The 109,764-nt window shown below is 61.5% G+C and carries 123 protein-coding genes and 1 tRNA gene (1 of these 124 only partly in view); 45 read left to right on the top strand and 79 right to left on the bottom strand.

Annotation, left to right across the window (positions count from 1 at the left end):
- Positions 1-36: 36 nt before the first annotated feature.
- The 9 genes from BUC08_RS09715 to BUC08_RS09680 form a co-directional block, all read right to left on the bottom strand.
- On the bottom strand, positions 37-1,200 hold the full coding sequence (locus BUC08_RS09715) for a serine hydrolase domain-containing protein (protein ID WP_051694135.1): 1,164 nt from the start codon (positions 1,198-1,200) through the stop codon (positions 37-39).
- Positions 1,201-1,299: 99 nt separating this feature from the next.
- Positions 1,300-3,171, bottom strand: coding sequence for an excinuclease ABC subunit UvrC (uvrC, locus tag BUC08_RS09710; RefSeq protein ID WP_037924338.1), 1,872 nt, complete (start codon positions 3,169-3,171; stop codon positions 1,300-1,302).
- 2 nt (positions 3,172-3,173) lie between these two features.
- Positions 3,174-3,377: a hypothetical protein gene (locus tag BUC08_RS24315; protein ID WP_143186712.1), complete on the bottom strand. Its 204-nt coding sequence runs from the start codon at positions 3,375-3,377 to the stop codon at positions 3,174-3,176.
- 128 nt (positions 3,378-3,505) lie between these two features.
- Positions 3,506-4,294: an SDR family oxidoreductase gene (locus BUC08_RS09705; protein ID WP_037924340.1), complete on the bottom strand. Its 789-nt coding sequence runs from the start codon at positions 4,292-4,294 to the stop codon at positions 3,506-3,508.
- Positions 4,295-4,313: 19 nt separating this feature from the next.
- Positions 4,314-5,294 carry a calcium/sodium antiporter gene (locus BUC08_RS09700; protein WP_447233402.1) on the bottom strand — a complete coding sequence of 327 codons (981 nt, stop codon included), beginning with the start codon at positions 5,292-5,294 and terminating at the stop codon, positions 4,314-4,316.
- Positions 5,295-5,468: 174 nt separating this feature from the next.
- Positions 5,469-6,266, bottom strand: coding sequence for a S49 family peptidase (locus tag BUC08_RS09695; protein ID WP_037924346.1), 798 nt, complete (start codon positions 6,264-6,266; stop codon positions 5,469-5,471).
- A gap of 48 nt (positions 6,267-6,314) precedes the next feature.
- Positions 6,315-7,076, bottom strand: a complete 762-nt coding sequence (locus tag BUC08_RS09690; protein WP_037924347.1) for an ABC transporter permease — start codon at positions 7,074-7,076, stop codon at positions 6,315-6,317.
- Positions 7,073-8,002 (bottom strand): ABC transporter ATP-binding protein, encoded by a 930-nt coding sequence (locus BUC08_RS09685; RefSeq protein ID WP_037924350.1) that lies wholly within the window; start codon positions 8,000-8,002, stop codon positions 7,073-7,075. Before BUC08_RS09685 ends, BUC08_RS09690 begins: the two co-directional genes overlap by 4 nt.
- Before the next feature lie 112 nt (positions 8,003-8,114).
- Positions 8,115-8,645: a CoxG family protein gene (locus BUC08_RS09680; protein WP_037924352.1), complete on the bottom strand. Its 531-nt coding sequence runs from the start codon at positions 8,643-8,645 to the stop codon at positions 8,115-8,117.
- A 97-nt stretch (positions 8,646-8,742) separates the two neighbouring features.
- On the opposite strand from BUC08_RS09680, the gene BUC08_RS09675 reads away from it, so the two are divergent.
- A complete protein-coding gene (locus BUC08_RS09675; RefSeq protein ID WP_037924354.1) occupies positions 8,743-9,720 on the top strand; it encodes a DMT family transporter in 978 nt (325 codons plus the stop codon).
- Here BUC08_RS09675 and BUC08_RS09670 read toward each other — a convergent pair.
- Genes BUC08_RS09670 through ribB form a run of 4 tightly spaced genes read right to left on the bottom strand, consistent with a single transcriptional unit; the run spans position 9,707 to position 12,823 of the window.
- On the bottom strand, positions 9,707-10,675 hold the full coding sequence (locus tag BUC08_RS09670) for an NADPH:quinone oxidoreductase family protein (RefSeq protein ID WP_037924356.1): 969 nt from the start codon (positions 10,673-10,675) through the stop codon (positions 9,707-9,709). The genes BUC08_RS09675 and BUC08_RS09670 overlap by 14 nt on opposite strands.
- Positions 10,675-11,142: a transcription antitermination factor NusB gene (gene nusB, locus BUC08_RS09665; RefSeq protein ID WP_037924360.1), complete on the bottom strand. Its 468-nt coding sequence runs from the start codon at positions 11,140-11,142 to the stop codon at positions 10,675-10,677. Before nusB ends, BUC08_RS09670 begins: the two co-directional genes overlap by 1 nt.
- Positions 11,139-11,690: a 6,7-dimethyl-8-ribityllumazine synthase gene (locus tag BUC08_RS09660; protein ID WP_037924362.1), complete on the bottom strand. Its 552-nt coding sequence runs from the start codon at positions 11,688-11,690 to the stop codon at positions 11,139-11,141. The genes nusB and BUC08_RS09660 overlap by 4 nt, the downstream gene beginning before the upstream one ends.
- Entirely contained in the window at positions 11,690-12,823 is a 1,134-nt protein-coding gene (gene ribB, locus BUC08_RS09655) for a 3,4-dihydroxy-2-butanone-4-phosphate synthase (protein WP_037924364.1), read from the bottom strand. Before ribB ends, BUC08_RS09660 begins: the two co-directional genes overlap by 1 nt.
- Positions 12,824-13,013: 190 nt before the next feature.
- Between ribB and BUC08_RS09650 the strand changes: the two genes are divergently transcribed.
- Positions 13,014-14,282: a serine hydrolase domain-containing protein gene (locus BUC08_RS09650; RefSeq protein WP_037924366.1), complete on the top strand. Its 1,269-nt coding sequence runs from the start codon at positions 13,014-13,016 to the stop codon at positions 14,280-14,282.
- 110 nt (positions 14,283-14,392) lie between these two features.
- Here the strand turns inward: BUC08_RS09650 and BUC08_RS09645 are convergent, their stop codons facing one another.
- The 3 genes from BUC08_RS09645 to BUC08_RS09635 are packed head-to-tail and all read right to left on the bottom strand — an operon-like array spanning position 14,393 to position 17,545.
- Positions 14,393-15,775: an aspartate aminotransferase family protein gene (locus BUC08_RS09645; protein ID WP_037924369.1), complete on the bottom strand. Its 1,383-nt coding sequence runs from the start codon at positions 15,773-15,775 to the stop codon at positions 14,393-14,395.
- 43 nt (positions 15,776-15,818) lie between these two features.
- Complete coding sequence (locus tag BUC08_RS09640; protein ID WP_037924372.1) at positions 15,819-16,853, bottom strand: histone deacetylase family protein; 1,035 nt, start codon at positions 16,851-16,853, stop codon at positions 15,819-15,821.
- Positions 16,850-17,545, bottom strand: coding sequence for a GntR family transcriptional regulator (locus BUC08_RS09635; protein ID WP_037924375.1), 696 nt, complete (start codon positions 17,543-17,545; stop codon positions 16,850-16,852). The genes BUC08_RS09640 and BUC08_RS09635 overlap by 4 nt, the downstream gene beginning before the upstream one ends.
- Positions 17,546-17,696: 151 nt before the next feature.
- Between BUC08_RS09635 and BUC08_RS09630 the strand changes: the two genes are divergently transcribed.
- The 6 genes from BUC08_RS09630 to BUC08_RS09605 all read left to right on the top strand — a co-directional run bounded on the left by BUC08_RS09630 (position 17,697) and on the right by BUC08_RS09605 (position 24,541).
- A complete protein-coding gene (locus tag BUC08_RS09630) occupies positions 17,697-18,524 on the top strand; it encodes a class II aldolase/adducin family protein (RefSeq protein ID WP_081855356.1) in 828 nt (275 codons plus the stop codon).
- 66 nt (positions 18,525-18,590) lie between these two features.
- Positions 18,591-20,135 carry an ABC transporter substrate-binding protein gene (locus BUC08_RS09625; protein ID WP_037924378.1) on the top strand — a complete coding sequence of 515 codons (1,545 nt, stop codon included), beginning with the start codon at positions 18,591-18,593 and terminating at the stop codon, positions 20,133-20,135.
- Positions 20,136-20,210: 75 nt separating this feature from the next.
- Positions 20,211-21,188 (top strand): ABC transporter permease, encoded by a 978-nt coding sequence (locus BUC08_RS09620; protein ID WP_037924381.1) that lies wholly within the window; start codon positions 20,211-20,213, stop codon positions 21,186-21,188.
- Positions 21,189-21,198: 10 nt separating this feature from the next.
- Positions 21,199-22,038: an ABC transporter permease gene (locus BUC08_RS09615; RefSeq protein ID WP_037924384.1), complete on the top strand. Its 840-nt coding sequence runs from the start codon at positions 21,199-21,201 to the stop codon at positions 22,036-22,038.
- A complete protein-coding gene (locus tag BUC08_RS09610; RefSeq protein WP_037924386.1) occupies positions 22,035-23,642 on the top strand; it encodes an ABC transporter ATP-binding protein in 1,608 nt (535 codons plus the stop codon). The genes BUC08_RS09615 and BUC08_RS09610 overlap by 4 nt, the downstream gene beginning before the upstream one ends.
- Positions 23,639-24,541 (top strand): 2-hydroxyacid dehydrogenase, encoded by a 903-nt coding sequence (locus BUC08_RS09605; RefSeq protein ID WP_037924389.1) that lies wholly within the window; start codon positions 23,639-23,641, stop codon positions 24,539-24,541. The genes BUC08_RS09610 and BUC08_RS09605 overlap by 4 nt, the downstream gene beginning before the upstream one ends.
- Before the next feature lie 18 nt (positions 24,542-24,559).
- Here BUC08_RS09605 and BUC08_RS09600 read toward each other — a convergent pair whose 3' ends face one another.
- Positions 24,560-25,147, bottom strand: coding sequence for a riboflavin synthase (locus tag BUC08_RS09600; RefSeq protein WP_037924392.1), 588 nt, complete (start codon positions 25,145-25,147; stop codon positions 24,560-24,562).
- Positions 25,148-25,301: 154 nt separating this feature from the next.
- Between BUC08_RS09600 and BUC08_RS09595 the strand changes: the two genes are divergently transcribed.
- The 3 genes from BUC08_RS09595 to BUC08_RS09585 all read left to right on the top strand — a co-directional run bounded on the left by BUC08_RS09595 (position 25,302) and on the right by BUC08_RS09585 (position 29,877).
- Positions 25,302-26,594, top strand: coding sequence for a capsule biosynthesis protein (locus BUC08_RS09595; protein WP_037924393.1), 1,293 nt, complete (start codon positions 25,302-25,304; stop codon positions 26,592-26,594).
- A gap of 115 nt (positions 26,595-26,709) precedes the next feature.
- Entirely contained in the window at positions 26,710-27,843 is a 1,134-nt protein-coding gene (locus tag BUC08_RS09590; RefSeq protein WP_234973752.1) for a polysaccharide biosynthesis/export family protein, read from the top strand.
- 3 nt (positions 27,844-27,846) lie between these two features.
- On the top strand, positions 27,847-29,877 hold the full coding sequence (locus BUC08_RS09585) for a capsular polysaccharide biosynthesis protein (RefSeq protein WP_037924395.1): 2,031 nt from the start codon (positions 27,847-27,849) through the stop codon (positions 29,875-29,877).
- Between the two features lie 7 nt (positions 29,878-29,884).
- Here BUC08_RS09585 and ribD read toward each other — a convergent pair whose 3' ends face one another.
- The 5 genes from ribD to BUC08_RS09560 form a co-directional block, all read right to left on the bottom strand.
- Entirely contained in the window at positions 29,885-30,988 is a 1,104-nt protein-coding gene (gene ribD / locus BUC08_RS09580) for a bifunctional diaminohydroxyphosphoribosylaminopyrimidine deaminase/5-amino-6-(5-phosphoribosylamino)uracil reductase RibD (protein ID WP_268794405.1), read from the bottom strand.
- Complete coding sequence (gene nrdR, locus BUC08_RS09575) at positions 30,985-31,452, bottom strand: transcriptional regulator NrdR (RefSeq protein WP_028958686.1); 468 nt, start codon at positions 31,450-31,452, stop codon at positions 30,985-30,987. The genes ribD and nrdR overlap by 4 nt, the downstream gene beginning before the upstream one ends.
- Before the next feature lie 140 nt (positions 31,453-31,592).
- Positions 31,593-32,009, bottom strand: coding sequence for a secondary thiamine-phosphate synthase enzyme YjbQ (locus BUC08_RS09570; protein ID WP_028958687.1), 417 nt, complete (start codon positions 32,007-32,009; stop codon positions 31,593-31,595).
- 54 nt (positions 32,010-32,063) lie between these two features.
- Complete coding sequence (locus BUC08_RS09565) at positions 32,064-32,471, bottom strand: hypothetical protein (protein WP_037924398.1); 408 nt, start codon at positions 32,469-32,471, stop codon at positions 32,064-32,066.
- A gap of 40 nt (positions 32,472-32,511) precedes the next feature.
- Positions 32,512-32,931 carry a hypothetical protein gene (locus BUC08_RS09560; protein WP_037924400.1) on the bottom strand — a complete coding sequence of 140 codons (420 nt, stop codon included), beginning with the start codon at positions 32,929-32,931 and terminating at the stop codon, positions 32,512-32,514.
- A 123-nt stretch (positions 32,932-33,054) separates the two neighbouring features.
- On the opposite strand from BUC08_RS09560, the gene BUC08_RS09555 reads away from it, so the two are divergent.
- The gene (locus BUC08_RS09555) at positions 33,055-33,729 is read left to right on the top strand and encodes an SDR family oxidoreductase (protein ID WP_037924402.1); all 675 of its coding nucleotides are present in this window, start codon (positions 33,055-33,057) and stop codon (positions 33,727-33,729) included.
- An 8-nt stretch (positions 33,730-33,737) separates the two neighbouring features.
- On the opposite strand, the gene BUC08_RS09550 is transcribed toward BUC08_RS09555, so the two are convergent.
- The 9 genes from BUC08_RS09550 to BUC08_RS09510 form a co-directional block, all read right to left on the bottom strand.
- Positions 33,738-34,193, bottom strand: a complete 456-nt coding sequence (locus tag BUC08_RS09550) for a thiol-disulfide oxidoreductase DCC family protein (RefSeq protein WP_037924404.1) — start codon at positions 34,191-34,193, stop codon at positions 33,738-33,740.
- Positions 34,194-34,205: 12 nt separating this feature from the next.
- Entirely contained in the window at positions 34,206-36,191 is a 1,986-nt protein-coding gene (gene rpoD, locus BUC08_RS09545) for an RNA polymerase sigma factor RpoD (RefSeq protein ID WP_037924407.1), read from the bottom strand.
- Positions 36,192-36,325: 134 nt separating this feature from the next.
- Positions 36,326-38,311, bottom strand: a complete 1,986-nt coding sequence (gene dnaG / locus BUC08_RS09540; RefSeq protein WP_037924410.1) for a DNA primase — start codon at positions 38,309-38,311, stop codon at positions 36,326-36,328.
- A gap of 132 nt (positions 38,312-38,443) precedes the next feature.
- Entirely contained in the window at positions 38,444-38,752 is a 309-nt protein-coding gene (locus tag BUC08_RS09535; protein WP_224769695.1) for a hypothetical protein, read from the bottom strand.
- Positions 38,753-38,791: 39 nt separating this feature from the next.
- On the bottom strand, positions 38,792-39,340 hold the full coding sequence (locus BUC08_RS09530) for a sarcosine oxidase subunit gamma (protein ID WP_037924413.1): 549 nt from the start codon (positions 39,338-39,340) through the stop codon (positions 38,792-38,794).
- 4 nt (positions 39,341-39,344) lie between these two features.
- Complete coding sequence (locus tag BUC08_RS09525) at positions 39,345-42,278, bottom strand: sarcosine oxidase subunit alpha family protein (RefSeq protein ID WP_037924414.1); 2,934 nt, start codon at positions 42,276-42,278, stop codon at positions 39,345-39,347.
- Positions 42,275-42,538 carry a sarcosine oxidase subunit delta gene (locus BUC08_RS09520; protein ID WP_037924692.1) on the bottom strand — a complete coding sequence of 88 codons (264 nt, stop codon included), beginning with the start codon at positions 42,536-42,538 and terminating at the stop codon, positions 42,275-42,277. The genes BUC08_RS09525 and BUC08_RS09520 overlap by 4 nt, the downstream gene beginning before the upstream one ends.
- An 85-nt stretch (positions 42,539-42,623) precedes the next feature.
- Positions 42,624-43,898: a sarcosine oxidase subunit beta family protein gene (locus BUC08_RS09515; protein ID WP_037924416.1), complete on the bottom strand. Its 1,275-nt coding sequence runs from the start codon at positions 43,896-43,898 to the stop codon at positions 42,624-42,626.
- A gap of 201 nt (positions 43,899-44,099) precedes the next feature.
- On the bottom strand, positions 44,100-45,530 hold the full coding sequence (locus tag BUC08_RS09510; RefSeq protein ID WP_037924419.1) for a Glu/Leu/Phe/Val family dehydrogenase: 1,431 nt from the start codon (positions 45,528-45,530) through the stop codon (positions 44,100-44,102).
- A 326-nt stretch (positions 45,531-45,856) separates the two neighbouring features.
- Here BUC08_RS09510 and BUC08_RS09505 point away from each other — a divergent pair, with 326 nt between their 5' ends.
- The 3 genes from BUC08_RS09505 to BUC08_RS09495 are packed head-to-tail and all read left to right on the top strand — an operon-like array spanning position 45,857 to position 48,383.
- Positions 45,857-47,290: a TadE/TadG family type IV pilus assembly protein gene (locus tag BUC08_RS09505; RefSeq protein ID WP_081855345.1), complete on the top strand. Its 1,434-nt coding sequence runs from the start codon at positions 45,857-45,859 to the stop codon at positions 47,288-47,290.
- Positions 47,287-47,823, top strand: coding sequence for a TadE/TadG family type IV pilus assembly protein (locus tag BUC08_RS09500; RefSeq protein WP_037924421.1), 537 nt, complete (start codon positions 47,287-47,289; stop codon positions 47,821-47,823). Before BUC08_RS09505 ends, BUC08_RS09500 begins: the two co-directional genes overlap by 4 nt.
- Positions 47,823-48,383 (top strand): TadE/TadG family type IV pilus assembly protein, encoded by a 561-nt coding sequence (locus BUC08_RS09495; RefSeq protein WP_037924424.1) that lies wholly within the window; start codon positions 47,823-47,825, stop codon positions 48,381-48,383. Before BUC08_RS09500 ends, BUC08_RS09495 begins: the two co-directional genes overlap by 1 nt.
- On the opposite strand, the gene BUC08_RS09490 is transcribed toward BUC08_RS09495, so the two are convergent.
- Positions 48,380-48,877: a hypothetical protein gene (locus tag BUC08_RS09490; protein WP_037924427.1), complete on the bottom strand. Its 498-nt coding sequence runs from the start codon at positions 48,875-48,877 to the stop codon at positions 48,380-48,382. The two genes, BUC08_RS09495 and BUC08_RS09490, sit on opposite strands and share 4 nt — an antisense overlap.
- 57 nt (positions 48,878-48,934) lie before the next feature.
- Positions 48,935-49,879, bottom strand: a complete 945-nt coding sequence (locus BUC08_RS09485; protein ID WP_037924429.1) for an NAD(P)-dependent oxidoreductase — start codon at positions 49,877-49,879, stop codon at positions 48,935-48,937.
- A 336-nt stretch (positions 49,880-50,215) separates the two neighbouring features.
- Between BUC08_RS09485 and BUC08_RS09480 the strand changes: the two genes are divergently transcribed.
- The 7 genes from BUC08_RS09480 to BUC08_RS09450 all read left to right on the top strand — a co-directional run bounded on the left by BUC08_RS09480 (position 50,216) and on the right by BUC08_RS09450 (position 56,850).
- A complete protein-coding gene (locus tag BUC08_RS09480) occupies positions 50,216-52,357 on the top strand; it encodes a hybrid sensor histidine kinase/response regulator (protein WP_143186711.1) in 2,142 nt (713 codons plus the stop codon).
- Between the two features lie 75 nt (positions 52,358-52,432).
- Positions 52,433-52,876: a MarR family winged helix-turn-helix transcriptional regulator gene (locus tag BUC08_RS09475; RefSeq protein ID WP_037924433.1), complete on the top strand. Its 444-nt coding sequence runs from the start codon at positions 52,433-52,435 to the stop codon at positions 52,874-52,876.
- Positions 52,877-52,880: 4 nt separating this feature from the next.
- Positions 52,881-53,255, top strand: a complete 375-nt coding sequence (locus tag BUC08_RS09470) for a response regulator (RefSeq protein ID WP_037924435.1) — start codon at positions 52,881-52,883, stop codon at positions 53,253-53,255.
- A gap of 115 nt (positions 53,256-53,370) precedes the next feature.
- Positions 53,371-53,577, top strand: a complete 207-nt coding sequence (locus BUC08_RS09465; RefSeq protein WP_037924437.1) for a hypothetical protein — start codon at positions 53,371-53,373, stop codon at positions 53,575-53,577.
- A 197-nt stretch (positions 53,578-53,774) separates the two neighbouring features.
- Positions 53,775-54,221 (top strand): MarR family winged helix-turn-helix transcriptional regulator, encoded by a 447-nt coding sequence (locus BUC08_RS09460; protein WP_051694143.1) that lies wholly within the window; start codon positions 53,775-53,777, stop codon positions 54,219-54,221.
- Positions 54,218-55,318 carry an HlyD family secretion protein gene (locus tag BUC08_RS09455; protein WP_037924439.1) on the top strand — a complete coding sequence of 367 codons (1,101 nt, stop codon included), beginning with the start codon at positions 54,218-54,220 and terminating at the stop codon, positions 55,316-55,318. Before BUC08_RS09460 ends, BUC08_RS09455 begins: the two co-directional genes overlap by 4 nt.
- The gene (locus BUC08_RS09450; RefSeq protein ID WP_081855348.1) at positions 55,315-56,850 is read left to right on the top strand and encodes a DHA2 family efflux MFS transporter permease subunit; all 1,536 of its coding nucleotides are present in this window, start codon (positions 55,315-55,317) and stop codon (positions 56,848-56,850) included. The genes BUC08_RS09455 and BUC08_RS09450 overlap by 4 nt, the downstream gene beginning before the upstream one ends.
- On the opposite strand, the gene BUC08_RS09445 is transcribed toward BUC08_RS09450, so the two are convergent.
- Positions 56,847-57,347 carry a MarR family winged helix-turn-helix transcriptional regulator gene (locus BUC08_RS09445; protein WP_037924441.1) on the bottom strand — a complete coding sequence of 167 codons (501 nt, stop codon included), beginning with the start codon at positions 57,345-57,347 and terminating at the stop codon, positions 56,847-56,849. The two genes, BUC08_RS09450 and BUC08_RS09445, sit on opposite strands and share 4 nt — an antisense overlap.
- A gap of 76 nt (positions 57,348-57,423) precedes the next feature.
- Between BUC08_RS09445 and BUC08_RS09440 the strand changes: the two genes are divergently transcribed.
- Positions 57,424-58,299, top strand: a complete 876-nt coding sequence (locus tag BUC08_RS09440; RefSeq protein ID WP_037924443.1) for an EamA family transporter — start codon at positions 57,424-57,426, stop codon at positions 58,297-58,299.
- Here BUC08_RS09440 and BUC08_RS09435 read toward each other — a convergent pair.
- The 5 genes from BUC08_RS09435 to BUC08_RS09415 are packed head-to-tail and all read right to left on the bottom strand — an operon-like array spanning position 58,296 to position 62,414.
- The gene (locus BUC08_RS09435) at positions 58,296-59,078 is read right to left on the bottom strand and encodes an amino acid ABC transporter ATP-binding protein (protein ID WP_037924445.1); all 783 of its coding nucleotides are present in this window, start codon (positions 59,076-59,078) and stop codon (positions 58,296-58,298) included. The two genes, BUC08_RS09440 and BUC08_RS09435, sit on opposite strands and share 4 nt — an antisense overlap.
- The gene (locus BUC08_RS09430; RefSeq protein ID WP_037924447.1) at positions 59,075-59,743 is read right to left on the bottom strand and encodes an amino acid ABC transporter permease; all 669 of its coding nucleotides are present in this window, start codon (positions 59,741-59,743) and stop codon (positions 59,075-59,077) included. Before BUC08_RS09430 ends, BUC08_RS09435 begins: the two co-directional genes overlap by 4 nt.
- Positions 59,743-60,390 carry an amino acid ABC transporter permease gene (locus BUC08_RS09425; RefSeq protein WP_037924705.1) on the bottom strand — a complete coding sequence of 216 codons (648 nt, stop codon included), beginning with the start codon at positions 60,388-60,390 and terminating at the stop codon, positions 59,743-59,745. Before BUC08_RS09425 ends, BUC08_RS09430 begins: the two co-directional genes overlap by 1 nt.
- 59 nt (positions 60,391-60,449) lie before the next feature.
- A complete protein-coding gene (locus BUC08_RS09420) occupies positions 60,450-61,268 on the bottom strand; it encodes a transporter substrate-binding domain-containing protein (protein ID WP_037924449.1) in 819 nt (272 codons plus the stop codon).
- A gap of 57 nt (positions 61,269-61,325) precedes the next feature.
- Complete coding sequence (locus tag BUC08_RS09415; RefSeq protein WP_037924452.1) at positions 61,326-62,414, bottom strand: aminotransferase class I/II-fold pyridoxal phosphate-dependent enzyme; 1,089 nt, start codon at positions 62,412-62,414, stop codon at positions 61,326-61,328.
- A 196-nt stretch (positions 62,415-62,610) separates the two neighbouring features.
- Between BUC08_RS09415 and BUC08_RS09410 the strand changes: the two genes are divergently transcribed.
- From BUC08_RS09410 to BUC08_RS09395, 4 genes are all read left to right on the top strand, one after another.
- Positions 62,611-63,318: a GntR family transcriptional regulator gene (locus BUC08_RS09410; RefSeq protein ID WP_037924454.1), complete on the top strand. Its 708-nt coding sequence runs from the start codon at positions 62,611-62,613 to the stop codon at positions 63,316-63,318.
- 106 nt (positions 63,319-63,424) lie between these two features.
- The gene (locus tag BUC08_RS09405) at positions 63,425-64,027 is read left to right on the top strand and encodes a GntR family transcriptional regulator (protein WP_037924456.1); all 603 of its coding nucleotides are present in this window, start codon (positions 63,425-63,427) and stop codon (positions 64,025-64,027) included.
- Positions 64,028-64,114: 87 nt separating this feature from the next.
- Positions 64,115-64,705, top strand: a complete 591-nt coding sequence (locus BUC08_RS09400; protein ID WP_037924458.1) for a biotin transporter BioY — start codon at positions 64,115-64,117, stop codon at positions 64,703-64,705.
- Positions 64,702-65,118: a DUF1284 domain-containing protein gene (locus tag BUC08_RS09395; RefSeq protein ID WP_037924460.1), complete on the top strand. Its 417-nt coding sequence runs from the start codon at positions 64,702-64,704 to the stop codon at positions 65,116-65,118. Before BUC08_RS09400 ends, BUC08_RS09395 begins: the two co-directional genes overlap by 4 nt.
- Before the next feature lie 157 nt (positions 65,119-65,275).
- Here the strand turns inward: BUC08_RS09395 and bla are convergent, their stop codons facing one another.
- Complete coding sequence (bla, locus tag BUC08_RS09390) at positions 65,276-66,157, bottom strand: class A beta-lactamase (RefSeq protein WP_037924463.1); 882 nt, start codon at positions 66,155-66,157, stop codon at positions 65,276-65,278.
- A gap of 136 nt (positions 66,158-66,293) precedes the next feature.
- On the opposite strand from bla, the gene BUC08_RS09385 reads away from it, so the two are divergent.
- Positions 66,294-67,184 carry a LysR family transcriptional regulator gene (locus BUC08_RS09385; protein WP_037924465.1) on the top strand — a complete coding sequence of 297 codons (891 nt, stop codon included), beginning with the start codon at positions 66,294-66,296 and terminating at the stop codon, positions 67,182-67,184.
- A 473-nt stretch (positions 67,185-67,657) separates the two neighbouring features.
- Entirely contained in the window at positions 67,658-68,680 is a 1,023-nt protein-coding gene (locus BUC08_RS24310; RefSeq protein ID WP_143186710.1) for a hypothetical protein, read from the top strand.
- Between the two features lie 246 nt (positions 68,681-68,926).
- Here the strand turns inward: BUC08_RS24310 and BUC08_RS09375 are convergent.
- From BUC08_RS09375 to BUC08_RS09360, 4 genes are all read right to left on the bottom strand, one after another.
- Positions 68,927-69,003: transfer RNA gene (locus BUC08_RS09375), tRNA-Arg, on the bottom strand.
- A gap of 89 nt (positions 69,004-69,092) precedes the next feature.
- The gene (locus BUC08_RS09370; protein WP_037924470.1) at positions 69,093-70,478 is read right to left on the bottom strand and encodes a sensor histidine kinase; all 1,386 of its coding nucleotides are present in this window, start codon (positions 70,476-70,478) and stop codon (positions 69,093-69,095) included.
- Between the two features lie 15 nt (positions 70,479-70,493).
- The gene (locus tag BUC08_RS09365; RefSeq protein ID WP_037924473.1) at positions 70,494-71,912 is read right to left on the bottom strand and encodes a dihydrolipoyl dehydrogenase family protein; all 1,419 of its coding nucleotides are present in this window, start codon (positions 71,910-71,912) and stop codon (positions 70,494-70,496) included.
- On the bottom strand, positions 71,909-72,649 hold the full coding sequence (locus BUC08_RS09360; protein ID WP_037924476.1) for a TVP38/TMEM64 family protein: 741 nt from the start codon (positions 72,647-72,649) through the stop codon (positions 71,909-71,911). The genes BUC08_RS09365 and BUC08_RS09360 overlap by 4 nt, the downstream gene beginning before the upstream one ends.
- A gap of 305 nt (positions 72,650-72,954) precedes the next feature.
- On the opposite strand from BUC08_RS09360, the gene rpmH reads away from it, so the two are divergent.
- The 12 genes from rpmH (at position 72,955) to BUC08_RS09300 (ending at position 82,958) form a co-directional block, all read left to right on the top strand.
- Entirely contained in the window at positions 72,955-73,089 is a 135-nt protein-coding gene (rpmH, locus tag BUC08_RS09355) for a 50S ribosomal protein L34 (protein ID WP_005980833.1), read from the top strand.
- Between the two features lie 23 nt (positions 73,090-73,112).
- The gene (gene rnpA, locus BUC08_RS09350; protein ID WP_073194196.1) at positions 73,113-73,523 is read left to right on the top strand and encodes a ribonuclease P protein component; all 411 of its coding nucleotides are present in this window, start codon (positions 73,113-73,115) and stop codon (positions 73,521-73,523) included.
- Positions 73,520-73,753 carry a membrane protein insertion efficiency factor YidD gene (gene yidD / locus BUC08_RS09345; protein WP_037924483.1) on the top strand — a complete coding sequence of 78 codons (234 nt, stop codon included), beginning with the start codon at positions 73,520-73,522 and terminating at the stop codon, positions 73,751-73,753. Before rnpA ends, yidD begins: the two co-directional genes overlap by 4 nt.
- Positions 73,754-73,794: 41 nt before the next feature.
- The gene (ttcA, locus tag BUC08_RS09340; RefSeq protein WP_037924485.1) at positions 73,795-74,688 is read left to right on the top strand and encodes a tRNA 2-thiocytidine(32) synthetase TtcA; all 894 of its coding nucleotides are present in this window, start codon (positions 73,795-73,797) and stop codon (positions 74,686-74,688) included.
- 123 nt (positions 74,689-74,811) lie between these two features.
- Positions 74,812-76,311, top strand: coding sequence for a putative bifunctional diguanylate cyclase/phosphodiesterase (locus tag BUC08_RS09335; protein ID WP_224769699.1), 1,500 nt, complete (start codon positions 74,812-74,814; stop codon positions 76,309-76,311).
- A gap of 127 nt (positions 76,312-76,438) precedes the next feature.
- Complete coding sequence (gene yidC / locus BUC08_RS09330) at positions 76,439-78,253, top strand: membrane protein insertase YidC (RefSeq protein WP_037924489.1); 1,815 nt, start codon at positions 76,439-76,441, stop codon at positions 78,251-78,253.
- Entirely contained in the window at positions 78,250-79,005 is a 756-nt protein-coding gene (locus BUC08_RS09325) for an MOSC domain-containing protein (RefSeq protein ID WP_037924490.1), read from the top strand. The genes yidC and BUC08_RS09325 overlap by 4 nt, the downstream gene beginning before the upstream one ends.
- Positions 79,005-79,655, top strand: a complete 651-nt coding sequence (gene yihA, locus BUC08_RS09320; protein WP_037924492.1) for a ribosome biogenesis GTP-binding protein YihA/YsxC — start codon at positions 79,005-79,007, stop codon at positions 79,653-79,655. Before BUC08_RS09325 ends, yihA begins: the two co-directional genes overlap by 1 nt.
- Before the next feature lie 48 nt (positions 79,656-79,703).
- The gene (gene argB, locus BUC08_RS09315; RefSeq protein WP_037924495.1) at positions 79,704-80,564 is read left to right on the top strand and encodes an acetylglutamate kinase; all 861 of its coding nucleotides are present in this window, start codon (positions 79,704-79,706) and stop codon (positions 80,562-80,564) included.
- Between the two features lie 497 nt (positions 80,565-81,061).
- On the top strand, positions 81,062-81,856 hold the full coding sequence (locus BUC08_RS09310) for a sterol desaturase family protein (protein WP_037924498.1): 795 nt from the start codon (positions 81,062-81,064) through the stop codon (positions 81,854-81,856).
- A complete protein-coding gene (locus BUC08_RS09305) occupies positions 81,856-82,470 on the top strand; it encodes a hypothetical protein (RefSeq protein ID WP_051694146.1) in 615 nt (204 codons plus the stop codon). Before BUC08_RS09310 ends, BUC08_RS09305 begins: the two co-directional genes overlap by 1 nt.
- On the top strand, positions 82,467-82,958 hold the full coding sequence (locus BUC08_RS09300) for a SixA phosphatase family protein (RefSeq protein WP_037924503.1): 492 nt from the start codon (positions 82,467-82,469) through the stop codon (positions 82,956-82,958). Before BUC08_RS09305 ends, BUC08_RS09300 begins: the two co-directional genes overlap by 4 nt.
- A 25-nt stretch (positions 82,959-82,983) precedes the next feature.
- Here the strand turns inward: BUC08_RS09300 and BUC08_RS09295 are convergent, their stop codons facing one another.
- The 10 genes from BUC08_RS09295 to BUC08_RS09250 all read right to left on the bottom strand — a co-directional run bounded on the left by BUC08_RS09295 (position 82,984) and on the right by BUC08_RS09250 (position 93,631).
- A complete protein-coding gene (locus BUC08_RS09295; protein WP_028957273.1) occupies positions 82,984-83,763 on the bottom strand; it encodes an amino acid ABC transporter ATP-binding protein in 780 nt (259 codons plus the stop codon).
- A gap of 15 nt (positions 83,764-83,778) precedes the next feature.
- Positions 83,779-85,077, bottom strand: coding sequence for an amino acid ABC transporter permease (locus tag BUC08_RS09290; protein WP_037924507.1), 1,299 nt, complete (start codon positions 85,075-85,077; stop codon positions 83,779-83,781).
- Between the two features lie 3 nt (positions 85,078-85,080).
- Complete coding sequence (locus tag BUC08_RS09285) at positions 85,081-86,319, bottom strand: amino acid ABC transporter permease (protein WP_037924508.1); 1,239 nt, start codon at positions 86,317-86,319, stop codon at positions 85,081-85,083.
- A gap of 141 nt (positions 86,320-86,460) precedes the next feature.
- The gene (locus BUC08_RS09280; protein WP_037924510.1) at positions 86,461-87,477 is read right to left on the bottom strand and encodes an amino acid ABC transporter substrate-binding protein; all 1,017 of its coding nucleotides are present in this window, start codon (positions 87,475-87,477) and stop codon (positions 86,461-86,463) included.
- Positions 87,478-87,672: 195 nt separating this feature from the next.
- Positions 87,673-88,386 (bottom strand): ATP12 family chaperone protein, encoded by a 714-nt coding sequence (locus BUC08_RS09275; RefSeq protein WP_037924514.1) that lies wholly within the window; start codon positions 88,384-88,386, stop codon positions 87,673-87,675.
- Positions 88,383-89,066: an HAD-IA family hydrolase gene (locus tag BUC08_RS09270; RefSeq protein ID WP_037924516.1), complete on the bottom strand. Its 684-nt coding sequence runs from the start codon at positions 89,064-89,066 to the stop codon at positions 88,383-88,385. Before BUC08_RS09270 ends, BUC08_RS09275 begins: the two co-directional genes overlap by 4 nt.
- Positions 89,063-90,106: an RluA family pseudouridine synthase gene (locus tag BUC08_RS09265; protein ID WP_037924518.1), complete on the bottom strand. Its 1,044-nt coding sequence runs from the start codon at positions 90,104-90,106 to the stop codon at positions 89,063-89,065. Before BUC08_RS09265 ends, BUC08_RS09270 begins: the two co-directional genes overlap by 4 nt.
- Positions 90,103-90,483 (bottom strand): fluoride efflux transporter CrcB, encoded by a 381-nt coding sequence (gene crcB / locus BUC08_RS09260; protein WP_037924521.1) that lies wholly within the window; start codon positions 90,481-90,483, stop codon positions 90,103-90,105. The genes BUC08_RS09265 and crcB overlap by 4 nt, the downstream gene beginning before the upstream one ends.
- A 453-nt stretch (positions 90,484-90,936) precedes the next feature.
- Positions 90,937-92,247, bottom strand: coding sequence for a replication-associated recombination protein A (locus BUC08_RS09255; protein WP_037924522.1), 1,311 nt, complete (start codon positions 92,245-92,247; stop codon positions 90,937-90,939).
- The gene (locus tag BUC08_RS09250; RefSeq protein WP_037924523.1) at positions 92,240-93,631 is read right to left on the bottom strand and encodes a trypsin-like peptidase domain-containing protein; all 1,392 of its coding nucleotides are present in this window, start codon (positions 93,629-93,631) and stop codon (positions 92,240-92,242) included. Before BUC08_RS09250 ends, BUC08_RS09255 begins: the two co-directional genes overlap by 8 nt.
- A gap of 164 nt (positions 93,632-93,795) precedes the next feature.
- Here BUC08_RS09250 and BUC08_RS09245 point away from each other — a divergent pair, with 164 nt between their 5' ends.
- Entirely contained in the window at positions 93,796-94,251 is a 456-nt protein-coding gene (locus tag BUC08_RS09245; protein ID WP_037924524.1) for a host attachment family protein, read from the top strand.
- A gap of 77 nt (positions 94,252-94,328) precedes the next feature.
- Here the strand turns inward: BUC08_RS09245 and rplQ are convergent, their stop codons facing one another.
- From rplQ to rplO, 8 genes are all read right to left on the bottom strand, one after another.
- Complete coding sequence (gene rplQ / locus BUC08_RS09240) at positions 94,329-94,745, bottom strand: 50S ribosomal protein L17 (RefSeq protein ID WP_028957262.1); 417 nt, start codon at positions 94,743-94,745, stop codon at positions 94,329-94,331.
- Between the two features lie 132 nt (positions 94,746-94,877).
- A complete protein-coding gene (locus BUC08_RS09235) occupies positions 94,878-95,894 on the bottom strand; it encodes a DNA-directed RNA polymerase subunit alpha (protein ID WP_037924525.1) in 1,017 nt (338 codons plus the stop codon).
- Between the two features lie 112 nt (positions 95,895-96,006).
- On the bottom strand, positions 96,007-96,396 hold the full coding sequence (gene rpsK, locus BUC08_RS09230) for a 30S ribosomal protein S11 (RefSeq protein WP_028957260.1): 390 nt from the start codon (positions 96,394-96,396) through the stop codon (positions 96,007-96,009).
- Between the two features lie 15 nt (positions 96,397-96,411).
- Positions 96,412-96,780, bottom strand: a complete 369-nt coding sequence (rpsM, locus tag BUC08_RS09225) for a 30S ribosomal protein S13 (protein ID WP_028957259.1) — start codon at positions 96,778-96,780, stop codon at positions 96,412-96,414.
- 246 nt (positions 96,781-97,026) lie between these two features.
- A complete protein-coding gene (locus BUC08_RS09220) occupies positions 97,027-97,401 on the bottom strand; it encodes a hypothetical protein (RefSeq protein ID WP_037924526.1) in 375 nt (124 codons plus the stop codon).
- Positions 97,402-97,423: 22 nt separating this feature from the next.
- Positions 97,424-98,065 (bottom strand): adenylate kinase, encoded by a 642-nt coding sequence (locus BUC08_RS09215; protein WP_037924527.1) that lies wholly within the window; start codon positions 98,063-98,065, stop codon positions 97,424-97,426.
- Positions 98,062-99,432 (bottom strand): preprotein translocase subunit SecY, encoded by a 1,371-nt coding sequence (gene secY / locus BUC08_RS09210; protein WP_037924528.1) that lies wholly within the window; start codon positions 99,430-99,432, stop codon positions 98,062-98,064. The genes BUC08_RS09215 and secY overlap by 4 nt, the downstream gene beginning before the upstream one ends.
- A gap of 117 nt (positions 99,433-99,549) precedes the next feature.
- The gene (rplO, locus tag BUC08_RS09205) at positions 99,550-100,023 is read right to left on the bottom strand and encodes a 50S ribosomal protein L15 (protein WP_037924529.1); all 474 of its coding nucleotides are present in this window, start codon (positions 100,021-100,023) and stop codon (positions 99,550-99,552) included.
- A gap of 711 nt (positions 100,024-100,734) precedes the next feature.
- On the opposite strand from rplO, the gene BUC08_RS09200 reads away from it, so the two are divergent.
- Positions 100,735-101,250 (top strand): alpha/beta hydrolase, encoded by a 516-nt coding sequence (locus BUC08_RS09200; RefSeq protein ID WP_159436690.1) that lies wholly within the window; start codon positions 100,735-100,737, stop codon positions 101,248-101,250.
- 110 nt (positions 101,251-101,360) lie between these two features.
- Here the strand turns inward: BUC08_RS09200 and rpmD are convergent, their stop codons facing one another.
- The 11 genes from rpmD to rpmC all read right to left on the bottom strand — a co-directional run bounded on the left by rpmD (position 101,361) and on the right by rpmC (position 105,671).
- Positions 101,361-101,549, bottom strand: coding sequence for a 50S ribosomal protein L30 (gene rpmD / locus BUC08_RS09195; protein ID WP_028957254.1), 189 nt, complete (start codon positions 101,547-101,549; stop codon positions 101,361-101,363).
- 2 nt (positions 101,550-101,551) lie between these two features.
- Complete coding sequence (rpsE, locus tag BUC08_RS09190) at positions 101,552-102,130, bottom strand: 30S ribosomal protein S5 (RefSeq protein ID WP_037924531.1); 579 nt, start codon at positions 102,128-102,130, stop codon at positions 101,552-101,554.
- 126 nt (positions 102,131-102,256) lie between these two features.
- A complete protein-coding gene (gene rplR / locus BUC08_RS09185) occupies positions 102,257-102,616 on the bottom strand; it encodes a 50S ribosomal protein L18 (protein WP_028957252.1) in 360 nt (119 codons plus the stop codon).
- A gap of 11 nt (positions 102,617-102,627) precedes the next feature.
- Positions 102,628-103,161: a 50S ribosomal protein L6 gene (gene rplF / locus BUC08_RS09180; protein WP_028957251.1), complete on the bottom strand. Its 534-nt coding sequence runs from the start codon at positions 103,159-103,161 to the stop codon at positions 102,628-102,630.
- Positions 103,162-103,171: 10 nt separating this feature from the next.
- Positions 103,172-103,564, bottom strand: a complete 393-nt coding sequence (rpsH, locus tag BUC08_RS09175) for a 30S ribosomal protein S8 (protein ID WP_028957250.1) — start codon at positions 103,562-103,564, stop codon at positions 103,172-103,174.
- A 13-nt stretch (positions 103,565-103,577) separates the two neighbouring features.
- Entirely contained in the window at positions 103,578-103,883 is a 306-nt protein-coding gene (gene rpsN / locus BUC08_RS09170) for a 30S ribosomal protein S14 (protein ID WP_037924532.1), read from the bottom strand.
- Between the two features lie 20 nt (positions 103,884-103,903).
- Entirely contained in the window at positions 103,904-104,467 is a 564-nt protein-coding gene (rplE, locus tag BUC08_RS09165) for a 50S ribosomal protein L5 (RefSeq protein ID WP_037924533.1), read from the bottom strand.
- Positions 104,467-104,772: a 50S ribosomal protein L24 gene (gene rplX, locus BUC08_RS09160; protein ID WP_028957247.1), complete on the bottom strand. Its 306-nt coding sequence runs from the start codon at positions 104,770-104,772 to the stop codon at positions 104,467-104,469. Before rplX ends, rplE begins: the two co-directional genes overlap by 1 nt.
- Positions 104,772-105,140, bottom strand: a complete 369-nt coding sequence (gene rplN, locus BUC08_RS09155; RefSeq protein ID WP_005621870.1) for a 50S ribosomal protein L14 — start codon at positions 105,138-105,140, stop codon at positions 104,772-104,774. Before rplN ends, rplX begins: the two co-directional genes overlap by 1 nt.
- 73 nt (positions 105,141-105,213) lie before the next feature.
- Positions 105,214-105,453, bottom strand: a complete 240-nt coding sequence (gene rpsQ / locus BUC08_RS09150; protein ID WP_028957246.1) for a 30S ribosomal protein S17 — start codon at positions 105,451-105,453, stop codon at positions 105,214-105,216.
- Between the two features lie 11 nt (positions 105,454-105,464).
- A complete protein-coding gene (rpmC, locus tag BUC08_RS09145) occupies positions 105,465-105,671 on the bottom strand; it encodes a 50S ribosomal protein L29 (protein WP_028957245.1) in 207 nt (68 codons plus the stop codon).
- A 284-nt stretch (positions 105,672-105,955) separates the two neighbouring features.
- Between rpmC and BUC08_RS09140 the strand changes: the two genes are divergently transcribed.
- Complete coding sequence (locus BUC08_RS09140) at positions 105,956-106,708, top strand: SDR family NAD(P)-dependent oxidoreductase (RefSeq protein ID WP_037924534.1); 753 nt, start codon at positions 105,956-105,958, stop codon at positions 106,706-106,708.
- Between the two features lie 25 nt (positions 106,709-106,733).
- Positions 106,734-107,354 carry a 2OG-Fe(II) oxygenase family protein gene (locus tag BUC08_RS09135; RefSeq protein ID WP_037924535.1) on the top strand — a complete coding sequence of 207 codons (621 nt, stop codon included), beginning with the start codon at positions 106,734-106,736 and terminating at the stop codon, positions 107,352-107,354.
- Positions 107,355-107,378: 24 nt separating this feature from the next.
- Here the strand turns inward: BUC08_RS09135 and BUC08_RS09130 are convergent, their stop codons facing one another.
- The 6 genes from BUC08_RS09130 to rplB form a co-directional block, all read right to left on the bottom strand.
- Positions 107,379-107,585, bottom strand: a complete 207-nt coding sequence (locus BUC08_RS09130) for a hypothetical protein (RefSeq protein WP_037924536.1) — start codon at positions 107,583-107,585, stop codon at positions 107,379-107,381.
- 187 nt (positions 107,586-107,772) lie between these two features.
- Complete coding sequence (gene rplP, locus BUC08_RS09125; RefSeq protein WP_037924537.1) at positions 107,773-108,186, bottom strand: 50S ribosomal protein L16; 414 nt, start codon at positions 108,184-108,186, stop codon at positions 107,773-107,775.
- 12 nt (positions 108,187-108,198) lie between these two features.
- A complete protein-coding gene (gene rpsC, locus BUC08_RS09120; RefSeq protein ID WP_028957240.1) occupies positions 108,199-108,906 on the bottom strand; it encodes a 30S ribosomal protein S3 in 708 nt (235 codons plus the stop codon).
- A complete protein-coding gene (gene rplV, locus BUC08_RS09115) occupies positions 108,906-109,286 on the bottom strand; it encodes a 50S ribosomal protein L22 (protein WP_037915861.1) in 381 nt (126 codons plus the stop codon). The genes rpsC and rplV overlap by 1 nt, the downstream gene beginning before the upstream one ends.
- Positions 109,283-109,561: a 30S ribosomal protein S19 gene (rpsS, locus tag BUC08_RS09110; RefSeq protein ID WP_028957238.1), complete on the bottom strand. Its 279-nt coding sequence runs from the start codon at positions 109,559-109,561 to the stop codon at positions 109,283-109,285. The genes rplV and rpsS overlap by 4 nt, the downstream gene beginning before the upstream one ends.
- A 3-nt stretch (positions 109,562-109,564) precedes the next feature.
- On the bottom strand, positions 109,565-109,764 hold the 3' end of the coding sequence (rplB, locus tag BUC08_RS09105) for a 50S ribosomal protein L2 (RefSeq protein WP_037924538.1). The gene runs 643 nt beyond the window's last position; the window shows 200 of its 843 coding nt (coding positions 644-843); the start codon falls outside the window, past its right edge — the gene reads right to left on this strand; it ends in the stop codon at positions 109,565-109,567.

Below are 109,764 nucleotides of genomic sequence, written 5' to 3'. Positions count from 1 at the left end.
CAACGTGGTATCCTGTTGCGCGCCTTTGGAAAAGGGTCAGATCGCAATCGCGTCGCGGATGCGTTCGACAGACGTCATGACATGGTCCAACCAGCCTTGGTCGGTGGGCATGCCTTCGGACGAGAACCACGCGATGGACAATTCGCGCACCGGATCGACAAACAGGAACTGGCCGTGAATGCCCAGCCCGTGGATCAGCGGCGTCTTGCCGGGATGCACATACCATTTCGCGCGGTAGTGCATGTTCTGGTTCTCGAACTTGTCCAGAAAATCGCCGCGTTTCCACGCGGAATTGTCGCCTTGGGTGATGATATCATCGATCCAGCTTTTAGGGATGATCTGCACGCCATCACGTGCGCCGCCTTCGATCATCAACTGGCCGACCAGCGCCAGATCGCGGGCGGTCAGGCACATGCCCCCTGCCCCACGCGCACCGCCGATTCGGTCGACAGTGACATAACCGGACGTTTCCGCCCCCATCGGCGCCAGCAACCGCTGCGAGATCAGATCGGCAAACCGCAGGCCCGTGGCGCGCTCCATCAACCAGGCCAGCATATCGGTCACGGGTGATGCGTAATAGAATGTCTTGCCATGCGGGCCGGTGGAGTTGGTTAGCCGCTCCTGGAAGCTGCGCAAATCACCCGCCTCGTCGCCCGGCGCCAGCGGGTTCCAGTTGGCAGCCTTGCGGTAATCGACGATCACGCCTGAAGTGGCGGTATAATCCTCTTCGAACTCCAGCCCCACCTGCATGTCCAGCGCGTGCCGGATGGTGGCCCCTCCATATGCAGTGCCGGACAGTTCGGGCAGGTATTTGGTCAGCAGGTCATCCACCGCAACCTCGCCGCGTTCAACCAATGTGCCCATGACCAGTCCCAGCATGGATTTCGATACAGACATCAGAATGTGCGGATCGTGGCGGGTCATTCCGTTGCGATAGCTCTCGTGCACGACCTTGCCCTTGTGCAGGATCACCAGCGCATCATTGGCCATGCCGTCGATGGCCTGATCCAGATTGGCCGCAGACAGGTCGGTGTCGCCCTTCGCCAGCACGCGCACATTGGCCGGATCGTTTCGAATCTCGGCCGAGGGGACCACTTCGCGCACATGGTGAAAAGCCCAAGCGTTAAAGGGCCGCGTGCGCCAGTTTGCAAGCGTGGCGCGATCTTCGGGGGCGGGCGGAAAACCTTGCATCAGGGACATGTCGGGACCTTTCATTATTCCGCCGCAGCGTCGGAGGATTGCACGGAAGAGGCAAGGTGGAATTGGATGTGAATCGCAAGGTTATTTCATGAATCGCGATTAGCCCGTCTGAAAGTAATCGTAAATCTTCTGCGCCAGCGCCGCCGACACCCCATCGACCGCCTTGAGGTCGGCAAGATTGGCCCGCGCCACCGCCTTGGCCGAGCCGAAATGCGCCAGCAGCGCACGCTTGCGCGCTGCGCCCACGCCCGGCACATCGTCCAACGGTGTGGCCCCTACGGCCTTGGACCGTTTGGCGCGGTGGGTGCCAATGGCAAAGCGGTGCGCCTCGTCGCGCATGCGCTGGATGAAATACAGCACCGGATCATTGTGGCGCAGCGCCTTGACCGTCTTGCCGGTGCGGTGGAATTCTTCCTTGCCCGCGTCGCGGTCCAGCCCCTTGGCCACACCGACCATAGGAATATCCCCGACGCCGTGATCCTCCATGATCTCGCGCACCGCGCTGACCTGCCCCGCGCCGCCGTCGATCAGCAACAGGTCCGGCCACATCCCGCGCGTGCGGTCCGGGTCTTCCTTGAGCAGCCGTTTGAAACGGCGATTCAACACCTCTTTCATCATGCCGAAATCGTCGCCGGGGGTCAGTTCATCACCGCGGATGTTGAACTTGCGGTACTGGTTCTTCATGAACCCGTCCGGGCCTGCGACAATCATCGCACCCACCGCATGGGCACCCTGAATGTGGCTGTTGTCGTAAACCTCGACCCGTTCGGGCACCTTGGGCAGATCAAACGCCTCGGCCAGCCCCTGCAACAACCGCGCCTGTGTTGCGGTTTCGGCCATCTTGCGGGCCAGGCTTTCGCGGGCGTTGCGCAGGGCGCTGTCGATCAGTTCGGCCTTCTCCCCGCGCTGGGGAACCAGCAATTCGACCTTGCGACCCAATTTCTGACCCAGCGCGTCGGCCATCAGATCGGGGTTTTCCACTGCATTTGACAGGATCAACTGTCGCGGCGGCTCGCGTGTGTCGTAGAACTGGCCGACAAATGCTTCCAGCACCTCGGCCGGGTCCACATCCGCCCCCACACGCGGGTAATAATCGTGGTTGCCCCAGTTTTGCCCCGCCCGGATAAAGAACACCTGCACACAGGCCTGCCCGTTCTCCATGTGCAGCGCGATCACGTCGGCCTCGTCCACGTTCTTGGGGTTGATGCCCTGGGCGGTCTGCACCTGTGTCAGCGCCTTGATCCGGTCGCGCAGGGCAGCGGCGCGCTCGAACTCCATATCCTCGGACGCCTGCGCCATCTCGCGGCCCAGACGCGCCTGAATGTCGGTGGATTTGCCGGACAGGAACTTCTCGGCGTCCTGCACGGTCTGTTGATAGTCCTGCGGGCTGATCTTGCCCACGCAGGGCGCGCTGCACCGCTTGATCTGGTACTGAAGACAGGGGCGCGTGCGGCTTTCGAACATGGAATTGGAGCAGTCGCGCAGCAGGAACACCCGCTGCAACTGGTTCAGGGTGCGGTTCACGGCACCGGCGCTGGCAAAGGGGCCGTAATAGGCGCCCTTCTCTTTCTTCGCCCCGCGATGCTTTTTGATCTGTGGGTAATCGCTGTCCGCGGTGACCAGAATATTGGGAAAGCTCTTGTCGTCGCGCAGCAGCACGTTGAACTTGGGCTTGAGCTGCTTGATCAGGTTCTGTTCCAGCAGCAACGCTTCGGTTTCGGTGCGCGTGGTCAGGAACATCATCGACGCGGTGCTGGCAATCATCCGCGCGATGCGCCCGCTGTGGCCGGTGGGACGGGCATAGGACGACACCCGCGCCCGCAGGTTGCGCGCCTTGCCCACGTAGAGCACGCGGCTTTCGCTATCCAGCATCCGGTACACGCCGGGCGAAGAGTCGATGGTTTTCAGATAGGCCTGAATGACCTGATGACCCTGCTTCGGCTGAACTTCTGTTTCGCTCTCTTCCGCCATGGTCAGATCGAATCCCCCACCCTGCGCGCTGCAACAAAAATGGATGACGGTTCAAGCGATTTGATGTCCACCATTCCTGTGGATAAGTCTTTGGACAACTTTACGGGGTCGGGAATTTTTCGTTGAATTTGGCAGGTTTCGTTGAATTGCCTATTTTTTAAGCAGGCCAGAAGGCCATTGAATTCAAAGGGAATTTTCTTTTCCACATAGCAAGCCCCTGAAAACAAAGACCTTTTCGTAACAGTTTTGTGACGAAGATTAACGCAGTGCAAAACTCTTCCTGTCTCCCTTTCGGAACGGGTTGGATTCCCCCGTGTCTCTGTGCCGATTCGTGTCATTCCACACCCTGAACGTCCGGCGTCTGCCACGCCAGATGCTGGCCGCCGTCCACGCACAGCAACTGACCTGTAATGGCAGGAGCATCCAGAAAATAGCCCAGCGCCGCGGTGATGTCTGCCGCATTCGCCCCGCGCCCCAGAACGGTCGCGGCCCGCTGGGCTGCAAAATGGCTGTCGCTTTGCCGCGCCCCTTGCAGGGTCGGGCCGGGGCCGATGGCGTTGACGCGGATGGCCGGCGCAAGGGCGCGCGCCGTGGTCTGGGTCAGGGCCCAAAGGCCCATCTTGGCCAGCGTATAGGTCATGAACTCGGGCGTCAGCTTCCGCACACGCTGATCCACCATGTTGACGATCAGACCGGTCGCGACAGGTTCGCCGTTGTCATCGGTGTCCGGCTGCAACCCCTGCGCCGCCATGCGCTGCGTCAGCAGAAAGGGCGCGCGCAGATTGCTGCCCATGTGTTTGTCCCAATGGTCGCGGGTGGCCGAATGAATGGTGTCATATTCAAAAATCGAGGCGTTGTTGACCAGGCAGGTGACCGGCCCGCCCAGCCCCTCGACGGCCTGACCGAACAGCGCGTGTGTCGCGTCTTCGTCCAGCAGGTCGGCTTGAATGGCCACGGCATTGCGGCCCATGGCCTTGATCTGGCCGACCACCGCGTCGGCCTCTTCAGATGACGTGGCATAATGCACCGCCACATCATGCCCGCGCTGCGCCAGATAGAGGGCCATCGCGCGGCCCAGCCGCTGGCCTGCTCCGGTAACAAGGCTCCTTGGGTGCAGGGTCATGGGCGGTCCTTTCGGCGTGTCAGGTCCAGAACAGTACAACCATCACATAGGCCACATAGAGCGCGGTCAAGATCACACCCCACAGCCGCGAAATATCCTGTCGGAAATAGACAAAGGGCAACAGCAGCAGCGACGCCGCCAGCATCACCCAGAAATCCAGTTGCAGGAATTGCGGGTCCACGGGGATCGGCCCGACGAAGGAGGCCACACCGATGATGCCCAGCAGGTTGAAAATGTTCGACCCGATCACATTGCCCAGCGCCACATCAGCCTGACGGCGCAGGGCCGCCATCACCGTGGTCGCCAGTTCGGGCAGCGAGGTGCCCACGGCCACCAGCGTCAGTCCGATCACCGTATCGCTGACACCATAGGTCTGGGCGATGATGGTCGCATTGGTGACCAGCAACTGCGCCCCCAGCGGCAGACCGACCAGACCCGCAACCAGATAGGCCAGGATCATCCACATTTTCATGTCGGGATCAGCGCCTTCGACCTCATCATCGTCGCAACAGTCGGCTGCGGCGGCAGCCCGCGCGGCTTTGTCCGCACGGCGGTGTTTGCGCGTCTGGCGGAAGGCATCGTACAGCACTCCGGCCATCAGCGTCAGCAGGACAATCCCCGCGATCCAGTCATAGACCCCGCGCACGCCCAGCGCGATGAACACCAGCGTCGCAATGATCATGAAACGGAACGTCTTGCGGGTATTGCATTCGGACGTGTGCATCGTCGCCAGCAACGCAGGCAGGCCCAGCACCAACAGCACGTTGGCCGTGTTCGACCCCACCACGTTGCCCAGCGCCATGCTGGGCACCCCGTCCAGAATGGCCTGAATAGAAATCAAAAGCTCGGGCGCCGAGGTGCCGAACGCCACGATGGTCAGGCTGACAATCAGCGCAGGCACGCCAAACCGCAGGCTCAGGTTCACCGCACCTTTGACCAGCGCATCGCCTGCCAACAGCAAGATCACGAGCCCGAGGCCCGACAATATCCACGGCAAAATCATTACTCAGCCTTTTTTAAGACAGGGACAGGGGGAACGGCCAATGCGGTAACGGCCACAGCTGGGGCATTTCGACTGGCTCAGCCGCTTGCCGCCCAGCCAGTGCATTTTGCCGAAAAAACCCAGCACCGCGATAAACACAAAAAACAGAACGATGATCTTGAGGAGCATGGGCTACAGCCCGAACCGGGCATAAGCGGCCCGTTCTTCGATCATGTGACCCGCGTCCTCGACCACCTGTGCACCAAAACGCGACCAGAACGGACGGCGTACGCCGTAGCGGCGGAACTTGAGCTTGTCACCAAAGCGGTCCTTGAGCACCGGTTTCAAATGGCCGATGCCGTCGATCAACCCCAGTTCGGTGGCGCGCTTGGCCAACCAGACCTCGCCGGTAAACAGCTCTTCGGTGCTGTCCAGCTTGGCGCCGCGCCGTGCGGTCACGTGGTCGATGAAATTTGTGTGGATGTCGGTCAGCAACCGGTCCAGTCGGGCAACATCCTCGGGCTTTTCAGGACGGAAGGGATCGTTCATCGACTTGGACTTGCCTGCCGTGTGCACGCGGCGTTCAATGCCATAGCGTTCAATCAGCTCGTGCATCCCAAAGCCTGCCGAGATCACACCGACGGACCCCAGTACCGACGACGGGTCGGCGTAAATCTCGTCCGCCGCAGCAGCCAGCCAGTACCCACCTGACGCGGCCACATCCTCGACAAAGGCGATGACGGGGATGTTCTTTTCCTCGGCCAACCGCCGGATGCGCGCGCCGATCAGCGAGGATTGCACAGGGCTGCCCCCGGGTGAGCTGATTTCCAGCGCCACCGCCACAGGCTTGCCCCGCGCAAAGGCTTTTTCAAGGACAGGCCCAAGGCTGGCATCATTCAGCGTGCCACGGGTGCCGCCCGCGATCACGCCCTGCATGCGGACCACGGCAACGGTCGGATCCGATTTGATAAAGGGGATAAAACGTTTCATCCCGCTGATGTAGACAGCGCAGCCATGGCAAACAAGGCCAAGCGTCCTTTATTCCCGAATGCGCCAGCCTGTGCGGAAAATCCATCCGACCACCAGCAGGCAAAGTCCGGTAAATGCGGCAATCGCCATCAGGCTGGTGCCAATCGGCACATCGGCAATGCCGAAGAACGCCCAACGGAAGCCCGAAATCAGGTAGACCACCGGATTGAACATCGAAATCGCCTGCCAGACAGGCGGCAGCATCGAGATCGAATAGAACGATCCGCCCAGGAACACCAAGGGGGTGACGATCAGCAGGGGCACCAGTTGCAACTGTTCAAAATTCTTCGCCCAGATGCCGATGATAAAGCCGAACAGCGAAAAGCTGACGCAGGTCAGGACCAGGAACAGCACCATCGCACCGGGGTGCATGATATGGAGGTCCACAAAGAAAAACGCGGTGATCAGGATAATAACACCAATGAACATCGCCTTGGTGGCCGCGGCCCCCACATAGCCCACGACGATTTCCAGAAAACTCACCGGAGCCGAAAGCAGTTCATAGATCGTGCCGATAAACTTGGGGAAATAGATGCCGAAAGATCCGTTCGAGATCCCTTGGGTCATCACCGACAGCATGATCAGCCCCGGCACGATAAAGGCGGCATAGCTGACGCCCTCAACCTCGTTGATACGGCTGCCGATGGCCGCGCCAAAGACCACGAAATAGAGCGAGGTCGACAGCACTGGCGAGATCAGCGATTGCAGGAAAGTGCGGAAAAACCGCGTCATCTCGAAGACATAGATGGATTTGATCGCCGTCCAGTTCATGCCGCGTCCTCCTTGACCAAAGTCACAAAAATATCCTCAAGCGAGGATTGCCGCGTGACCACGTCGCGCAGGACCAGCCCTTCGGCAGCCACATCGCTCAGCAGTTTGGTGATGCCCGTGCGCTCGGCGCGGGTGTCGTATGTGTAGATCAGGCTGGACCCGTCCGGTCCCAACCGCACCGTATCCGATTGCAGGCTGGCGGGCAGTGCATCCAGTGGCGCGCTCAGTTGCACCTCAAGCTCTTTTTTGCCCATCCGCAGCATCAGCGCATCCTTGTCCTCGACCAACAGGATCTCGCCCTTGGCGATCACACCGATGCGGTCGGCGATGGCCTCGGCCTCTTCGATGTAATGGGTGGTCAGGATGATGGTGACACCGTCAGCCTTCAGGTCTGCCACGATGTCCCACATGTCCTTGCGCAGTTCCACGTCCACGCCGGCGGTCGGCTCGTCCAGGAACAGAACGCGCGGCTCGTGCGCCAGCGCCTTGGCGATCAGAACGCGGCGCTTCATGCCGCCCGACAGTTCCTTGATCTGGTTGTTGCGCTTGTCCCACAGTGACAGACGCTTGAGTATGGTTTCGATCAGCGCATCGTCGCCGCGTTTGCCGAACAGACCGCGCGAAAAGCGCACGGTGTTGATGACCTTTTCAAACGGCTCCAGCGCCACCTCCTGCGGGACCAGCCCGATCAGGGTACGCGCGGCGCGAAAGTCGGTCCCGATGTCGTGGCCGCCCACACTGACGCTGCCCGATGTTGGCATGACGATGCCGCAAATCGCCGAGATCAGCGTGGTCTTGCCCGCGCCGTTCGGACCCAGCAGAGCGATAATCTCACCTTCCTCGATGGACAGGTTCACGCCCTTGAGTGCCTCGAACCCACCGTCATAGGATTTCTTCAGATCACGAATTTCAAGAATTGTGGACATGCGGGCCTCCGGCAGCTTCGGAGAAGGTATCTAATGCGCCAAGAGCGTCATGACCAGCGCGGGAACGCACAGTCACCTGTGCGCCCGCCAGATCGGTCCGAATGACGTTTGGTCAGTCCTTGCCGGTCAACCGGCCCAGCCAGCTTTTCTTGGGTGCATCGTCTTCGGCCCCGGCTTCGTCGGCGGCTGCCTCTTCGGGGGCGGGACCTTCGACCGCGGCCTTGAAGTTGTCAAAGAACTGGTCAGCCATCTTCTTGGCGAACCCGTCGATGATCCGGCTGCCCAACTGCGCCAGCTTGCCGCCGACCTTGGCCTCGACGTCATAGCTCAGCTCTGTGCCGCCATCCTTTTCGGTCACACGCACATCGGCACCACCCTTGGCAAAGCCTGCGGCGCCGCCCTTGCCTTCGCCGGTGATGGTCAGCGACTGGTTCTCAACCATCTCGGACAGGGTCACTTGCCCCTTGAACGTCGCCTTAACCGGACCGACCTTTTGCACCACCGTGGCCTCGAATCCTTCTTCGGGCGATCCGGTGACATCCTGGGCCCCCGGCACACAGGCCTGCAGCACGGCGGGGTCCAGCAAGGCGGCGTAAACCGCGGCGGGCGGGGCGTCGATCTGGCGCGTGTCGGACATTTTCATCTGGCTGGCTCCCTCTGTGCGTTCATCCGGTCATATCCCATTGCGCCAGATGCGCCAAGAGGCGTGACATATCCCGCTGGACTGCTAGAGCTTGTCCATGACCACCCTTCCCCAGAATCGCGCCGGCATCGGCATTGCCTTTATCCTGATCGGGATTTTCTGCATTTCGATCAACGATATGCTGATCAAACAGCTGTCGGGCGGCTACCCCCTGCACGAGATCGTTTTTGTGCGTTCGGCCATCGGATTGATGATCACACTGTGCATCGTACAATTCGAAGGCGGATGGTCGATCCTGCGCACCAGCACGCCCTGGCTGCACGCGACACGGGGCCTGTTGATCGTGATTTCCAACATGTCCTATTTCGTGGCGCTGGCGGCATTGCCTCTGGCTGACGCGACGGCGCTGTTTTTCGTGGCACCGCTGTTCATCACGGTGCTGTCGATCCCGCTGCTGGGCGAAAAGGTCGGCCCCCTGCGCATCGGCGCGGTACTGGTCGGGTTTATCGGCGTGGTGATCATGCAGCGGCCATGGGCCGATGCCAGCGAACTGGAAGTGTCACGGCTGGTGTTGTTGCTGCCGGTGCTGTCGGCGCTGACCTATGCGCTGAACCAGCTGATGACACGCAAGCTGGGCGTCACCAGCAAGGCCAGCGCCTTGTCGGTCTATATCCAGGTGACGTTTATTCTGGTGTCCTTGCTGTTTTTCCTTGTCGCGGGTGACGGACGATTTGCCGAAGGCACGACCAATCCGTCTTTGTTGTTCCTGCTGCGCGCGTGGGTCTGGCCAGCGCCAGAGGACATCTGGGCCTTTGTCGGGCTGGGACTGAATTCGGCCGCTGTCGGCTATTGCCTGTCCCAGGCATACCGCAGCGCCGATGCCGCCACCGTTGCACCGTTCGAATACGCGGGCCTGCCGCTGGCGGTGTTCTGGGGCTGGGCGATCTTTGCAGAACTGCCGGTGTTGGAGGTCTGGGTCGGGATCATCCTGATCCTGTCGTCGGGGTTGTTCGTATTTGTGCGAGAGCAGCAAAAGGCGCGCGTCATCTCGCGCGGCAAGGTCAAGCTGCGCTAATCTCGATCACCACCTTGCCCGTCGCTTTCCGTGTGCGCAGCAGGTCCAGCCCTGCGTTCGCCTGATCCAGCGTCAGGATGTTGCTGACATGAGGCCGCAACTGGCCCGCATCATACCATGCAATCAACTGGGCAAAGCTGCGGGTCAGCACCTCGGGCGCAAAGCGTTTGTAACCGCCCACATAGAAACCGATCACCGTCAGGTTCTTGACCAGCAGGATGTTCGCGGGAATTTGCGGCACCGTCCCGCTGGCAAAGCCGATGGGCAATATCCGCGCCTCGGGGTTGCAGGCGCGCATGGCGGCGGTGAACAGATCGCCGCCGATGGGGTCATAGACCACGTCCGCACCGCCCAATCCCAGCACAACCTCGCGCAGGTCATCAGTATCGCTGTCGATCAGGTGATCCGCCCCGGCCTTGCGCGCGATCTCGAGCTTGTCAGCACCTCGGGCACAGGCGATGACCTCGGCCCCCATCAGCTTGCCCAGTTCCACCGCCGTCAGGCCCACGCCACCCGACGCGCCCAGCACCAGCAGGCGTTCACCGGGGCGCAGATGTGCGCGATGATCCAGCGCCATGTGGCTGCTGGCATAGGCCACCAAAAACGCAGCCGCGTCCGCGTCAGACATGGTGTCGCTGATCGGAACACAGGCGCTGGCCGGCATCACGGCGTAGTCGGCCAGCCCGCCATGCCCCGGATTGGCCGCAACCCGTTGGCCCACGTGCAAGCTGTCCACGCCATCGCCCAGCGCATCGACCACGCCGCACAACTCCATTCCCGGTGTCAACGGCAGATCAAATTTTTCCTGGTATTTGCCAACCTGCACCAGCGTATCGGCAAAGTTCAGACCGCAGGCCAGAACCCGCAGCCGCACCTCGCCTGCACCGGGCTCGGGCATGGCCACCTCATGCAGTTCCAACGGCGCACCCAGCGCCCTGACCTGCATCGCCCGCATCAGAATGCCTCGGGCCGCGCCTCGCGCGCCATGTGGTCCAGAACCGCGTTCACGAAACTGGGTTCCTTGCCGTCCGGGAAGAACGCACGCGCCACGTCGACATATTCGACGATGACAACCTTGGGCGGCGTGCCGGTGTCGCGGAACTCGGCCCCCGCCGCACGGAACAGCGCCCGCAGCGTGGGGTCGATCCGCGCAATCGGCCATTTCGCCACCAGCGCACGGTCGGTCATCTGGTCAATCGACGCCTGATAGTTCACCGCATCTTCCAGCACGCGGCCGAAATGATCGGGGTCGCCCTCTTGCATCTCGTCGCCGTCATAGGTCGCGCCGAACCGGTGGTCCAGAAACTCGCGTTGCACCGCCTCGATGGTCTGGCTGGAGTGTTCCATCTGGAACAGTGCCTGAACCGCATAAAGCCGCGAGGCCGAGCGCATTTTGCGTTTTTGATTGCCCGAAAGGGTCATGCTGTGGTGGGTCCGTCGTTATCGCCTGCAAGCAGGATGTTCTCAGAGGCGGGTTTGAACCCGATGCCTTTGCTTTGGCCCCGCCACTTACGGGCGAGTGCAACAAGATGCAAGGCCGCAGCAGCCGCACCGCCGCCCTTGTTCTGGCCCATGGCGTCGGCGCGTACTTCGGCCTGCGCGCGGTTTTCAACCGTCAGGATGCCGTTGCCGATGCACAACCCCTGCAAACCCAACAGTTGCAGCGCGCGGCTGCTGTCGTTGCAGACGGTTTCATAGTGCGTGGTTTCACCGCGAATGACGCAGCCCAGTGCGACATAGCCGTCAAAGTTCGACGCCCGGTCCGAAATCCCGATGGCGGTGGGAATTTCCAGCGCGCCGGGCATCTCGACCAGCTCCCAGGTGCCGCCAGCGGCCTCGATCTCGGCCTTGGCACCGGCGACCAGGTTGTCGGCGATGTCCTTGTAATACGGGGACACGACAATCAGGATTTTCACCGGCCGGTCAAAGCTGGGGCGCTCCAGGACGTAATGTTGTTCGTTGCCGGCCATCAGGCGTCTCCCATGATCGGGCGGGTGCCCGTGATTTCTAGGTTGTAGGAATCCAGCCCCACATACCGCGTTTGCGGGTGATCCGTCAGCAGGATCAGCTGGGTCAGCCCCAGGTTCGACAGGATTTGCGCCCCCAGACCGGTGTTCTTGACCGTGCGCGGGCCCTCTTCTTCGACCTCGGTCAGGGTTTTGCGCGGCTGGCGGAACAGGCACACAACCCCGCGCCCCTCTTTCGCAATGATCTCCATCGCGCGCGGCAGCTCGCTGGCGGGCGTCGGTCCAAGACCCAGCACATCCGTCGACACATCCAGCGCATGGGTGCGCACCAGCACAGGTTCCGACGTGGTAATATCGCCCTTGATCAGTGCGACGTGTTCAACGCCAAAGGTCTGATCGGTGAAAATCCGCATGTCCCATTCGCCGCCGAATTCCGAGGTGACCATGCGCGCATCGGTCTGGTCCACCAGATTGTCGTGGCGCCGACGATAGGCGATCAGGTCGCTGATGGTGCCGATCTTCAGCCCGTGTTCGGCGGCATAGTCCACCAGATCGGGCAGCCGCGCCATTTCGCCGTTGGGCTTCATGATCTCGCAAATGACCGAGGCCGGATAATGCCCCGCCAGCCGCGCGACGTCACAGCCTGCTTCGGTGTGACCGGCCCGCACCAGCACGCCTCCGGGACGCGCACGCAGCGGGAACACGTGGCCGGGCGTGGCGATATCGGCCTGCCCTGCCTGCGGGTTGATCGCGGTGGCCACGGTCAGCGCGCGGTCGGCTGCGGAAATGCCCGTGCTTACCCCCTCGCGTGCCTCGATGCTGACGGTAAATGCCGTCTCGTGGCGCGAAGAATTGTGCATGGCCATCATCGGCAGCCCCAGTTCTTCGATCCGCTCGGCGGGCAGCGTCAGACAGATCAGCCCGCGCCCGTGCGTCGCCATGAAATTGATCGCCTTGGCATCGGCAAAGCCTGCGGGAATCACCAAATCGCCTTCGTTCTCGCGGTCCTCGTGGTCGACCAGGATAAACATCTGCCCCGCCCGCGCTGCCTCGATGATCTCTTCGATAGGGCTGATCGCGCCCGCAAGGCCGCCTTCGACGGGGCCGGGGGTTTCATAGGTGCTGCTGTCGGACATCGGGACCTCGTTTGATATGCTGCAAGCCAGATAAGCCCTGTCGTGCGGAAACGCCAGTGCGGGCAGGCCACATCGGCCTCTGCAAACCCGCACATGAAAACATGCCGCAAGGTAATTTGCCACAGGCGTGCCCATCCGCCTACCCTGCGGTTGCAGCCCCAACCGGCTGCATCAAACGGGAGGAGACAATATGAACATGCTGAAAACCGGCTTTGCGGCCGGCGCACTTGTCCTTGCGGGCGTCACGGCGGGCTGGGCCGAGGACCTGCCACGCGGCGACGCTGCGGCCCTGGGACTGGACCCCGAGCGGGTCGCACGGATGGACGCCACATTCGGCGCGATGGTGGACAAGGGGATGACACCCGGTGCCGTTATCATGCTGATCCGCGATGGCCAGATCGCGCACCTGTCGACCATGGGCAAGATCACCCCCGATGGTGAACCGATGACCGAGGACGCGATTTTTCGCATCTATTCCATGACCAAGCCGATCACCACCGTCGCCGCGATGATGCTGGTCGAGGAAGGCCGGTTGCTGCTGGAGGCACCGGTTGCCACCTATCTGCCCGCCTTCAAGGATATGACCGTTGTCACCGGCGAGACCGACGCCGAGGGCAAACCGGTGACCCGCCCGGCCAAGGGTGTGATGACCATCCGCGACCTGATGCGCCACACCTCTGGGCTGACTTACGGATTCTTCGGCGCGGGGCCGGCGCGCGATGCCTATAACGCCGCCGACGTCTGGTCGTCCGAGAACACCGGCATCGAACAGGCCAATCTGCTGGCCAGCCTGCCGCTGGAGCATGATCCCGGCACAACATGGGAATACTCGCGTTCGACCGACGTGCTGGGTGCGGTGATCGAAACCATTTCGGGCCAGAGCCTGGAAGAGTTCATGACCGCGCGCATCTTTGAGCCTCTGGGCATGACCGACACGGCGTTCTACGTGGACGATGAGGCGGATTACCCCCGCATCGCCGAAGCCTTCCCCGATCAGGCCCAATTGGGTGCCGGGGACATTTTCGATCCGCGCGTGCGCAAGCCCAACCAGTCGGGCGGCGGCGGGCTGATGTCCACCGTGCACGACTATGCCAAGTTCGCGCAGATGATGCTGAACGGGGGCGAGTTGAACGGCACCCGCCTGTTGTCGCCCAAAACCGTGCAGCTGATGACCTCGAACCAGCTCGACGGGATCACGCCCGGCAAATACTACCTGCCCGGCCCCGGTTATGGCTTTGGCCTGGGATATGGCGTGCGTCTGGAAGACGGCAACGCGCCCTCCTTCGGCACCAAGGGCGATTACAACTGGGGCGGTGCGGCTGGCACCGGTTATTACGCCGATCCCGCCGAAGACATGATCGCGCTGCTGATGATCCAGTCACCGGCCAACCGCGGCCCGCTGCGCACGATCTTCAAGAATCTGGCCTATGCGACCATCGCGGACAGCCACGCCGACTAAACGTCAAAGGCCCCGCACAATCGCGCGGGGCCTTTCTTCATCTTGCCGGATAAACTCCGGGGGCGCGCCGTGAGGCGCGAGGGGCAGCGCCCCCTGAACCCCGTATCGGTTTACTTCAGCCCTTCGGCCTTGGCCCATTCCAGTGTCCGGTCCAGCGCGCGGCCCAGTTTTTCCAGCAACTCGTCAATCTGCTCTGCCGTGATGATCAACGGCGGGCAAATGCCGATTGTCTCGTAGATGTTGCGGATGATCAGACCTTCCTCTGCGGCGAACTTGGCCGCCATGGCGCAGATCTTGCCGGCCGGTTCAAACAACGCTTTGGTTTCCTTGTCACGCACCAGCTCGACGCCCGCGATCAGGCCAACGCCGCGCACTTCACCCACCAGCGGGTGATCCGAAAACGCCCGCAGACCCGACTGCAGCCGGTCCGACAGGCGCGCGGCGTTGCCCATCAGGTCATCTTCCTGAATGATGTTCAGGTTCTCGATGCCCACAGCACAGGCAACGGGGTTACCACCTGCGGTAAAGCCGTGGCCCAGCGTGCCCAGTTCGGCGGTGTAATCCGCGATGACCTGGTACACCGCATCGGTCATCAGGATCGCCGCCAGCGGCATATAGGACGACGTCAGCTGTTTCGAAGTCACCAGAATATCGGGGGTGAAGCCGTAAGTCTGGCAACCGAACGGCTGGCCGGTGCGGCCAAAGCCGTTGATGACCTCGTCGGACACCAGCAGGATGTCATATTTGCGGCACAGCGCCTCGATGCCCGGCCAGTAGCCTTCGGGCGGGGTCATGACGCCACCGGCACCCATCACCGGCTCGCCGATGAAGGCCGCGATTGTATCGGGGTCTTCGGCCAGAATGGTGTCCTCGGCCTCTTTCAGCAGGCGCGCGGTGAACTCGGTCTCGCTCTCGCCCTCATTGGCCCAGCGGTAGTGATGCGGGCAGGTCAGGTGCACGACGGGAATCGCCGGCAGGTCAAAACCGCGCTGGTTGCCCGGCAGACCAGTCAGCGACCCCGAGGCGATGGTGATGCCGTGATAGCCTTTGTTGCGGGCCAGGAATTTCTTTTTCTTCGGCCGGCCCAGCATGTTATTCATGAACCAGACGAATTTGACGACCGTGTCGTTCGCCTCGGAACCGGAGTTTGTGTAGAACACCTTGGTCAGATGCTCGGGCGTCATTTCCACCAGCTTTTCGGCCAGCAGGATGCCCGGCGCGTGCGCCTTGTGGGCAAAGTTCTGGATATAGGGCAGCTCGGCCATCTGCTTGGCCGCCGCTTCGACCAGGCGCGGCTGCGAAAAGCCGACCGCGACCGACCACAGGCCCGCCAACCCTTCAAGGTATTTCTTGCCCTCGCTGTCATAGACATAGCAACCGTCACCCTTGGTGATGATCATCGGGCCCTGCTCCTCGTGCACCCGCGCGTTGGTGTAGGGGTGCAGCTGATAGGCAATGTCGGTTTCTTGCAGCGAGTTCGAACGAATGTTCATGTCTGTTTCCCGTCGGTCAGAGCGGCGCAAGGGTGCGCCAGTTTCAGAATTGCATGTCCCGTCCGGTGTATCCGGCCAGAAATGCGACAAGCGAAGTGGTCAGGTCAGGCGAAAGATACCCGCCCTCTTGCACCAGAACCGTTGGCAACCCGGCGGCGGCAATCATGCCCCCCGCGCGGGAAAAGCCGTCAAAGGTCACCTGCAACCCCTTGAGGGGGTCGTTTTCATGTGCATCCAGCCCAAGGCTTACAACGAGCGCATCAGGCTTAAAAGAGGCCACGCGGTCAAGCCCTGTCGCCACCGCATCGCACCATCCGTCGTCGCCGGTGCTTTGTGCCAGCGGGATGTTCAGGTTGTACCCCTTGCCTGCACCGCGCCCTGTTTCGTGGTCATAGCCCACAAAGAACGGGTAATAGGTTTCTGGCGTGGCATGGATCGAAACGAACAGAACGTCATCGCGTTCGTAAAAGATGTCCTGCGTGCCATTGCCGTGGTGCACGTCGATGTCCAGCACCGCAACGCGGCCATGGGTTTCGCGCAGCGTCTCGGCTGCGACGGCGGCGCAGTTGATCATGCAGTGCCCCGCAACGATGTCCGCCGAACTGTGATGCCCCGGCGGGCGGCACAGCGCATAGGCCACGTTATCACCGTCCAGAACCGCCTGTGCCGCGTCATAGGCAGCCGCGGCAGCACCCAGCGTCGCCTGCCACGAATTCTTGCCCAGCGGCGCGGATGTGTCCCCCATATGCCAGCCGGCCTTGCCCACGATATGTTTGGGATAGGTGCGCTCCTTGTTCAGCGCGTGCACGTTCGGCACCACCTCGGGGCCAGAACCTTCCAGCGCCTTCCATTCATCCCAGCCGGTTTCGAGAAAGGCCAGAAGCTCGGGCGTGTGGACCTTTTCCAGCAGCGCGCGTGGCACCTCGCCCGGTTCGGTCACCGGCATGTCCAGCCGGTCCAGCCCCGCCAGCAACAACCGCGCCCGTTCGGCCTGTTCGGCGTTGCGGGCCATATTGCCCATATACAGACGAAACGCAGGATCGTGCGCCTCGGTCTTTTTGGCGTAGAAACATTTCATTCCGGTTTGCCCTCTTGCTGGTCATGGAAATGTTGCGTGACCATCTCTTTGGCGACGCGAATGTGATAGTCGATGGCGCCCGCCGCACGGTTCGCATCCCCAAGCGCGACAGCCTCCACAATCGGATCGTGCGTTCCGGCCATCTCGTGCGGATCGTCATACAGCCGCCCGATCACCAGCAGCCCGAGCTTTGTCTCGTTGGCGATTTGGTCGAACAGTTGCAGGAACCGCTGATTGCCTGAATGCTCGCAGATCAGCCGGTGAAACTGCATATCTGCCGACACATGGGCCATCAGGTCGTCGCCCTCCCCCGCCAGCCGGTGCAGCTCGGCCACCTGCGCGCGCAGCGCAGGCAGGGCAACGTCAGCGTTGATTTCGGTCAGCCGCCGGATCGCCGCCGTCTCCAGAAGGATGCGCAGGTCATAAAGGTCTGCCATCGAGGTCACGGACACCACTTTGACAAAGAACCCACGGTTTGTGCGGTATTCCACCAGCCCCGAGGATTCCAGCAAACGCAGCGCCTCGCGCACCGGCGCACGGCTCAGGTCCATCTGTTTGGCAATGGTCGATTCGGCCAGCCGTTCACCCGGTGGAATGCCGCCCGCAAGGATCGCATCGACCAAAGTTTTGGCCACCCGGTCCACAAGACCATCGCGATTGAGAGGAACAAATCCGCGGTGTTCAGCCAACACTCTTTTCTCCGTGAAACCACGCTGCCCAGATCCGCAGCTTTACCCGTTTTTGGTAACTGACGATTTGTCGTTTGTCGACAATCTTCTTGACTCATGGCCTTCAAGGCAATCTTCTGTCCCCAATGATGCAATGTCCTTTGGAGGCCCCAGCATGGCGAAAACCGCGCAATCCAAGACCGACGAAACGATTTCCTTCGGTGGTGGCGCTCAAGCTGGCACCCGTCGCGACCCGAATGATGAGTCGCAGATTCGCATCGATCTGGCAGCGGCCTACCAACTGATTGCGCTCAACGGCATGGACGACAGCATCTTTACCCACATCTCGGCCCGCCTTCCCGATGGACCGGGCGGCACCAAGCGGTTCTTGCTGAACCCCTACGGGCTGATGTTCGACGAAGTGACCGCATCGAACCTGGTGACCATCGACGAAACCGGTGCGATCATCGACGACCCGTATGGGGCAGGCGTGAACGCCGCAGGCTTTACCATCCACTCGGCCGTTCACATGGCCCGCCACGATGCCGCCTGCGTGCTGCACACGCACACCGTCGCCGGTGTGGCGGTCAGTTCGCTGCAAGAAGGTCTGTTGCCGCTGAACCAATGGTCGGCGCAGTTCCACGGGAAAATCGCCTTCCATGATTACGAAGGCATCGCGTTGGATCTGGACGAACGCGAACGGCTGGTCGCCGATCTGGGCGATCTCAGCGTTATGCTGCTGCGCAACCACGGCACGCTGATCTGCGGCCGCTCGGTCGCCGAAGCGGTCAAGCTGGCGTTCAATCTGGAACGGTCCTGCAAGGCACAGATTGCGGCGCTGTCCACCGGGCTGACGCCAATCCCGCTGGCCGACGATCTGGCCGCGCACACGGCGGCGCAATACGCACGCGCCTATGACAAGACAGAAGCCGCAGGCATCGACCCCGAATGGGACGCGATGCTGCGCCTATTGGACCGGCAGGCACCGGCCTATGCCGACTGAATTAACAACCCAGACCCGCGCCAAAGCGGGCCAAACCGTCACCCCAAAACAACAGGGACGATCACTATGAAACACCTTAAAATGACAACCTTCCTTGTGGCCGCGATGCTGGCCACGGGTGCTGCCGCACAACAGGACGGCGGACGCCTTGACCTGATCGTACAGCCCGAGCCGCCGGGCCTGATGCTGGGCCTTGTGCAGAACGGTCCGACGCAAATGGTCGCGGGCCAGATCTACGAGGGCCTGCTGCGCTACAACACCGATCTGGAACCGCAGCCGTCGCTGGCCAAAAGCTGGGAAATTGCCGAAGACGGCATGACCTACACCTTCCATCTGAACGAAGGTGTCACATGGCATGACGGCGCGCCGTTTTCGTCCGCTGACGTGGTGTTCACCACCAAGTTCCTGCAAGACAACCACGCCCGTTTCCGCGCGGCCTTCAGCCATGTGGAAAGCGTCGAGGCACCGGATGCCAACACCGTCGTCATCAAGATGAAAGAGCCTTACGGTCCCTTCATCAACGCCTTTGAAGCGGGTTCAATGCCCATCGTGCCCGCGCATATCTACGAAGGCACCGATTACGCCACCAACGAAATGAACGCCACGCCCATCGGCACCGGCCCCTACAAGTTCGTCGAGTGGAGCAAGGGCAGCTATATCCACCTGACCAAGAACGAAGACTATTACATCGACGGTCTGCCCCACATCGACGACCTGTATTACCGCGTGGTCCCCGATGCGGCATCGCGCGCCGTGGCGTTCGAGACCGGCGAAGTGTCGGTCCTGCCCGGTGGTGCCGTCGAAAACTGGGACGTGAAGCGACTGACGGAAATGGACGGCGTCTGCTCAACCTCGCAAGGCTGGGAATTCTTCGCGCCGCACGCGTGGATGTGGCTGAACAACCGCGAAGGCCCAACATCGGACAAACGCTTCCGTCAGGCGGTCATGTACGCGCTGGACCGCGAGTTCGTCAAAGACGTGGTCTGGAACGGCTTCGGCACCGTGCCGACCGGCCCCGTGTCGTCCAAGACCAACTTCTACACCGACGACGTGCCGCAGTACCCGCATGACCCCGACAAGGCCAAGGAACTGCTGGCCGAAATGGGCTATGACGGCACCCCCGTGCGCGTGCTGCCCCTGCCTTACGGCGAGACATGGCAGCGCTGGGCCGAAGCGGTAAAGCAGAACCTCGAAGAAGTCGGCATCAAGGTCGATATCGATTCGGCCGACGTCGCGGGCTGGAACGAGAAGACGGCCAACTGGGACTACGACATGGCCTTTACCTATCTCTACCAGTACGGCGATCCCGCCTTGGGTGTGGCGCGGAACTACACCGCCGACCAGATCAAGAAGGGCAGCCCCTGGAACAACGTCGAGGGCTATGAAAACCCCGAGTTGGACAAGAAATGGGCCGCCGCGGCGATCGAGCCGGATAACGCGAAACGTCAGGAGATGTACACCGAGATCCAGCAACAGATCGTCGAGGATGTCCCCGTCGCATGGCTGCTGGAGATCGAGTTCCCGACGATCTACCGCTGCAACGTCAAGAACCTGATCACCACGGGGATCGGCCTGAACGACGGTCTGCGCGACGCCTGGATCGAACAATAAGCCTATCTCTGGCGGGGCCTTCGGGCCCCGTCTTCTCCTCTCCCCTCGGGGCGAAAAAACACTGACAGGTGACTGATGGCCATTGCCGGAACGATTCTCGGGCGCTTGCTCAAGGCGGCGCTGACGCTTTTTGCCATTGCCGTGCTGAACTTTTTCCTGATCCACGCGGCCCCGGGCGATCCCGCGGCGGTGCTGGCGGGCGAAGCGGGTGCCGCAGACGAACAGATGATCGCCGACCTGCGTGCGCAGTTCGGTCTGGATCAACCGCTGTATGTGCAACTATACCGCTATGTCGGCAATATCCTGACCCTCGACCTTGGCTATTCCTTCCGACAGGGCGCGCCGGTGCTGGACCTGATCCTGGAACGGCTGCCCGCGACCCTGATCCTGACGCTGACCGCCTTCTGGATTTCGCTGCTGGCCGGTGTGGCGCTGGGCGTTGCAGCATCCGCAAGAGTGGGCAAGTTCACCGACAGCCTGATCACCGGCACCGCGCTGCTGTTCTACGCCACGCCGCTGTATTGGGCGGCGCTGATGGCGGTGCTGGTGTTTTCGGTGCAACTGGGCTGGTTGCCCGGCTTTGGCTATGAAACCGTTGGCAGCGGCTATGGCGGGTTCGACCGTGCCATCGACATCCTCAAACACCTGATCCTGCCGGCGCTGACGCTGGGGCTGTTCTTCATGGCGGTCTATATGCGCATGACCCGCGCCTCGATGCTGGAAGTGGCGCAACAGGATTTCGTGAAAACCGCCCGCGCCAAGGGGCTGGCCCCGTCCGTCATCCGCCGCCGCCACATCCTGCGCAACGCGCTGCTGCCGGTGGTGACGCTGGCGGGGCTTCAGGCGGGGCAACTGGTCGGCGGTGCCGTGCTGACCGAAACGGTCTTTGCATGGCCCGGCATCGGCCGGCTGATGTTCGAAAGCCTGGCCGCCCGCGACTATAATACCATCCTCGGCGTCTTCCTCGTCTCCGCGCTGATGGTCATCATTTTCAATATCATCACCGACATCGTCTACCGGTTGATCGACCCGCGCATCGGGCAAAAGGCATAGGAGAACCCCCATGAGTCTTTGGAGCCGTTTCGCCACCAACCGCGCCGCCGTCGCAGGTCTGATCGTGCTGATCGTGGTCATCATCATCGCAATACTGGCCCCCGTCATGTTCCCCAAAGGACCGTGGGCCATGGTCCAACGCCCGTTTCTGGCCCCCTTCGGCACCGACGGGCTGCCGCTGGGCACCGACACGCTGGGCCGCGATGTGATGGCCGGACTGATCTACGGCGCGCGGGTGTCGCTGCTGGTGGGGCTTGTCTCGACCGTGATGGCCCTGCTGATCGGCGTGCCGCTGGGGGCGGTCGCAGGGTTCTACGGCGGCTGGGTCGACGAGATCGCCATGCGCTTTACCGAATTTTTCCAGACCATCCCGAACTTTGCCCTCGCCATCGTGCTGGTGGCGATCCTTGAACCCTCGCTGACCTCGATCACCATATCCATCGCCATCGTGTCATGGCCCCCCGTCGCCCGTCTGGTGCGGGCCGAGGTGATGTCCGTCACCCGCCGCGAATACGTCGATGCGGCGCGGCTGGCAGGGCTGTCGAACCTGCACATCCTGACCCGCCAGGTGCTGCCCAATACCGTCTCGCCCATCATCGTCATGGCCTCGCTGATGGTCGCCACCGCGATCCTGCTGGAAAGCTCGCTGTCGTTCCTTGGCCTGGGTGATCCCAACATTATGTCGTGGGGCTATCAGATCGGCGCGGCGCGCACCGTCATCCGCTCGGCCTGGTGGCTGTCGTTCTTTCCCGGCGTCGCCATCGTTCTGACCGTGCTGGCGCTGAACCTGATCGGCGAGGGGCTGAACGACGCCCTGAACCCGCACCTGACGCGAAAGGGCAAGTCATGAGCGTTCTGTCCATCACCGACATGTCCATCGCCCTGCCCTCGGGGGCGGACCGTCCCTTTGCGGTCAAGGATTGCAGCTACGAGATTGCCAAGGGCGAAATCCTCTGCGTCGTGGGCGAAAGCGGCTCGGGCAAGTCGATGACCGCCAACGCGCTGATGGGTCTGCTACCCGAAGGCGTGACCGTGGCCAAAGGAACTGCGGAATTTGGCGGCAAGAACATCCTGAAAGTCCCCGAAATCGAACAGCGCGCCCTGCGCGGTGACCGCATCGCGATGATCTTTCAGGAACCGATGACGGCGCTGAACCCGCTGATGCGGATCGGCGAGCAGATCGCCGAGGTCTTCGAGGCGCACAAACGCCACACCCCGTCCGAGCGCAAGGCCCGCGCGCTGGACCTGGTGCGCGAGGTCGGCCTGCCCGATCCCGAAAAAATCATCCGCGCCTATCCCTTCCAGTTGTCAGGCGGCCAGCGCCAGCGTGCGATGATCGCCATGTCACTGGCGTTGGAGCCGGAACTGCTGATCGCGGACGAACCCACGACCGCGCTGGACGTGACGACACAGGCGCAGATCCTCAAGCTGATCCTGGACCTGCGCGAACGACGCGGCATGGCGGTGATGTTCATCACCCACGACTTTGGCGTAGTGGCCGAGATTGCCGACCGCGTGATCGTCATGCGCCACGGCGAAATCGTCGAACGCGGCACGGCGACCGAAGTTTTGGAGAACCCGCAACACGACTATACCAAACGTCTGCTCGAAGCGATCCCGACGGGGTTGGTGCCGCAATCGGTGGCCGTCGAGAAGGCACCGGCACTGGAAGTGCGCCACCTGAAGAAAACCTATTACACCGGCGGCGGCCTGTTCCGCCCGCGCCGCGACGTGCGTGCCATCGACGATGTGTCGCTGACCATCGCCAAGGGCGAGGTGCTGGGGCTGGTGGGTGAATCCGGCTCGGGCAAATCCACGCTGGGCCGCGCGGTTGTACGGCTGGTGACACCGGATGCCGGTGAAATTCTGGTCGGCGGCACCGATATGGCCGCCCTGTCGGAAAACGACCTGCGCGCCGCACGCCACAAGGTGCAGATGGTGTTTCAGGACCCCTATGCCTCGCTGAACCCGCGCCAGCGGGTGATGCGCGCGCTGACCGACGGGCCGATGGCCAAGGGCGTGCCCAAGGACGCCGCCCGCGCCCGTGCCCGCGAGCTGATGGAAACCGTGGGCCTTGGCGCCGACGCCGTCGACCGTTTCCCGCACGAGTTTTCCGGCGGCCAGCGCCAGCGCATCGGCATCGCCCGCGCGCTCGCGATGGACCCCGAGCTGATCATCGCGGACGAGGCGGTCTCGGCGCTGGATGTGTCCATTCAGGCGCAGGTGCTGGACCTGCTGCGCGACCTGCGCCGCCAGTTCGACCTGTCGATCCTGTTCATCACCCACGACTTGCGCGTGGCCGCGCAACTGTGCGACAGGATCGCTGTCATGCAACGGGGCAAGCTCGTTGAAATCGGGCCCGTCTCTGACGTGTTCCTGAACCCGCAACACGAATACACCCAGAAACTGCTGGCCGCCGTGCCGGGCGGAGGCTGGGGAAAGGCCGCAGAATGACCCGATGGACCGGCGTTGCCACCTGCGAGGCAATCGACCTGATGCGCTTTTTCGGCCCCGTGTTTGCCGAGTTTGCGCCCGAAATCACATTGCTGCGCCCCGAAGAGGTCGAAGACCCCGCCAGGGTCGAGTTTGTGTTCTCTTTCGTCCCCGCCAATGACGCATTTGCCCCCTATCCCAACCTGCGCGCGGTGTTTTCCGCAGGGGCCGGGATGGACGCCATCGCCGCCTGCCCGTCCCTGCCCGATGTGCCGGTCTTTCGGGTCGAGGACCCCGATCAGGCACAGCAGATGGCAGGTTTTGCCGCCTTTCACGTGATCTGGCACCAGCGCCGCATGGGCGACTTTATCGCCGCCCAGCGCGCGCACAAATGGGCGCGCCGTGTCGGAGACCAAAGCCCGACACTCAAACGCATCGGCGTGATGGGCTACGGGCCCATGGGACGGGCCATTGCCAAGGGTCTGTCGGCGCTTGGCTACACCGTGACAACCCTGTCGCGCAGCCAGCCCGATCCGGCAACGCCCGGCATCAGCCACATGACCAACGACTACATCGACGCCTTCCTTGCGCAGACCGATATTCTGATCAACGTCCTGCCCTTGACGTCTGAAACCGCGGGCCTGTTGTCTGCCCCCCTGTTCGCCAAACTGCCCAAGGGGGCCGCGCTGATCCACCTGGGACGCGGCGCGCATCTGAACGAGGCGGACCTGATCGCAGCACTGGACAGCAAGCATCTGGCTGGCGCGTCACTTGATGTGTTCGACACCGAACCTTTGCCCAAGGACAGCCCCCTGTGGGATCACCCCGGCATCTTCATCACGCCCCACGTCGCCAGCACGCCGCAATTCCGCGCGGTGGTCGAGAATGTCCAGAAGGGCATGGCGGCGCTGGACGCATGAGGTCAGGCCGCCAAAACCTCAGCCCGCTTCGGCCAGCCGCGCGACGTAGCGCGCCAGCGTGTCAATCTCAAGGTTGACCGCATCCCCCACGGCGACGTCCCCCCAAGTGGTCATTTCCTTGGTGTGGGGAATGAAGTTGATACCAAACACATCGCCCTGCACTTCGTTCACCGTCAGCGACGTCCCGTTCAGCGCCACGGACCCCTTTGGCGCGATGAACCGCGACAAGGCAGCCGGTGCGCGCAACTGAACCCGTGTGCTGTCGCCCTCATCCGTGACCGAAACCACCTCGGCCACGCCGTCCACATGGCCCGACACGATATGCCCGCCCAATTCGTCGCCCACCCGCAACGCGCGCTCCAGATTGACACGTTTGCCTTCGGTCCACGCGCCCAGGTTGGTCTTGGACAAGGTCTCGGCGCTGATATCCACGTCATACCAGTTGTCGCCCAGCGCCACGACGGTCAGGCACACGCCATCCGAGGCGATGGACGCGCCCATGTCGATGCCGTCCGTATCATAGGCGGTTTCGATACGCGCACGCAGGTCGCCCGACTGTGTCAGCGACACGACTTTGCCGATATCGGTGATGATCCCTGTAAACATGGCTGCTGCCCCCTGAAACTGTTCCCTCCAGCTAAACGTGCCTGCCCGCGCACGCAAGACCCGCAGCCATTGCGCAATTGCCCGACGACAGTCATATTTCAGCCGGATTTGGGTGGTCATTCAATGATAACCCAAACCGATTATCAGAGGACAGATGACCAGCGCCACCGATCCACATCGCGTTTTCCTGTTTTTGCAGGGCCCGCACGGACCATTTTTCAACCGTCTTGGGAAAATGCTGCGCCGTGCGGATGTGTCGGTGTGCCGTGTTGGCTTTAACGCGGGCGACCGCGCGTTCTGGTTCCATCCGTCCAGCTATATCCCCTATCGCGGCAGCGCCGAGGACTGGCCGCAGACCTTTGCCGACCTGTGCACCGCGCGCAAGGTCACAGACATCGTGCTTTATGGCGACACCCGGCCCGTCCATGCCACCGCCGTGGCCGAGGCCAAGCGGCGCGGCATCACCGTGCATGTCTTCGAAGAAGGCTACATGCGCCCCTATTGGGTCACCTACGAACGCGGCGGCACCAACGGCAATTCGCGGTTGATGAATATGACCATCCCGCAGATGCAAGAGGCGCTGGCCATGTCCGACATGGAAGCCCCGCTGCCCCCCGCCCACTGGGGCGACATGCGCCAGCATGTGTTCTACGGCGCGCTGTACCATTGGTTCGTGATGTTCCGAAACGGCGACTATCGCAACTTTCGCCCGCACCGCAGCATCAGCGTGACCAAGGAATTCCAGCTCTATGTGCGCCGCCTGCTGCTGATGCCCGCCCATGCCATCGACCGGCGGATCAGCACGCTGCGGGTGCGCCACGGCGGCTTTCCCTATCACCTGGCGCTGCTGCAACTGGAACATGACTCCAGCTTTCAGCAACATTCGCCCTTTGACACGATGACCGACTTTCTCAAGGTGGTCGTCGAAGGCTTTGCCAAGGGCGCGCCGGGCCACCATCACCTTGTGTTCAAGGATCACCCGTTGGAAGACGGCCGCGTGCCGGTGCGCCGCGCCGTGCGCAAGCTGGCCCGTGAATACGATGTGGCCGACCGCGTACACTATGTGCGCGGCGGCAAACTGGCGGGCCTGATGAACGAGGCGCGCAGCGCCGTCACCGTGAACTCCACCGCAGGCCAGCAGGTCCTGTGGCGCGGAATTCCGCTCAAGGTCTTTGGCGACGCGGTCTACAACCAGCCGGAATTCGTCTCGGATCAGGCCCTGCCCGATTTCTTCAAGGGCGCAACGCGGCCCGACAACAAGGCCTACAAGGATTACCGGCGCTACCTGCTGGAAACATCGCAGTTGCCGGGCGGTTTTTATTCCGCGCGCGGACGGCGGCAGTTGCTGCGCCACGTGGTCGATATGATGCTATCCCCCGAGGACCCCTATGACGCGCTGAAATCGGGAAGCGCGGCTCCACGGCAACAGTTGCGGTTGGTGAACTGAACAACACTACCCCTAGCGGTAGATTTTATCTGCGAATTCCGCTAGCGTAATCCCAAATACCCCGAAACAATCGGGGATTTCGAGGCAGAATAAAATAGGTCGAGGAGACCGCGCAGTGATATTCCATGGTTCCAGGTGGGCGCGCCCTGTTGCGCTGCTGACGGTTTTGGCTGTTGTCAGTTCTTGTGGCTTGCCTCAGGTCGGCCCCAACAAACGTCAGATTTTCGCGGGTTCGGTCCAGAGACAGGGTGATTCATTTATCGTCGCCGTAAACGATCGGGTGACGCGCGCCACATCGGTGGTGCCCGCCCTGGGATTTTCCGACAGCCTGAAGAACGCAGGTCAGCTGGGATCGGACACGATCCAGCCCGGCGACGTGCTGGGGCTGACCATCTATGAAAACGTCGACGACCCGCTGTTGGGCGTCGAGGGTTCGCCCGCGACCCAACTGGAAGAAGTGCAGGTCGATGGGTCGGGGTTCATCTTTATCCCCTACGCGGGCCGCATCAAGGCATCGGGCAACACGCCCGAAGCAATCCGCCGCATCATCACCGGCAAACTGGCCGACCAGACCCCCGACCCGCAGGTCGAGGTGCGCCGGGTTGCCGGTGACGGATCGACCGTATCGCTGATCGGCGCGGTTGGCGGTCAGGGTGTCTATGCCATCGAACGGCCCACCCGCACGCTGGGGGCCATGCTGGCCCGCGCCGGTGGTGTGACCGTCGCCCCCGAAATCGCACAGATCACCGTGATCCGTGGTGCCACGCGCGGCAAGATCTGGTTGCAGGACCTCTATGACCACCCCGAACTGGACATCGCGCTGCGCGCCGGTGACCGTATCCTGATCGAGGAAGACACCCGCGCCTTTACTGCCCTGGGCGCCACCGGTGGTCAGGCCCGCGTCCCGTTCGAAAGCCAGAACATGAGCGCGCTGGAAGCCATTGCACGCGTGGGCGGCCTGAACCCCGCCACCGCCGACCCCACCGGCATTTTCGTCATGCGCAACGAAGACGCGCCGATTGCCAATTCGGTTCTGGGCCGCAACGACCTGCAAGGGTCACAGCGCATGGTCTATGTTCTGGACCTGACCCAGCCCAATGGCATGTTCGAAGCGCGCGATTTCCTGATCCGCGACGGCGACACGCTGTATGTGACCGAAGCACCCTATACCCAGTTCACCAAGATCCTTTCGGCGCTGACCGGACCTGCAAGCTCGGCCAACTCGCTGGCAAGCCTCGCCGGGAACTGACACTTGACCCCTGCACCGCAGGACAGGCACGCCGCCGGACCTGAAAAGGCCCGGCGGCTTTGTGTTTACAACGGCGGCTTTCTGACCCAACGGCGTCTGCGCCGCATTCTGACGCTGGCGGGGTATCGCATCGCCTTGGGCATTCCGCGCGACGGCGATCTGGTCGGTGTCTGGGGCAACAGCCCCACCGCGCACCGCGGCGCGGCGATGGCGGCCAAACACGGTGCGCCGCTGGTGCGGATCGAGGATGCGTGGCTGCGCTCGCTGCATCCGGGGCGGGCATCTGGCCGGGCGGATGATCCCCCCCTTGGCCTGCTGATCGACCATTCGGGCGCGCATTTCGATCCGGCGCAGCCGTCGGACCTGGAAAAGATCCTGCGTGATGAACTATTGGACGACTCCGCCCTGCTGAACCGCGCACGCGGGTGTATCGCGCGGATGCAAGAGGCGCACCTGACCAAATACACCGCCTTTGACGCAACGCGCCCGGCCCTGCCGCCGGGCTATGTGGTGGTGATCGACCAAACCTTCGGCGATGCCTCGGTCCGCGCCAGCGGCGCCGACCGCAACCGGTTTCTGGAGATGCTGTTCGTCGCACAAGAGGAACACCCCGGCGCCCCCATCATCATCAAAACGCACCCCGAAACCACGCAGGGGTTTCGACAGGGCTATTTCACCGCCGCCGACTGCAACGACCGCATCACGATGCTGGACGACGCCATCAGCCCCTGGACCCTGTTCGAGGGGGCCATCGGCGTCTACACCGTGTCGTCGCAACTGGGGTTCGAGGCGATCTATGCAGGCCACAAGCCGCGCGTCTTTGGCCAGCCGTTCTATGCGGGTTGGGGCCTGACCACGGACGAATTCCCCGTCCAGCGCCGCCAGCGCAACCTGACCCGCGCGCAACTGTTTGCAGGGGCGATGCTGCTGTATCCGACATGGTACGATCCCTACCGCGATTGCCTGTGCAGCGCTGAAACCGCGATTGAAACGCTGGCCGCACAGACACGCGCGTGGCGGGCCGATCATCAGGGGTGGGTCGCCAGCGGGATGCGCCTTTGGAAGCGCAAGCCCTTCCAACAGGTCTTTGGCCGTCACAAGCGGATGATCTTTGAAGACGACCCGGCACGCGCCCGCGACACCCGCCGCCCGTGGATGGTCTGGGCGGGCAAGGCCACCGCCGCCCACCACGATGCCGTGCGCGTCGAGGACGGCTTTTTGCGGTCACGCGGATTGGGGGCGGAACTGGTGCCACCATTGTCGCTGGTGACGGACGATCTGGGCATCTACTACGACCCGTCACAGCCCAGCCGTCTGGAACACCTGATCGCCCGGCGGGCCAGCCTGCGTCCCGACCAACGCGCCCGCGCCGAGGCGCTGATGCGCAGGCTGACCGATGCCGGCTTGGGCAAATACAACCTTGGCGGTGCGCTGCCCGACCTGCCGGATGGCCCCCGCGTGCTGGTTGTGGGACAGGTCGAAGACGACGCGTCAATTCGTACAGGAGCGGGCGAAATATGTACAAACCGCGCCTTGCTGCAAGCCGCCCGCGCGGCACACCCCGACGCCACGCTGATCTACAAACCCCACCCCGACGTCGAGGTCGGCCTGCGCGCCGGGGCCTTTGACGCGCGCGGCACGGCCGATGTGATCGCCACCCGCACCGACATCGCGGCCCTTCTGGGACAGGTTGACCGGCTATGGACCATGACATCGCTGACCGGCTTCGAGGCGTTGATCCGGGGCGTGCCCGTCACCACCACCGGTGCTCCCTTCTACGCCGGTTGGGGGCTGACGGATGATCGCGGCGACGTGCCTCCGCGCCGCCGTGCGCTGCCCGATCTGGCAGGGCTGGTTCATGCGACACTGATCGACTATCCACGCTATTTCGACCCGAAAACCGGCCTGCCCTGCCCTGTCGAGGTTGTCACCGAACGGCTGGCCAAGGGCGACGTACCGCATCCCGGCGCGCTGAACCGAATGGTGGCAAAACTGCAGGGTGTCTTTGCCTCATACGCCCATCTGTGGCGTTAAGGTTTATTCAACCTTCGGCGCGTTCCCAGATGTGCATCACGTCCGGCCCCACGGCGCGCGTCTCGACCAGATCAAAGCGCGGGGCCTCGGACAGCGCGCCCAGACCCAGCGCACCAACGCCCGGCAACCCTTCGGCCCCGATGGTCAAGCCTGCGGTAAAGCCGACCAGCCGGTCCACAAGATCATTCGCCAGAAGGGAAGCGGCCAGCGCACTGCCGCCTTCGCAATAGACACGGTTCAACCCGTGCGCGCCCAATTGGGCCAGCACGTCATGGGTGTCCAACTGTCCGCCCGCGACCTGACAGGGCAACAGCACAGCGCCCAGCTCTTCCCACGCCTTCTGAAGGTCCTTGTCCGCATCCTTGCCATGGCACAGGATCACCGGCACCTCGCGCGCGGTACGCGCCAGATTGCCCAGCATGGACAGGTCCAGCCTGCGCGAGACGACCACGCGGGCCGGTTGGCGGGTCACGCCCATATCGCGCACCGTCAGCGACGGGTCATCATGACGTGCGGTGCCGCCGCCGACCATGACAGCGTCGTGCCGCAAGCGCATGGAATGACCCATGCGCCGTGCTTCAGGTCCGGTAATCCACTGGCTTTCGCCTGTGCCCGTGGCGATCCGCCCGTCAAAACTGCTGGCGAGTTTCAGCGTGACCTCGGGCCGTCCGGTGACAATGCGGCGGAAAAAGCCGGCCATGTCCGCAAAGGCCTTGTTGGCCATCAAGCCCTCGTCCACGGCAATCCCGGCATCGCGCAGCATCGCAAGCCCACGCCCGTCTACGCGTCCGTCGGCATCGGCCACGGCCACCACCACACGGCCTACGCCCGCGTCGATCAACGCCTGCGCGCAGGGCGGTGTCTGGCCGTGATGGGCGCAAGGTTCCAATGTCACATAAACCGTCGCCCCGCGCGCCGCGTCACCGGCTTGCTTCAGCGCCACGACTTCGGCATGGGGCCGGCCGCCCGGCTGGGTCCAGCCACGCCCCACGATGCGGCCACCGGACACGATCACACAGCCCACGGCCGGATTGGGGGCAGTGTTGCCCTGCCCCCGCCGTCCAAGCGACAGGGCCAGCGCCATGTACCGGCTGTCAGATGCGGTGCTCACTCATCCATGGGCTGGTCGGGACGCAGTTCCTGTACGAACTTGTCAAAGTCATCAGCCGCCTGGAAATTCTTGTAAACGCTGGCAAATCGCACATAGGCCACGGTGTCGATGCGGGCCAGGGCCTCCATCACGATCTCGCCGATGCTTTTGGACGGAATGTCAGTCTCGCCCAGTGACTCCAGCCGCCGCACGATGCCTGAAATCATCTGATCGATGCGTTCCGGCTCTATGGGGCGTTTCTGCATCGAAATGCGAATGGAGCGTTCCAGCTTGTCGCGATCGAAATCCTCGCGTTTGCCGCTGGATTTGATGACCACGAGGTCGCGCAACTGCACCCGCTCATAGGTGGTAAACCGGCCACCGCAGGCCGGACAAAAGCGACGGCGCCGGATCGAAACATGATCCTCTGCCGGCCGGCTGTCTTTGACCTGAGTGTCTATATTCCCGCAAAATGGGCAGCGCATTGGCCTGTCCCCTTATTCTGTCCTGCCTGTGTTGTGGGGTTTGACCCGCACTTATCCACAGTTATAGGACCTAACCTAGGTTTTGGGTAGAGGGGAAATGCCACCGCTAGATAAGCCGCCCGTTTTTGCGGTTTGCCCGCCTAGTCTGCCCTGAAATGTGCCGCAACCTTGCGCTGGTGAGGGCGGTTGCGGTGTTCGAACAGGTAGATGCCCTGCCATGTGCCCAGAACCATGCGCCCCGCCGCCACCGGGATCGACAATGACACGGGCAGCATCGCGGCCTTGATGTGGGCGGGCATGTCGTCGGGCCCTTCGTAGGTGTGGGTCAGATAGGACATCGACGGATCGGTTGTGGGCGGGACCAGCCGTGCGAAATAGTTGTGCAGGTCGGTCTGCACCTCGGGGTCGGCGTTTTCCTGTATCAGCAGCGACGCCGAGGTGTGTTGCACCAAAAGGGTCAGCATGCCGTCCCCCTGCCCGCGCAGCCATCGTGCGACGGTATCGGTAAACTCGGTCAGGCCGGGGCCACGGGTGTCGATCTGAAACTGTGTCTGCATGGGGTCAGGGTGCCGCAGTGCGGCCCACGCTGCAAGCGGTTCGGCCCATGAGCCTTACATCCCGTCGCGCCCGAGCATACCGCCGCACAGGGTCACCGCATGGGCCACCGACAGGTTGGACCCCGCGTTATAGGTCGAGACGCCCAGAACAACAGCCGTGCGTGGCGTGGCACCCTGAGGCGTCAGCGCAAAGGCCACCGCCTTGCGCCCCGGCGCCGCCTGGCTGTCGCCGCGCGGTGCCACGACATAAAGCCGCGCGCTGCTGGCCGCGTTCAACCGGTCGCGCGCATAGTCGCCCGCCGCGCACCACAGCTCGCGCGCGCCCGCGCCATGGGCTTCGATCACCTCGAAGGCATCGCCGGATATCGGCGCAACCCGCAGCCGGTTCTCGGCGGTAAAATTCTGCGCCAGCGCAGGCGTGGTGACAGCCAGGGCAATCAGCGTGAAAAGCGGGCGAAACATGAGGAAATCCTTTGTGGTCAGTGGCAGCAGAACGGTCGCATCAGGGAATGACGTCGCCCGGTTCGATGATGTTGTCATTGCAGAACTGTTCGGCGTGAAACACCAGAAGGTTGGCACCGGCCACATCCGTGGTCACCGAATAACCAGTGTTGGCGGCAATGCCGGGGTCCTGGGTGGAAAAGGCCACGCCCTTGGCTCCGGCTTCAGTCTGTGCCGGGCCACGCGGCGTCACGATGTAGATGCGCCCGCGTTGCTTGCCCAGATCGTTGATTGCGTAATCTGCCGCAGCGCACCAAATCCCGCGCGGCCCGACGCCGCCCTTTTCGATCACCTCGAATGTCGTGGCCGAAAGCGGGTTCACGTCCAGCTTTGGCGCAAAATACAGATCAAGGGCTTGGGCGTTGGCAGGCAAGGCGGTCAGGGCCAGCGCCACTGCGGCGGCAAGGGGAAAGCGGGACATGAGAAATCTCCTGTTTATCACAGCATATATAGCGCTTGGCGGCGGCAACCCCAATCACATGCCTGTAACTGAACATATCAGCGACTGGGGCGTTGATGGCGTGACGCACATAAGGAGACAGATATGACAAGCAAGACAATCTTCATCACCGGCGCATCCTCTGGCATCGGGGCGGCCACGGCACGGGCCGCGGCCCGGGCAGGCTGGAATGTCGGTCTGTTTGCCCGCTCAAAGGACAAGCTGGCCGCGCTGGTGGACGACATCGGTGATCAGGCCATGGCCTTGCCCGGTGACGCCACCGATCTGGACCAGCAACAGAACGCGATCGACAAACTGGCGGTGAAGTTCGGCGGCGTTCATGCAGCCTATGCCAACGCGGGCATGGGGCTGAACACGCCGGGCACCGAAAACGGTGACCCGCAGGAATGGCAGGACCTGATACATCTGAACATCATGGCCCTGCTCTACACGGCCAAAGTCGCGATACCGCACCTGAAACCGGTCAAGGGGCATATGGTCCTGACAGGATCAGCCGCTGGCCGCACCCATATCAAGGGATCGATTTACGGCGCGTCCAAATGGTTCGTGCATGGCTATGGCGGCAACCTGGCCGACGAGATGAAGGAATGGGGCGGGCGTTGCACGGTCATCGCACCCGGCATGGTCAACACGGCCTTTTTTGACGAAGGCAAACCCGACAAGCTGCAACCCGAAGACGTGGCCGAGGCCGTGGTTCACGCCCTGAACGCCAATCCGCGCAATACGGTGCGTGAAGTGTTCCTGATGCCGACGCATTGACGCGATCGTCAGGGCGTGATGTCGATGAACCGCGCCCTGATGTCCGGTGTCGGCACCATGCAGGTGTCGTAGCGCCCGAACAAACGATACCGGTTGCGGGCGATCAACTGGTACAACGGGTGTCTGATGGGCGCGGGAATGAACCGCACCACCGCCAGCGCCCGCCACGGCCAGCCCAGCGCTGACATGGCCGCCGCGAAAGCATCCAGATTTTCGTAGATCCGTCCGTTCACGATCACCAGATTGGTTTCGAATTCGGTCGGGTTCAGGTCCAGCGCGCGGTACATCGCCTGTCCCAGCGGTGATTGTGCCGTGGCAAAACAGAACCGTTCCGCGTGATCATGGCGCAGTACAAAGCGGAAGAACCCCGAGCACAGCACACATTCCCCGTCAAAAACAATCAGGTCGCGGCCCGCAAGGACCGCGACCTGTGTTGGTGGCAGAACGTCAACCGGACGGGACATGGTCCCCCGCCCTTACTGGTCGAGGAACGAACGCAGCTTGCGCGACCGGCTGGGGTGTTTCAGCTTGCGCAGCGCCTTGGCCTCGATCTGACGGATACGTTCGCGGGTCACGCTGAACTGCTGGCCGACCTCTTCCAGCGTGTGATCGGTGTTCATGCCGATGCCGAAACGCATCCGCAAAACACGTTCCTCACGCGGGGTAAGCGAGGCCAGAACCCGTGTCGTGGTTTCCTTGAGATTTTCCTGAATGGCGCTGTCCAGTGGCAGCACGGCATTCTTGTCCTCGATGAAATCGCCCAGTTGGCTGTCTTCCTCGTCGCCGATGGGCGTTTCGAGCGAAATCGGCTCCTTGGCTATTTTCATCACCTTGCGGACCTTCTCCAGCGGCATCTGCAGCTTTTCGGCCAGCTCTTCCGGCGTCGGTTCACGGCCGATTTCATGCAGCATCTGACGCCCGGTGCGGACCAGTTTGTTGATCGTCTCGATCATGTGCACCGGAATACGGATCGTGCGCGCCTGGTCGGCAATCGACCGGGTGATCGCCTGTCTGATCCACCATGTCGCATAGGTCGAGAATTTGTAGCCGCGACGGTATTCGAATTTATCAACGGCCTTCATCAGGCCGATGTTGCCTTCCTGGATCAGGTCCAGGAATTGCAGGCCACGGTTGGTGTATTTCTTGGCAATCGAGATCACCAGACGCAGGTTCGCCTCGACCATTTCCTTCTTGGCCTGACGGGCTTCTTTCTCGCCCTTCTGAACCTGCTGGACGATGCGGCGGAATTCGGAGATGTCGAGACCCACGTACTGGCCGACCTGCGCCATGTCCGAACGCAGTTCCTCGACCTTGTCCGCCGAGCGTTCGATGAACATTTGCCAGCCGCGACCGGACTTTTCGCCCATCCGCTCCATCCAGTTGGGGTCAAGCTCGTAGCCGCGATAAGCGTCGACGAATTCCTTGCGGTTGATGCGCGCCTGATCCGCCAGTTTCACGATGGCGCTGTCGATCTGCATGATGCGGCGGTTGATGCCGTAAAGCTGGTCGATCAGAGCTTCGATACGGTTGTTGTGCAGGTGCAGCTCATTCACCAGCAGCACGATCTCGGACCGCAGCTTCTGATAGGTGGTTTCATCCACCTCGCTAAAGCTGGAGTCCTCGTTCAGCGTGGCCGAGATCCGGCTGTCCTGCATTTCGGACAATTTGACGTAATCATCGGCGATGATGTCGAGCGCTTCCAGAACCTGCGGTTTCAGCGCAGCTTCCATCGCGGCCAGCGACATGTTGGCCTGTTCGTCTTCGTCATCGTCGTCGTCACGGGCAATCGGGTTGCCGTCGGCGTCCAGCTCGGTCTTGGCGCCTTCGCCCGTTTTCTGGGTGTCCGAGCTGCCGCCCGAAACGACCGGCTCGTTGCCAACGTCGTCGCCCAACTGGTCCCCGAACGTCGCCTCAAGGTCGATCACATCGCGCAGAAGAATGTCTTCGCTCAGAAGTTCGTCGCGCCAGATGGTGATCGCCTGAAAGGTCAGCGGGCTTTCGCACAGGCCCGCGATCATGGTATTGCGGCCGGCCTCGATGCGCTTGGCGATGGCAATCTCGCCCTCGCGGCTCAGCAATTCGACGCTGCCCATCTCGCGCAGGTACATGCGCACCGGATCGTCGGTACGGTCCAGTTTCTCGGACGTGCCCGACCCCAGCGTGATCTCGCGGGTGCCTTCGGTGGTCGTAAGCTCGGTCGAGCCTTTGCCCTCTTCGTCCTCGGCTTCCTCGTCCTCGATGATGTTGATGCCCATTTCGGACAACATCGACATCACGTCTTCGATTTGCTCGGAACTGACCTGATCGGGGGGCAGAACGGTGTTCAGCTGGTCATAGGTAATATAGCCCTTCTCACGGGCTTCAGCGATCATCTTCTTAACGGCCGCCTGGCTCATGTCGAGCGAATGACCGGTATCGGAATCGTCGGTCTTGGCGTCGTCGTTTGTGTCTTTCGCGGCCATCGGTTGCTCCTGTTCAAGCACTCCTGTCGCGAATCACCCTTAAGTGATTCGGCTAACAGGGAATCATTCACGATTCGGGTGATTCGGCCACCCGTGTAACGGCATTTCCTCAAGGAATCCCAACGAAAACCTTGTTAGTGTTGTTTTCTGCCCCGCTTTGAGAAGTCGATAGCGTCGAACATAGCCCGACTGCGGGTCACTTCATCTTTTTCCATCTTCACGCCGTTGTCGGCGGTTACAAAGTCTCCGCTGCCCTCTTTCTGGGTGCTGCGGTTGGCGCTGTCTGCGGCTTCGGCCGCCCGGCTCAGCCGCCATGTCACGCCTTCATCCGCCACGCCGGTCAAATCTTCGGCGGCATCTGCAATCTCGGCGTCCAGCCCACGCGCTGCGGAAAGTTTTGCAAGCTCTTCGGCCACGGTGATGCGGGCCATGTCGGCGTTGCCGGGTGTGCGAATGCATGGGACGATTGCCACATGGCTTGCATTCAACAGGTTTTCAAGGGCTTCGGGCCCGCGTGCGCTGGAAATCTTTTCGCGCAACACCTCTGCACCCTCATGCGCGTGGCGCAGGATCAGGTCGCGCAAGGCGGCGTTGTCGGGGTTGATGCAACGCAGTCTTTCCAGTGGCGTTTCAAAGCTTTCCACCACTTCCGGGCAGGAGATCAAGGCCGCCAGAATGACCGATTCGCGCAATATATGGGTCACGCTGTCGCCCGTGCCCGTGGCCAGCACCGAAGATTTCGTCGATTGCAACGGCACCGGCTCGGGCTGCCATTTGCCAAAGCCGCCACCGGTGCGCTGCCCGCCTGACCGGCGCTGGCCTGACGGCGCACGCTGCGGGCGGAACAGCTGAAAGCGGAGTTCCTTGATTTCCTGCCCATAGTGGTTGCGGATCGACGGATCGGCGATGGTCTTGATCTTTTCGCGCAGCGCCTTGTCCAGCGCCGCCTTGCGTTCGGGGCTGTCGAAAACGCGGCCCTCGGTTTCGCGTTGCCACAGCAGACGGACCATCGGCATGGCCCCGTCCAACAGCTTTTGCAGCGCGGGCGCACCCGCCGATTTCAGCAGATCGTCGGGGTCCTGCCCTTCGGGCATCATTGCAAAGCGCAGCGACTGCCCCGCCTCAAGCAGCGGCAAGGCCAGATCGATCAACCGCATCGCCGCGCGCAGGCCTGCGGTGTCACCGTCCAATGCGATGATAGGTTCAGGCGCGATGCGCCACAGCATTTGCAGCTGGCTTTCGGTGATCGCAGTGCCCAGCGGCGCCACGGCCGCCTCGAATCCCGCTTCGGACAGCGCGATGACATCCATGTACCCCTCGGCCACGATCAGCGGCTGGCCCTTTCCTGCGGCGGCACGCGCGGGGCCGTGGTTGTACAGGCTACGCCCCTTGTCGAACAGTTCGGTTTCGGGCGAGTTCAGGTACTTGGCGTTGTCGTTGGGGTCCATCGCCCGCCCGCCAAAGGCGGTGCAACGTCCGCGCGCATCGCGGATCGGGAACATGATGCGGCCCCGGAAGGTGTCATAGGGCTTGCCGCCCTTCTGGCTGGGCTTGGCCAGCCCTGCGCCGATGATCAGCTCATCGCTGATATTCTTCGACTTCAGGTGATCCCACAGCCCTTGCCACGCATCGGGGGCAAAGCCGATTTCCCAGCGGTCCAGCGCCTGCTGGCTCAGGCCGCGCCGTTCGAGATAGGCCCGCGCATCCGCCGCCACGCCGGTTTTCAGTTGCAGCCGGTAGTATTGAACCGCCTGCTCCATGACCTCGGCCAGTTGCGTGCGGGTGTCCGCCTTTTGCTGGGCCTGCGGGTCACGCTGGGGCATCGGCATCCCTGCCTCGCCCGCCAGAATGCGCACCGCCTCCATAAAATCGACGTTCTCCGTCTCGCGGACAAAGGAAATCGCATCGCCCTTGGCGTGGCAGCCAAAGCAATAATAGAACCCCTTGCGGTCATCGACGTGAAAACTGGCGGATTTTTCCTGATGGAACGGGCACGGTGCCCACAGGTCGCCCTTGGCCTGATTGGATTTGCGGCTGTCCCACATGACCTTGCGGCCCACAACCTGTCCCAGGCTGAGGCGGGTGCGCAGTTCGTCAAGGAATCCGGGGGGCAGGCTCATACCCTATTATATCGTATCGCTGCGCGTCAGAGTCCAGATGCGGCGCGATGTGACATCAATTCAGGCGGGCCACCCCGCCGGGGCTGCGAGAGCCTCCGGCGGGGGTATTTCATGCCAATTGCAGCAGCACGCTTATTGTTGCAGGCAAAGCTCCGACCATGCGGCGGCAAAATCCTTGGTTTTCAGGTCCTTGCGGGCCTGTTCATACACCCATGGGGTGATGATGGGGATCGCGGCATTGTAGCCTTCGGGCCAGTTGGGCTCGCCGGCAAGGATGATTTCGGATACCTTTTGCTCTTTCACCCCGTCCAGACGCGCGGCCTGTACCGCGGAGACGATAGCGGCCTGATAGGCACAGCTTTGTTCCTTGGTGTCGGCAGCCGTTGCGGCGTTGGACAGGCCGACGGCGGCCAGTGTGGCAATCATTAACATACGTTTCATATCGGGCCTCTTCGGACTGCGATTGGTGTTTGGGGCAACCTAGTGCCGTGCGGCCAGGCTTTCCATTGCTGTTACAAGATCGTGAACCAGTGTTGCAGCCATGCTGCGGAAAACAAGGATCAGAAAGCTGTCCGGCCCGGTGCGGGTGATCGAGGCGTTCATGTGCCCCAACTGCGTGCGGGCGGTGTGGCCTTGCTTGAATATGGCAGGCCGCAAGTCAACCGGCACCAGCCGCGCCAGAACCGCACCCGCGTCCTCCCCCGACAGGGTGACACAGGTCCATGCGTCAGACTGGTCGGTCAGCGCCGCGTGATCGCCCAAGCCGGGGTCCGGCACAGGCCCCGCCAGCAGGACCATATCACGGCCAAACCAGATCGCGCGCGCACCATCCTTGCCGGTGGCGCGGTTGGGGGCCGGAAAGGCCATCCCATGCGCGCCCTTGAGCGCGTCAGAGACCGCGCGCCCCTTGAACGGGGCCACAGATGTCAGCGTGCCAAGGTCGGTTTCCGTCAGGGTGCAGGTGCCCACCGTTTTGGGCAAAAGCCCGTAACAGGGCGACGTGGCGGTCAGGGTCAGTGTATTAGCCATATCATCACCCGCGCACGCGGCCTCCTTCGGGGTCAATGAACACAGGGGGGCACACTTCGACCACCGTGTCGATGCCGCGCATGGCATCCACCAGCCGCAGTCTGTCACCGTGGCGCGCGGCACCGCCCCGCACAAAGCCCAGCGCGATGTAGTGGCCAAAGTCCGGCGAGAACGCAGCCGAGGTCACATAGCCCTGATCGTTTTCGGGCACCGCTTCCGCCCCTTCGGAATAAAGATGCGCGCCAGCGGTCAGTTTCTTGATTGCTCCGGTGGGCTTGAAACCGACCATTTGCTCGCGGTCGTCTTCCAGCAGCCCGTCGCGGGCGGCCATCGTCTTGCCGATACAGTCCTTGTTCGCCGAGATCATTCGCTCCATCCCGATGTCGAAAGCCGTCGTGCGTCCGTGGATTTCGGAATGGGTGATATGCCCCTTTTCCACCCGCAACACGTTCAGCGCCTCCATCCCATAAGCGCCGCCCGCCAGCGCCTCGGCCCGTTTGACCAGCACACGGAACAGCGCATCGCCATAGCGGGCGGGCATGGCCAGTTCATAGGCATGTTCGCCCGAGAACGAGATGCGGAACAGCCGCGCGTCGATCCCTGCCACGCGCACCGGACCGCAAGCCATGAAGGGCCAGCTTTCGTTGTCGATGGTTTTCTCGACCAGCCCGTTCACCAGATCGCGCGATTTGGGACCGGCAATGGCAAACTGCGCCCATTGTTCGGTCACCGACATGATCCGCACGTCCCATTCGGGGTGGTGCACTTGGGTGATAAACTCAAGATGGCGCATCACCAGTCCCGCCGCAGCCGTCGTCGTGGTCATGGCATAATGCGTCTCGCCCAGCCGCGCGGTGGTCCCGTCGTCCATCACATGCCCGTCTTCGCGCAGCATCAGGCCATAGCGCACGCGCCCGACCTTGAGCGTGGAAAACATGTTGGTATAGGCGAAATCCAGCAGCTTGGCGGCATCCGGCCCCTGAATGTCGATCTTGCCCAGCGTGGACACATCGCAAACGCCCACCGTGTTGCGGACAAAGCCGACCTCGCGGTCGCAGGATTGTCTCCAGTTGCTCTCTCCCTTGCGGGGGAAATAGCTGGGACGATACCACAGGCCTGCCTCAATCATCGGCGCGCCCATGGCGACGCTGGCGGCGTGGGATGTGGTGTGCCGTTCCGGCGCAAATCCCTTGCCACGCGACCCAGCGCCCAAGGCGGCCAGGGGGACCGGCGTATAGGGCGGGCGGAAGGTGGTGGTGCCGGTTTCGGGAATGCCGCGCCCCGTCGCATCGGCCAGCACGGCCAACGCCGCAACGTTCGAGTTCTTGCCCTGATCCGTCGCCATCCCTTGCGTGGTATAGCGTTTCATATGCTCGACAGAGCGGAAGTTTTCCGTGGCCGCCTGTTTCACGTCCTTGACCGTCACGTCGTTCTGGAAATCCAGCCACGCGCGCCCCTTGCCTGCAACCGCCCACAGCGGGGCAATCGCATAAGCGGCGTCGTCCGCCACCGGCACCTCGACATCTGCCACCGACCGGCCAAGCTCTTGCAGAACCGTCCGCGCCGCGTCGGCGCCGGATGCCAGACAGCCCTGAACCGAGAACACGCCCAGCGCCGCGCCTGCGACGGTCATGCCGGGGATCGCCCCTGCCGTCGGCACAAAGCTGGCGATGCTTTCGTCCCACGAAGGCCGACCGTTCATGTGACAGGTCATGTGCACCGTCGGGTTCCAGCCGCCAGACATGGCCAGGCAGTCGGTCGCCAGCTTCTCCTGCCCCGAGGTGGTCCGGTAGGTGATCGCATCCAGCCCCGTGCGGCCCGAGCTGTTGCAGACCTGCGCGCCACGGATCAGGCGGTAGTCGCCCTGCGCCTGCGCGTCGGTGCGGCTGTCCAGCACTGCCGTCACATGCACGCCCGCGTCAATCAGGTCCAGCGCGGTGCGGTGGGCCGCGTCGTTGTTGGCGAACACGGTGACGGCCTTGCCCGGTGCCACACCCCAACGGTTCAGATAGGCACGCACTGCTCCCGCCGTCATGATGCCGGGGCGGTCGTTGTTCTGGAATGCGATGGGCCGTTCCAACGCCCCCGCCGCCAGAATGCTGCGCTGTGCGACGATGCGCCAGAAGGTTTCGCGCGGCAGCCGCCCGTCCGGGCGCGCGATGTGATGCGACACCCGTTCCAGCGCGCCGAAAGTGCCCTGATCATAAGCGCCCGTGACCGTGGTGCGCGTCATCAGGCGCACATTGTCCATGCCCGCCAGCTCGGCCAGCACATCGGCGGCCCAGTCGGCCCCCGCCAGCCCGTCCACGGTGTCCGTCTCGGCCAGCAGCCGCCCGCCCATCTGCGCGTCTTCGTCTGCCAGGATCACATCGGCCCCCGACCGCGCCGCGACCAGTGCCGCCATCAGCCCCGCAGGCCCCGCGCCGATCACCAACAGGTCACAAAAGGCATAGGCCTTTTCGTACCGATCCTGATCCGCCGCACCGCTGAGCGCCCCCAGACCGGCGGCGCGTCGGATCACAGGTTCGTAAAGCTTTTCCCAAAAGGCACGCGGCCACATGAATGTCTTGTAGTAGAAGCCCGCCGACAGGAACGGCGCCGCCAGATCGTTGACCGCCAGCAGGTCAAAGTTCAGCGCCGGAAAGGCGTTTTGCGAGCGCACCTCCAGCCCTTCGTAAATTTCCTGCACTGTGGCCCGCACGTTGGGTTCTCGTCCGGCGCCCACGCCGACGGTCATCAGCGCATTCGGCTCCTCGCTGCCCGCCGTCAGCACCCCGCGCGGGCGGTGGTATTTGAACGAACGTCCCATCAGGCGCACATCGTTTGCCAACAACGCCGAGGCGACGGTATCGCCGTTGAAGCCTTGGTATTCGACCCCGTCAAAGCGGAAATGCACCGTGCTGTTCCGGTCGATATGCCCTTTGCCTGCAACCCTCATCGATCTGCCTCCGACGCCAGCTTCGCGCCCAGAACCGCGTGGGTCACCGTGTTGCGTGTCACCACCAGCCACGCGCCACAACCGGCGTCATGGCTCCACAATTCCTGATGATCGCCGGGCAAATTCTCGCGCAGATACACAAAGTCCTGCCACGCATCGGCATCCGCATCGGGTGCCGGTCGGTTCAGCGCCACCGCCGCCCCCTGATAATAAAACTCGCGGCGGTCCCGTTCTCCGCAGATCGGACAAGGCAAGCGCATGTTCAGTTCCTCTTGATGCGCCACGTCCGCATCTTCTCTGGTTCAAAAATGGTTCTGGCCCAAGCCCCGACAGGAGCCCCGGCCGTCAGTGCAGGTTGTGCTGAGACCCGGTGGCCTCTTCGTCCAAGATACCGCGCCCGGTGCGGAAACGGTCCAGCCGCAGTTTGGCCGCGACCGGGTGCGGCGTGTCCGTGGCCAGCAAATGCGCGAATGTGTGGCCCGAGGCCGGTGTCGCCTTGAACCCGCCATAGCACCAGCCGCAGTTCACATAGAGCCCGTCGATATGGGTGCGGTCGATCACCGGTGAGCCGTCGGGCGTCATGTCCATGATCCCGCCCCAGCTGCGCAGCATCTTGGCCTTGCCGATCACCGGCATCAGCGTCATCGCCGCCTCGGCCACATGTTCGGCTGTGGGCAGGTTGCCGCGGCTTGCATAGCTGGAATACAGGTCCAGATCGCCGCCAAAGACCAGCCCGCCCTTGTCCGACTGACTGATATAAAAATGTCCCATGCCATAGGTGATCACATGGTCGATGACGGGTTTCAGCCCTTCGGTGACAAAGGCCTGCAAGACGTGGCTTTCGATGGGCAGGCGCATTCCGGCCATCGCCGCCACCTGGCTGGACCGGCCCGCGACAACCATGCCGACCTTTTTCGCACGGATCGCCCCGCGCGTGGTCTGCACGCCGCGCACTGCGCCGTTTTCGATGTCGATGCCGGTGACCTCGCATTGCTGGATCAGGTCCACGCCACGGCTGTCCGCCCCGCGGGCAAAGCCCCAGGCGACCGCATCGTGCCGCGCGGTGCCGCCGCGTTTGTGATAGAGCCCGCCGTAGATCGGAAAGCGCGTCTGCTCAAAATCCAGATAGGGCAGCAGCCGCTGCACGCCCGCGCGGTCCAGCAGTATTGCATCGTCGCCTTGGGCGATCATCTGGTTGCCACGCCGCGCAAAGGCGTCGCGCTGGCCGTCCGAATGGAACAGGTTGATGATGCCCCGCTGGGAATGCATGACGTTGTAATTCAGGTCGTCTTCCAGCCCTTCCCACAGTTTCAGCGAATGGCTGTAGAACTCCGAGTTGCCGGGCAGCATATAGTTGGCGCGCACGATGGTGGTGTTGCGTCCCACATTGCCGCCGCCCAGGTATCCCTTTTCCAGAACCGCCACATTGGTGATGTCGTGTTGCGATGCCAGATAATGCGCCGTGGCCAGACCGTGACCACCGCCGCCGATGATGATGATGTCATATTCGGGCTTTGGCTCGGGATCGCGCCAGTGTGGCGTCCAGCCGGTGTTGCCTGTCAGACCCTCCTTCAGAACCCGCAGGCCGGAGAACCCTTTTGTCAGCCGATCAAAGCGCATCACCTGTCCTTTTCCCGCAGCATACAGTCGATACGCTGTCGCATTGGGAAAGAAGTATCAATGGCACAGCGCACGACCACAGGAATTTCCGACGCGCACCGGCCTACCAGCGACATGCGTTTCAGCGCGAAGTTGCCAATGCGCCGCGCTTATGGGCACGGTTGGCGCGGGCAAGGCATGATCTGCCCTGCCCGCATCCGGTCACAGACCCTTGGCGCGATAGCTTGATGCAACGCGGCCAATCGACACCAGATAAGCGGCAGTGCGCAGATCCTTCACGTCATCGCGCGACCGCCAGACCTCGGCCATCGACTGATAGGCCGTGCGCATCGTATCCTCGAGACCAGAGCGCACCAGCTCAAGCTCGCCCGCGCCCTTGAGGTATTTGTCCTTGAAGTCGGGTGACAGGGTCCAACCCAGTTCCTTGTCCTTGGACAACCGTTCCAGTTCTTCCACGATCAACAGGTGCCGCGCCTCTTCCTGGCGGCGGCCCATGCGGCCGAACCGGATGTGGCTCAGGTTCTTGACCCATTCGAAATAGGACACGGTCACACCGCCCGCATTTGCGTACATATCGGGAATGATCACACAGCCCTTGTCGCGCAGGATCTCGTCCGCGCCCGCCGTCACGGGACCGTTCGCGGCCTCGATAATCAGCGGCGCCTGAACCCGGTCGGCGTTGCTCAGATTGATCACGCCTTCAAGCGCGGCGGGGATCATGATGTCGCATTCGGCCTCAAGCACCGACGCGCCGTCCTCGACATAGGTGGCATCTGGATAGCCGGTGACGCCGCCATGATCACGAATCCAGCGCGACACGGACTCGACATTCAGGCCCTTGGGGGAAACCAGCGCACCATCTCGTTCGATGATGCCGACAATCAGCGCGCCGTCTTCCTCGGACAGGAACTTGGCCGCATGATAGCCCACGTTGCCCAGACCCTGCACGATCACGCGCTTGCCATTCAGCGAGCCGGACAGGTTGGCCTTGGCCACATCCTGCGGATGGCGAAAGAACTCTTGCAGCGCATATTGCACGCCGCGCCCGGTCGCCTCGACACGGCCCTGGATGCCGCCCGCGTTGATCGGCTTGCCGGTCACGCAGGCCTTCGAGTTGATGTCCGTGGTGTTCATACGCGCGTATTGGTCCGCAATCCACGCCATCTCGCGTTCACCGGTGCCCATGTCCGGGGCCGGTACGTTCTGGCTGGGATGGATCAGGTCACGTTTGGCCAGCTCATAGGCAAACCTGCGGGTGATCAGTTCAAGCTCGTGTTCCTCGTATTCACGCGGGTCGATACACAAGCCCCCCTTGGAGCCGCCAAAGGGCGCTTCGACCAGCGCGCATTTGTAGGTCATCAGCGCCGCCAGCGCCTCGACCTCGTTCTGATTGACGCCAAGGCTGTAGCGGATGCCGCCCTTGACCGGCTCCATATGCTCGGAATGGACCGAGCGGTAACCGGTGAATGTATGGATCTTGCCGCGCAGGCGCACACCGAAACGAACCGTGTAGGTCGCGTTGCAGACGCGAATTTTCTCTTCAAGACCGGGCGGGAGATCCATCAGCGCCACCGCCCTGTTGAACATCAGGTCTACACTTTCGCGGAAACTCGGTTCTTGCACGTTGCTCATGGTACGTCCTTTGATCGCGACTCGATTTTTTCGAGACAACTGACTGCAGCCTATGACGAAGCGGTAAACACTTGCGACTTTATTGGGCAGTTTTTGCAGAATTTATTTCGGAGCAAGCAGGTTTTTGCAGGCGGAAACAATCTTTGCCCCAAATCCGAAACTGTCGCCTTCAGCGCCTTAACGGCGCCTTAATTGACGCAAAAGCACCATAAAACCACAGTGATAGCCCCGTTCCGCCTGATTCTGACCATAATCAACAGTCATTAAAGACGCTGGCGAACTGGCCCCGTTGGTCCGTTGGCAAGCAACAATATTGGACCTGCATCATGACACGCATTTTACGTGACACGACATTCAGATCAGCACCCGCAAACATCCACGGTGTGCGCGCAAAGCTGCGCCGTTTCGCCATTGACGATGACGGGTCGATGACAATCTTCGCCTGTTTCCTGGTTTTGATGATGCTGCTGATCGGGGGCATCGGCGTTGACCTGATGCGCAACGAGATGGAACGCACCCGGTTGCAAAACACGCTGGATCGCGCGATTCTGGCCGCTGCCGACCTGGATCAGGAAATGTCCCCCGAAGCGGTGGTGACCGACTATTTCGACAAAGCCGGGCTGGGCAGCTACCTGAAAAGTGTCACCGTCGACGAAGGTCTGAACTATCGCACGGTCACAGCCGATGCCGCGACCGTATCGCCAACCCGTTTCATGAAGTTCATGGGCGTGTCCGAACTGAACGTCCCGGCCGTGGGCACCGCAAGCGAACGCATCGCCAACGTTGAAATCTCGCTGGTGTTGGACATCTCGGGGTCGATGGCCTCCAACAGCAAGATGGAAAACCTGCGCAACGCGGCCAAAGTGTTTGTCGACACGGTGATCCGCCCCGAAACCAAAGACCTGGTTTCGCTGTCGCTGGTGCCATATTCCGAACATGTCAACGTGGGCGAACCGATCTTTGACAGGCTGAACACCATTCACCGTCACGAATTCTCATACTGCCTCGAAATCCCGAACTCGGAATTCGACAATGCCAATTTCGATCTGAGCAAACGCTATGACCAGATGCAGCACTTTCAGTGGAACTATGACGGGTACAACAACGACCGCAACGACACTGTCTGCCCGCGGTATGATTATGAAACCGTTTCACCGCTCAGCCAGAATGCCAGCGCCCTGAAAACCCAGATCGGCAAGCTTCAGCCGCGCGCCGGCACCTCGATCTTTCTGGGGATGAAATGGGCCACTGCCCTTCTGGACCCGTCGTTCCGTCCCGTGATCAACAGCCTGATCAACGCGAATGACATCGACAATGCGTTCCAGGGGCGCCCTGTGGCCTATGACGATGTGGAAACGCTGAAAACCATCATCCTGATGACCGACGGCAAGAACGACCGTTCGAACCGGATTGCCGACTGGGCCTACGATTCGGCCAGCGACTATGTTCACTGGAGCAACTACAACTTCAACTGGTATCTCAGCCGCTACGTCAGCAGCCGTGACCGCAAGTATTACTATGTCGCCGACTACTATACCGCCAGTACGGGCGACTATCTGCTGGGCAATATCTGCGACGCTGCCAAGGACAAGGGCATCGTGATCTGGGCCATTGGCTTCGAAGTTGACGATCACGGCGCGAACGAAATGCGCAAATGCGCCTCTACGCCCAGCCATTTCTTCCGCGTCGAAGGCGTCCAGATCACCGAGGCGTTCAAGGCGATTGCCCGCACGATCAATCAACTGAGGCTGACACAATGATCCGCTTGTTGATGAAAGGACTGCGCAAGTTCCGCAAGGATGAACGCGGGTTCATGTTGATCGAGTTCGCTCTGGCGATCCCGTTGATCTTTACCATGTTCCTGACTTCGGTCGAACTGGGGATCTACACCATGCGCCAGATGTTTCTGGACCGGGGTATGGACATATCCATCCGAGAGGTGCGCCTGAACACGGCCAAGAAGTACACGCACGCAGAGCTCAAGGAAATGATCTGCTACTATTCCGGCTTCCTGCCCGACTGCGATTCACAGCTGCGGCTGGAAATGAAAGAAGTGGACATGCGCAACTTTAGCGGCTTTGGCGCTCCCGCCGACTGTGTCGATACATCGAAACCTGTCACACCGCTGCAAAACTTCACGAACGGGCTTGACCATTCGGTCATGCTGTTGCGCGCCTGCTATATGTTCGATCCGGTGTTCCGCCTGACCGGATTGGGCGAGGGTTTTGTCAAGGATGGCGCAGGCCATGCCAAGATGATCAGTGTCGCCGCCTTTGTTCAGGAGCCACGTTAATGTCCTTTGCATCCCCCTTGCACTGGTTGCGCCGCTTTGGCCGCGACGAGGATGGCAACGTCGCCATCGAAACGATCATCATCATCCCGATCCTGTTCTGGACCTATCTGACCATGTTCGCGATCTTCGATTCCTATCGCCAGTATTCGCTGAACGAAAAGGCCGCCTATACCATCGGCGACATGATCTCGCGGCAGACAACGCCGTTGAACGACAGCTATCTGGATGGCACGATTGCATTGCTTAAATATCTGACGCGCAATCGCGGTCAGGAGCCTGCCATCCGGGTCACATCGATCAAATACGATGCCAACAACGATATCTACAAACGCGACTGGTCACACACCCGTGGCCCCGGCATATCGGCGCTGGACAACACCGATGTCAAAAACTGGCACGACCGTCTTCCCGTCATGCTGCACAACGAGCGTATCGTCGTGGTCGAAACATTCGTGTATTATGATCCGCCGTTCAACACCGGGCTGAACAACACGACAATCACGAACTTTGTGTTCACCCGCTCGCGCTATTCACCACAGGCACTTTGGGAAGGCAGCTAGTCCTTTGGCCCCATGTCGCGCTGCGCGACCTTGATCGAAATGATCTCGGACACCGATTTCGACTGCGCCCCCGGCGTCATGCCCCCGACACCGATCCGACGGCCAATGCGCCACCACAGTCCCGGCTGCCAAGTGCGCGGTCCGGGGCTTTTGGTTGTCAGCAAAAAGCCGTTCGACGGTTTGAATGCGAAAAAGCCGCGATCGATGCTTTCGATATCGTCCATCGTCGCCAGAACCGTACCGGCGGTGTCACGCAATTCGGTCTCGGTCAGCACGACGGTGTGACGCGTCGCCTGCCACATGCGCACCGCCAGCCACAGCGACACGGCTCCGATCAACAACAGGAACAGCTGCCAAGCCAAAGCGGGCGGCTGGAAAATTGCCAGATAGATCAGCAACAACCCCAGCAGCGCCACCGAAATCACGCCGACGATGCGCCGCCCGAACGAGGCAGATACGGCGGCCAGAACGTCGTCCGGATCAATGTCTTGCATGTAGGGTCCCCCAAGGTTTCATCCCTTTTGCATAGGTGGGCCGCGCGGGGCAAGCTGTCAGTGTCGCCGCACCACCTCATAGCCGCGTTCCTCCGGCTCATCATCGACCAGTTCCTGCGGGAAGCCCTCTGCCAGAATGGACAGCCCCGTCGCCTCTTCCAGCCGCTCGATCATGCGGTCAGACTGTGCCCGCGTCCCATAACGGGCCTGCCCGTCGGTCATCATGCGGATCATCAGCGGCGAGATTTCCAGCGGCACGCCCGCATCGTCCGCCAGCTTTTGAAACAGGCCGATGTCCTTTTGCACCAGATCCATCGTGAAATTCACGTCACGCGACCCCGACAGGATCAGCTGGCTTTCGGTCTCGTGGACAAAGCTGTTGCCCGATGACATGGCAATCGCCTCATAGGTCAACGCCAGGTCCACGCCCGAAGCTTTCATGACCGTCAGCGCCTCGCACAGCGTCAGCAGGTTCGCAGTGGCCAGATAGTTGGTCATCACCTTCAGCGTCGAGGCCGTGCCAATATCGCCCACGTGCAGGATGCGCCGCCCCATGTGGGTCAGCACCGGCAACACCCGTTCAAACGTGTCCCGATCACAGCCCGCATAGATCGAGATGTTGCCCGTGTCCGCCCGGTGGCAACCACCCGACACCGGGCAATCAACCGCATGCCCCCCTGCTGCCGCCACCAATGCGGCCAGGCGCCGGATCTCGGCGGCGTCGGTCGTGGACATCTCGATCCAGATTTTGCCCGCGCGCACTTCGGGCAGCATCTGTTCCACCACCGCCGCCGACGCGGCAGGTGACGGCAGACAGGTGATCACGACATCACAGTCGCGCATCATCTGCACAGGCCCCTGCCCCGCGACCGCGCCATCGGCAACCTTTTGCGCCACCAGCGCAGCGTCCAGATCATGCGCAACCACATCCAGACCGTTGCGCACCAAGCTTCCTGAAAGTTTGCCGCCGACATTCCCCAGACCGATAAAACCGATTTTCATCTTAGGACTCCCCGTATTCACCCGAATGTCGTAGCCTGAACGGGCTCAAGTCCGTTCTAATTGCGACAGAAGTGCGACTCCGGGCCGAAACGCAAACCGCTGCGCACACCAAAGCTGGTTTTTTTGCCAGAACGATTGTTGTGTGGTGGCTAATACTCAGACGTTTTATGTTCTTTGGGTTCTAGGATAAATTAAATCAGCCAACCGGATAACATACGCCCGCGCAAACAGTCAGGGCTTGGCCCCCCGAACCGACGCTATCCGACGTCATTGTTCCGGACGACGCTTGTTTGCGCATTAGTAGCCAGCTTGCTCGGCCTTTTGATCGCCGCGAACATGGCAGCGCGCCCCGACCCGCGCCGGATCGACGTTTTGGCCAGCATCGGCAGCGCGCGGATCACAGGCCAGATAGAAAACCCCGCACTGGTGCAGTCAACTCTTGAAGAACTGGTGGCCTCTGACGGCCTGATCGGCGCGCGCGCTGCCTACGCCGATGGCCAGGACATCGTTGTCGGCAAGATTGACGGTGACGACGATGCGGTGACCGCCTCGGCGCCGTTCGGGTCCGCGCAAAATGGCACGTCCGAGCCTTTGGGCACGCTGACCCTGTACGGCCCGGCAAAACCGGCCGGCAGCCAGAGCCTGCTGTTGACGCTTTTGATCGTCCTGGGAATTCTCGCCTGCCTGCTTGCAGTGTGTCTGGCGTTCTATGCTCTGCTGAACCGCAGCGTTCTGCGCCCGTTGGACGAAATGGCGCAGGAGTTAAAGGAAACGGGAACCTCACGACACGATCATTCAATCCGGTTCAGCGAAAACACGCAGAACCACATGACCGGACCACTGCGCGAAATCGCCGCCTTGCTTGAAACAAAAGGCCGCAGCCTGAGCAAATCCGACCCGGTGTCGGACCAGCAACACCATCACCTGGCCCGCACCGTCGCAATCGCACAAATGGGCTATGCAACACTGGACATTGAAAAAAAACGGTTCATCAGTTGCGACCCCGCCTTCGCCGGATTGCTGGATCGCGAAGTGGATGACGTTCTGAAATCGGAGTCGATCGAAACACTTCGCAGCGACCTGGTCCTGGATTTCGACGAGACCGAAAGCGCGGCCCGGCGCGAGGCGATCATCCTGGGAAAATCCGTCGACGAGACCTATCGCATTATCCGTCACAGTGGCGAAATTCGCTACATCCGCGTCCTCATGAACCCGGTTTCAAGACCTGGCCAAGACCCGCAGATCGTTGAATTGGTCGGACAGGACGTCACGGAACAGCGGCTGGCCGAATTGCGCGCCAATCAGGCCGACCGGATATCGACCATCGGCAACCTCACCGGCGGCGTGGCTCATGACTTTAACAATCTGCTGGCGATCATCTCTGGCAATATCGAGCTGGCCGCGCTTGCCCATGCTCCGAAGGAAAGGCTTGAGTACATCGACAATGCGCTGACCGCTGTCGCGCGCGGGGCCGCGCTGACCCAGCAACTTCTGGCCTTTGCGCGCAATCAACCGCTGTCGCCCAAGATCATCGGCGTGAAAAAGCTTGTGACCGACATGCTGCCTGCAATGCGCGCGGCTCTGGGGCCTAATATCCAGATCGTAGAACCCGATGGGCCGGAAAACTGGATGATCAACGCTGACGCGGCCAAATTGGAAACGTGCCTTATGAACATCGTGGGCAATGCTGCGGATGCCATGCCCCAGGGCGGAACGCTGACAATTTCGCTGAGCAACCGCGACATCGACAGCTTTCAGGCCCGCCAGATGCCGGGGTCGGAACCGGGTGAATATGTCTGCATCGAATTGGCGGACACGGGCACGGGGATGAGCCGCGCCGTCGCGGCCAAGGCTTTTGATCCCTTCTTTACCACCAAGAATGTCGGCAAGGGCACTGGTATGGGGCTATCGATGGTGCTGGGCTTTGCGCAGCAATCGGGGGGGTTCACGTCCTTGCACACGGTGCAGGGGCGCGGCACGGCTGTGCGGATCTTTTTGCCACGCGCCAATTCCACGGTCGTGCCTGACACGTCTGACGCGATGGCAACCGAAGCGCCCAGTGATCTTTTGAAAGGGTGCCACGTGCTGCTGATCGAGGACGAAGATCAACTGCGCTTGCTCTACGCCACCAAACTCGAATCCTTTGGATGCAAGGTCACACAGGCGTCGACGGGAGAAAAAACCTTGGAACTGGCGCGCACCATGGACCCGCCGGACATCATCCTGAGCGATATCATCCTGCCCGGCGCGATGAACGGCATCGACACGGCCGATGCGCTGGTCAAATATTTCCCCAACGCGACGGTCATTTTCATCTCGGGTTTTTCGCAGAATGCCGCTGTGCATAACGGGATGTTGGCGATGGGACGAATGTTGCTGCAGAAACCCTTTACGCGCGCAAAACTGGCAGCCACACTTTTTGACGCTATATCTCAAAGGACCACTCACGGTAATCTGCCCGAAGGTCCGAATGAATAACTTGTTTATGGTGCCACTTCACCACTCTGTTTCCTGCAGAACGTGTCAGGAATTGAATGCCAACGGTCTGTGCATATGACCAGCGCAAATCAGGACAAGGCCTCTTTGGCCGCGGCCGTTTTGCTGGAGCGATTGATCCGCGACACCTATACCGCGCGACATTCGTCGGAAATCCAGCCGTTGCAGTGGTCCATTCTGCGCTATCTGGCGCGCTCTCCCGAGGACCAGCGCCAGTTGCGGCGCATCGCGCCGTTTCTGAATCTCACGCCCTCGCCCGTGGCGCGTGCGATCACAACTTTGGCACAGCGTGGCCTGGTCACCCAACGTGTGAACAATAGCGACAGCAGGATAAAGACGATATCGTTGACCCAATTGGGTCTTGAAGCTTTGAGCCAAGACCCTATCGTTGATGTAGCAACCAGGATAGACGCACTACCAGAGGGCGAGCGACAAGACTTTATCAGGTCAGTCCGAACGCTTGCGTTGGGAACTTCTTATTACCCTAGACCCGTGGATTAAGACGGTGGCAACACAGATACTTCTCGTTGAAGACGACCCGGCAGTTCGGCACCTGATCGTGCAATTCCTGCAACGGGATGGCGCGGATGTTCACGAGGCCGAAACGCTCGAACAGGCACGGACCATTCTGTCCGACCGGAATGATATCAACCTTGCGATTCTGGATTTCTGGCTGGGCAATGACAATGCCGTCGGATTGATGGACGACCTGCGCGCAGATCTTGCCGGGCTGCCTGTGCTGATCATTTCGGGCGGCAACGCGGCCACCGACCTTGAAACCACCCAAGCCATCGCAGACATCAGCGGCGCGGTGGCCTTTCTGCAAAAGCCCTTTCGCAAGAAAGACCTGCTGTCTGCCGTCGCGGACGCACTGGCCTAATTGTTTTCGTTTTCCTGAAGCTTCGTATCCAGATTTAAGATAGACTTTTCGAAAACTTTGATGCATTATTGCTAGTAGCAAATATCTATTTGGTTGTGTGCCTAAAGGTCTGGTTATGAGTGGTCTTGCCAAAGACGCTGTCTGCGAAGCGCAAAAAGTCCTGGAGGATCTCGCAGGGTATCTTCGCGCTGTTGGAAACGACTTGACGGACGAATCGGCACTTCAACTGGATGTCATGGCAAATCGGCTGGAACAGATCGCGCGCGAGTGTGAGCCTGTCCAGACGACCACACGCCCAAAGCTTTACTGCGTCAAAGGCTAACGCAGAAACCACGCCCACCCCTTATCGCATTGTCATCGTAGCCACAGGCTGCGGTATCACTCCCCCTATATCTCAGAAGCGTCTTCAGCCTTCCTTGATTGTGTGAGGCTGCAAATGCTGTTGTGCACAGCTGCACAGGTCGGGACCTTTTTTACTACATGTCCGTATAATACATGTACGTACAAAGGAGAGCCCCAATGCGAGATATCATGATGCTGTTGCACGAAACCGCCGGACTGATGCGGCGCCGGTTCGAGCAGGCGGCACGCCCCGAAGAACTTACCTTGATGCAATGGCGCGCGCTTGGGCTGCTGGAACGCAACGGCCCGATGCGTCAGGTCGAGATCAAGGAAGCGCTGGAAGCCTCTCCCATGACCATCAGCGATCTGGCGGAAAGGATGCAATCGGCAGGCCTTGTGGTCCGCCAGACCGATCCGCACGACAGCCGCGCCAAGACACTGACGCTGACCGAGGCGGGTCACGCCAAATACGCAACCATGCATCAGATCAGCGAAGCGGTCTTTGAAGAGGTCGCTGTCGGCATATCCCCCGAGACAAAGGACGCCCTGCGCAACGGGTTGAGTGCCATCAAGATGAATCTGGGAAGTGCCACAGGCATCCCCGAAAAGGACACAAGACAATGAACGCGCAACCAGACAAGATCGAAACAGCGGACACGGAACCGGTTCAGCCAGCCGCCACCCCGGCACCAGAGGCGCGCCCCCCGCGCGGTCGGCGGCGCGCGCTTATGATATCCGTGCCCTTGCTGCTGGCTCTGGCCGGTGCCGGTGCGTGGCTGTTCGGCGGGCGCTATATCAGCACCGACAACGCCTATATCCACCAGCCGATGACAGCCATTTCCGCCGATGTCAGTGGCCGCGTCAGCGATGTTCTGGTGACCGAAAATGAACAGGTCACCGCGGGCACCCCGCTTTTCCGGCTTGACCCAGCCGACTATAAAATCGCCCTGTCCACTGCCGACGCGCAACTTGCGGCCGCCCGGCTGGCCGTCGAACAACAGCGCGCCGCCTATCAGACCGCACAGGCCCAGTTGCAGGCCGCCCAGAACATCGAGGATGTGAAAAGCCGTGAGTTGAAGCGCCAGCAAGAGCTGACGGATCGCGGCATCGGCACCCAGGTGGCGCTGGACGAGGCGATGATCGCCTTCCGCTCTGCCGCTAACGCCGTCACGCTGGCGCAACGCGAGGTAGACGCTGCCGCCACGGCGCTGGGGGGTGATCCGCAGGTCGAAACCGACGCATTGCCTTCGGTCCGTGCCGCGCTGGCCGCCCGCGAATCCGCCGCCCGTCATCTTGAACAAACGGAAATCACCGCCGCCACCGGGGGCACCATCAACCAGATCGAAAGCCTGAACGTCGGACAGTTCCTGGCCGCAGGCACCGGCATCGCACAACTGGTCGACAACTCGCACACCTGGGTCGAGGCGAATTTCAAGGAAACCCAGCTTGCAGATCTGTCCCCGGGCCAGCCGGTCACCATCGAGGTCGATGCCTATCCCGGCATGGAACTGACCGGCACCGTGGAAAGCTTTGCCTCGGCCACCGGCTCACAATTCTCGCTGATCCCCGCCCAGAACGCGACCGGCAACTGGGTCAAGGTGGTGCAACGGGTGCCCGTGCGGATCCAGATCACCGACACGCCTGACCGCCCCCTGCGCGATGGCATGAGCGTCTCTGTCTCGGTCGACACAGGCCACAACCGTCTGGAAGGTCTCAAGTGAGCAGCGCCGCCGCATCTTCGGGCGCGGCCCCCGCCGCGCCGGCGCTGACCCCGCCCAACGTCAAGGTCGCAGCCCCCGCGTTGCTGACCGCGTCGATCATGGTGGCGACCGTGATGCAGGTGCTGGACACCACCATCGCCAACGTGGCCCTGCCCCACATGGCCTCCAGCCTGAACGCAACACAGGAAGAAATCACCTGGGTGCTGACGTCGTATATCGTGGCCTCGGCCATCGCGACGCCGTTGACCGGCTGGGTGTCCGACCGTGTCGGCCGGCGCATGGTGTTCATCGTGGCCATCGCCGGTTTCGTGCTGTCGTCGATGCTGTGCGGATTTTCCTCCACCCTGCCCGAAATGGTGGTCTTTCGCATCGTCCAGGGCATCTGTGGCGCCTCCCTGATCCCGCTCGCGCAGTCGGTCCTGCTGGACATCAACCCGCGTGAAAAGATCGGTCAGGCGATGGCGATCTATGGTGCCGGCATCATGGTCGGCCCGATCATCGGCCCGACGCTGGGCGGCTATCTGACCGAAGTATTCAACTGGCGCTATGTGTTCTTCATCAACCTGCCCGTGGGCATCGTCGCCCTGCTGGGTATCGTTGCCTTCATGCCGCGAGAAGAGACCCGCGAACGCCGTTTTGACCTGGTGGGCTTTGGCCTGCTGGCACTGGCTGTCGGGGCCTTGCAGCTGATGCTGGACCGGGGACAGTCCGAAGACTGGTTTTCCTCGATCGAGATCATTCTCTATGCCGGGCTGGCCGTGTCGGGCCTGTGGGCCTTTGTGATCCATTGCTGGGGCGCCAAGGACCCCTTTGTCGATCTGGGCATGTTCCGCGACCGCAACTTTTTTATGGGGCTGATTTTTATCTTCGTGATCGGCATGACGCTGTTCTCCGGCCTCGCCCTGTTGCCGCCGCTGCTGCAAAAGCTGCTGGGCTATCCGGTGATCGAAACGGGTCTGGTGATGGCCCCGCGCGGCGTGGGCACCATGGTGTCCATGATCGTGGTCGGGCGTCTGGTCAGCCGCTATGACCCCCGCGCGCTGGTGCTGATCGGGCTGGGCCTGACCGCATGGTCGCTGCACATGATGACCGGTTTCGAAACGGGAATGGATTCGCATCTGATCATTATCAGCGGCGTTATCCAGGGCTTTGGCCTGGGCTTTGTCTTTGTGCCGCTGTCCACGCTGACCTTTGCCACCATCGCCCAACGCTATCGCGGCGATGCCACGTCGATGTTCAGCCTTGTGCGCAACGTGGGGTCGGGCGTGGGGATTTCGCTGGTCACCGTGGTGCTGTCGCGGATGAGCACGGTCAACCATGCCGAGATCGCCAGCACCCTGACCGCCCAAGCACCCCAGGTGCGCGATGCCATGCCGCAACTGCTGAACGGCTCCCCGCTTTATGCGTCGATTGCCGATCAGCTTGTGTCACAACAGGCCGCGATGATCGCCTATATCGACAACTTTTTCCTGATGATGATCCTGACCCTGTGCGTGGTGCCCATCGTGTTCCTGCTGAGGAAACCGGGCTAAGGCGCGCTCTGCGGCGCTTCAAAGGCACCAAGCCACTGCCTGAGAAGCCCGTCCAGAGCCGCGCGGTCCTGCGGACTGAGGGCGGACAGAACCTTGTGCTGGTTCGCCACATGCGCAGTGACCACCCTGTCGATCAGCGTGAACCCCTGCGGGGTCAATGCCACGACCGACCCGCGACCATCCTCGGGATTGGGCTTGCGCTCGACCAGCCCTGCCGCTGCGAGCCTGTCCAGACGGTTGGTCATCGTCCCTGAGGTCACCATCGTCCACGCGATCAGTTCGGACGGGCTGAGCGCATAGGGCGCACCAGAGCGCCGCAAGGTGGCCAGCACGTCAAAGCTGGCCGCCGTCAACCCGTTGGCGGCGTAAACTCTCTCAAGTTGCGCGGACACGCGGTCATGCAGCCGTTTCAGACGGCCAAGCACGCCCATCGGCACGACCTCAAGGTCGGGCCGCTCGGTTCTCCATTGTTCCAGAACGCGGTCTACGTGGTCCATGCGTACAGGCTAGGGATTTATATCTTGACGTCAAGACATATCGATATATCTTGACGTCAAGATAAAGGAACACCCCATGTCCAGACACACCGACCTTGCCCTCGCCGCCCTGGCCCCCGCGATCTGGGGCAGCAGCTATATCGTGACGACGCAGATGCTGCCCGATGGCTATCCTTTGACCGTCGCAATGCTGCGCGCCCTGCCCACGGGAATCCTGCTGATGCTGATCACGCGCCGCCTGCCGCCCCTTGACTGGTTGGGCAAACTGGCGGTGCTGGGCGCACTGAACTTCTCGATCTTCTGGGCGGCGCTGTTTCTGGCCGCCTACCGCCTGCCCGGCGGCGTTGCCGCGACCCTTGGGGCGATACAGCCGCTGATCGTACTGTTGCTGGCCCGCGCCGTGCTGGGCAGTGCGCTGCACCTGCGCGGCCTGATCGCCGCCATCGTGGGCATATTCGGCGTGGCGCTGCTGGTCCTGGACCCTGCCGCCCATCCCGACCCGATCGGCATCCTTGCAGCTCTGGGCGGAGCGGTGTCGATGGCCTGCGGCGTGGTGCTGACGCGCAAATGGCAGCCCCCCGTTCCGGCGCTGACCTTTACCGCGTGGCAACTGACCGCCGGGGGGCTGTTGCTGTTGCCCGTCGCGCTGGCCTTTGAGCCCGCCCTGCCGCCGTTGACCGCCACCAATATCGCGGGCTTCCTGTGGCTTGGGCTGATCGGTGCCGCGCTGACCTATTTCTTCTGGTTCCGCGGCATCGAACGGCTTGGCCCCGCCGCCATCACCCGTTTCGGCTTTCTCAGCCCGCTGACGGCGGTGATACTGGGCTGGGCGCTGCTGGGCGAAAGGCTCAGCCCGGCGCAACTCTCAGGTGCGGTGATCGTCATCCTCTGTGTCGCTCTGGGCGGCACACCAACACAGCGCAGCGCCCAACCCGACAGACGCCCCGCTTAGAACTGGTTGCGCGCGTGATAGGTCTCCAGAAACGCCTTGATCCGCGCATCGCTGGGGTTGCGGAAAATCTCGGCAGGCGGCGCACAGCTGACCAGCTCGCCCGCCTCCAAGAACGCCACTTGGTCCGCCACATGCGCGGCAAATCCCATCTCGTGCGTGACGATCACCATCGTCATGCCTTCGCTGGCCAGATCCTTGATCACGGTCAGAACCTCGCCCACCAATTCTGGGTCCAGCGCCGAGGTCGGCTCGTCGAACAGCATCAGCTTTGGCTCCATCGCCACCGCGCGCGCAATCGCCACCCGCTGTTGCTGACCGCCGGACAGACGGTTGGGGAACGACTCCGTCTTGTCCCCCAGCCCCACCTTCTGCAACGCCGCAGCCGCCTTGCGCGCGGCCTCTGCCTTGGACAGGCCCTGAACCTGCACCAGTGCCTCGGCCACGTTCTGCTGCGCGGTCATATGGGGCCACAGGTTGAACTGCTGGAACACCATGCCAATCGACCGGCGCATCTCGCGCAGGCGGCGCGCCGACATCTTGCGCCCGCCCACGGATTCCAGTCCGATCACCTGACCGTCAATTTCGACTGCCCCTTCCTGATATTCCTCAAGAAAGTTGATGCAGCGCAGCAGCGTCGACTTGCCCGACCCCGATGGACCGATCAGACAGGTCACCTTGCCTGCGGGGATCGACAGATTGATGTTCTTCAACGCATGGAAACTGTTGTAATATTTCCCCAGAGCGGTGATTTCGACGGATGAGGCATTTTCAGAGGTCACGCGCTCAGCTCCTTTGACAAAAAGGCATTGGTCTTCAATTCCAGCTTGCGGCCCGCCCACGAGATCACCTCGACAAAGCCCCAGTAGAACAGCGCCAGCGCGAACATCGCCTCCATATAGGCAAAGGTTTCGGCTGACATGGTTTGCACCTGATACAGCAGCTCGGGCACCGTCACGATGGACAGGATCGCCGTCTCCTTGGTCAGGATGATGGAAAAATTGGTCAGCGGCGGCACCGAGGACACCATCAGAATAGGCAGCGTGATCCGGCGCAGGATCGTCCCCTCGGACATCGCCATCGCACGCCCCGCTTCGATCATGCCACGCGGCACCGCTTGCAAACCGGCGCGGAAAATCTCGGCGTAATAGGGGCTGCCATAGATGATCAGGCCCAGGATGCCCGCAGGCACAGGGTCCAGCCGCAGGCCGATGTTCGGCCCGCCGTAATAAAGGATGAACAGCTGGATCAGGAACGGCGTGCCCCGGATCACCTCGATATACCCGCGCAGCACATAGCGCAGCGGGCGCGGCCCGTAATACATCGCCACCGCAATGACAAAACCCAGCGCAACGCCCCCCGCGGCCCCTACGATCCAGCACAGGACGGTGTTCAGCAGACCGCACAGCAGTATCGGGCCGTATTGGACGAAAAGATCAATATCCATCAGTAATCCAACCTTTTTTCCAGCGCCTGCCCCAGCCCCGCCAGCGCCAGGTTGATCACCAGATAAATCGCCGCCGCCGCGATGTAGATTTCAAGCGGGCGAAAGGTGGCCGCCGAAATCGACTGGCTCATCCGCGTCAGCTCGACAATGCCCACGGCGGACACCAGCGACGACACTTTGACCAGCATGATCAGCTCGTTCACCAAGGACGGCATCGAGATTTTCAGGGCCTGCGGGATCAGGATGCGCTTCCAGATGGTAAAGGGATGCATGCCCAGCGCCGCCGCCGCTTCGGCCTGACCATGCGGCACAGCGATCAGCGCCCCACGCAGAATTTCCGCGATATAGGCCGCCGCACACAGGCCGATGCTGCACACAGCCGCCCAAAGCGGGGGGATGTCGATGCCAACAGAAGGCAGAAAATAATAGGCCAGCAAAAGCTGCACCAACAGCGGAACTCCGCGAAAAAAACTGACGTAAAGCGCGGCAATGCGGCTGATCCAGCGGATCGGCGAAAGCCGCGCCACGCACAGCACGATGCCCATCACCAGCCCAAGGCCCATGCCCAGCCCCGACACCAGCAGCGTAAACCGCGTGGCCTGCAACAGATAAGGCAGATTTTCGACAATGGTGGACCAAGAGAACATCGCACGCTCCTTCGACATCAGCAAAACGGGCCCGACCATTGGCCGGACCCGTTGCGGTGTTACTTGACCGCAGGCATCTCGCGCGGCAGCTCCACGGCCGTGCCCAGCCATTTTTCATGCAGCTTCGCCATGCGACCGTCGTCCTGCATGTTCAAGAGGATCTCGTTTACGGCAGCGATCATGCTCTCGGTCTCTTCCGATTTCACGGCAACCCATGCGAAATATTTCTTCTCGCCGAACACCGGTGTGACAGTCTCGAAAATCTCGGGACGCTTCGACGCGGCATAACCCAACAGCGGGAACGATCCCGCAACCGCATCCAGACGTCCGGCGGCCAGATCGGCATAAGCCTCGTCCACCGACGAATATTCACGCACGTCGATGCCGCCCAGACCTTCGCCAAAGACTTTCAACTGCTCAAGCTGCGCTGACCCTTTTTGCGAGCCAACCACCAGACCGGCAATGTCCTCGGGCTTGGTGATACGGTCGTCGCCTGTGCGCTTGATCAGACCCACCGACGCATCGGCAATCGGCAGGGTAAAGGCATAGCGTTCCATCCGCTCGGCGGTGATGGTGACCGGTGCGTTGACCATCTGGAACTTGCCTGCTTCCAGGCCGGGCAGAACCGATGTCCACGGCAGGTCGTTGTATTTCGGTGTGACGCCCAGATCCTTGGTGACTTCGTCCATCAGGTCCTTGCACAGACCTTCGTACTGGCCGTTCACCAGCAGATCGAAAGGCGCATAGTGCATCTCGGTGCCAAAGGTCATCTCGCCCGAGGCCTTGATGTCCGCCAGCATGTCAGCGGCAGCCGAACCGGCTGCAAACACGGCCAGGCCCAGCCCCAGAACCGCGCCTTTGAAAGAATAGATATTCATGGTTTTCACTCTCTGTTTTCAAGTTTCATGAAAGGCCGCACACCCGCGCGGCCCACATCAGGCAGCCGGTTGAACTCCGAGCTTTGTCAGCGCTTCGATGAACGCCTTATTGTCTTGCGGCGTGCCCACGGACACCCGTAAAAATCTGTCAAATCCATCCTCAAGCCAGGCTTTGACCAGGACACCTTCGCCGCGCAATTTTTCTGCAACATCAACGGCATGGTCCGAAGTCTCGAAGAAGATCGCATTGCTCTTGGACGGCGGCAAGCGAAATCCCATGTCGCGCAGGGTTTGCGCCAACGCATCGCGGGCGGCGATGGTTTTTTGCACAGTGTCCGCCAGAAAAGCCCGGTCCTCGAACGCCGCCTGCCCCATCGCCTGCGCCACCGCGTTGGCGTTGAACGGCGGTGTCAGCTTGCGCACGGCATCGCGCAACGTGGCGCTGCTGCACAGCCCATAGCCCACGCGCATCCCCGCCAGTCCATAGGCCTTTGAAAACGTGCGCAAGCTGATCCAGTTCAGGCCGCTGGCCTTCAGCGCCGACAGGCTGTTGATCGGGTTGTATTCAAAATAGGCCTCATCCAGCAGCACCAGCGTTTCATTGTGCGTGGCGGCCAGAAGCTCGTGTAATTCGTTCAGCGTCAGCGCCACGCCCAGCGGGTTCGACGGGCTGGAGATCGCAAACACCTTGGGCTTGCGCGCCAGTGCCGCCTTCAACTCCCCCATCGGCAGGGTCCAGTCGGTACTGTAACGCACGGTTTCAACCGGTATTTTCAACCCCTGCGCCGCCAGCGTGTGCAACCCAAAGCCCGGCGTGACCGTCAGCACGTGATCACCCGCCCCCAGCACCGCACCATACAGCGCATAGATCAGCTCTTCAGAGCCATTGCCCAGAACGATGCAACCGGCATCGATCCCTGTGGACTCGGCCAGCGCATCGCGCAGCCCGGTGCCGTTCCCGTCAGGATAAAGATGCGCCTGCGCCACCGCTGCCTGACCGGCGGAAAGTGCGCGCGGCGACACGCCAAACGGGGTCTCGTTGCTGTCCAGCTTGGCGCGGGGCGCGCGTCCGTACAGGCTGCGGAATCGCGCGATGGGCAGGCCGGCGTTATAGGCGGGCAGCTCAAGAATATGCCGGTTGATCATTCTGCGGGCCTTTTGGGTTCAAGCCATCACGGGCGTTGCACAAATTCTCGTTATGTGCAGACATAAAGAAAATAAACAGGATTGCTAGTCAAGAGGGTAAAATGCAAAAATCCCTTCAGACCAACAATCCCGCCCCTTGGCAGATGAAAAAGCTGGCACCTTGAACCAGCACCGCAACAAAACGGAAAGCAGGCCGATGAGCACACCGGACATAAACTCTTGGCAAAGCGTTCAGGACGAGGTTCTGCGCCGCATCCACAACCGCATCTGGAAGCCCGGTGCGCAGATTCCCAACGAAACCGATCTGGCCAAAGAGTTCAATTGCGGCCGCACCACGGTGAACCGCGCCCTGCGCGAACTGGCTGAAAGCGGAATACTGGAACGCAAACGCAAATCCGGCACCCGTGTCGCCCTGCATCCGGTGTCGCGCGCGGTGATCGCCGTACAGATCGTGCGCCGCGAGATCGAGGAGCGCGGCGCAAGCTATGGCTATGCGCTGATCGACAAGCGCGTGGGCACCCCGCCCCATGCCGTCACCTTTGCCATGGAACTGGCCCAGGGCGAAGAGATGCTGCACGTCAGGGCGGTGCACCTGGCCGATGGCGTGCCTTATGCGCTGGAAGACCGCTGGATTTGCCTGCGCACTGTGCCGCAGGCGCGCGATTACGACTTTGCCCAGAAATCCGCCAACGAATGGCTGCTGGAAAACGTCCCCTACAACCGCGCGACCCTGTCGATTCTGGCGACACCCGCCTCGGCGTTCGAGCAGGAGTATCTGGCCGTGCCGGACAAGGCGTCGATCCTGCACGTCGAACGCGCCACATGGCGCGACAAGGGGCCGGTGACCTTTGTCACCATCTCTTACCAGCCCGGCCACAGGATCATCAGCACGACCACCAGCTGATCGGCAAACGGGCGCGGGACTTGATCACGTCTGCCACAACACCTGACCGGCACCTTGCAGAAAAAACGATCTGTTCGCGTGGTCAGCTTCGCGATAGATCATGACCATGTCCGAACCATCCATAAAACCCGCAGCCATTGCAGAAATCATCGCCGAGGAAATCATCCGCGGCGACATCGCCCAGGGCGCGCGCCTTGGGCAGGATCATATTGCCGAACGCTTCAACTGCAGCCACGTCCCCGTGCGGGAGGCGCTGCAGCGTCTTGTGCAGATGGAACTGGCAACCTTCATCCCCAAACGGGGTGTCCGGGCCTTTTCTCTGTCTGATGCGGATCAGGACGACATCCTGGAGATGAGGCTCGCCCTGGAGCCGATGGCCCTGACCAAGGCAGTCGCCAATTTCACACCCGAAGATATGCAGCAAATGGAGATTTTCCGCCTGGCCTGCGACAACGCCAAAGACCCCATTTCCTGGGAAAAAGCCAACCGGCAGTTTCATCTGGAAATCCTGAAGCCTTGCGCAAGGCCGCTTTTACTGGGCCGCATCGAACAGCTTCAACGGCTTTCGGCACAAAGATTCCACGCAAGATGGCGCGAAACATGGCGCAGCACCTCGGACAAGGACCACGTGGCGATCCTGCACGCCATGGAACGGCGCGAGGACAAAACAGCGGCGACGATCCTGCGGCGACACCTCTCGCGCGGGTGATTGAAGTCCACGCTTGCGAATTATCTATAATTTCATTACCGATAGATTCTGGCTTGAGATTTAATAGATAATCGGAAGGGACAACACATGAACTCACCGGCACCTGCGGTCACCCGCAACACGATCACATTGCTCGATGTGCAAAACTTTACGCTGCCCGGAAAACTGGCCGCGGTCCTGTTTGGCACCATCTTCCTCACGCTGTCGTCCTATGTCGAAGTGCCGATGTTCCCGGTCCCGATGACCATGCAGACATTCGCGGTCATGCTTGTCGGTGCCCTGTACGGCTGGCGCCTGGGCGGCGTTACGATTGTCGCCTGGCTGGCTGAAGGCGCGATTGGCTTGCCCGTGCTGGCCGGAGGCGCAGGCGGCGCACAACATTTCCTCGGCGCGACAGGCGGCTATCTTTTTGCCTTCCCGATTGCGGGCATGACTGTCGGTTGGCTGACCGAACGCGGCTGGAACGGCCAACGTGTCTGGCTGTCGGCCCTGGCCATGGCCATCGGCAACGCGATCTGCCTCGTTCTGGGGGCGGCATGGCTTGCCATGCTGATCGGCGCGGAACAGGCGATCATGCTTGGCGTCGTGCCGTTCGTCCTTGGTGGCCTGCTCAAATCGGCCCTCGGCGCGATGACGCTAAAGCTGCTGACGCGCGACGCCAAACCTGTCGCTGAATGACAGTACGCCTGCGCCCGCACCATCTTCTTTGCATCCTGACCTATGTCGGCAAAGGGTACAGCCCCGCGTTCACGGACAATATGACCGCGATTGCGGGGCGACTTTCTGCGGGAGAGCCGGTCGAAATCGTCGAGGGGCCAGATGACATCTGCGCCCCCCGGCAATCAGAAACAAACCCGCATTGTCACGATTGCAGCATTCAGGTGCGCGACCGAAAAGCCGCCAAAGATGTGGGCCGGATACTGAACATCAGCATTGAGAACGGCACAAGGCTGTCACTGCCCCCCTCGTCCCTGATGCAACTGCGCAGGGCCTTTGCACAGGGCCGCATCCGATCCGCCTGCGGTGACTGCCAGTGGGGAGAGATGTGCACCGAGATTTCCGCGAATGCCTATCACGGCGCATTGATCTGAGCGCCGAATTGCAACCACCTGCCTGGCACGCAGGCTCTGGCCGGATCAGTCGGTGCCGGACACCATCGCGCAGCGCCGCACCGACGGTCATTATATGGAAAGACAGCGGACGCAGGTTGATACCGAGGCCCTTTTCGGGGCCCCGGTCGGTGTCACGTCACTGTCCGATGACGGCCCTTATGGCACGACTGATGTCTTGCAAGGCGGCGTTGCGCGTCTCGAAATCCGCATCAATGTCGGAGATGAAGATGGAGACGATCCAGGGTGCGCGGCCATCTGGGATCACCATCGCGACCAGGTTGCGCGTGTGGCTGCCGCTGCCGGACTTGTCATAGATCTGCCAGTCCGCCGGCGCCCCCGCCCGCAGCAGCTTGCCCGTCACGCCGCCATGGCGCATCCAATCCGCCAGTTGTTTGCGTGAATTCTCTGACAGAACGTCGCCCAGCAGCAGGTTGCGCACTGTATCCGCGCTGGCAACCGGGGTTGTGGTGTCACGCGGATCGCCCGGCGTAAATGTGTTCAACTCCGGTTCGAACCGGTCAAGCCTGCTTTCAATGTCCCCAGTGCTGCGGAAGAATTGCGTAATGGCTTGCGGGCCACCCAGGTGTTCGATCAGCAGGTTGGCGGCTGTATTGTCGCTCATGTCGATTGCAGCCAAGCAAAGCGCGGCCATGTTCATGCTCTGGCCAACATGCTGTTCGGTGACAGGCGCATAGGTCACGATATCGCCCTCTGTGACCGGCAACTCGTCAGTCAGCGACAGCGTTCCGGCATCGACCCGGGCCAGCACGGCACCACAAAGCGGCACTTTCACCGTGCTGTTCATCAAAAATTGCTCATCCGGCCTGTTTGCCCAGGTGAAATCCGAACCGGTGTCAACCAGCGCGATACCGATCCGGCCGCCCAGTCTGGCCTCGATCCGGTCGACAGTCTGTTCAAGCTCTCCGACAGGTGTCTGTGCGAAGCTCGCGGCGGCCATGGACACGCCAAGGACGATCCCTGCCACGGTGCGCGACAAGGTGGAATTGCGGGTCTGCATAAGATCTTCCTTTGTTTCTATGCACCTGACGCCATGCAGGACGGCATCAGTTGATTTCATGGCAAACGTATATTTCGGCTTGAACAGCCCCGGCAAACGACAAATATTATGGCACACCATTAGCTGAGGTATTGCCGTGGATCGACCCGATTTGCCACTGAACGCCCTTCGGGTGTTCGAAGTCGCCACGCGTCAAGGCAGCTTTACCAAAGCTGCAATCGAACTGCGCGTCACGCAGGCTGCTGTCAGCCACCAGATCGCGCGGCTGGAGGATCTGCTGGGCGTCACACTGTTCTTGCGGACCTCGCAGGGGTTGGTGACGACTGACGAAGGTCTGCTGCTCTTCCCCGTCCTGGAACATGGTTTCGATGCCATGGCGCGCGCGCTCGACGGCCTTGGGGGGCGTCGCAATATCGAAGTGCTGAAGGTCGGCGCAAACACGACGTTCGCGCTCGGCTGGCTGATGCCGCGCCTGACAGCGTTTCGTCAGGCGCACCCCGAGATCGACATCAGGATTTCGACAAACAACAATCGCGTCGAGATTCTGCGCGAGGGATTGGACATGGCGATCCGTTTCGGCACCGGCGGCTGGTCGGGCCATGAAGCGATTGGCCTGATGGATGCCCCGCTGTCGCCCCTCTGCGCACCGGACCTGGCAAAGCGACTGCTCCATCCGGCAGACCTTGGCCAGATGACGCTGCTACGAAGTTACCGCAGCGCAGAATGGCCTGGCTGGTTCGAGGTCGCGGGCGCCGCCTGCCCTCCGGTTTCCGGGCCGGTGCTGGACAGCTCCATCGCACTCGCGGAACTGGCGGCCTCCGGCGCTGGCGTGGCACTCCTGCCTGTCTCTATGTTCAGTCAATACATTGCGCAGGGACGATTGGTTCAGCCCTTTGGAATCACAGTCTCGGCGGGCCGCTACTATCTTGCCTGGCCATCCGATCGCCCCGTCACGCGGGCAATGGGCACGTTTTCAAAGTGGATATCAGGTCAAAGCCCCGAAGAAACGGGACCGTGTTCCGCCTGATCATGGGATAAACGGAGACGGACAAGGGGCGCTCCGGCCCATTGGCTTTGATCGGCACAGTGGTCAGGACCCGGACGTTCCCTGCGTGTGCGAGGTTGCGGCGACTTTTGCCGTCACGATAACCGTCCTGCGCTCGCAAAGGCGCAAGGCGAAGCGAAACAGCATCTGGCCGCCGGTCCGCGCGAAAGGAAGATAGCCGAAAAGGTCGCTCAGGTTTCCAGAGCGACCTTCCGAAGTTTCAACCGGTGCAGGCCAACTCGTTATGAATGAGGGCGCCTTAGGGGGCAGGTCACTGGCAAAGGTAATAAACTAAGACCCTCAAACTGGGAGTGCTCAATCCAATCGTCAGACCGATAGAAGAAGATCATTGCCAAAAGACCTGCTTCTGCGGCAATGTTCTATCAATTTTTAATCAATAGAAGTCGCAGCAACTCTGCTTGGTTACATGCTGATTGGTTGATGAGGTACTCTATATGGATATTCGACGATGGTTTCTTGGAGGCACGGCAGCAATTTTGGCATTACCATTCGCTGCACACGCTGAGCAAATTCCTGATACAGAATTCGGCTACGGAAACTGGGCGGGCGCTGCCTATACTTACGACGAAACCGGCGAGTTCTCACATTGCGTTGTGTCGGCTCCTTTCTTATCCGGAGACACATTATTTCTCTCCGTGACACGTGGTGCGACAGTGATTGTTGGGGTTTCCAACCCATCTTTCCGCTTTAGCGAAAGGGAAACGTTTCCAGTTACAGTAAGCGTTGATCGGGGAGCCCAGTTTTATGCTCGTGCTACTGCAACCAGTAGCGATACTATCTTCTTAGAAATTAATGATTTTGAACGTGCGATGGACGCGATCCAACGCGGGCTGGTCTTGAAAGTGCAAAGCGAACGGATGACCGGGACATACAGCCTCAAAGGCACTATGCGTGCGCTAGCGAGCGCCCGCAAGTGCGCATACCAAAACTACCAGTATGTCTCCAGCGCCCCACAACAACCATCCGAATATGCGCATGAAGTTGACAAGACACCGCTATTTCAAGTTGCGACTCAGATGATCACTGCGGTTGAGGCCGTTGATTTCCGGTACTTGAGCGACGACGAGATCAAGGAAATGGGCTTTCAAGATGGGGTTTTTTGGTTTTCAGAAAATTTGGACATTTTAGGTGGAACAATGAACTTAAATGCTCCCGATGGGAACTTACGAGAGACGGACCCCAGCGATATCAGTTTTATGAACAGTCTGTGCAGTGGAGATTTTGCATCAAAAACACGTGCCGTTGATACCGCGGAGGTAGACCAACGAGAACTGCATGGGTACTGCATCGAGGGTGATAGGCGGTTGGAAATGATTGCGCTAAAGACCCGCTTCGGCACCCGCGTACTTTATAATATATTGCTTTTCGGACCAAACTCAACGCAAGAGACAACCGAGCGAGAAGAGGTCACGGGAAACATCGCTTTGCACGCAGCTCGCTTTGTGAACTCTGAATAATCACAAGAAACGCTGTGAAAATGGCCGAATCGGTTGAATCGCCAATCTGGACTCCGCCCCGAGTTTTTACTGACCAGTTCCGCAATTGAGGCGGCAACTGCTCTGCACAGCAAATGAGAGGCTGCTGAATGATCAATTTTCGGCGCGCCCACCCAAATAGTTCAATCCAAAAATTGTAGGTGTCTTGGGAGGAAACCCAGTTAAAAAAGGATTTCCACTTATTTACAGCACATTAAAAGGTGGTAGTGGCGGACCGAGGAGGATTCGAACCCCCGACCCCTTGATTCGTAGTCAAGTACTCTATCCAGCTGAGCTATCGGTCCACTGTTCGGCGGTTTAGTCGGAGTGGCGGATGGGCGCAAGCCCATATCCGCGATTTATGTCAGGAAAATTACATGACCCCGTTTCGCGGCTAAAGCGCGCCGTCGCCCTTGGGCAGGCAGATCGAAAACGTCGACCCGTCCGGGCCGCTGTGCAGCAAGGTCAACGTACCGCCGTGACCGCGGATCAATTCGTGGCTGATGGCCAGCCCCAGACCCGTACCGCCCTTTCGCGTGCCCCCCTGGAACGCCACGAACAAATGTTCGCGTGCCTTGGGCGGCAGGCCGGGGCCGGTGTCGGCCACCTCGATCCACCAGGCGTCGGCATCCTCGCGGGCCGAAACGGCGATTTCGCCGGGCTGGCCCGAGGCGACAATCGCCTGACGTGCGTTGCGCACCAGGTTGGACAGCACGCGGTACAGCTGTTCGGGGTCCGCGCGCAGGGTCAGCATCGCGGGAATGTCTTCGGCAAAGCTCAGGTCGTAATTGTCCACCGCCAGCCGTTCGGCCTCGATCACGTCCGACACGGTTTCGGCCAGCTGCACCCGTGACAGCGTCGGTCCCGGCTCCTCGGCCTTGCCAAAGGCCAGCGTGCTTTCGCACAGGTGCACGGCGCGGGTGATCGACCCCACCAGCTTGGGCGCCAGCCGCTTGACCAGCGGGTCGTCCGACCCTTCGATCCGGTCCACAAAAAGCTGCGCCGATGTCAGGATATTGCGCAAGTCGTGGCTGATCTTGCTGACCGCCCCGCCCAGCTGCGCCAACCGCTCTTTCTGGCGCAGCGCCTGCGTCAGCTCGGTTTCCAGCGATTGCAGCGCGGTTTCCGCCTCGCGCAGCTCGCGGATGCCCGCCCCCGGCGTGATGATCCGGCGCGAATCCTCGGGCGCTTCGGCATAGTTCAGCATGTGCCCCACCACCCGCTTGATCGGTTTGACCAGAAACACCCGCACCGCCAGGAACAACATCAGCGCCGTGATGACAGAGATCACCGCCGACAAAACCAGAATCCGCGCGCCATAGTCGATCATCGCCGTGCGCAGCGGCACCGCGTCCATCGTCACCTCGATCAGCAGACCGGCGTCGCGCACCGGCGCGCCGATGACGCGGATCACCTCCTGATCCGCATCCACCAGCCGGACCAGCGCGTCCCGGATCAGCGTCATCGCCGTGGCATCGCGCAGATCGAACGTGGCCGAGATCGGGTGCGGCATCGGTGACGACAGCATCAGCTGGCGCACCTCGTCCCGGCGCAGAACCACGTTGAACACGCCCGCGTTCTCAAGCAGTTCCTTCTCCAGGTCGGGGTTCAGCATGTCGTCCGCCAGCAGCGCCAGCGACGCAATCTGCGCCCGTTCCAGATGCGCCAGCAGATAGTCCTCGCGGAAACGCGCAATCGAGGGCACAAAGATCAACACCTCGGCCAGCATCACAAAGATGGTGGTCAGGATCAGAAATCGGCCGGACAGTGAATTCAACATTGCATCTTTACGGTGTCAGGGAATGAATCGCTGGACAAGTCCGACGACGGTCTTGACCAGTTTACTGTCAAACAGACGCGGACTGAAATAGGCGCCCGCCGCACGTTTGTTGACCTCGCCGATGGTCGGATAGGGCGACACCATGGCGGCGATCTGGCTCATTTTCATGTTGTTGGCCAGCACCATGGCCCACAGGTTGATCAACTCGCCCGCCTGGTGGCCAACGATGGACGCCCCCACGGGCCGCCCCTTGACCACCATCACCTTGATAAAGCCGCGGCTCTCGCGTTCGGCAATGGCGCGGTCGTTGTGGTGATAGTCGAACCGCACCACCTCCAGCTTGTTGCCATGTGCCTCGCGCGCCTGGGCCTCGGTCAGGCCGACCTGCGCCAGCTCGGGGTCGGTGTAGGTGGCCCAGGGAATATGCGCCGTCTTGGCCTTGGACGGCAGGCAGAACAGCAGCGACCGGATGATGACACCCGCATGGTAGCCCGCCACATGGGTGAACTGCATCCCGCCCGCCACATCGCCGATGGCATAGACGCGACGGTTGCTGGTGCGCAGGCTGTCGTCCACTTTCACGCCGCGCTTGGTGGTCTCGATCCCCGCAGCCTCAAGGTTCAGCCGGTCGGTGTTGGTCTTGCGCCCCACCGCCATCAACAGGTGAGAGCCGTGGAAGCTGCGCCCGTCTTCGGTTTCGATGGTAATATCGCCGGCGCTGCCACTGATCCGCGACGCCTTGGCGTTCTCGGCAATCTCGACACCTTCGTCCTTCAGCGATTGCAGCACCACCTGCGCCAGCTCGGGATCATCCTTGCCCAGCGCGGTGTCGCCTTCGACCACGGTGACCTTGCAGCCCAGTCGCACATGCGCCTGCGCCATTTCCATCCCGATGGGACCACCGCCGACAATCAACAAATGCTCTGGCCGCGTGCGCAGATCGAACAGGGTCTCGTTGGTCTCGAACGGCACGCTGTCCAGCCCGTCGATCGGCGGCACCAGCGGCGACGACCCCGTGGCAATCACGATCCGGCGCGCGGTGATCTCCACGTCACCCGCCTGTACCGTGTGCGGACCAGTGAAACGGCCCCATTCGCGGATCACCCGCACGCCCAGCCCCTCGAACCGTTCGACACTGTCCACCGGGGCGATCTGGGCGATCACATCGGCCACATGTTCCATCACGGCGGCATAGTCCACCGTGCCGGGCGCATCAGCCACCCCGAATTGCGCGCTGTTCCGTTGCCCGTGGGCTGCCTTGGCCGCCGCGATCAGCGCCTTGGACGGCACGCAGCCGTAGTTCAGGCAATCGCCGCCCATCTTGTGCCCTTCCAACAGGGTCACATCCGCGCCCATCTGCACGGCCCCCGCCGCGACCGACAGCCCACCCGAGCCTGCGCCAATAATCAGAATGTCGGTCTTGATACGTGTCATGTCAGAACGTCTTTCTTGCCGGTTACGGCTTTGTAAAGGACAGGCAGCAACGCCAGCGCCACCAGCCCCAGAAGCGGAAACAGGATGTGTGGTGCAAAGATAATGCCCAAGTCCGGCGTTTCACCCCGTGCGAACACTTCGCCCAGCCCGGCCCCCACCGACGTATAGACGACCGCGCCCGGCATGATGCCGAAAAACGTCGACACCACGTAACGGTACAGCGGCACCTGCATGAACGCAGGCACCAGGTTGGCCACGAAGAACGGCACCGCAGGCACCAGCCGGATCAGGAACAGCATCGACCACTGGTTCTGATCAATCCCGTCCTTGATGCGTTTGACCACGCCTTTGCTGTTCTCCAGTTTTGCACCCAGCTGCGCGCCCAGCCCGTGCCGTGCCGCCAGAAAGATCAGCGTGGCCCCAAGGGTGGCCGCCGTGACGTTGAACACCGACCCCAGCACGGTGCCGAACAGAAACCCGCCCGTCAGCGTCGCAATCGTTGCCCCCGGCAGCGAAAACGCCACGACCAGAACATAAGCCCCGACAAAGCCCAGCGCCGTCAGCGCGAAATGCGCGTCCCGAAAGTCCAGCAGCGCCGCGCGGTTGTCGCGCAGGGTGTCGAAACTCAGGTAATCGCGCAGGGTGAACGCCCCCACCGCCGCCACCAGCAGGATCGTGACCAGCGGCAAACGGCGCAGCAGCGCGGATGTTTCGGATTTGGTCGGGTCTTGGGGCATGGATCAGGCGGCCTTTGGCATTTATGTGCGTTTGGTGTAACCTATAGGTACGGGCGCGCCGATGGCTGTAACAGTCTGGTCACGCGCGGGTGATCGCCGGTGACTGTTTCGGACCCATTTCCACCCTATCGGCGTGGTTTTGAAACATTAAAACCGCCACAGCCCCGCGAATGTTGCACCTTGGGGCATGATTTGTCCGTTTGAGGGTTTGACTTGCCCCCCTACGGCGGTTAGAGGACGGGCCTTGAACATATTCCGGGCACAGCGATTCCGCGCAGCCCATCCGAAAAGACGGAGACGGAGCGATGAAACGCACCTATCAACCAAGCAACCTCGTGCGCAAACGGCGCCACGGTTTCCGCGCGCGCATGGCGACAAAAGCAGGTCGCAAGATCCTGAACGCCCGTCGCGCACGTGGCCGGAAGTCGCTGAGCGCGTAAGCGCCCCGCGTCACGGTATCTACATGACCCCGCCGGAGGCCCCCGCAGACAGCGCTCGCGCTGGATCGGACCAGCCTCGGGCGGGTTTGTCACGTTTAACGTCCCTCAAAAGCGACCAGATCCTGAAAAACCGCGCCGATTTCCTGCGCGCGTCGCGTGGCCCCCGTGTGGTCACGCCCGGCTTTGTGCTGCAAATCCGCAGCCGTGACGATGATGCGCCCCTGCGTGTGGGGTTCACCTGTTCGAAAAAGGTCGGCAATGCCGTCGCCCGCAACCGGGCCAAGCGCCGCCTGCGCGAAATCGCGCGGCTGGAACTGCCCGCCCACGGCACCCCTGGCACCGATTACGTGTTGATCGGCCGCCACCAGGTCACCGCCACCCGCGATTTCGAACAGATGCGCGCCGACCTGCGTGCCGCCCTGTCGCGCAAATGACCCCGCTGGCCCATCTGGTCGCCCTGCCCGTGCGCGCCTATCGGCTGGTGTTCTCGCCCTGGGTCGGGTTCAACTGCCGCTATCAACCCACATGCAGCGCCTACGCCATGGAAGCGCTGGAAAAACACGGTGCCCTGCGCGGCAGCCTGCTGGCCGCCCGCCGCATTGGCCGTTGCCACCCCTGGGGCGGCGACGGATACGACCCCGTCCCCGACCACACCCACGACTGACCCCACTGGCTTTGCCGGCCGCATAAGAGTATTCAGCCCCCATGCGTGACGAGATTTCAGAAATCCATGCCCTGTTCGAAGGCGCCCCCGAAACCACCGAGTTTCGCAAGCTGCGCAAGCGCATCGTGCGCTATACCCGCGAGGCGATCGAACAATACGGCATGATTGAAGCGGGCGCGCACGAACCCGGCGCCAAACGGCAAAAGTGGCTGGTGTGCCTCTCGGGCGGCAAGGACAGCTATACCCTGCTGGCTGTGCTGCACGAATTGCAATGGCGCGGCCTGCTGCCCGTGGACCTGCTGGCGTGCAACCTGGATCAGGGGCAACCGAACTTTCCCGCGACCGTCCTGCCCGAGTTTCTGGAACGCATGGGCGTGCCGCATCGCATCGAATATCAGGACACCTACAGTATCGTCGTCGACAAGGTGCCCGCCGGTCGCACGTTCTGCGCGCTCTGTTCGCGCCTGCGCCGGGGCAACCTGTATCGCATCGCCCGCGAGGAAGGATGCAGCGCCGTGGTGCTGGGCCACCACCGCGACGATATATTAGAGACATTCTTCATGAACCTGTTTCATGGGGGCCGGCTGGCGACGATGCCGCCGAAACTTGTGAACGAAGAAGGCGACCTGTTCCTTTATCGCCCGCTGGCCCACGTGGCCGAGGCGGATTGCGAGAAATTCGCCCGCCTGATGAACTACCCGATTATCCCCTGCGACCTGTGCGGCAGCCAGGATGGCCTGCAACGTCAACAGGTCAAACAGATTCTCGACGGCTGGGAGGCCAACAGCCCCGGCCGCCGCCAGGTGATGTTCCGCGCGCTGATGAACGCGCGTCCGTCGCATTTGCTGGACCCGAAGCTGTTCGATTTCGCGGGCCTGATGCTGAAACCTGAAAAATTTGAACCAAATTCAGACGGAATTCCCGACCTGCGTTAACCTCGGCGTCACATCCTTCGCAGCATTCTGCTGGTGCTCATTGTACCTGCGCGTGTTCTTCGAGGGATTTTCATGGCCAAACGCCGATCACGATTTTTAACCCGATTGCGTGAAGATCTGCGGATGGTTTTCTACGGTCCGCAGGCGCTGGCTTTCCTGTCGGCGGTGATGCTGGCCGCCTATTGGTGGGGTGGGGAAACGGTGTTCGTCGGCATCGGGATCATCGTGCCGATGCTGCTGTTGACGTTGCATTCCTCGGGCGGGGGCGGCGTGGACGCCATGCGCGATCCGACCACCGGCGTGCTGCAACGTGGCCATTTCGACGAGATGGTCGCGCGCATCTGGCAGACCGCGCAGGAACAACAACTGTCGTCCGCCGTGCTGATGCTGGAGCTGGACGATTTTGAAAGCCTCATCAACCAGCACGGACAGACCGCCGCCGACACGGTGGCCGCGCGGGTGACGCAACGGATTGTCACCGCCCTGCGCGACGATGACGTTGTGACGCGGACCGGCGATGCCCGCTTTGCCATCTGCTGTGCGCCCTCGTCGCGGTTCGACCTTGAAACCTGTATCCAGATGGCAGGCCGCATTCAGTCCGCCATTGAAGAGCCGATCGCGGTGGATGGCACCACCGTTTACATGTCCTGCGCCGTGGGCTTTTGCCTGAACGCCCGCGTCCCCGAACCCGGCAGCATTCCGTGGATGACCGCGGCACGCACGGCTTTGGTCGAGGCGCGCAGGCGCGGTCCCTCGACGATCCGCGCCTTTTCCCATGAGATGCAGATTGCCACCACCGCCCGCACCGCCCTGCGCGAGGAAGCGGCCCTTGCCCTGGAAAGCGGTCATATCCAGCCATGGTATCAGCCGCAGATTTCCACGGACACCGGCAGGGTTTCAGGGTTCGAGGCGCTGGCGCGCTGGGTCCATCCCGAACGGGGCGTGATCCCCCCGGCCGAATTCCTGCCTGCGCTGGAACAGGCCGGCCTGCTGGAACGCCTGTCCGAGGTGATGATGTACCACACCTTTACCGCGCTCAAGGCATGGGAGGCCGCAGGCGAGCTTGTGCCACAGGTGGGCGTGAACTTTTCGGGCAGCGAATTGCGCAACCCCCATCTGGTGGAAAAGATCACATGGGAACTGGACCGCTTTGACCTGGCCCCCGACCGGCTGGCGGTCGAGGTGCTGGAAACCGTGGTGACCGCCGCCCCCGATGATGTGGTCTGTCGCAACCTGGGCGGACTGGGCAAGCTGGGGTGCCGGATTGACCTGGACGATTTCGGCACTGGCAATGCGTCGATTGCGGCGATCCGGCGGTTTTCCGTCAGCCGGATCAAGATCGACCGCAGTTTCGTGATGAAATCGGACCGCGACCCGGAACAACAGCGGATGATCAGCGCCATCCTGACCATGGCCGAACGGTTGCAGGTCGAAACGCTGGCCGAAGGGGTCGAGACGGCTGGCGAACACGCGCTGCTGGCGCAGTTGGGCTGTGATCATGTGCAGGGCTTTGGCATCTGCCGCCCCATCCCCTTTGACCAGACCCTGAACTGGATACGCAGCCACAATGCCAAGCTTGCGGACGCGCCCGCGATCAGCGGCAGACGGGGTTCGCCCCTGTGAAACAGGGTCCTGCCTGCGCGGATAAGGCGCAGCGGGTCAGCGCCCGCGTCCCCGAATCCGCTTGACCTTTGGGTCCCATCTCTGTTGAACCCTGCGTGATATACAAATTGCGCAGGTGCCTGTCCCTATGGACGATCAGAACAAGAACCTCATTCTTGCAACAGCTCTCAGCTTCGTCGTGATCCTTGTCTGGTTCGTGGCGTTTCCTCCGCCCGAACCCGATCCGGCGACAGAAACTCCGACCGAGCAGGTCCAGGGCACTGACGGCACCGCAACCGTACCTGCCGGCACCGCGAACCAGCCGGACGCCGCCGCGCCAGTGACACAAGCCCCCGTCGCTGCCGTGGAAGCGCCGCGCATCCAGATCGACACCGCCCGCCTGGACGGCTCGATCTCGCTGGCTGGTGGCCGTCTCGATCAGCTGCGCCTGAAAGATTACCACGTCACCATCGAACCCGATTCCGAGACCGTCACCATGCTGGCCCCCGTCGGTTCGCCCGATGCCTATTATGCGCTGCAAGGCTGGGCCCCCGCCGGCGACCTGCCCGCCGATGCGGTGCCCGGCCCGTCGACCGAATGGACGCAAGTGGGCACAGGCGCGCTGACCGTCGACACGCCCGTGACGCTGGAATGGGACAACGGCAACGGCCTGGTCTTCCGCCGCGAGATTTCGGTGGACAACGAATATATGTTCAACATCGTCCAGACCCTGAGCAACAACAGCGACACCGCCGTGCGCGCAGCCCCCTATGGCATGGTCGTACGCCATGGTGAGCCGTCGGGCCTGAAGAAATTCTTCATCCTGCACGAAGGCGCGGTTGGCATGGCCAACGGCGAGCTGACAGAGACCAAATGGGACGAAATCCCCGATGCCGACGTCGACCCCGCATGGGGCCGCCCCGCCATCGTGACCAAGGACGTCACCGAAGGCTGGATCGGTTTTTCGGACCACTACTGGCAGACGATCCTGATCCCCGAGACCGGCACAACCTTTGACCAGGCGCTGACCTATGACCAGGCCGCCAACGTCTACCGTGCCGTTACGCGCCTGCCCACACGCACCGTCGAGCCGGGCCAGACCGTCACCAGCGACACGCAGATGTTCGCAGGCCCCAAGGAATGGGAAGTGCTGCAAGCCTATCAAAAGGCAGGCATCAGCGGCTTTGTCGACAGCATCGACTGGGGCTGGTTCTTCTTCCTGACCAAACCGATTTTCTGGCTGCTGCACGAGTTGCACAAGCTGATCGGCAACATGGGCCTGTCGATCATCACCCTGACGCTGATCATCAAGGCAGTGCTGTTCCCGCTGGCCTACAAATCCTACGTCTCGATGGCGCGCATGAAAGAATTGCAGCCCGAGATGGAAAAGCTGAAGGCGGACGCCGGTGACGACCGTCAGAAAATGCAGCAGGGCATGATGGAGCTGTACAAGAAGAACAAGGTGAACCCCGCCGCAGGCTGTCTGCCAATCCTGTTGCAGATCCCGATCTTCTTCTCGCTCTACAAGGTGATCTTTGTCACCATCGAACTGCGGCACGCGCCCTTCTTTGGCCCCTTCCAGGACCTCAGCGCACCGGACCCCACGTCGATCTTCAACCTGTTCGGCCTGCTGCCCTGGGGTGTCCCCGAGGCCGGGTCGATGATGGCGCTGATCTTTATCGGTATCCTGCCGCTGCTGCTGGGCATCTCGATGTTCCTGCAACAGAAACTGAACCCCGCCCCCACGGACGCCACGCAACAGATGATCTTTGCCTGGATGCCATGGGTGTTCATGTTCATGCTGGGTGGTTTCGCCAGCGGCCTGGTGGTCTACTGGATCGCGAACAACACGATCACCTTCACGCAACAGTACCTGATCATGCGCTCGCAGGGGTACACGCCTGACATCCTTGGCAACATCAAGGGCGGCTTCAAACGCACGCCCAAGGATTCCAAAAAATGATCACGGTCACGGCCCTTTGGCGCCATCCCATCAAAAGTCACGGGCGCGAGGCGATCAAATCGGTCACCCTCGCCCCCGGCCAGACGATGCCGTGGGACCGCACATGGGCCGTGACCCACGACAAGACAAAGTTCGACGCGCAGGACCCCGAATGGGTGGCCTGCCGCAACTTTATGCTGGGCACGCTGACGCCCAAGCTGGCGGGCCTGTGGGCCAAGCTGGACGAGGAGACGCGCACCATCACGCTGAGCCATGTCGATCTGGGCAGCCTGACCTTTCGCCCTGACGATGCGGACGATGTGCAGCGGTTCATCTCATGGGTCACACCGCTGTGCCCTGAGGACCGGTTGCTGCCCGACGGGATCGCAAGCGTGCCGGAACGCGGCATGACCGACAGCGCCTTTCCCTCCATCTCGGTGATGAACACAGCCTCGCATGCCGCCGTCCAGGATGTGCTGAACCAGCCGCTGGAAACAGAACGCTGGCGGGGCAACATCTGGCTGGACGGGTTGGACGCATGGGCCGAATTCGACTGGATCGACCGCGACATCGCCATTGGCGACACCGTGCTGCACGTGCGCGAGCGGATCAAACGGTGTATGCACACCGCAGCGAACCCGCACAACGGTGTCCGTGACGCCGACACACTGGGCGCCTTGCGCGGGCAGTTCGGCCATCAGGATTTCGGCATCTATGCCGAGGTCACCAAGGGCGGCAATATTTCTCTGGGCGACAAGGTCGAGGTTCTGTGATGCAGGTCAATTTCAAGCTGGCAGAAGAGCCGGACCCCCAGACCGCCGAAAAGGGCCGCCTGCTGTTCGCGGGCGAAACCGTCTTCGTCAAAGGCGTGGTGGCCATGTCCGGCCTGCCCGATCCCGACCGTATGGAAGTCTGCTTTGCCGGCCGGTCCAACGTGGGCAAATCCAGCCTGATCAATGCGCTGACCGGCACCAAGGCGCTGGCGCGGGCCTCGAACACGCCGGGGCGGACGCAAGAGATCAACTTTTTCACCGCCGGGGATGATCTGTATCTGGTCGACCTTCCCGGCTATGGCTATGCCAACGCGCCCTTGCAGATGGTCGAGAAATGGCAGCGGCTGCTGAAACAGTACCTTGGCGGCCGGCAAACCCTGCGCCGCGCCTTTGTGCTGGTGGACGCGCGCCACGGCATCAAGAAGGTCGATGACGAGATCATGTCGCTGCTGGACAGTTCCGCCGTGACATTTCAGGTGATCCTGACCAAGGCCGACAAGGTCAAGGAAGCCCAGCGCGACGCGATCATCGAACAGGTGCGCGGCGCATTGGCCAAACACCCCGCCGCCTATCCCGAGATTGTCGTGACCAGCAGCGAAAAAGGTTGGGGCATCCCCACCCTGCGTGCGCTGATCTCCACGCTGGAATAACTTGAAGGTGCCGCAGCCTTTGTCGATAAAAGGCCACGAGGGACGCATATGAGAAAGCAAGATATGAACCGCGACTGGATCGCCACAGCCCGTACACTCAGCCAGGCCCTGCCCTATATGCAGCGGTATTCCGGCGCGCGCGTGGTGATTAAGCTGGGCGGTCACGCCATGGGCAGCGACGAGGCGATGGCGACATTTGCCGCCGACGTGGTCCTGATGCGTCAGGTCGGCGTGAACCCCGTGATCGTCCACGGTGGCGGGCCGATGATCAACGCCATGCTGGAAAAGCTGGACATCAAGTCCGAGTTCGTGAACGGCAAGCGTGTCACCGACAAGGCGACGATGGACGTGGTCGAAATGGTCCTGTCCGGCCTGGTCAACAAACGCATCGTTCAGGCGATCAATGCCCAGGGCGGACGTGCGGTGGGCCTGTCGGGCAAGGATGCGAACCTGATCGAATGTATCCCCACCGACCCCGCGCTGGGTCTGGTCGGCACACCGAACAAGATGGACCCGCGCATTCTGGAAACCCTGTTTGCGCAGGAAATGATTCCGGTCATCGCGCCGCTGGGCTCGGGCGCCAATGGCGAGACATACAACATCAACGGCGACACGGCGGCGGGGGCCATTGCCGGTGCGCTCAAGGCCGACCGGCTGCTGTTGCTGACAGACGTGTCCGGTGTGAAGAACGCCGAAGGCGAGGTCGTGACCGAAATGACCGCGGCACAGATCCGCGAGATGACTGCCGACGGCACCATTGCGGGCGGCATGATTCCCAAAACCGAAACCGCGCTGGACGCCATCGCGTCGGGCGTGCGGGCGGTCGTGATCCTCGACGGGCGGGCACCCAATGCCTGTCTGCTGGAGCTGTTCACGGACCACGGCGCGGGCAGCATCATTCGCCGCTGACATCCGTCCCTGACTGTCGTCAGTCGTGCAAAGCTGACCCGGTTGCCAAACATATTTGACCGAACCGGACCTTCGGTCTAATCTGCGTCAACGTCTGGTGAGCGGACTTTCCTGCCGTTTGAAATGTAGTGCTAAGCCGCGCATCGTCGGGCCGTGGTGCGGCGATCCGACTTCTGTGACTGGCACTTTATGGCAGCCAAGCACATTCGAGCTATCCGTGGAACACAACAGTAGCCAAATCGCCGTGCCGGCGGACGGCCCGGCGATGCGCGGCGGCCTGCGGCCTTGATCCCGCGCAGGGGATTGTGGAAAGGGCTCAATCCTGCCGTTCGCTGCATTTTTCACGAATAAACGCTTGGCCCCCGCTCTACGGACGCAGCGCCGCACCTTGGGTCAGTGCTCTGTCGCAAAAGTCGGTTTTGCTTGATATCTGAAACTGACGCCGATGTGACGCGCCGCCGCTTGGCAGGCGCGTCGCGCGGCGCTACCAACGGTACATGGAACATGAAACCACCCTCCGCCTCGGCGTCTTTCTGGGGCTGTTCGCCCTGCTGGCGCTGGCCGAGGTGCTGATCCCCCGCCGCGCACGCGCACAGGGGCGCACAGGGCGCTGGGTGACCAACTGGGGCATCATCCTTGCCAGCACCGCGACGCTGCGCCTGCTGGCGCTGGCCCTGCCGCTGCTGGCCGTCGGGGCGGCGGTGGATGCGGGGGCCAACGGCTGGGGGCTGTTCAACCTGCTGGACTGGCCCGCATGGCTGGAAATCACGCTGGCGGTGCTGATCTTCGACCTGGCGATCTGGGCGCAACACCTGGTGACACACAAGGTGCCGCTGCTGTGGCGTCTGCACCGGGTGCACCACGCCGATGTCGACATGGACGTGACCACGGCGATCCGCTTTCATCCGCTGGAGATTGCCCTGTCGATGCTGCTGAAAATCGCACTGGTCTATCTGATCGGTCCCGCCGCCCTGGCCGTGGTGCTGTTCGAGGTCATCCTGAACGGAACGGCAATGTTCAACCATTCCAACATTTCCCTGCCCGCGTGGCTGGACCGACCGCTGCGCCGTGTGCTGGTGACACCCGACATGCACCGCGTGCACCATTCAACGGACCGCGCAGAGCATGACAGCAACTACGGCTTTTCCCTGTCGCTGTGGGACCGCCTGTTCGGCACCTATATCGCGCAGCCGCGCGACGGGCATGACGCGATGCAAACTGGCCTGCAGTGGCAGGACGACCGCCCGTCCCGCCTTGGCTGGTCGCTGGCCTTGCCGTTCCTGCGCAAGTGATGCTGGACGCGATCTCCAAGGCCTGTCGGCCGCACGGGCTGATGGTCATGGGGGCCAGCGGGGGCCGCGTGCTGGTGGGCTGTGATGCAGGCTTTTGGCCGGTGTTTGCCGCCAGCGCCGAATACGGCGACGGGCACCCGAACCCGCTGGACCGTTGGTCAAAACGCATCATCGGTGCGATGGCCGGAACTTTCGGGGCCACCGCCGCCTTTCCCTCCGACGGGCCGCCCTATGCGCCGTTTATTGCTTGGGCCATGGACACGGGTCGATTTTTCCAAAGCCCTGTGGGCATGATGGTGCACGACACCGCTGGCATGATGATCTCGATACGGGGGGCGCTGATCTTTGACACCAATCCTGAATTCCCGCCGCCGCACGCAACCAGCCCCTGCGACACCTGCGCCAGGCCCTGCCTTGCCGCCTGCCCCGTGGGCGCGCTGTCCGATACACCGCCCTATGACGTGCCCGCCTGCAAGGCCTTTCTGGAAACCGACGCAGGCGCCGATTGCATGACGCGCGGCTGCAAGGTGCGCCGCGCCTGTCCCGTCAGCCAGAGCTTTGACCGACCCGACGCCCAGTCCCATTTCCATATGAAGGCTTTTCACCCGACATGACCTGCACCCTGATCCTGATGCGCCATGCCAAATCCGACTGGAACCTTGCCACGTTGAACGACCACGATCGCCCGCTGAACGCACGCGGGCGCGAGGGGGCGACGGCCATGGGCCATTGGCTGCGGGCGCAGGGGCATCTGCCCGACGCGGCGCTGGTGTCGTCCGCCACGCGCACGGTCGAGACATTTGACAGGTTGGGCTTCGACGTGCCCGCGACGATCACGCGCGATCTGTACCTGCAAGACAGCCACGCGATGCTGGACCTGTTGCGCAAGGCGACCGCGCCCACGGTCCTGATGCTGGGCCACAATCCCGGCATCGCGGAAATGGCATGGCAGCTGTGCGCCAAGCGGCCCGCGCATCTGCGGTTCGCCGACTATCCCACCTGCGCCACGCTGGTGGTCCGGTTTGATGTGGACGGCTGGAACGACATCGGCTGGCACAAGGGCCAGCCGATGGATTTCGCAACTCCCAGCGATGTGATCTGAGCCTGCGCCCCAAGGCGCGCGGATCTCAGTGCCCGAGGATCTGGCTGAGGAACAGCTGGGTCCGGGGCGATTGCGGGTTGTTAAAGAACTCTTCGGGTTCGTTCTGTTCAACGATCTGGCCCTGATCCATGAAGATCACGCGGTTCGCCACCTGACGGGCAAAGCCCATCTCGTGCGTCACGCAGAGCATGGTCATGCCCTCTTCGGCCAACTCGATCATGGTGTCCAGAACCTCCTTGATCATCTCGGGGTCCAGCGCCGATGTGGGTTCATCGAACAGCATGATGCGCGGACGCATGCACAGGCTGCGGGCGATGGCCACACGCTGTTGCTGACCGCCCGACAACTGGCCGGGGTATTTGTCGGCCTGATCGGGGATTTTCACCTTTTCCAAGAAATGCATCGCGATTTCCTCGGCTTCCTTCTTGGGCGTCTTGCGCACCCAGATCGGGGCCAGCGTGCAGTTTTCCAGAATGGTCAGGTGCGGGAACAGGTTGAAGTGCTGGAAGCACATGCCAACCTCGGAGCGGATCTTGTCGATGTTCTTCAGATCCGAGGACAGCAGCGTCCCATCGACTTCGATCGTTCCCTTCTGATGCTCTTCCAGCGCGTTGATACAGCGGATCAGCGTCGATTTCCCCGAGCCTGACGGCCCGCAGATCACGATGCGTTCGCCCCGGTTCACCGTCAGGTCGATGTCGCGCAGCACGTGGAACGTGCCATACCATTTGTTCATCTTGTGGATGGAAATGGCCACCTCGTCCGAAACGGTCATCTGGGCGGGCGATTTTACGGCTTCAGTCATGTCTGAACCTCTCTCTTAGCGGTGGTCTGTCGCAAGACGGCGTTCCAGCCACTGCGAATATTGCGAAATGCCGTAACAGACGACAAAGAACAGCAAGGCGGCAAAGCCCAGCAGTTCCCAGTAGACGCCGTTCCAGTCGGTCGAGGCCAGGATCGGACCCCGGATCATGCCGACCAGGTCGAACATGGAAATCACCGAAACCAGCGTGGTGTCCTTGAACAGGCCCACCGCGATGTTGACGATGCCGGGGATCGAGATCTTGAGCGCCTGCGGCAGGATGATCAGGCGCATGGCCTGCGCGTAATCCAGCCCCAGACTGTCGGCTGCCTCGTATTGGCCCTTGGGCAGGGCCGCCAGACCACCCCGGATCACCTCGGCGATATAGGCCGAGGAGAACATGGTGATCATGATGACCACGCGCAGGAACAAATCGACGTTCGAGTCGGGCGGGAAGAAATAGGCCAGCATCACGCTTGCCACGAACAGCAAGGTGATCAGCGGCACGCCGCGGATGAATTCGATGAACACGACGCTGACCCATTTGATCAGCGGCATCGACGATTGCCGCCCCAGTGCCAGTGCGATGCCAAAGGGCACCGACAGCGACACACAGGTCACACCCAGCATAAAGTTCAGCATGTACCCGCCCAGATCGCGGCTTGGCACCGCGCGCAGCAGGGACGACGGGCCGGACAGCCAGTCGACAATGAAGCCGCCGATGATCCACGTCACCGCCGCCGCCGCGATGCCGCCAAAAAAGCCGCCCGCAAAGCTGCGCGTGACCAGCTTGGCGTATGCCAGATAGCCCACCACGAAACCAACCAGCGCGACGACCGGCACCAGAACCGGACCGCCCCAGATCAGCCAATAGGCCAGGAAGGGAAAGAGCGCCGTGAACGCCAGCATCTTGCGCGGCAGGTCAAAGAACAGCACCGGCGCCGCTGCCACGAAGAACAGCACAAAGGCCAGCGCCGGACGCCAGTATTCGGCAGAGGGGTATTTGAAGCCGAACAACAGCTGTTGCCAGCGGTCGACCAGTACGGCGAAACAGCCGCCCGTCTCGCCCGCCAGGATCTCGCGGCATTCGGACAGGCTGCTTGCGTTCCACACACCGTTCAGCAGCCACGGCAGGACCGCCGACAGCACAACGTAGATCACGTAGAGCGCAATCAGCGTCAGCAGGGCGTTGCCGGGCGTGGCAAACAGGTTCTCGCGGCCCCATTTGTAAATGCCCCGTTCGGCCACAGGCGGCTCGGCCTGTGGCAGGGTTGTTTCACGCACAAAGCGGATGGATTCTGCATGTGTATCGGACATGGCTTAACGCTCCTTCAGCTTCATTGCGTTGTTGTAGACGTTCATGAACGCCGAGATCAGCAGCGAGATAACGAGATAAAACAGCATCAGCAGCAGCACGCATTCAATCGCGCGCCCGGTCTGGTTCAGGGTGATCCCGCCCAGCGTCGCGGTGATGTCGGCATAGCCCACGGCGATTGCCAGCGACGAGTTCTTGGTGATGTTCAGGTATTGCGAAATCAGCGGCGGGATGATGACCCGCAGCGCCTGCGGCAGAACCACCAGCCCCATGATCCGGCGCGGGCGCAGGCCCAGGGCGGCGGCCGCTTCGGTCTGGCCCTTGGACACCGCCTGAATGCCCGCGCGGACGTTTTCCGCGATAAAGGCACCGGTGTAGATCGACAGGGCGAACCACAGCGCGATCAGCGGACCGCCGATTTTCAGGCCACCCTGAAAGTTGAAGCCTTGGAGCGCGGGATAGTCCCACGTCAGACCCAGCGCGAACAGCACCACGATGACCGGCACGAACCAGATGCCCAGGTTCAGCCACAGCGTTTTGGGACGCACACCGGTCTCGGCCTGTTTTGCATCCGCCGAGGCGGTGACCATACGTGTCGCAATCAGCGATCCGACCAGCACCGCGATCACCAGCAGCCAGTTCAGCGCGCCATTGCCCTCGGCACCAAAGCCCCGCGTGAAATAGGGGCCGGGCACGTAAACGCCCCGGTTGGTCATGGCCACGGCATCGAACAACATCGAACTGCTGGCATTTTCGCCCCGGAACGCGCTGGGTGCGGGCAGCACCGCCGTCATGATGGTGAAGATGATGATGATCCAGATCAGCACCGGAATGTTGCGGAAGATTTCGACGTAAAACGCCATCAGCTTGCGCACCAGCCAGTTGGGCGACAGCCGCAGGACACCTGCCAGCACGCCAAAGACCGTGGCGGTGACACAGGCCAGAAAGGCCACCAGCAGCGTGTTCAGGATGCCGACAACAGCCGCGCGCCAGTTGGTGGACTGGCTGGTATAGTCGATCAACGTCTGGTTGATGTCATATCCCGCAGGGTTGCCGAGAAAATCGTAGGAGATATTCAAACCCGCGGCGCGCAGGTTGGCGGCCAGGTTGGAATAAAGATACAAAAAGCAGCACGCCAGAACGATGGCCGCAATCGCCTGCAATGTCAGCGACCGATACCGCGAATCGTACAGCAGCATAGATGGCCGGAACGCACCCTTGGGGGGGTCGGTGAGTGTTGTCATGAAACTGTTCCCTGTGTCCCGTGCCTGTGTCAGTGCATCTTGAGATGCTTATAGCGGCCGGTTCATTTTTTAGTCTGGCATCATGGTCATGCCGATTGCGCGAAGGGCGCGGTATGACCCGCGCCCTTCGGCGTTTTCAACTTAACGGAACGGGGGCGCGTAGATCAGGCCGCCGTTGGTCCATTGTGCGTTCAGGCCACGGGCCAGACCGATGGGTGTTTCTTCACCGATGTTCTTGGCAAAGATTTCACCATAGTTGCCGCCAACCGCGATGGCTTTGGCAGCCCAGTCCGCGTCGACGCCCATCATTTCACCCAACGTGCCCTCGGTGCCAAGCAGACGCTTGATCTCGGGGTTGTTGGTGCTGGTGCCGATTTCCGCGACGTTGGCCGAGGTCACGCCCAGCTCTTCCGCGGCGATCAGTGCGTACAGGGTCCATGCAACCACGTCGCCCCACTCGTCATCGCCGTGACGGACCAGCGGGCCCAGCGGCTCTTTCGAGATGATTTCGGGCAGCAGGATGTGATCGCCGGGTGTCTCGAATGTGGCGCGTGTCGCGGCCAGACCCGAAGCGTCGGTCGTGTAAACGTCACAGGCACCGGCAAGGTACTGCTGCTGCGCTTCGGCGTTGGTTTCGATCGGAACCGGCTCGTAGTTGATGTTGTTGGTGCGGAAGAAATCCGCCAGGTTCAGCTCGGTTGTTGTGCCGGTCTGGATACAAACGGTCGCGCCGTCCAGATCCTTTGCCGAGGACACGCCCAGAGCCTTGGGAACCATGAAGCCCTGGCCGTCATAGTAGTTGACACCGATAAAGTTGAACTTCAGGTCAACATCGCGCGAGAAGGTCCATGTGGTGTTACGGGCCAGAACGTCGATTTCACCCGAGGCCAGCGCAGTAAAGCGTGTCTTGCCTGTTGTCGGAACGAATTCGACGGCGTCGCCGTCACCCAGAACAGCAGCGGCGACTGCGCGGCAGACTGCAACGTCAAAGCCTTCCCATTTGCCGTTCGCATCGGGGGCCGCAAAACCCACCAGACCGGTTGTCACACCACAGTTCAGTTTTCCGCGTGCCTTGACATCGTCAAGTGTGCCAGCAGCGGCTGCGCCGGCGGCCAGACCTGCGATGGTCAGTGCACCAAAAATAGCTGTTTTTTTCATTTTTACCTCTTCCTGATTTTCCGCCCCGTTCGGACGGCTCGACCGGCTTTTGCAGCCGGAGGCGATACTGACAGGGATTTGCCCCTGTCGATAAGGGTCAGTGTGGTCGGATTCATCTTCGTACGTCAAGAGTGGGATCACGGAAAACGATGGATCAGGGGTCCCTGACGCCCATGTTTTTGGCGCGCGCCAAATTCAGCCAGCCCGATGGGCATCCACAAAGGATTTTGCGTGTAAAAACGAGGCCTTCTTGATCTCGGCATGGGCGTCGGCCTCTTCGTCATTGCCCCAGAATTCGGCCTGCCATTCCTCGTCCAGACGCGAAAGGTGCCACAACTCAGCGGTTGCCCTAGCGTCATGCAAGGCCGCGAAACCGATGATCAGCGACCCCGACAGGCTGACCAAATCGTGAAAACCGGTCAGCTCGAACGGGTCCAGCGCATGGGTTTTGCGCACCAGCGTGTCCAGCGCGCGCGGGTCTTGCGGCACGTGCATCACGCCTTGAAGTGTCACCAGCCTCACGCCCAGCGCCACGTGCGCCCAGTCCAGCAGCGGGTCCCATTTTTCCGCCTGCCGCGCCACCAGCCCCTCGGGGCTTGCCGCGCGGTAGCACAACAGGTCAGCGTCACCATAGGCGGCCACCAGGTCGGCCACTTCGGCGTGCTGCACGCGCACCTTGTCGATGGCCGCATTGGCGCTGCGGGTGAATGGCATGGTCATCGGATCGACGGTGCCCTCTTGCGCCGCCCATTCATCGGCAATCGCCTGCGCCATAGTGCGCGACGGCACCACCAGCGGCGCCTTGGCGGGCGTTTTCACGCCGCGCCCGTCCAGTGCAACGCCAAAGCCGCCCTCGGCTTCGGTCACTTCGGACTTGGTCCAGAACTTCTTTTGCTTCCACTCGCTCATACGGGCAGGCTCCAATGTGTCGTAATGGTGGTGTGCAGCGCGTCAAAATCCTGCACGATGTGGGTGGCCGCCGACAGGGCCTCGGGCGCATGATAGCCCCAGGTGACGCCGATGCCCGCCACACCGGCGGCCTGCGCCATGTCCATGTCAAAGCTGGTGTCGCCGACCATCACCGCATTGGCCGCGTCAACGCCCGCCTCGCTCAGGGCGGTGTGGATCATCGACGGATGCGGTTTCGAGGGATGGAAATCCGCACATTGGCGGGTGACGAACATCCGCTCCAGCCCGTGCGCCTCGATCAGCGCATCCAGGCCGCGTTTGGATTTGCCGGTGGCGACGCCCAGCAGGATGTCATCGCTTGCTGCGAGCTTTTGCAACGCCGCAAGCGCGCCGGGATACAGCGGCGAAGCCTCTGCCGCACCATGGGCCAGTCGCAGCGTGCGATAGCTGTCCTTGTAGCCCTGCACCAATGCGGCGTGCTGCGTCGGGGTCAGCGCGGGCGCCAGCACCGGCATGGCCACGTCCAGCGACAGCCCCACAATGCCAAGGATCGCCGCGCGGTCGGGCACGTCTACGCCCAATGCGTTGAACGCCATGGTCATCGAGGCGACGATATGCCCCTGGCTGTCGACCAGCGTGCCGTCCACGTCGAATATCACCAGCCGCAGCGGTGCGGTCATTGCAACGACTCAAAGGGGTCTTCTGCCGCCAGATCCTCGGTCCAGCCGAAGGTCTCCCAGCTGTGGGCCATGTGGTCGGGCAGTTCCGCCGTGATCGTGATCACCTTGCGGGTATGCGGATGCTCGAACCGCATCATCCGCGCGTGCAGGTGCAGTTTTTTCGAGATGATCCCGCCCAGTTGCGCGCCCCAGCCGTCGCCCAGGTTTTCCTGACCCGAGCCACCGTATTTGCCGTCACCGACAATCGGGTGACCCACTTCGGCCATATGCGCACGCAGCTGGTGGGTGCGGCCGGTGATCGGTTCCAGCGCCACCCAGGACGCACGTGACCCCACGCGGAACAGCGTGGCATAAAGGCTGTGCGCGCGTTTCGCGCCCGGTGTGCTGTCCACGTCGCGCGGATGCACGGCGATCATCTTCTCGCCCTCGCCGCCCTTGCCGTGACCGCCGGCCTTGACCAGCCCGTAACGCACCTCGCCCAGATAGGGCGTGGGCACACCAGCGACGATGGCCCAGTAAATCTTGCGGGTTTCGCGGTGGCGCATCGACGCGGTCAGCGCCTTGGCCGCCAGCCGCGTGCGCGCCAGCAACAGCACGCCCGACGTGTCGCGGTCCAGCCGGTGCACCAGACGCGGTTTTTCCTCGGCGTCGAAAATCAGCGCATCCGACAGCGCATCAACATGGCGATCCGCCTGACCCGACCCGCCTTGGACGGCCAGCCCGGGGGGCTTGTTCAGCGCGATCACATGGTCGTCGCGGTAGATCACGCACGACTGGATCATCTTGGTGTCCGCATCGGAAATGCGCGTGCGCTGGATCACCGGCGCGGCCTCGTCGGGCAGCGGCGGAATGCGCACGGTCTGCCCCGCCTCAAGGCGGGTGGCGGATTTCACGCGCCCGCCGTCGACGCGGATTTCGCCCTTGCGGCAAAACTTTTCGATCATGCCCTGGCTGACCTGCGGAAACCGCTTTTTCATCCAGCGATCCAGCCGCTGGTCGGCCTCGTCGGGGGCCACGGTGACGGTTTGAACACGGCTCATACAAAAGCTCCTCGGGCAAGTGTCATGCCCAGCATCAGGCCCAGCACCGAACACCCCACGGACAGGGTGACATAGGCCACGGCAAAGCCATACTGGCCCCGCTCGATCAGGCCGACGGTTTCCAGCGAAAAGGCGGAAAATGTGGTGAACCCGCCCAGCAGCCCCGTCATCACCAGAGGCGACAGATGCGTCAGCCCCCGCTGCGCCGCAGCCACCACGAACACGCCCATCAGGATCGACCCGAGGACGTTGACCCCGATGATCGCAAGGGGGAACGGGGTGGCACCGAACACGCGCATAACGGCCACGCCAAACAAATAGCGCAGGCTGGCACCGATAGCACCGCCGAGGGCAACGAGGGGTAAGGTCGAGATCATGGCGCGTCCATCGCGCGGCCACGCGGAAGAGTCAAGTTTTCCTCGGCTTTCGCATTATGTGCGCCGGAGAGCCTTAGGCTCCCAGCGAGCCGTGTCAGGCCGATCCGACCCTATACAGGCATTTACTCGCCCTGCGTCGAGAGTCCGGCGGACATAGTTGCCGTTCGCAAAGCCGCGCAGCGTCGGGCCGTGGTGCGGCGATCCGCCCTTAGTGTCTGGCACTTAATGGCGGCCAAACACTTCCAAGCTATCTGTTATTCACCACAGCAGCCAAATCGCCGTGCCGTGGGGCGGCCCGGCGATGCGCGGCGGCCTGCGGCCTTGTCCCGCGCAGGGTCAAAGTAGAAATAGGATCAAACCGGTCCCTCGCCGCCCTTGCTACAAAAGTCCGCTTCTCTGTCCGCCCCTTAAACCGTACCAACAATGTGACACAAAAAGCCGGTTTTGCAGCCCTCACCCTTCCCGCTTGGCCCGCAATTTAACGAAGTAATCCAGCCGCTTTTTCAGATCCCGCTCAAACCCGCGCTCAACCGGATTATAAAGAACCGGCCGCTTCATCCCGTCGGGGAAATAGTTCTGCCCCGAAAACCCGTCCTCGGCATCGTGGTCATAGGCATAGCCGGACCCGTAGCCCTGATCCTTCATCATGCCGGTGGGCGCGTTCAGGATGTGTTTGGGGGGCATCATCGAGCCGGTCTTTTTCGCCGCCTGCCGCGCGGCCTTGTAGGCGACGTAGGCCGCGTTTGATTTCGGCGCCAGCGCCAGATAGGTCAGCGCCTGCGCCAGCGCCAGCTCGCCCTCGGGGCTGCCGAGCCGCTCGTAGGTTTCCCAGCTTTGCAGGCACACGGCCTGGGCGTTGGGATCGGCCAGCCCGATGTCCTCGACCGCCATGCGGGTGATGCGGCGGGCCAGATAGCGCGGGTCTTCGCCGCCCTCCAGCATCCGCGCGAACCAGTAGAGCGCCGCATCGGGGTCGGACCCGCGCACCGATTTGTGCAAGGCCGAGATCAGGTTGTAATGATGTTCGCCGCTTTTGTCATATTGCGCCGCGCGGCGCATCAGGCGGGTGGCCAGCGCGTCGGGGCCAAGGTTGCCGTCAACCTTCCAGCCGCTGACCTGTTCGATCAGGTTCAGCAATGCCCGCCCGTCACCGTCCGCCATTTCCAGCAGCGCCTCGCGGGCGGGTCCGTCCAGCGGCAAGGTCCGGCCCAGTTCCTGCTCGGCCCGCTGCGCCAGCAATTCAAGGTCTTTCAACTCAAGCCGTTGCAACACCAGAACCTGCGAACGGGACATAAGCGCGGCGTTCAGCTCGAAACTGGGGTTCTCGGTGGTCGCCCCCACCAACAGGATTGTGCCGTCTTCCATATGCGGCAGGAACCCGTCCTGCTGCGCCTTGTTGAAACGGTGAATCTCGTCAACGAACAGCAATGTGCCCTGCCCGTTCTGGCGGCGGATGCGGGCGGATTCGAATACTTTCTTCAGGTCCTGCACGCCGGTGAAAATCGCGCTGATCTGCACGAAATGCAGGTCGGTTTCCCCCGCCAGCAGCCGCGCGATGGTGGTCTTGCCCACGCCGGGCGGACCCCAGAAGATCAGGGAACTCAGGGTGTCCCCAGCCAGCATCACGCCCAGCGGGGCGTCGGGGCCAAGGATATGATCCTGTCCGATCACCTCGTCCAGCCGCGCAGGACGCAGGCGGTCTGCCAGAGGGCGGCCCTTGGCGGGCGCTTCCGGTCCGCCGGGGGTGTCAAACAGATCAGCCACCGCGCAACCGCAGTCCGGCACGACGACCGTCACGGATCAGCCCGAAGGCATACCAGCGGCCCGAAGCCTCAAGTGTTTTCCTGAAAGTTTCCGGATCGGTGATCACCACATCGTTCAGCGTTTCGATGATGTCACCGGGGCGCAGGCCCGAACGGGCGGCGGGGCCTTCCAGCCCGGTGACGACAACGCCCTCGGCCTCGATCGGCAAGTTCATCTCGGCGATCACCGCCGGATTGATGCGCGCCACGGTCAGGCCGGGAAAGCGCGACTGCGGGCCAAAGCTGTGCGGGTCGCGGGGTGGCTCATCGGGGGCGGCCACCAGCTCCACCGCGACATCCTCTGCCTTGCCGTCGCGCAGCCGCGTGATCTGCGATGTCTTGCCAAGGCCCGCGACGGTCATGCGGTACACCATTTCCGACGGCGTGTTCACCGGCAGGCCGTCCACGGCGGCGATCACGTCGCCGACCTCGAACCCGGCGGTCAGGAACGGGCTGCTGGGGTGCAGTCCCGACACCACGATGCCGCCCACCGACGGCAGGCCCAGCGATTGCGCCATGTCGAAATCGACCGGCTGACCCGCCATGCCCGCCCACGGACGGCCAAAGGAGGTGGCCCCCGCCTGCGCCTGTTCGACAAAACTGTGGACCAGACCCGCCGGAATCGCGAAACCGATGCCGTTCGAGCCGCCCGATTTGCTGACGATGCGGGTGTTGATGCCGATCACCCGGCCGCCCATGTCCACCAGCGCCCCGCCCGAGTTGCCGGGGTTGATCGGCGCGTCGGTCTGGATGAAATACCCATGCCCCGCGCCCCCGGCCCCGCCCGACCGCGCAAGGCCCGAGACGATGCCACTGGACACGGTTTGCCCGACGCCAAAGGGGTTGCCGATGGCCAGCACCAGTTCGCCCACCTCGACCGTGGCGCTGTCACGCAGGGTGACAAAGGGCAGATCGTGCGCGCCGACCAGTTGCAGCACCGCCAGATCGCTGTCCTCATCGGCCAGCAGCACGTCGGCGGCATATTCGGTTCGGTCGGTCAGCACCACGCGGATTTCGGTCGCCATGCCGACCACGTGGTAATTGGTGACCATGAGCCCGTCGGCGCTGAGGATCACGCCGGAGCCAAGCGAGCTTTGCACACGCGGCTCGCGACGGCCCATGCCCTCGAAGAAGCGGTCAAAGAACGGGTCGTTCATGAAAGGGGTCTGGCGTCCCTCGGTCACCCATTTGGCATAGATGTTGACCACGGCGGGGGCCGCCTGTCGCACCACGGGGGCAAAGCTGAGCGAGATTTCGCCCTGGCTTTGCGGAACCTTGTCCATGGTCTGCGCCTGGGCGCCCAGGGCTGTGAAAACCAACGTAGCGGCAAGGATGAAACGTCTCATGGCACCTCCGGTTTGCCCTTGGGATATGCCCAGACGGGACGGCAATTGCAAGGCTGGGGCACCGGGGACACAGGCGGGGCTTTGCCCCCGGTCGGCTGCGCACGGAACCCCCGCCCCTTCCCATCCGTTTATCCCCTGAAACTGTTCAGGAAAGGACATTCGAAATGGCAAAGCTGGAAAAAGACACCTGGATCGTGGTGACAGACAGTGAAAAGGCGCTGTTCATGCGCAACCTGACCGATCTTCAGGACCCGAATTTCGAGGTCACGGACACCGAACAACAGGACAACCCGTCAGATCGCGACCAATCGGCCAATCGGCCCGGACGAATGCAGGACGGCGGGGTGAACCAACGTTCGGCACTGGATGACACCGACTGGCACGAACTGGCCAAGGAGCGTTTTGCCAAGGACCTGTCGGACATGCTGTACAAGGAAGCCCACGCGGGTCACTTCAAGAAGCTGGTGATCGTGGCCAGCCCGAAGGTTCTGGGCATCCTGCGCGAGGAAATGCATTCGGAAGTGACCGACAAGATCGTGGCCGAGATCCCGAAAACGCTGACCAATCATTCGGTGAGCGAGATTGAAAAGATCGTGAAACACGAGCTGGAAGCGGCCTAGGCCCGTTCACAAACGCAAAACGCCGCCCCGATCCGGGGCGGCGTTTTCATGCTCAGACCCGCAGGCCCGAACAAAAATCAATCTTCGGCTTCGACTTCGACCAGGCGCGCCTTGTCTGCGGCGCCTTTGGCGTCGCGGTCGCGGTCCACGAATTCGATGATCGCCATCGGCGCCATGTCACCGTAACGGAAACCGGCTTTCAGCACGCGCACGTAACCACCTTGGCGGTCTTTGTAGCGCGGGCCCAGAACTGCGAACAGTTTCTCGACGAAAGCGTCTTGTTTCAGCTTCGATGCAGCCTGACGACGGGCGTGCAGGTCGCCGCGTTTCGCCAGCGTGATCATTTTCTCGATGATCGGCTTCAGCTCTTTCGCTTTGGGCAGGGTTGTCTTGATTTGCTCATGTTCGATGAGCGAGCCGGCCATGTTTGCCCACAGCGCCTTGCGGTGCTCATGTGTGCGGTTCAGGCGGCGGTATCCACGTGCGTGACGCATGTTCGTTCTCCTAGATGTGCCCTCTACGGGCTGTTTTGCTTTGTCTGGCCCGCGATGCGTGTCTTGGGCTCTCCTTGGGGCATTTCGCCCGGTCGTGGTCCGGGGCGGGGTCTCCCCCGCCTCGGGGTCGTCTTAGAAGGAATCTTCGAATTTCTTCGCCAGATCCTCGATGTTGTCTGGTGGCCAGTCCTCGACGTCCATGCCAAGGTGCAGCCCCATGCCCGACAGCACTTCCTTGATCTCGTTCAAAGATTTGCGGCCAAAGTTCGGGGTGCGCAGCATTTCTGCTTCGGTCTTCTGGATCAGGTCGCCGATATAGACGATGTTGTCGTTCTTCAGGCAGTTGGCCGAACGCACGGACAGTTCCAGTTCGTCCACTTTCTTCAGCAGAAGCGGGTTGAACTCCAGACCGTCGTCATCGTCCTGACGCGATGCCGATTCCGGCTCGTCGAAGTTGACGAAAATGCCCAGTTGGTCCTGCAGGATACGCGCGGCAAAGGCCACGGCGTCGTCCGGCGTGATCGAACCGTCTGTTTCCACTTTCATGGTCAGCTTGTCATAGTCCAGAACCTGACCTTCGCGGGTCGGCTGCACGTCATAGCTGACGCGTTTGACAGGCGAATAGATCGCGTCGATCGGGATCAGACCGATGGGCGCATCTTCGGGTTTGTTCTTGTCGGCTGCGACATAGCCCTTGCCGGTGTTGACCGTCAGTTCCATGTACAGATCGGCACCGTCATCCAGGTGGCAGATCACGTGCTCGCGGTTCAGAACGGCAATGCCATTGCTTTCCGAGATGTCGCCAGCAGTCACAACGCCCGGACCTTTTGCCGAAATCGACAGGCGCTTGGGCCCTTCGACTTCCATGCTCAGGCTGACGCCCTTGAGGTTCAGGATGATGTCGGTCACGTCTTCACGCACACCGGCCACGGACGAAAACTCGTGCAGCACGTTGTCGATTTGCACCGATGTGATGGCCGCACCTTGCAGCGAGCTCATCAGCACGCGGCGCAGGGCGTTGCCCATGGTCAGACCAAAGCCGCGTTCCAGCGGTTCGGCGATGACTGTGGCCTGACGGGCCGGGTCATTGCCCGGTTTCACGTCAAGCTGCTGAGGCTTGATCAATTCAGCCCAATTTTTGTGGATCATACGTCCCTCCATTCCTGTCTGTCCCTATGTCCCGAAGGAGCAGACTCCCGAGGTTTCAAAAAAGCGGATTGGGGCCGCGTGCAAACACGCAGCCCCGATAGTAAAAGTCAGCTTAGACGCGGCGGCGTTTCGGCGGACGGCAGCCGTTGTGGGCCATCGGTGTCACGTCACGGATCGACGTGATGTTAAAGCCGACAGCCGCCAGGGCGCGCAATGCGCTCTCACGACCCGAGCCGGGGCCTTGCACTTCGACTTCCAGCGTTTTCACGCCGTGGTCTTGTGCTTTTTTGCCTGCATCTTCGGCGGCCATCTGGGCAGCATAAGGTGTCGATTTACGCGACCCTTTAAAGCCCATGGTGCCTGCCGACGACCATGCAATTGCGTTGCCTTGAACATCCGAGATCAGGATCTTGGTGTTGTTGAAGGAAGAGTTCACATGCGCCACACCAGCGGCGATGTTCTTGCGCTCTTTTTTCTTTGTACGTGTCTTATCGCGTGCCATTGATCAGAGCCTCCCTTATTTCTTCTTACCGGCAATGGCCTTTGCGGGGCCCTTGCGAGTACGTGCGTTGGTGTGAGTACGCTGACCACGGACGGGCAGGTTGCGACGGTGACGCAGGCCACGGTAGCAGCCCAGGTCCATCAGGCGCTTGATGTTCATCTGCGTGTCACGACGCAGGTCACCTTCGACGGTGTAGTTTTCGTCGATGTGCTCGCGGATTTTCAGAACTTCGGCGTCGGACAGCTCGTTCACACGACGCGATGCGTCGATGCCAACTGCTTCGCAGATGGCTTTGGCCGAAGTGTTACCGATACCGGTGATGTAGGTGAGGGCGATTGGAACCCGCTTTGCAGTGGGGATGTTAACGCCGGCGATACGTGCCACGTGTCATATTCCTTTTTCGTTGCGAGCCCGTAGTTCCGGGCCCTTTTTTCACAACATAAGCCCGAAGCATCGCTGCTACGGGCCGCCGCTGATCAGGTGATCTGTTCCTGTCGGGTGCGACCCGGTCAGAACTTGCGATTCTCTTTCGAGATAGCGCTAATTATGTGCCTTGCCGCGCAGGGTCAACCCCCCTGTGGATAACAGTCCGCAAAGGGGCGGCGCAGTGCTATTTGCGGGCTTTGCGACCTAGCCCCTAAAGCCCCAGCGGCTGCACGGGAAATAGTAATCGGGCAATCCGGTGCTGCCATCCATCCCCTCGATGGTCACGCGCCCCTGCCCGTTCACCACGACCCTCAGCCGCACGTCATCGGCCCCGTCCTGCCCGTCACAGCGCGCGTTGACTTCGGCAAGCAGGCCGGGCGCATAGTCCAGCGGCGTGTCCCATGCACAGCCGCGCCAATGCGCCTCGACGGATGTGTCGTACAGATAGGCCACACCCGCCAGTTCCTGTTCGCCGTCATCGGCGGCACACAGTCCGGGATTGCTAAGGATGTTCTGGGCCGATGCAGGGAGGGCAGCCAAACCGAAAAGCGTTACCGCGATAATCTGTTTGAAGCGCATGTGCCCATCCCCTTTGCCCGGCTTAGGAAAGCGCCTTGTCGATGGCGGCTTTCACTGTCGCGATTTCGCCCAGGCCGTTGATCTTGGTCAGCATGCCCTTGGCGTAATAGTAACCAATCAGCGGCGAGGTTTTCTTGTAGTATTCCATCAGACGGGTTCTGAGGCTTTCCTCGTTGTCGTCTGCGCGGCGGCGGAAATCAGAAGCGCCGCATTTGCTGCACTTGCCGTCGGCGGGCTGTGGCTTGGTGTTGTCGTTATAGACCTCACCGCAATCGCCACAGGTCGACCGCGCGGTGATACGGGCCACCAACGCATCGTCGTCCACTTCCATCTCGACCACGGCATCCAGGCTTTCGCCTTCGGCGGCCAGCAGGTTGGTCAGCGCGTCGGCCTGTGCCAGCGTGCGCGGGAAGCCGTCAAAGATGAACCCGTTCGCATTGACCGTGTTCAGCTGTTCGCGGATCAGGCCGATCACGATGTCATCCGTCACCAATGCGCCACGGGCCATCACGTCGGCCACGATGTCACCCATCTCGGTGCCGCTTTCCTTGGCGGCACGCAGCATGTCACCGGTGCTGAGCTGCACCATGCCATGCTCTTCGACCAGAATACGGGCCTGTGTTCCTTTGCCCGCTCCCGGCGGTCCAAGCAGAATAATATTCATCGACGCACGGGGCTCCGTTTCTTGCGGGGTTTTCCCCCTTTGCCTTTGCCACGCAGGTTCGATTTTTCGATCAGCCCTTCGTATTGGTGGGCCAGCAGGTGGGATTGGATTTGTTGGATCGTGTCCATGGTCACCGACACGACGATCAGCACCGATGTGCCGCCGAAGTAGAAGGGAATGGTGAACTGGCTGCGCAGGATTTCCGGCAGCAGACAGACCAGCGCCAGATAGGCAGCGCCCAGCACCAGGATACGGTTGACCACATATTCCAGATAGTCGGCGGTTTTCTTGCCGGGACGGATACCGGGCACAAAGCCGTTCTGGTTCTTCAGGTTTTCTGCAACCTCGTCAGGTTTGAAGCTGACGTTGAAGGTGTAGAAATAGGCAAAGAAGACGATCATCGCCACGAAGAACAACAGGTACAGCGGCTGGCCGGGGCCAAAGTTGGCCAGCAGCCAGCTCATCACCGGGTTGGTCGAGTTGCCCGAGAAGGTGCTGACCGTCACCGGCAACAACAGCAGCGACGAGGCAAAGATCGCGGGGATCACACCGGCGGGGTTGACCTTGACCGGCAGGTGCGAGGAACCGCCGTCATAGACCTTCATGCCGACCTGGCGGCGTGGGTACTGGATGTGGATCTTGCGCAGGGCACGCTCCATGAACACAACGAACATGATGGTCACGATGACCATGACGATCACCCCCACGATCACGGCCGGGCTGATGGCGCCGCTGCGGCCGCTGGCAAAGAACTGTGCCAATGCTGCGGGTACTTCGGCGATGATGCCGACAAAGATGATCAGCGAAATGCCGTTGCCGATGCCGCGTGCGGTGATCTGTTCACCCAGCCACATCAGGAACATGGTGCCGCCGACCAGCGTGATCAGGCAGGCCATGCGGAAATACATGCCCGGATCGGTCACCAGGTCGCCCGCCTCAAGGCTGACGGCAAGGCCGTAAGCCTGCAAGGTCGCCAGTGCCACGGTGCCGTAGCGGGTGTATTGGTTGATCTTCTTGCGCCCCTGTTCGCCTTCTTTCTTGAGCTGCTCAAGCGAGGGCACCATCGAGGTCAGAAGCTGGATGATGATCGAGGCCGAAATATAGGGCATGATCCCAAGGGCAAAAATGCCCATCCGCCCCAGCGCGCCGCCGGTGAACATCGACACCATGCCGCCGATGCCCTGCCCCGCGCCTTCCATGAAGTCACGCAACGCAGCGCCGTCGATTCCCGGAACGGGGATGAACGTGCCCAGTCGGTAGACAATCAGCAGGCCAAGGGTGAACAGGATGCGGTTGCGCAGGTCCGTGGCCTTGCCCAACGCAGCCCAGCTGGTGTTGGCGGCCATGTTTTCGACGGCGGATACCATATATCGGCTCTTTCTGTTGCGAAAACGCCGCCCAAGCCGTTTTCCGGCGGGCGGCGTTAAGGAAAACTCAAGGCTATGTAAGCCGGACTGCGCCGGCCCACAAGGTTCGAGTAAGGTTTACTCGGCCGCTGCCGCTGTTGTGACTGTCAGCGAGCCGCCAGCTTTTTCGACAGCTTCGACCGCGGATTTCGACGCGCCGGTGACTTGCAGGTCCAGCTTCGAGGTCACTTCGCCCTTGGCCAGAACGCGGATGCCGTCCAGTTTGCGACGCACCAGACCCGAGGAGATCAGGACATCTTCGGTGATCGCGGCGGAACCGTCGATTTTCTTGGCGTCGATGAATTTCTGGATCAGGCCCAGGTTCACAACGGCATAGGATTTGCGGTTCGGCTTGGTAAAGCCACGCTTGGGCAGACGTTGGTACAGGGGCATCTGGCCGCCTTCGTAGCCATTGATCGCCACACCCGAACGGGATTTCTGACCTTTGATACCACGGCCACCCATCTTACCGGTGCCGGAGCCGGGGCCACGACCAACGCGCTTGCGTTTCTTGGTGGCGCCTTCGTTATCGCGCAGTTCATTCAGTTTCATGTCGCTTCTCCTTTTGCCGGATGTGACCCCCAGCGACGGGAGCGGTCAAACGCGGCGTTTCATGATTCTTGCGTGGCAAAGTTTCGGCCACTGGGGGCGTATAAGGGATGGCGGGCTGCGGGGCAAGAGGGAGATAGGGGCAAGCCCAGCGGCGATTCGGCACGCGAAAGGACTGCCGCGACGGTTGGTCGGGGCAGTTTCGGTGTCTGTTCGTATCTGGGTGGTGGTGTGGGCCGGTAAAAAGGGCGGCGCCGCCAGATCGGATATACGAGACAGGCTTGGGGGCCTGCACCCTGAACCGTTCAGTGTGGCCCTTGTCAGGGGCCTCTATCCTGTGGATGCCTTGGGGGGTGTTCGCCCCCGCAGCGGTGTGTTGCAACGCGCAAAGGTTTACGCGGCGTTGGTTAAGGTGGGATGAGCGGGGCGCGCGGTGGTGCGCCAGCCTTGGCGCTGTGTGGTTTGACGCAGGTGGTCCGAGCGGCTGAGAATGGGAGGCGCGGCCCGTGCCGCTTTGAAAGCAGCGACCAGCTCCCCTGCCCCGCAGCACAGTCGTGACGGCAATACCCTCCTGCGTGGTGCGCATGTCTGTGTGGGGATTGGCCTTGCCACCAGGCACCAAAGCCCAGAACAAAATCCCGCGGCGCCACCAAACAAGCCACGACAGCCGCCCCAATGTTTGCAACCGCCCCTGCTACACATTACCATCAGATGATGAAACTCTATGTCATCACCGATATTCACGACCAGCCTACGCCAGAGCAGTGCCTATCTGCACGACTGCCCCCCGGGCATGACCGAACACGGCTGTCTTTGAATGCGTTGTCCGGTCGACCCAAGTTAAACGGTGAGGCATTGCACCGGCATTTGTTCATGCATGGCGGTATCGAGGAAACTGTGCGTGTTCTGGGACAGACCCTAAAAGATGGCGCGGTCGGCTTGGGCTATAGCGCAGGGGGCACAGCCATTTGGCGGGCGGCCGCAGCCGGATCTTCATTTTCCGCCATATTCTGTGTCTCTTCTACACGCCTAAGAGACGAGGCCACGATTGCGACGCCGAATTTTGTTTTCTTTGGTGCGGATGATCCGGGCAAGCCGTCGCCCGAATGGCTTGCGACTGTGCCTGCCCATTGGACGGTGTTTGATGCAGCCCCACACGATTATTACCGCCACCCAGAATCCGATGCGGCCCAGCAAACCTGCACGCAGATCGCGCAGGCTTTGACCTGACTTGCCCATCGCCCTGCGGTCCAACCCACAACAGCAAAACGCCCCGCAGTTTCCTGCGGGGCGTTTCTGTTTCAGCTTTCATCTGTCGGGCATCACACCCTGTCAGATGTTCAGCCTTTTTCTTCGATGATCTCGACCATGTGCGGGATCGAGTTGATCATGCCGCGCACGGAAGGTGTGTCTTCCAGTTCGCGCACACGGTGCATCTTGTTCAGGCCCAGGCCGATCAGTGTTGCGCGCTGTTTTGCAGGGCGGCGGATCGGGGAACCGATTTGTTTGATGACGATAGTCTTGGCCATGCTTATGCCTCCTCAGCCACTTGAGCGGACGACTCGACGTTGTCTTCGCGCTTGGGCAGAATGTCAGCCACTTTTTTACCACGACGCTGGGCAACCGAACGAGGCGATGCCTCTTTTTTCAGGCCGTCCATGGTGGCGCGGATCATGTTGTACGGGTTTTGCGAACCGATCGACTTGGACACAACGTCCTTGACGCCGAGCATTTCGAAAACGGCACGCATCGGACCACCGGCGATGATACCGGTACCTTCTGGTGCTGTGCGCATCACGACCTTGCCGGCGCCGTGGCGGCCTTCCATGTCGTGGTGCAGGGTGCGGCCCTCGCGCAGTTGAACGCGGATCATCTGGCGCTTGGCTTGCTCGGTGGCTTTGCGAATGGCCTCGGGGACCTCTTTCGCCTTGCCTTTGCCGAAGCCGACGCGGCCTTTTTGATCGCCAACAACAACCAGAGCGGCGAAGCCAAAGCGCTTACCACCCTTGACGGTTTTGCTGACGCGGTTGATCGCGACCAGACGGTCTGCGAATTCCGGTGTTTCTTCCCGTTCGCGGCGCGGGCCGCGGCGGTTTTCACGTTCTGCCATGAGAACATCCTTTCATTGGTGGCTTGCGCCGAATGGGTCAATCCTGGTGGGACAAGGCCAGATAAAACTGCGCCCCCGGATCATCGAAGCCGCCCCCCGCAAGGCAAGGGGCGACTTACATGGGTCTTAGATTTTCAAACCACCTTCACGCGCAGCGTCGGCCAGAGCCTTCACCTTGCCATGAAAGAGGAAGCCGCCGCGGTCGAAGTATGCTTCTTCCACGCCTGCTTTCTTCGCGCGCTCTGCAATCGCAGAACCGACCTTGGTGGCCGCGTCGATGTTGTTTTTGCCAACAACGCCGAGATCTTTCTCGAGGCTGGAGGCCGATGCCACTGTGACACCATTCACATCGTCGATCAGCTGAACGCTGATGTTCTTGTTCGAGCGGTGCACTGAAAGGCGCATGCGCCCTGCGTTCACGCGGCGAAGTTTGTTCCGGACGCGCAGGCGGCGCTTGAGGAACAGGGTCCGTTTGCTGTTTGCCATCTGTCTGGTCCTTACTTCTTCTTGCCTTCCTTGCGGAAGATATACTCGTCTTTGTATTTGATGCCTTTGCCTTTGTAGGGCTCGGGCTTCCGCCAGGCGCGAATGTTCGCTGCAACCTGACCGACGAGTTGTTCATCAATGCCTTCGACCACGATCTCGGTCTGCTTCGGCGCGGTCACTGTCACCCCTTCGGGCGGCAGATAGTCAACGTCGTGGGACAGGCCGAGGTTCAGCTTCAGGGTGTTGCCCTGCATCTGGGCGCGGTAACCCACACCGTTGATCTCAAGCTCTTTCTTAAAGCCTTCGGACACGCCGGTGACCAGGTTCGCGACCATTGTGCGGCTCATGCCCCACTGCTGGCGCGCGCGCTTGGATTTGCCACGGGGCGTGATTTTCACGACGTTGTCTTCGACCGTCAGGGTCACATCATCCGTTGCCTTGAACGAACGTGTGCCTTTGGGGCCTTTGACTTCGATCGACTGGCCGCTGACCGTTGCGGAAACACCGCTGGGCAGGCTGACCGGTTTCTTACCAATACGAGACATGAAACCCTCCTTAGAATACGGTGCAAAGCACTTCGCCGCCAACATTGGCCGCCCGTGCGTTTGCATCCGACATCACACCCTTGGGTGTGGAGACAATCGACACGCCCAGGCCCTGACGGACAACGGGGATGTCATTGACGCCCATGTAGACGCGACGACCGGGTTTCGAGACCCGTTTCACTTCGCGAATGACGGGTTCGCCTTCGTAGTATTTCAGGCTGATTTCGAGGGCCGGGTGGCCGTCAGCGCCTGTTTTTGCTTCGTAACCGCGAATATAGCCTTCGTCGGCCAGCACGTCCAAAACCCACGCACGCAGCTTTGACGCTGGTGTCATGACGGTGGACTTGCCGCGCATCTGGCTGTTGCGGATGCGTGTCAGCATGTCTGCGATAGGATCGTTCATACCAAAGCCCTCCTTACCAGCTCGACTTGACCATGCCGGGGATCTGGCCGTTCGAGCCAAGGTCCCGCAGCGCGATCCGCGAAATTTTCAGTTTACGATAATACGCGTGCGGACGGCCGGTCAGTTGGCACCGGTTGTGCAAACGTGTGGCCGAGCTGTTGCGCGGCAGTTTCGCCAGCTTCAGGGAAGCGCGGAAGCGGTCCTCCATCGGTTGGCTTTCGTCGTTGATGATCACTTTGAGTGCGGCGCGTTTGGCGGCGTACTTTTTGACCAGGGCTTCGCGCTTTTTCTCGCGCTCGATCATGGATTTCTTAGCCATATCTCTAATCCTTCCCGCGCTTACGAATTGAAGGGCATGTTGAAAGCTTTCAACAGCGCCTTGGCTTCTGCGTCGGTTTTCGCCGTCGTGGCGATCACGATGTCCATGCCCCAGGTTTCGTCAACTTTGTCGAAGTTGATTTCAGGGAACACGATGTGCTCTTTCATGCCCATGGCATAGTTGCCGCGGCCGTCGAAAGATTTGCCCGATACGCCGCGGAAGTCGCGGATACGGGGCATTGCAATTGTGATCAGACGATCGAGGAATTCGTACATGCGGTCGCCACGCAGGGTGACTTTGGCACCCAAGGGCATGTCTTCACGCACCCGGAAACCCGCGATGGATTTCTTGGCAACTGTGGTCAATGCCTTCTGGCCGGCGATCGCGGTCAGGTCTTCCTGGGCGGATTTGGCTTTCTTGCTGTCACGGACAGCTTCTGCACCACAACCGATGTTCAGGACGATCTTGTCCAGACGCGGGATTTGCATCTCGTTCTTGTAGCCGAACTCTTCTTTCAGGGCCGCACGCACGGTGTCGCGGTACTGCTCTTTCAGACGGGGTGTGTATTTTGCATCGTCAAGCATTAGATCACGTCCCCTGTTGTCTTGGCAAAGCGGACTTTCTTGTCGCCTTCAACCTTGAAGCCCACGCGGGTGGGATTGCCCTTTGCGTCCACCAGAGCGATGTTGCTCAGGTCAACCGGCATCGCCTTGGGGATGCGGCCGCCCTGGCTGGTCTGGCTTTGGCGTGTGGCGCGGATGGCAATGTTCAGACCGTCAACGACAGCCTTGTTCGACTTGGGGTCAACAGAGGCGATTGTGCCCTGCTTGCCCTTGTCCTTGCCGGTGAGCATGACGACCTTGTCGCCTTTTTTAAGCTTCGCAGCCATCAGAGCACCTCCGGAGCCAGCGAGATGATTTTCATGAAGTTCTTGGCGCGCAGTTCACGAACAACCGGGCCAAAGATACGTGTACCTACGGGCTCGTTGTTGTTGTTCAGGATAACGGCGGCGTTGCGGTCGAAGCGGATGGCGGTGCCATCTTCACGACGAACTTCCTTGGCGGTGCGGACGACGACGGCCTTGCGGACGTCCCCTTTTTTCACACGGCCGCGCGGGATGGCTTCCTTGACCGACACGACAATGATGTCGCCGACGGATGCGTATTTACGCTTGGAACCACCCAGCACCTTGATGCACTGAACACGGCGCGCGCCGCTGTTGTCAGCAACATCCAGGTTGGTTTGCATCTGGATCATTTGGTTTCTCCCGACCTTTGGGGGGCGATGCGTGCCTTGTCCCCAGGGTTTCGATTAATGTTGAGAGCGTGGTTCAGGCGTCAGCGCCTGCGTACACTTCCCAGCGTTTTGTCTTCGAGCGCGGCGCACATTCGATAATGCGGACTGTGTCACCGACCTTGAAGGCATTCTGTTCATCGTGCGCCCGGTATTTCTTGGACTTACGAATGGTCTTTTTCAGAACCGGGTGCGTAAAGCGGCGCTCGACGGACACGGTAATGGTTTGTTCGTTTGCGTCGGAGGTCACGACGCCTTGCAGGATACGCTTGGGCATGTCGGCCGTCCTTATTCAGCTGTGGCTGCGGTTGCAGCTTTTTGGTTCAGGATCGTTTTCACACGCGCGGCGTTGCGGCGTGCGGTGCGGATCTGAGCAGGGTTTTCCAGTTGGCCTGTGGCCTGCTGAAAACGCAGGTTGAAGCTTTCTTTTTTCAGCTCGGCCAGCTTGTCGCGCAGCTGGTCCGGCGTCATGTCGCGCAGTTCTTGGGCGTTCATCCCATTTTCCTTTCAACATCACCAGTAGGCCCCTGAGGGGTGACCATGATTCTGGTGGAGTTCATGATGAAAGGTGCCAATACGCGGGATGGCCCCGCATGGCAACCCCTTTAGAGGATAGGACGGGGAATGTTGGACCGCGCGGGGCGTCGGGCGGTTTTGCCCTCTGTGCCATGGACTGATCCGGATTGAAAAACCGGACCTTTGCGCGGCCTGCGGGCGATTGCCTCTACAGGGGGCAAACTGGTATCGCATCGGGAATGAATGCAACCAGTGAGACTGCCATGACCCAGAAAACCGCCCTTGTCACCGGAGCCGCACGCGGCATTGGCCTTGCCACCACACGCCTGTTCATCGAACAGGGCTGGCGCGTGGCCATGGTGGACCGCGATGGCGATGAGCTGGCCAGCGTCGCCAAGGGTATCAACGAAGCCTCGCCTTTCGTCTGTGACGTGTCGCAGCCTGATCAGGTAGACCAGATGGTCACGGAGGTGCGCGCCACCTTTGGCCGTATCGACGCTGTGGTGAACAATGCGGGCGTGGCCGATTTCGGCCCCATCGCGGACACCGACTTTGCCCGCTGGCGGCGGGTGATGGAAACAAACCTGGACGGCGTGTTCCTGGTCTCGCAGGCCTGCATCCCGTCGCTGAAGGAAACACGCGGCGCATTGCTCAACATCGCCTCGATCTCGGGGCTGCGGGCCTCGACCCTGCGCGTCGCCTATGGCACGTCAAAGGCCGCGGTGATCCATCTGACAAAACAACAAGCCGCCGAACTGGGTGAATACGGCATCCGTGCAAATTGCGTCTGCCCCGGCCCAGTGCGCACCAAGCTGGCGATGGCCGTGCACAGTCAAGAAATCATCGACGCCTATCACGATGCAATCCCGCTGAACCGCTATGGCACCGAGAACGAGATTGCCGAGGTCATCACCTTCCTGTGTTCCGAGAAAGCCAGCTATGTCACCGGTCAGGTCGTCGCCTCGGACGGCGGTTTTGACAGCACCGGCGTCGGCCTGCCTGCCCTGCGCTCCTGATCCGTTCCTTTTAGAAAGCTGCCCCATGTCCAACATCAAATCGCTGTTCGTCACCCGCCTGTACCACGCCCTGTTGTCCGAACACGGCCCCGCCATCGACGCGGCCGAGATGGAGGCCTCGTGCTATGCCATCGCCGAGGATGACGAGGCCGGACAGGACTGGTGCGAAGAGAACGGGTTTCCGGGCTACACGTCCTATGCGTCGCTGACCGACCTGCCCTGGCGGTTCCCGATCTTTGCCGATCTGGTGAAGTCACTGGATAAGCACGTGATGGCCTTTGCCGAAGACGCAGGCTTTGATCTGGACGGGCGCAAGCTGGTGCTGGAGGATCTGTGGATCAACATCCTGCCCGAGGGCGGCACCCATTCGGGACACATCCACCCGCATTCGGTGGTGTCCGGCACCACCTATGTCGCCATGCCCGAAGGCGCCAGTGCCATCAAGTTCGAAGACCCCCGCCACGCGATGATGATGGCCGCCCCGCCCCGCGTGAAAGACGTGCGCGAAGAAATGAAGCCGTTCATCTATATCGCACCCGCCGTCGGTGACGTGCTGCTGTGGGAAAGCTGGCTGCGCCACGAGGTGCCGATGAACATGAGCGAGGACGAGCGGGTGTCGGTGTCGTTCAACTACCGCTGGGAGTGAGACGCGGCGCGGAAGACGTAAAGCTTAGGCCTTCTTCGCAGCCTTGCGTGCCTCTTCCTGCTCTTTCACCAGCGCCTTTTCTTCCTTGGTCAACTTGTTGCCCCATTGGTTGTTGCTGAGCCCCAGGTCGGCGGGCATGGGCTTGGTCTTGCCTTTCTTGACCGCGCCACCCTTGTTCAGGAACTCGCGGATCAGGTCTTCGTCGGTGGTGGGCTTGGGGACTTGTTTCATCGCAGTGGCCTTTGTGTCGGAAGCGGAACGTCGTCTGCACGCCACGGTAAGTGGGTTTGGATGTGATGGCCAGACCATAGCCACAAAGGGCTGTGGTGGTTGGGCAGGAAATAGAAAAAGCCCCCGTCGATCACGCGACGGGGGCTTTTTTAACTTTGTCGGCTGACTGCGCCCTCGGGCGCAATCTTTACCAGTCCTCGCGGACAACCACGCGGGTTTTGATCGGCAGTTTCATCGCGGCCAGGCGCAGGGCCTCGCGTGCGATGTCTTCGCCGACGCCGTCGATTTCAAACATCACACGGCCGGGTTTCACTTTGGCCGCCCAACGGTCGACCGAACCCTTACCCTTACCCATACGAACTTCGATGGGCTTGGCTGTGACGGGAACGTCCGGGAAAATCCGGATCCAGACACGGCCCTGGCGTTTCATGTGACGTGTCATCGCGCGGCGTGCCGCTTCGATTTGACGTGCTGTGACCCGCTCGGGCTCAACGGCTTTCAGACCATAGGTGCCGAAGTTCAGGTCAGACCCGCCCTTCGCCAGACCCTTGATGGAGCCTTTGAACTGTTTGCGGAACTTCGTGCGTTTTGGTTGAAGCATCTCTCTTCCCCTTTAGCGACGGCCACCAGCGCCACGGGGCGCAGGACCATCCTGGAGTTCTTGTGCTTTACGGTCACGCGCCTGCGGATCGTGCTCCATGATTTCACCTTTGAAGATCCAGGTCTTGATCCCGATGATACCATAAGCAGTTGTCGCTTCGACGTGTGCGTAATCGATGTCGGCCCGCAGGGTGTGCAAAGGCACGCGGCCTTCACGGTACCATTCGGTCCGCGCGATTTCGGCGCCGCCCAGACGGCCGGCCACGTTCACGCGGATGCCCAGGGCACCCATACGCATGGCGTTCTGAACCGCACGTTTCATGGCACGACGGAAAGACACCCGGCGTTCCAGCTGTTGTGCGATGCTTTCGCCAACCAGTGCCGCGTCCAGTTCCGGCTTGCGCACTTCAACGATGTTCAGGTGCAGTTCGCTGTCGGTCAGGTTCGCCAGCTTCTTGCGCAGAACTTCGATGTCGGCGCCTTTTTTGCCGATGATCACGCCAGGACGTGCTGTGTGGATCGTCACGCGGCACTTTTTGTGCGGACGTTCGATGATCACGCGGGCGATACCGGCCTGCTTGCACTCATCCTTGATGAAATCACGGATTTTCAGGTCTTCCAGCAGAAGGTTCCCGTAATCCTTGGTGTCGGCGTACCAGCGGCTGTCCCAGGTGCGGTTCACCTGAAGACGCATACCGATCGGATTGACTTTGTTACCCATCAGGCTTGCTCCTCGACTTGACGCACTTTGATCGTGATTTCGGCAAACGGCTTCATGATCTTGCCAAACCGGCCACGGGCGCGCGGACGACCGCGTTTCAGTGTCAGGTTCTTGCCAACCCACGCTTCTGCGACGATCAGTTCGTCAACATCCAGGTTGTGGTTGTTTTCAGCGTTCGCAATCGCGGACTGAAGGCATTTCTTCACGTCCTGCGCGATCCGTTTCTTCGAGAACGTCAGGTCGGTCAACGCCTTGTCGACTTTCTTGCCGCGGATCATCTGTGCAACCAGGTTCAGCTTCTGAGGGCTGGTGCGCAGCATGCGGGTTTTTGCCATGGCTTCGTTGTCGGCCACGCGGCGCGGATTCTTATCCTTGCTCATTTGCGTTTCGCCTTCTTGTCAGCGGCGTGACCGTAATAGGTACGCGTCGGGGAGAATTCACCGAACTTCTGGCCAATCATGTCTTCGGTGACGTTCACCGGGATATGTTTGTGGCCGTTGTACACGCCAAATGTGAGGCCCACGAACTGGGGCAGAATGGTGGAGCGACGCGACCAGATCTTGATCACTTCGTTGCGGCCGCCTTCACGCGACGCTTCGGCCTTTTTCAGGACGTAGCTGTCGACGAACGGGCCTTTCCATACGGAACGAGACATCTATTAGCGTCCCTTCTTCTTGGCGTGACGCGAGCGGATGATCAGCTTTTGCGACGCTTTGTTTTTGTTGCGGGTGCGAGCACCCTTCGTGGGTTTACCCCAAGGCGATACGGGGTGACGACCACCCGATGTACGGCCTTCACCACCACCGTGGGGGTGGTCGATCGGGTTCATAACGACACCACGTACGGACGGGCGGATGC

Origin of the sequence: Pseudosulfitobacter pseudonitzschiae (assembly GCF_900129395.1) — a bacterium.
GTDB classification, from domain to species: domain Bacteria; phylum Pseudomonadota; class Alphaproteobacteria; order Rhodobacterales; family Rhodobacteraceae; genus Pseudosulfitobacter; species Pseudosulfitobacter pseudonitzschiae.
This window is presented reverse-complemented; position numbering and strand designations above follow the sequence as displayed.

Excerpts from the sequence above, each read along its gene's own strand:
- BUC08_RS09715 (WP_051694135.1), bottom strand. The coding sequence starts at position 1,200 with ATGTCCCTGATGCAAGGTTTTCCGCCCGCCCCCGAAGATCGCGCCACG.
- uvrC (WP_037924338.1), bottom strand. The coding sequence starts at position 3,171 with ATGGCGGAAGAGAGCGAAACAGAAGTTCAGCCGAAGCAGGGTCATCAG.
- BUC08_RS09705 (WP_037924340.1), bottom strand. The coding sequence starts at position 4,294 with ATGACCCTGCACCCAAGGAGCCTTGTTACCGGAGCAGGCCAGCGGCTG.
- BUC08_RS09695 (WP_037924346.1), bottom strand. The coding sequence starts at position 6,266 with ATGAAACGTTTTATCCCCTTTATCAAATCGGATCCGACCGTTGCCGTG.
- BUC08_RS09690 (WP_037924347.1), bottom strand. The coding sequence starts at position 7,076 with ATGAACTGGACGGCGATCAAATCCATCTATGTCTTCGAGATGACGCGG.
- BUC08_RS09685 (WP_037924350.1), bottom strand. The coding sequence starts at position 8,002 with ATGTCCACAATTCTTGAAATTCGTGATCTGAAGAAATCCTATGACGGT.
- BUC08_RS09680 (WP_037924352.1), bottom strand. The coding sequence starts at position 8,645 with ATGAAAATGTCCGACACGCGCCAGATCGACGCCCCGCCCGCCGCGGTT.
- BUC08_RS09675 (WP_037924354.1), top strand. The coding sequence starts at position 8,743 with ATGACCACCCTTCCCCAGAATCGCGCCGGCATCGGCATTGCCTTTATC.
- BUC08_RS09670 (WP_037924356.1), bottom strand. The coding sequence starts at position 10,675 with ATGCGGGCGATGCAGGTCAGGGCGCTGGGTGCGCCGTTGGAACTGCAT.
- nusB (WP_037924360.1), bottom strand. The coding sequence starts at position 11,142 with ATGACCCTTTCGGGCAATCAAAAACGCAAAATGCGCTCGGCCTCGCGG.
- BUC08_RS09660 (WP_037924362.1), bottom strand. The coding sequence starts at position 11,690 with ATGGCCGGCAACGAACAACATTACGTCCTGGAGCGCCCCAGCTTTGAC.
- ribB (WP_037924364.1), bottom strand. The coding sequence starts at position 12,823 with ATGTCCGACAGCAGCACCTATGAAACCCCCGGCCCCGTCGAAGGCGGC.
- BUC08_RS09650 (WP_037924366.1), top strand. The coding sequence starts at position 13,014 with ATGAACATGCTGAAAACCGGCTTTGCGGCCGGCGCACTTGTCCTTGCG.
- BUC08_RS09645 (WP_037924369.1), bottom strand. The coding sequence starts at position 15,775 with ATGAACATTCGTTCGAACTCGCTGCAAGAAACCGACATTGCCTATCAG.
- BUC08_RS09640 (WP_037924372.1), bottom strand. The coding sequence starts at position 16,853 with ATGAAATGTTTCTACGCCAAAAAGACCGAGGCGCACGATCCTGCGTTT.
- BUC08_RS09630 (WP_081855356.1), top strand. The coding sequence starts at position 17,697 with ATGGCGAAAACCGCGCAATCCAAGACCGACGAAACGATTTCCTTCGGT.
- BUC08_RS09625 (WP_037924378.1), top strand. The coding sequence starts at position 18,591 with ATGAAACACCTTAAAATGACAACCTTCCTTGTGGCCGCGATGCTGGCC.
- BUC08_RS09620 (WP_037924381.1), top strand. The coding sequence starts at position 20,211 with ATGGCCATTGCCGGAACGATTCTCGGGCGCTTGCTCAAGGCGGCGCTG.
- BUC08_RS09615 (WP_037924384.1), top strand. The coding sequence starts at position 21,199 with ATGAGTCTTTGGAGCCGTTTCGCCACCAACCGCGCCGCCGTCGCAGGT.
- BUC08_RS09610 (WP_037924386.1), top strand. The coding sequence starts at position 22,035 with ATGAGCGTTCTGTCCATCACCGACATGTCCATCGCCCTGCCCTCGGGG.
- BUC08_RS09605 (WP_037924389.1), top strand. The coding sequence starts at position 23,639 with ATGACCCGATGGACCGGCGTTGCCACCTGCGAGGCAATCGACCTGATG.
- BUC08_RS09600 (WP_037924392.1), bottom strand. The coding sequence starts at position 25,147 with ATGTTTACAGGGATCATCACCGATATCGGCAAAGTCGTGTCGCTGACA.
- BUC08_RS09595 (WP_037924393.1), top strand. The coding sequence starts at position 25,302 with ATGACCAGCGCCACCGATCCACATCGCGTTTTCCTGTTTTTGCAGGGC.
- nrdR (WP_028958686.1), bottom strand. The coding sequence starts at position 31,452 with ATGCGCTGCCCATTTTGCGGGAATATAGACACTCAGGTCAAAGACAGC.
- BUC08_RS09570 (WP_028958687.1), bottom strand. The coding sequence starts at position 32,009 with ATGCAGACACAGTTTCAGATCGACACCCGTGGCCCCGGCCTGACCGAG.
- BUC08_RS09565 (WP_037924398.1), bottom strand. The coding sequence starts at position 32,471 with ATGTTTCGCCCGCTTTTCACGCTGATTGCCCTGGCTGTCACCACGCCT.
- BUC08_RS09560 (WP_037924400.1), bottom strand. The coding sequence starts at position 32,931 with ATGTCCCGCTTTCCCCTTGCCGCCGCAGTGGCGCTGGCCCTGACCGCC.
- BUC08_RS09555 (WP_037924402.1), top strand. The coding sequence starts at position 33,055 with ATGACAAGCAAGACAATCTTCATCACCGGCGCATCCTCTGGCATCGGG.
- BUC08_RS09550 (WP_037924404.1), bottom strand. The coding sequence starts at position 34,193 with ATGTCCCGTCCGGTTGACGTTCTGCCACCAACACAGGTCGCGGTCCTT.
- rpoD (WP_037924407.1), bottom strand. The coding sequence starts at position 36,191 with ATGGCCGCGAAAGACACAAACGACGACGCCAAGACCGACGATTCCGAT.
- dnaG (WP_037924410.1), bottom strand. The coding sequence starts at position 38,311 with ATGAGCCTGCCCCCCGGATTCCTTGACGAACTGCGCACCCGCCTCAGC.
- BUC08_RS09535 (WP_224769695.1), bottom strand. The coding sequence starts at position 38,752 with ATGAAACGTATGTTAATGATTGCCACACTGGCCGCCGTCGGCCTGTCC.
- BUC08_RS09530 (WP_037924413.1), bottom strand. The coding sequence starts at position 39,340 with ATGGCTAATACACTGACCCTGACCGCCACGTCGCCCTGTTACGGGCTT.
- BUC08_RS09525 (WP_037924414.1), bottom strand. The coding sequence starts at position 42,278 with ATGAGGGTTGCAGGCAAAGGGCATATCGACCGGAACAGCACGGTGCAT.
- BUC08_RS09520 (WP_037924692.1), bottom strand. The coding sequence starts at position 42,538 with ATGCGCTTGCCTTGTCCGATCTGCGGAGAACGGGACCGCCGCGAGTTT.
- BUC08_RS09515 (WP_037924416.1), bottom strand. The coding sequence starts at position 43,898 with ATGCGCTTTGATCGGCTGACAAAAGGGTTCTCCGGCCTGCGGGTTCTG.
- BUC08_RS09510 (WP_037924419.1), bottom strand. The coding sequence starts at position 45,530 with ATGAGCAACGTGCAAGAACCGAGTTTCCGCGAAAGTGTAGACCTGATG.
- BUC08_RS09505 (WP_081855345.1), top strand. The coding sequence starts at position 45,857 with ATGACACGCATTTTACGTGACACGACATTCAGATCAGCACCCGCAAAC.
- BUC08_RS09500 (WP_037924421.1), top strand. The coding sequence starts at position 47,287 with ATGATCCGCTTGTTGATGAAAGGACTGCGCAAGTTCCGCAAGGATGAA.
- BUC08_RS09495 (WP_037924424.1), top strand. The coding sequence starts at position 47,823 with ATGTCCTTTGCATCCCCCTTGCACTGGTTGCGCCGCTTTGGCCGCGAC.
- BUC08_RS09490 (WP_037924427.1), bottom strand. The coding sequence starts at position 48,877 with ATGCAAGACATTGATCCGGACGACGTTCTGGCCGCCGTATCTGCCTCG.
- BUC08_RS09485 (WP_037924429.1), bottom strand. The coding sequence starts at position 49,879 with ATGAAAATCGGTTTTATCGGTCTGGGGAATGTCGGCGGCAAACTTTCA.
- BUC08_RS09480 (WP_143186711.1), top strand. The coding sequence starts at position 50,216 with ATGGCAGCGCGCCCCGACCCGCGCCGGATCGACGTTTTGGCCAGCATC.
- BUC08_RS09475 (WP_037924433.1), top strand. The coding sequence starts at position 52,433 with ATGACCAGCGCAAATCAGGACAAGGCCTCTTTGGCCGCGGCCGTTTTG.
- BUC08_RS09465 (WP_037924437.1), top strand. The coding sequence starts at position 53,371 with ATGAGTGGTCTTGCCAAAGACGCTGTCTGCGAAGCGCAAAAAGTCCTG.
- BUC08_RS09460 (WP_051694143.1), top strand. The coding sequence starts at position 53,775 with ATGCGAGATATCATGATGCTGTTGCACGAAACCGCCGGACTGATGCGG.
- BUC08_RS09455 (WP_037924439.1), top strand. The coding sequence starts at position 54,218 with ATGAACGCGCAACCAGACAAGATCGAAACAGCGGACACGGAACCGGTT.
- BUC08_RS09445 (WP_037924441.1), bottom strand. The coding sequence starts at position 57,347 with ATGGACCACGTAGACCGCGTTCTGGAACAATGGAGAACCGAGCGGCCC.
- BUC08_RS09440 (WP_037924443.1), top strand. The coding sequence starts at position 57,424 with ATGTCCAGACACACCGACCTTGCCCTCGCCGCCCTGGCCCCCGCGATC.
- BUC08_RS09430 (WP_037924447.1), bottom strand. The coding sequence starts at position 59,743 with ATGGATATTGATCTTTTCGTCCAATACGGCCCGATACTGCTGTGCGGT.
- BUC08_RS09425 (WP_037924705.1), bottom strand. The coding sequence starts at position 60,390 with ATGTTCTCTTGGTCCACCATTGTCGAAAATCTGCCTTATCTGTTGCAG.
- BUC08_RS09420 (WP_037924449.1), bottom strand. The coding sequence starts at position 61,268 with ATGAATATCTATTCTTTCAAAGGCGCGGTTCTGGGGCTGGGCCTGGCC.
- BUC08_RS09415 (WP_037924452.1), bottom strand. The coding sequence starts at position 62,414 with ATGATCAACCGGCATATTCTTGAGCTGCCCGCCTATAACGCCGGCCTG.
- BUC08_RS09410 (WP_037924454.1), top strand. The coding sequence starts at position 62,611 with ATGAGCACACCGGACATAAACTCTTGGCAAAGCGTTCAGGACGAGGTT.
- BUC08_RS09405 (WP_037924456.1), top strand. The coding sequence starts at position 63,425 with ATGTCCGAACCATCCATAAAACCCGCAGCCATTGCAGAAATCATCGCC.
- BUC08_RS09400 (WP_037924458.1), top strand. The coding sequence starts at position 64,115 with ATGAACTCACCGGCACCTGCGGTCACCCGCAACACGATCACATTGCTC.
- BUC08_RS09395 (WP_037924460.1), top strand. The coding sequence starts at position 64,702 with ATGACAGTACGCCTGCGCCCGCACCATCTTCTTTGCATCCTGACCTAT.
- bla (WP_037924463.1), bottom strand. The coding sequence starts at position 66,157 with ATGCAGACCCGCAATTCCACCTTGTCGCGCACCGTGGCAGGGATCGTC.
- BUC08_RS24310 (WP_143186710.1), top strand. The coding sequence starts at position 67,658 with ATGGATATTCGACGATGGTTTCTTGGAGGCACGGCAGCAATTTTGGCA.
- BUC08_RS09370 (WP_037924470.1), bottom strand. The coding sequence starts at position 70,478 with ATGTTGAATTCACTGTCCGGCCGATTTCTGATCCTGACCACCATCTTT.
- BUC08_RS09365 (WP_037924473.1), bottom strand. The coding sequence starts at position 71,912 with ATGACACGTATCAAGACCGACATTCTGATTATTGGCGCAGGCTCGGGT.
- BUC08_RS09360 (WP_037924476.1), bottom strand. The coding sequence starts at position 72,649 with ATGCCCCAAGACCCGACCAAATCCGAAACATCCGCGCTGCTGCGCCGT.
- rpmH (WP_005980833.1), top strand. The coding sequence starts at position 72,955 with ATGAAACGCACCTATCAACCAAGCAACCTCGTGCGCAAACGGCGCCAC.
- rnpA (WP_073194196.1), top strand. The coding sequence starts at position 73,113 with ATGACCCCGCCGGAGGCCCCCGCAGACAGCGCTCGCGCTGGATCGGAC.
- yidD (WP_037924483.1), top strand. The coding sequence starts at position 73,520 with ATGACCCCGCTGGCCCATCTGGTCGCCCTGCCCGTGCGCGCCTATCGG.
- ttcA (WP_037924485.1), top strand. The coding sequence starts at position 73,795 with ATGCGTGACGAGATTTCAGAAATCCATGCCCTGTTCGAAGGCGCCCCC.
- BUC08_RS09335 (WP_224769699.1), top strand. The coding sequence starts at position 74,812 with ATGGTTTTCTACGGTCCGCAGGCGCTGGCTTTCCTGTCGGCGGTGATG.
- yidC (WP_037924489.1), top strand. The coding sequence starts at position 76,439 with ATGGACGATCAGAACAAGAACCTCATTCTTGCAACAGCTCTCAGCTTC.
- BUC08_RS09325 (WP_037924490.1), top strand. The coding sequence starts at position 78,250 with ATGATCACGGTCACGGCCCTTTGGCGCCATCCCATCAAAAGTCACGGG.
- yihA (WP_037924492.1), top strand. The coding sequence starts at position 79,005 with ATGCAGGTCAATTTCAAGCTGGCAGAAGAGCCGGACCCCCAGACCGCC.
- argB (WP_037924495.1), top strand. The coding sequence starts at position 79,704 with ATGAGAAAGCAAGATATGAACCGCGACTGGATCGCCACAGCCCGTACA.
- BUC08_RS09310 (WP_037924498.1), top strand. The coding sequence starts at position 81,062 with ATGGAACATGAAACCACCCTCCGCCTCGGCGTCTTTCTGGGGCTGTTC.
- BUC08_RS09305 (WP_051694146.1), top strand. The coding sequence starts at position 81,856 with ATGCTGGACGCGATCTCCAAGGCCTGTCGGCCGCACGGGCTGATGGTC.
- BUC08_RS09300 (WP_037924503.1), top strand. The coding sequence starts at position 82,467 with ATGACCTGCACCCTGATCCTGATGCGCCATGCCAAATCCGACTGGAAC.
- BUC08_RS09295 (WP_028957273.1), bottom strand. The coding sequence starts at position 83,763 with ATGACTGAAGCCGTAAAATCGCCCGCCCAGATGACCGTTTCGGACGAG.
- BUC08_RS09290 (WP_037924507.1), bottom strand. The coding sequence starts at position 85,077 with ATGTCCGATACACATGCAGAATCCATCCGCTTTGTGCGTGAAACAACC.
- BUC08_RS09285 (WP_037924508.1), bottom strand. The coding sequence starts at position 86,319 with ATGACAACACTCACCGACCCCCCCAAGGGTGCGTTCCGGCCATCTATG.
- BUC08_RS09280 (WP_037924510.1), bottom strand. The coding sequence starts at position 87,477 with ATGAAAAAAACAGCTATTTTTGGTGCACTGACCATCGCAGGTCTGGCC.
- BUC08_RS09275 (WP_037924514.1), bottom strand. The coding sequence starts at position 88,386 with ATGAGCGAGTGGAAGCAAAAGAAGTTCTGGACCAAGTCCGAAGTGACC.
- BUC08_RS09270 (WP_037924516.1), bottom strand. The coding sequence starts at position 89,066 with ATGACCGCACCGCTGCGGCTGGTGATATTCGACGTGGACGGCACGCTG.
- BUC08_RS09265 (WP_037924518.1), bottom strand. The coding sequence starts at position 90,106 with ATGAGCCGTGTTCAAACCGTCACCGTGGCCCCCGACGAGGCCGACCAG.
- crcB (WP_037924521.1), bottom strand. The coding sequence starts at position 90,483 with ATGATCTCGACCTTACCCCTCGTTGCCCTCGGCGGTGCTATCGGTGCC.
- BUC08_RS09250 (WP_037924523.1), bottom strand. The coding sequence starts at position 93,631 with ATGAGACGTTTCATCCTTGCCGCTACGTTGGTTTTCACAGCCCTGGGC.
- BUC08_RS09245 (WP_037924524.1), top strand. The coding sequence starts at position 93,796 with ATGGCAAAGCTGGAAAAAGACACCTGGATCGTGGTGACAGACAGTGAA.
- rplQ (WP_028957262.1), bottom strand. The coding sequence starts at position 94,745 with ATGCGTCACGCACGTGGATACCGCCGCCTGAACCGCACACATGAGCAC.
- BUC08_RS09235 (WP_037924525.1), bottom strand. The coding sequence starts at position 95,894 with ATGATCCACAAAAATTGGGCTGAATTGATCAAGCCTCAGCAGCTTGAC.
- rpsK (WP_028957260.1), bottom strand. The coding sequence starts at position 96,396 with ATGGCACGCGATAAGACACGTACAAAGAAAAAAGAGCGCAAGAACATC.
- BUC08_RS09220 (WP_037924526.1), bottom strand. The coding sequence starts at position 97,401 with ATGCGCTTCAAACAGATTATCGCGGTAACGCTTTTCGGTTTGGCTGCC.
- BUC08_RS09215 (WP_037924527.1), bottom strand. The coding sequence starts at position 98,065 with ATGAATATTATTCTGCTTGGACCGCCGGGAGCGGGCAAAGGAACACAG.
- secY (WP_037924528.1), bottom strand. The coding sequence starts at position 99,432 with ATGGTATCCGCCGTCGAAAACATGGCCGCCAACACCAGCTGGGCTGCG.
- rplO (WP_037924529.1), bottom strand. The coding sequence starts at position 100,023 with ATGAAACTGAATGAACTGCGCGATAACGAAGGCGCCACCAAGAAACGC.
- BUC08_RS09200 (WP_159436690.1), top strand. The coding sequence starts at position 100,735 with ATGAAACTCTATGTCATCACCGATATTCACGACCAGCCTACGCCAGAG.
- rpmD (WP_028957254.1), bottom strand. The coding sequence starts at position 101,549 with ATGGCCAAGACTATCGTCATCAAACAAATCGGTTCCCCGATCCGCCGC.
- rpsE (WP_037924531.1), bottom strand. The coding sequence starts at position 102,130 with ATGGCAGAACGTGAAAACCGCCGCGGCCCGCGCCGCGAACGGGAAGAA.
- rplR (WP_028957252.1), bottom strand. The coding sequence starts at position 102,616 with ATGGCAAACAGCAAACGGACCCTGTTCCTCAAGCGCCGCCTGCGCGTC.
- rplF (WP_028957251.1), bottom strand. The coding sequence starts at position 103,161 with ATGTCTCGTATTGGTAAGAAACCGGTCAGCCTGCCCAGCGGTGTTTCC.
- rpsH (WP_028957250.1), bottom strand. The coding sequence starts at position 103,564 with ATGAACGATCCTATCGCAGACATGCTGACACGCATCCGCAACAGCCAG.
- rpsN (WP_037924532.1), bottom strand. The coding sequence starts at position 103,883 with ATGGCTAAGAAATCCATGATCGAGCGCGAGAAAAAGCGCGAAGCCCTG.
- rplE (WP_037924533.1), bottom strand. The coding sequence starts at position 104,467 with ATGCTTGACGATGCAAAATACACACCCCGTCTGAAAGAGCAGTACCGC.
- rplX (WP_028957247.1), bottom strand. The coding sequence starts at position 104,772 with ATGGCTGCGAAGCTTAAAAAAGGCGACAAGGTCGTCATGCTCACCGGC.
- rplN (WP_005621870.1), bottom strand. The coding sequence starts at position 105,140 with ATGATCCAGATGCAAACCAACCTGGATGTTGCTGACAACAGCGGCGCG.
- rpsQ (WP_028957246.1), bottom strand. The coding sequence starts at position 105,453 with ATGCCCAAGCGTATCCTGCAAGGCGTCGTGACCTCCGACGCAAACGAA.
- rpmC (WP_028957245.1), bottom strand. The coding sequence starts at position 105,671 with ATGAACGCCCAAGAACTGCGCGACATGACGCCGGACCAGCTGCGCGAC.
- BUC08_RS09140 (WP_037924534.1), top strand. The coding sequence starts at position 105,956 with ATGACCCAGAAAACCGCCCTTGTCACCGGAGCCGCACGCGGCATTGGC.
- BUC08_RS09135 (WP_037924535.1), top strand. The coding sequence starts at position 106,734 with ATGTCCAACATCAAATCGCTGTTCGTCACCCGCCTGTACCACGCCCTG.
- BUC08_RS09130 (WP_037924536.1), bottom strand. The coding sequence starts at position 107,585 with ATGAAACAAGTCCCCAAGCCCACCACCGACGAAGACCTGATCCGCGAG.
- rplP (WP_037924537.1), bottom strand. The coding sequence starts at position 108,186 with ATGCTTCAACCAAAACGCACGAAGTTCCGCAAACAGTTCAAAGGCTCC.
- rpsC (WP_028957240.1), bottom strand. The coding sequence starts at position 108,906 with ATGGGTAACAAAGTCAATCCGATCGGTATGCGTCTTCAGGTGAACCGC.
- rplV (WP_037915861.1), bottom strand. The coding sequence starts at position 109,286 with ATGAGCAAGGATAAGAATCCGCGCCGCGTGGCCGACAACGAAGCCATG.
- rpsS (WP_028957238.1), bottom strand. The coding sequence starts at position 109,561 with ATGTCTCGTTCCGTATGGAAAGGCCCGTTCGTCGACAGCTACGTCCTG.